This window comes from Achromobacter sp. 1011791174 (genome assembly GCF_059760925.1).
Genome location: NZ_JCBANH010000015.1, coordinates 1 through 88339, shown reverse-complemented (window position 1 = coordinate 88339; position 88339 = coordinate 1). Strand labels below are relative to the sequence as shown.

General features: G+C 67.8%; 74 protein-coding genes. 32 read left to right on the top strand and 42 right to left on the bottom strand.

All coding sequences use genetic code 11. The annotated features are described in order from the left end of the window. A partial coding sequence (locus AC6LJ5_RS08175; protein WP_498140224.1) for an MFS transporter occupies window positions 1-731 on the top strand: 731 nt, incomplete at its 5' end. Between the two features lie 54 nt (window positions 732-785). Here AC6LJ5_RS08175 and AC6LJ5_RS08170 read toward each other — a convergent pair. Beyond that, window positions 786-1883 carry an SDR family oxidoreductase gene (locus tag AC6LJ5_RS08170; protein WP_498140223.1) on the bottom strand — a complete coding sequence of 366 codons (1098 nt, stop codon included), beginning with the start codon at window positions 1881-1883 and terminating at the stop codon, window positions 786-788. Window positions 1884-2021: 138 nt separating this feature from the next. Here AC6LJ5_RS08170 and AC6LJ5_RS08165 point away from each other — a divergent pair, with 138 nt between their 5' ends. Beyond that, window positions 2022-2630, top strand: coding sequence for a TetR/AcrR family transcriptional regulator (locus AC6LJ5_RS08165; protein WP_498140222.1), 609 nt, complete (start codon window positions 2022-2024; stop codon window positions 2628-2630). Window positions 2631-2721: 91 nt separating this feature from the next. Here AC6LJ5_RS08165 and AC6LJ5_RS08160 read toward each other — a convergent pair whose 3' ends face one another. The 13 genes from AC6LJ5_RS08160 to clpS all read right to left on the bottom strand — a co-directional run bounded on the left by AC6LJ5_RS08160 (window position 2722) and on the right by clpS (window position 25773). Continuing rightward, complete coding sequence (locus AC6LJ5_RS08160) at window positions 2722-3462, bottom strand: ABC transporter ATP-binding protein (protein WP_103275141.1); 741 nt, start codon at window positions 3460-3462, stop codon at window positions 2722-2724. Next, window positions 3459-4259: an ABC transporter ATP-binding protein gene (locus AC6LJ5_RS08155; protein WP_498140221.1), complete on the bottom strand. Its 801-nt coding sequence runs from the start codon at window positions 4257-4259 to the stop codon at window positions 3459-3461. The genes AC6LJ5_RS08160 and AC6LJ5_RS08155 overlap by 4 nt, the downstream gene beginning before the upstream one ends. Further along, window positions 4256-5344, bottom strand: a complete 1089-nt coding sequence (locus AC6LJ5_RS08150) for an ABC transporter permease subunit (RefSeq protein WP_212318439.1) — start codon at window positions 5342-5344, stop codon at window positions 4256-4258. Before AC6LJ5_RS08150 ends, AC6LJ5_RS08155 begins: the two co-directional genes overlap by 4 nt. Then, window positions 5341-6192 (bottom strand): branched-chain amino acid ABC transporter permease, encoded by an 852-nt coding sequence (locus tag AC6LJ5_RS08145; protein ID WP_498140227.1) that lies wholly within the window; start codon window positions 6190-6192, stop codon window positions 5341-5343. The genes AC6LJ5_RS08150 and AC6LJ5_RS08145 overlap by 4 nt, the downstream gene beginning before the upstream one ends. Window positions 6193-6426: 234 nt before the next feature. Next, entirely contained in the window at window positions 6427-7572 is a 1146-nt protein-coding gene (locus AC6LJ5_RS08140) for a branched-chain amino acid ABC transporter substrate-binding protein (protein WP_103275145.1), read from the bottom strand. Window positions 7573-7812: 240 nt separating this feature from the next. Further along, entirely contained in the window at window positions 7813-11634 is a 3822-nt protein-coding gene (gene putA / locus AC6LJ5_RS08135; protein WP_498140220.1) for a trifunctional transcriptional regulator/proline dehydrogenase/L-glutamate gamma-semialdehyde dehydrogenase, read from the bottom strand. A gap of 167 nt (window positions 11635-11801) precedes the next feature. Next, window positions 11802-12455, bottom strand: coding sequence for a PqiC family protein (locus tag AC6LJ5_RS08130; RefSeq protein ID WP_392408908.1), 654 nt, complete (start codon window positions 12453-12455; stop codon window positions 11802-11804). Between the two features lie 5 nt (window positions 12456-12460). Continuing rightward, window positions 12461-14125, bottom strand: coding sequence for a PqiB family protein (locus AC6LJ5_RS08125; protein WP_498140219.1), 1665 nt, complete (start codon window positions 14123-14125; stop codon window positions 12461-12463). Window positions 14126-14160: 35 nt separating this feature from the next. Beyond that, window positions 14161-15483, bottom strand: a complete 1323-nt coding sequence (locus tag AC6LJ5_RS08120; protein WP_498140218.1) for a paraquat-inducible protein A — start codon at window positions 15481-15483, stop codon at window positions 14161-14163. After that, window positions 15483-17795 (bottom strand): ATP-dependent Clp protease ATP-binding subunit ClpA, encoded by a 2313-nt coding sequence (gene clpA, locus AC6LJ5_RS08115; protein ID WP_103275149.1) that lies wholly within the window; start codon window positions 17793-17795, stop codon window positions 15483-15485. Before clpA ends, AC6LJ5_RS08120 begins: the two co-directional genes overlap by 1 nt. A gap of 56 nt (window positions 17796-17851) precedes the next feature. After that, window positions 17852-20107: a penicillin-binding protein 1C gene (pbpC, locus tag AC6LJ5_RS08110; protein WP_498140217.1), complete on the bottom strand. Its 2256-nt coding sequence runs from the start codon at window positions 20105-20107 to the stop codon at window positions 17852-17854. Next, entirely contained in the window at window positions 20062-25305 is a 5244-nt protein-coding gene (locus AC6LJ5_RS08105) for an alpha-2-macroglobulin family protein (protein WP_392408912.1), read from the bottom strand. Before AC6LJ5_RS08105 ends, pbpC begins: the two co-directional genes overlap by 46 nt. A gap of 153 nt (window positions 25306-25458) precedes the next feature. Then, window positions 25459-25773, bottom strand: a complete 315-nt coding sequence (clpS, locus tag AC6LJ5_RS08100; RefSeq protein ID WP_103275152.1) for an ATP-dependent Clp protease adapter ClpS — start codon at window positions 25771-25773, stop codon at window positions 25459-25461. Window positions 25774-25999: 226 nt separating this feature from the next. Here clpS and AC6LJ5_RS08095 point away from each other — a divergent pair, with 226 nt between their 5' ends. Further along, on the top strand, window positions 26000-26245 hold the full coding sequence (locus AC6LJ5_RS08095) for a cold-shock protein (protein ID WP_006220277.1): 246 nt from the start codon (window positions 26000-26002) through the stop codon (window positions 26243-26245). A 94-nt stretch (window positions 26246-26339) separates the two neighbouring features. Beyond that, a complete protein-coding gene (locus tag AC6LJ5_RS08090) occupies window positions 26340-26822 on the top strand; it encodes a DUF192 domain-containing protein (RefSeq protein ID WP_103275153.1) in 483 nt (160 codons plus the stop codon). A 283-nt stretch (window positions 26823-27105) separates the two neighbouring features. Here the strand turns inward: AC6LJ5_RS08090 and pcaF are convergent, their stop codons facing one another. The 6 genes from pcaF to xseA form a co-directional block, all read right to left on the bottom strand. Further along, the gene (gene pcaF / locus AC6LJ5_RS08085; protein WP_392408913.1) at window positions 27106-28311 is read right to left on the bottom strand and encodes a 3-oxoadipyl-CoA thiolase; all 1206 of its coding nucleotides are present in this window, start codon (window positions 28309-28311) and stop codon (window positions 27106-27108) included. 146 nt (window positions 28312-28457) lie between these two features. Then, the gene (locus AC6LJ5_RS08080; RefSeq protein WP_498140216.1) at window positions 28458-29867 is read right to left on the bottom strand and encodes a chloride channel protein; all 1410 of its coding nucleotides are present in this window, start codon (window positions 29865-29867) and stop codon (window positions 28458-28460) included. A 70-nt stretch (window positions 29868-29937) separates the two neighbouring features. Beyond that, window positions 29938-31653 carry a methyl-accepting chemotaxis protein gene (locus tag AC6LJ5_RS08075; RefSeq protein ID WP_103275155.1) on the bottom strand — a complete coding sequence of 572 codons (1716 nt, stop codon included), beginning with the start codon at window positions 31651-31653 and terminating at the stop codon, window positions 29938-29940. 344 nt (window positions 31654-31997) lie between these two features. Further along, the gene (sodB, locus tag AC6LJ5_RS08070; RefSeq protein ID WP_103275156.1) at window positions 31998-32576 is read right to left on the bottom strand and encodes a superoxide dismutase [Fe]; all 579 of its coding nucleotides are present in this window, start codon (window positions 32574-32576) and stop codon (window positions 31998-32000) included. 149 nt (window positions 32577-32725) lie between these two features. Next, window positions 32726-35968 carry an ankyrin repeat domain-containing protein gene (locus AC6LJ5_RS08065; protein ID WP_498140215.1) on the bottom strand — a complete coding sequence of 1081 codons (3243 nt, stop codon included), beginning with the start codon at window positions 35966-35968 and terminating at the stop codon, window positions 32726-32728. Window positions 35969-36027: 59 nt separating this feature from the next. Beyond that, entirely contained in the window at window positions 36028-37395 is a 1368-nt protein-coding gene (xseA, locus tag AC6LJ5_RS08060) for an exodeoxyribonuclease VII large subunit (protein ID WP_392408918.1), read from the bottom strand. Between the two features lie 352 nt (window positions 37396-37747). On the opposite strand from xseA, the gene AC6LJ5_RS08055 reads away from it, so the two are divergent. Genes AC6LJ5_RS08055 through lpxK form a run of 3 tightly spaced genes read left to right on the top strand, consistent with a single transcriptional unit; the run spans window position 37748 to window position 39836 of the window. Further along, complete coding sequence (locus AC6LJ5_RS08055) at window positions 37748-38383, top strand: MotA/TolQ/ExbB proton channel family protein (RefSeq protein ID WP_498140214.1); 636 nt, start codon at window positions 37748-37750, stop codon at window positions 38381-38383. Further along, window positions 38380-38793, top strand: coding sequence for an ExbD/TolR family protein (locus AC6LJ5_RS08050; RefSeq protein WP_103275159.1), 414 nt, complete (start codon window positions 38380-38382; stop codon window positions 38791-38793). The genes AC6LJ5_RS08055 and AC6LJ5_RS08050 overlap by 4 nt, the downstream gene beginning before the upstream one ends. Beyond that, the gene (gene lpxK, locus AC6LJ5_RS08045; protein ID WP_498140213.1) at window positions 38790-39836 is read left to right on the top strand and encodes a tetraacyldisaccharide 4'-kinase; all 1047 of its coding nucleotides are present in this window, start codon (window positions 38790-38792) and stop codon (window positions 39834-39836) included. Before AC6LJ5_RS08050 ends, lpxK begins: the two co-directional genes overlap by 4 nt. A 51-nt stretch (window positions 39837-39887) precedes the next feature. On the opposite strand, the gene AC6LJ5_RS08040 is transcribed toward lpxK, so the two are convergent. Further along, window positions 39888-42128: an IgaA/UmoB family intracellular growth attenuator gene (locus AC6LJ5_RS08040; RefSeq protein WP_498140212.1), complete on the bottom strand. Its 2241-nt coding sequence runs from the start codon at window positions 42126-42128 to the stop codon at window positions 39888-39890. A 218-nt stretch (window positions 42129-42346) separates the two neighbouring features. On the opposite strand from AC6LJ5_RS08040, the gene AC6LJ5_RS08035 reads away from it, so the two are divergent. The 7 genes from AC6LJ5_RS08035 to rpsT all read left to right on the top strand — a co-directional run bounded on the left by AC6LJ5_RS08035 (window position 42347) and on the right by rpsT (window position 48591). Then, a complete protein-coding gene (locus tag AC6LJ5_RS08035; RefSeq protein ID WP_085479903.1) occupies window positions 42347-42526 on the top strand; it encodes a Trm112 family protein in 180 nt (59 codons plus the stop codon). Window positions 42527-42536: 10 nt separating this feature from the next. Further along, window positions 42537-43298 (top strand): 3-deoxy-manno-octulosonate cytidylyltransferase, encoded by a 762-nt coding sequence (kdsB, locus tag AC6LJ5_RS08030; RefSeq protein ID WP_103275162.1) that lies wholly within the window; start codon window positions 42537-42539, stop codon window positions 43296-43298. A gap of 125 nt (window positions 43299-43423) precedes the next feature. Further along, window positions 43424-44080 (top strand): adenylate kinase, encoded by a 657-nt coding sequence (gene adk, locus AC6LJ5_RS08025; protein ID WP_498140211.1) that lies wholly within the window; start codon window positions 43424-43426, stop codon window positions 44078-44080. A gap of 131 nt (window positions 44081-44211) precedes the next feature. Next, on the top strand, window positions 44212-44970 hold the full coding sequence (locus AC6LJ5_RS08020; RefSeq protein ID WP_392408922.1) for a 3-hydroxyacyl-CoA dehydrogenase: 759 nt from the start codon (window positions 44212-44214) through the stop codon (window positions 44968-44970). Between the two features lie 276 nt (window positions 44971-45246). Then, window positions 45247-46854 (top strand): murein biosynthesis integral membrane protein MurJ, encoded by a 1608-nt coding sequence (murJ, locus tag AC6LJ5_RS08015; protein ID WP_498140226.1) that lies wholly within the window; start codon window positions 45247-45249, stop codon window positions 46852-46854. A 194-nt stretch (window positions 46855-47048) separates the two neighbouring features. Continuing rightward, window positions 47049-48014 carry a FecR domain-containing protein gene (locus tag AC6LJ5_RS08010; protein ID WP_392408931.1) on the top strand — a complete coding sequence of 322 codons (966 nt, stop codon included), beginning with the start codon at window positions 47049-47051 and terminating at the stop codon, window positions 48012-48014. 313 nt (window positions 48015-48327) lie between these two features. After that, complete coding sequence (gene rpsT / locus AC6LJ5_RS08005; protein ID WP_043542310.1) at window positions 48328-48591, top strand: 30S ribosomal protein S20; 264 nt, start codon at window positions 48328-48330, stop codon at window positions 48589-48591. 86 nt (window positions 48592-48677) lie between these two features. Here rpsT and AC6LJ5_RS08000 read toward each other — a convergent pair whose 3' ends face one another. Then, window positions 48678-49610, bottom strand: coding sequence for a LysR family transcriptional regulator (locus AC6LJ5_RS08000; protein WP_392408923.1), 933 nt, complete (start codon window positions 49608-49610; stop codon window positions 48678-48680). Window positions 49611-49724: 114 nt separating this feature from the next. Between AC6LJ5_RS08000 and lysA the strand changes: the two genes are divergently transcribed. Beyond that, window positions 49725-50954: a diaminopimelate decarboxylase gene (lysA, locus tag AC6LJ5_RS07995; protein WP_103275168.1), complete on the top strand. Its 1230-nt coding sequence runs from the start codon at window positions 49725-49727 to the stop codon at window positions 50952-50954. A 54-nt stretch (window positions 50955-51008) separates the two neighbouring features. Here lysA and garL read toward each other — a convergent pair whose 3' ends face one another. From garL to AC6LJ5_RS07965, 6 genes are all read right to left on the bottom strand, one after another. After that, on the bottom strand, window positions 51009-51776 hold the full coding sequence (gene garL, locus AC6LJ5_RS07990; protein ID WP_103275169.1) for a 2-dehydro-3-deoxyglucarate aldolase: 768 nt from the start codon (window positions 51774-51776) through the stop codon (window positions 51009-51011). A 101-nt stretch (window positions 51777-51877) separates the two neighbouring features. After that, on the bottom strand, window positions 51878-52876 hold the full coding sequence (locus AC6LJ5_RS07985) for a Bug family tripartite tricarboxylate transporter substrate binding protein (RefSeq protein ID WP_392408924.1): 999 nt from the start codon (window positions 52874-52876) through the stop codon (window positions 51878-51880). Window positions 52877-53000: 124 nt separating this feature from the next. Beyond that, on the bottom strand, window positions 53001-54755 hold the full coding sequence (gene araD / locus AC6LJ5_RS07980; RefSeq protein ID WP_103275171.1) for an L-arabinonate dehydratase: 1755 nt from the start codon (window positions 54753-54755) through the stop codon (window positions 53001-53003). A gap of 66 nt (window positions 54756-54821) precedes the next feature. Further along, window positions 54822-55628 (bottom strand): FadR/GntR family transcriptional regulator, encoded by an 807-nt coding sequence (locus AC6LJ5_RS07975; protein WP_103275172.1) that lies wholly within the window; start codon window positions 55626-55628, stop codon window positions 54822-54824. A gap of 39 nt (window positions 55629-55667) precedes the next feature. Further along, window positions 55668-56597, bottom strand: coding sequence for a dihydrodipicolinate synthase family protein (locus AC6LJ5_RS07970; protein WP_498140210.1), 930 nt, complete (start codon window positions 56595-56597; stop codon window positions 55668-55670). 164 nt (window positions 56598-56761) lie between these two features. Further along, on the bottom strand, window positions 56762-57718 hold the full coding sequence (locus AC6LJ5_RS07965) for a GlxA family transcriptional regulator (protein ID WP_498140209.1): 957 nt from the start codon (window positions 57716-57718) through the stop codon (window positions 56762-56764). Between the two features lie 124 nt (window positions 57719-57842). On the opposite strand from AC6LJ5_RS07965, the gene AC6LJ5_RS07960 reads away from it, so the two are divergent. Further along, window positions 57843-59069: an MFS transporter gene (locus tag AC6LJ5_RS07960; protein ID WP_498140208.1), complete on the top strand. Its 1227-nt coding sequence runs from the start codon at window positions 57843-57845 to the stop codon at window positions 59067-59069. Between the two features lie 138 nt (window positions 59070-59207). Here the strand turns inward: AC6LJ5_RS07960 and AC6LJ5_RS07955 are convergent, their stop codons facing one another. The 6 genes from AC6LJ5_RS07955 to AC6LJ5_RS07930 form a co-directional block, all read right to left on the bottom strand. Next, window positions 59208-60881, bottom strand: coding sequence for a cation/acetate symporter (locus AC6LJ5_RS07955; RefSeq protein ID WP_498140207.1), 1674 nt, complete (start codon window positions 60879-60881; stop codon window positions 59208-59210). After that, window positions 60878-61249 (bottom strand): DUF485 domain-containing protein, encoded by a 372-nt coding sequence (locus AC6LJ5_RS07950; RefSeq protein ID WP_392409891.1) that lies wholly within the window; start codon window positions 61247-61249, stop codon window positions 60878-60880. Before AC6LJ5_RS07950 ends, AC6LJ5_RS07955 begins: the two co-directional genes overlap by 4 nt. Window positions 61250-61467: 218 nt before the next feature. After that, a complete protein-coding gene (gene accC / locus AC6LJ5_RS07945) occupies window positions 61468-62847 on the bottom strand; it encodes an acetyl-CoA carboxylase biotin carboxylase subunit (protein ID WP_103275178.1) in 1380 nt (459 codons plus the stop codon). Window positions 62848-62860: 13 nt separating this feature from the next. After that, window positions 62861-63394 carry an acetyl-CoA carboxylase biotin carboxyl carrier protein gene (gene accB / locus AC6LJ5_RS07940; RefSeq protein ID WP_392409892.1) on the bottom strand — a complete coding sequence of 178 codons (534 nt, stop codon included), beginning with the start codon at window positions 63392-63394 and terminating at the stop codon, window positions 62861-62863. 31 nt (window positions 63395-63425) lie between these two features. Then, a complete protein-coding gene (locus AC6LJ5_RS07935; protein WP_103275180.1) occupies window positions 63426-64895 on the bottom strand; it encodes a pyruvate carboxylase subunit B in 1470 nt (489 codons plus the stop codon). 572 nt (window positions 64896-65467) lie between these two features. Next, window positions 65468-66241: a GntR family transcriptional regulator gene (locus AC6LJ5_RS07930; protein ID WP_392409894.1), complete on the bottom strand. Its 774-nt coding sequence runs from the start codon at window positions 66239-66241 to the stop codon at window positions 65468-65470. 376 nt (window positions 66242-66617) lie between these two features. On the opposite strand from AC6LJ5_RS07930, the gene AC6LJ5_RS07925 reads away from it, so the two are divergent. Then, window positions 66618-67574, top strand: a complete 957-nt coding sequence (locus tag AC6LJ5_RS07925; protein ID WP_103276558.1) for a 2-hydroxyacid dehydrogenase — start codon at window positions 66618-66620, stop codon at window positions 67572-67574. 309 nt (window positions 67575-67883) lie between these two features. Here AC6LJ5_RS07925 and AC6LJ5_RS07920 read toward each other — a convergent pair whose 3' ends face one another. From AC6LJ5_RS07920 to radA, 3 genes are all read right to left on the bottom strand, one after another. After that, window positions 67884-68150 carry a hypothetical protein gene (locus AC6LJ5_RS07920; RefSeq protein WP_103275182.1) on the bottom strand — a complete coding sequence of 89 codons (267 nt, stop codon included), beginning with the start codon at window positions 68148-68150 and terminating at the stop codon, window positions 67884-67886. A gap of 165 nt (window positions 68151-68315) precedes the next feature. Then, window positions 68316-69143 carry a sulfite exporter TauE/SafE family protein gene (locus tag AC6LJ5_RS07915; RefSeq protein WP_498140206.1) on the bottom strand — a complete coding sequence of 276 codons (828 nt, stop codon included), beginning with the start codon at window positions 69141-69143 and terminating at the stop codon, window positions 68316-68318. A gap of 9 nt (window positions 69144-69152) precedes the next feature. Further along, on the bottom strand, window positions 69153-70514 hold the full coding sequence (gene radA / locus AC6LJ5_RS07910) for a DNA repair protein RadA (protein ID WP_392409898.1): 1362 nt from the start codon (window positions 70512-70514) through the stop codon (window positions 69153-69155). Between the two features lie 102 nt (window positions 70515-70616). On the opposite strand from radA, the gene AC6LJ5_RS07905 reads away from it, so the two are divergent. The 3 genes from AC6LJ5_RS07905 to hpaR all read left to right on the top strand — a co-directional run bounded on the left by AC6LJ5_RS07905 (window position 70617) and on the right by hpaR (window position 72160). Beyond that, a complete protein-coding gene (locus AC6LJ5_RS07905; RefSeq protein WP_158658451.1) occupies window positions 70617-70862 on the top strand; it encodes a hypothetical protein in 246 nt (81 codons plus the stop codon). Between the two features lie 87 nt (window positions 70863-70949). Beyond that, complete coding sequence (locus tag AC6LJ5_RS07900; RefSeq protein ID WP_103275185.1) at window positions 70950-71579, top strand: hypothetical protein; 630 nt, start codon at window positions 70950-70952, stop codon at window positions 71577-71579. Between the two features lie 140 nt (window positions 71580-71719). After that, window positions 71720-72160: a homoprotocatechuate degradation operon regulator HpaR gene (hpaR, locus tag AC6LJ5_RS07895; protein WP_103275186.1), complete on the top strand. Its 441-nt coding sequence runs from the start codon at window positions 71720-71722 to the stop codon at window positions 72158-72160. Window positions 72161-72190: 30 nt separating this feature from the next. Here hpaR and hpaD read toward each other — a convergent pair whose 3' ends face one another. Together hpaD and hpaE are read right to left on the bottom strand one after the other, a co-directional pair. After that, window positions 72191-73042: a 3,4-dihydroxyphenylacetate 2,3-dioxygenase gene (gene hpaD, locus AC6LJ5_RS07890; RefSeq protein ID WP_498140205.1), complete on the bottom strand. Its 852-nt coding sequence runs from the start codon at window positions 73040-73042 to the stop codon at window positions 72191-72193. A gap of 51 nt (window positions 73043-73093) precedes the next feature. Beyond that, the gene (gene hpaE, locus AC6LJ5_RS07885; RefSeq protein ID WP_498140204.1) at window positions 73094-74560 is read right to left on the bottom strand and encodes a 5-carboxymethyl-2-hydroxymuconate semialdehyde dehydrogenase; all 1467 of its coding nucleotides are present in this window, start codon (window positions 74558-74560) and stop codon (window positions 73094-73096) included. Between the two features lie 240 nt (window positions 74561-74800). On the opposite strand from hpaE, the gene AC6LJ5_RS07880 reads away from it, so the two are divergent. From AC6LJ5_RS07880 to hpaI, 4 genes are read left to right on the top strand one after another with little or no spacing between them, the layout of a single operon-like run. Continuing rightward, window positions 74801-75835, top strand: a complete 1035-nt coding sequence (locus AC6LJ5_RS07880) for a fumarylacetoacetate hydrolase family protein (protein WP_103275189.1) — start codon at window positions 74801-74803, stop codon at window positions 75833-75835. Window positions 75836-75858: 23 nt separating this feature from the next. Further along, entirely contained in the window at window positions 75859-76608 is a 750-nt protein-coding gene (locus AC6LJ5_RS07875; protein ID WP_103275190.1) for a fumarylacetoacetate hydrolase family protein, read from the top strand. A gap of 25 nt (window positions 76609-76633) precedes the next feature. Further along, window positions 76634-77437, top strand: a complete 804-nt coding sequence (hpaH, locus tag AC6LJ5_RS07870; RefSeq protein WP_392409903.1) for a 2-oxo-hept-4-ene-1,7-dioate hydratase — start codon at window positions 76634-76636, stop codon at window positions 77435-77437. An 11-nt stretch (window positions 77438-77448) separates the two neighbouring features. Beyond that, window positions 77449-78249, top strand: coding sequence for a 4-hydroxy-2-oxoheptanedioate aldolase (gene hpaI, locus AC6LJ5_RS07865; RefSeq protein ID WP_392409904.1), 801 nt, complete (start codon window positions 77449-77451; stop codon window positions 78247-78249). Between the two features lie 75 nt (window positions 78250-78324). Here hpaI and AC6LJ5_RS07860 read toward each other — a convergent pair whose 3' ends face one another. Both AC6LJ5_RS07860 and alr read right to left on the bottom strand, forming a co-directional pair. Then, window positions 78325-79044, bottom strand: a complete 720-nt coding sequence (locus AC6LJ5_RS07860; RefSeq protein WP_103275193.1) for an SDR family oxidoreductase — start codon at window positions 79042-79044, stop codon at window positions 78325-78327. Between the two features lie 230 nt (window positions 79045-79274). Then, entirely contained in the window at window positions 79275-80402 is a 1128-nt protein-coding gene (gene alr, locus AC6LJ5_RS07855) for an alanine racemase (protein ID WP_103275194.1), read from the bottom strand. A gap of 338 nt (window positions 80403-80740) precedes the next feature. Here alr and hpnC point away from each other — a divergent pair, with 338 nt between their 5' ends. The 3 genes from hpnC to hpnE are packed head-to-tail and all read left to right on the top strand — an operon-like array spanning window position 80741 to window position 83785. Continuing rightward, window positions 80741-81571, top strand: a complete 831-nt coding sequence (hpnC, locus tag AC6LJ5_RS07850; protein ID WP_498140203.1) for a squalene synthase HpnC — start codon at window positions 80741-80743, stop codon at window positions 81569-81571. 31 nt (window positions 81572-81602) lie between these two features. Further along, window positions 81603-82466 carry a presqualene diphosphate synthase HpnD gene (gene hpnD, locus AC6LJ5_RS07845; protein ID WP_103275196.1) on the top strand — a complete coding sequence of 288 codons (864 nt, stop codon included), beginning with the start codon at window positions 81603-81605 and terminating at the stop codon, window positions 82464-82466. Further along, entirely contained in the window at window positions 82463-83785 is a 1323-nt protein-coding gene (gene hpnE / locus AC6LJ5_RS07840; RefSeq protein WP_498140202.1) for a hydroxysqualene dehydroxylase HpnE, read from the top strand. The genes hpnD and hpnE overlap by 4 nt, the downstream gene beginning before the upstream one ends. A 96-nt stretch (window positions 83786-83881) precedes the next feature. Here the strand turns inward: hpnE and crcB are convergent, their stop codons facing one another. Further along, window positions 83882-84274: a fluoride efflux transporter CrcB gene (crcB, locus tag AC6LJ5_RS07835; RefSeq protein WP_103275198.1), complete on the bottom strand. Its 393-nt coding sequence runs from the start codon at window positions 84272-84274 to the stop codon at window positions 83882-83884. A 229-nt stretch (window positions 84275-84503) separates the two neighbouring features. Between crcB and AC6LJ5_RS07830 the strand changes: the two genes are divergently transcribed. The 5 genes from AC6LJ5_RS07830 to AC6LJ5_RS07810 form a co-directional block, all read left to right on the top strand. Beyond that, complete coding sequence (locus AC6LJ5_RS07830) at window positions 84504-85124, top strand: PepSY-associated TM helix domain-containing protein (RefSeq protein WP_498140201.1); 621 nt, start codon at window positions 84504-84506, stop codon at window positions 85122-85124. 26 nt (window positions 85125-85150) lie between these two features. Beyond that, entirely contained in the window at window positions 85151-85666 is a 516-nt protein-coding gene (locus tag AC6LJ5_RS07825) for a DUF2271 domain-containing protein (protein WP_212313350.1), read from the top strand. Window positions 85667-85716: 50 nt separating this feature from the next. Then, a complete protein-coding gene (locus AC6LJ5_RS07820) occupies window positions 85717-86520 on the top strand; it encodes a DUF4198 domain-containing protein (RefSeq protein WP_498140200.1) in 804 nt (267 codons plus the stop codon). Window positions 86521-86543: 23 nt separating this feature from the next. Next, on the top strand, window positions 86544-87572 hold the full coding sequence (locus AC6LJ5_RS07815; RefSeq protein WP_498140199.1) for an FAD:protein FMN transferase: 1029 nt from the start codon (window positions 86544-86546) through the stop codon (window positions 87570-87572). 5 nt (window positions 87573-87577) lie between these two features. Beyond that, a partial coding sequence (locus AC6LJ5_RS07810) for a flavodoxin domain-containing protein (RefSeq protein WP_498140225.1) occupies window positions 87578-88339 on the top strand: 762 nt, incomplete at its 3' end.

The window sequence follows — 88339 nt, the reverse complement described above, 5'->3', positions numbered from 1 at the left end:
CGGCGGCCCTGGTGCCGCTGGCCTGGTGGCTGGTGCCGGATCGGCCCGCGCAGGTCGGACTGGTGCCTTACGGCAGCGATCCCGCCTCGCCGCCGGCGCCGACCGCGCCGCGCACCGGCATGATCGCCGCCACCTTCGGTGCGCTGGGCCGGGCCGCACGCACGCGCACGTTCTGGTTCCTGTTCGCCACGTTCTTCATCTGCGGCTTCACCACCAACGGCCTGGTCGGCACGCACCTGATCGCGCTCTGCGGCGATCATGGCATGCCCGAAGTGCAGGCCGCCGGCCTGCTGGCGCTGATGGGCGTCTTCGATCTGGTCGGCACCACCGCTTCGGGCTGGCTTACCGACCGCTACGATCCGCGCAAGCTGCTGTTCGTGTATTACGGGCTGCGCGGGCTGTCGCTGATCTACCTGCCCTATTCCGACTTCTCGTTCTACAGCCTGTCGATCTTCGCCATCTTCTTCGGCCTGGACTGGATCGCCACCGTGCCGCCCACGCTGCGCCTGACAACCGAAGCCTTCGGCGAGCGCGACGCTTCGATCGTGTTCGGCTGGATCGTCGCCGGCCACCAGCTGGGCGCGGCCAGCGCGGCCTGGATGGCCGGCTTCGTGCGGCAGTCGCAAGGCAGCTACCTGACGGCCTTCGTGCTGGCCGGCATGACCGGCATCGTCGCGGCGTTCATCGCGCTGATGATAGGCAGGAGGCGCATCGCGACGGCGCCCGCCTGAGCATCGCGCTGGCACGCCAGGGCCGCGCCCGGGGGCACGGCCCTGGCTACCCGTTCAGAACCAGCCATGCTGGCGATACCAGCCCACGGTATCGGCCAGCGTCTGCGCCAGCGGACGAAAATGCAGGCCCAGTTCGTGCTCGCTCTTGGCCGGATTGAAACGGGTGCGCCCCGCCTCGCGCACCATCAGGCGCACCGTCGCCAGCCCCAGCAGCACCGGCTTGCCCGTGATGCGCGCATAGACTTCCTGAATGGCCGCCAGCGCGTACAGCAAGGACAGCGGCAGCTTGCGCGTCGGCACGGGAATTCCGGCCACCTGCCCCAGCAGCGGGATCAGTTCTCCCATTTCCATGTGGCGCCCGGCCGCCAGATAGCGTTCGCCCCGGCGACCACGTTCGGCCGCGGCAATCTGGGCCAGCGCCACGTCGCGGGCATCGACCACCGAGAAACTGCCGGGCACCAGCCCCGGCAGCTTGCCGCGCGCCACGTCATTGACCAGTTGCCCCGCCGAGGTCGGCCCGATATCGCCTGGCCCCCACATCCAGCCGGGCAGAACGAAACACGCGTGCATATCGGGATGCAGGCGCAGGAACGCGCGCACCGCGTCGTCGGCCAGTATCTTGCTGCGGTAGTAGTCGTCAGCATCGGCGGGCAGGCGGTCGCAGGTTTCATCGATCAGCGTGCCGGGCGGTCCGTCGAGCACGGCAATCGAGGATGTATGCACGAATCGACGCACGCCCGCGGCGTGCGCCGCGGCGATCAGCGCCGCCGTGCCGTCCACATTGATGCGCCGCAGTTCGTCCCAGTGGCGGCCGCCCTTGTAGCTGTCACGGAAATGGGCGGCGGCATGAAACACCACATCGCAGCCGGCCAGCGCGGCAGCGAAGGCGCCGACCTCGCCCATGTCGCCCTTCACCACCTGCACCTGCGGCAGATCCGCGAACTGCTGGCGCGCCTTGTCCACGGATCTGGCCAGCGCCCGCACCGCGATGCCGCGCGCCGCCAGTTCGCGCACCAGGTTGTTGCCCAGCAGGCCCGTGGCGCCGGTGACGAAGGCCTGCCGGATGGGCCGGGCCCGGGGCTCCTGTGCCTGGACACCCTGGTTGCGCACGGCGCCAGCCTGTGACGGCGCCTGATGGTCTTGGTGGTGCATGTAGCGATCTCTCCGGGGTGATTGGGCGCGCGCCCAGGTCCAGGATGCGCCCTTTTCAGATATCAAATGATATTTAAATAGCAGATGGTATCCTCATCCGGCAAAATCAGTCAATCCAGATATCTATCGATATTTAAAATGCCACACCCCCGCCTGACACGAGAAGAAAGCCAGGAACAGACGCGCCAGCGCCTGATCGCCGCGGCCTGCAAGCAAGTCGCCGAGCGCGGCTTCGCATCCACCACCGTGCGCGATATCGCCAGGGAGGCCGGCTATACCCAAGGCGCCTTCTACTCCAATTTCCAGAGCAAGGAAGACCTGTTGCTGGACCTGCTGCGCCAGCACAAGGCGCAGGAAGCCGAACGCATCACGGGCTCGGTGGCCACGGCGGGCCAGGACTTCGGCAAGGCCTTCGAGGCGCTGGAGCACTGGGCGCGCGATTTCGGCATGGATGCCTCCCAGGCCCTGCTCGCGACCGAGCTGCAACTGCTGGCCGCGCGCAATCCGGAATTCGGCGGGGCCTACGCCGCGCTGATGGCGGACCAGCGACGGATCTACGCGCAATTGCTGGAACGATTGTTCGCGCTCGCAGGACGGACGCCGCCCGTTCCCGCCGAGGAATTGGCCGGCAGCCTCATGGCCCTGGCGCGCAGCCAGGCCATCGATCATGCGCTGTATGGCGCGGCGTCCGCCGGCGACATCCTGATCGCCGTGCTGCGCGGTCTGTTCCAGCCCCCGCCGGCATGAGTCCGGGCATCTGCCCTCTCCCCGCCTGGCGATGAAAAAAAAGCCGGCGCGATCCTCTCGCGCCGGCTTTTTCACGCACCGAACCTCGGGCTCAGGCGTGTTCTTCGACTTCACCCAGGTAGGCCGCCCGCACCTTGGGATCGTGCAGCATGTCGCCCGACTTGCCGGACAGGATGATCTCGCCCGATTCCATCACGTAGCCGCGATGACTGTTCTCCAGCGCCAGGCGCGCGTTCTGCTCGATCAGCAGGATGGTGACGCCTTCGCTGGCGATGGTGCGCACCACCTCGAAGACCTTTTCCACCATCAGCGGCGCCAGTCCCATCGAGGGTTCGTCCAGCAACAGCAGCTTGGGACGCGCGATCATCGCGCGGCCCATGGCCACCATCTGCTGCTCGCCGCCGGACAAGGTGCCGGCCGCCTGCTTGCGGCGCTCGGCCAGGCGCGGGAACAGCGTGAAGACGCGGTCCGTGTCCTGGCGGATCTGGGCCGCGTCGCGGCGCACGTAGCCGCCCATGGCGAGGTTTTCCTCGATGGTCAGCTGGCCGAAGATGCCCCGGCCTTCCGGCACCATCACCAGTCCCTGGCGCACCAGCTCGTGCGACTTCTGGCCGCCGATGGACTTGCCGCCATAGACGACTTCGCCGCCGGCCAGCGGCACCAGTCCGCAGATGGCGCGCAACGTGGTGCTCTTGCCGGCGCCGTTGGCGCCGATCAGGCAGACCAGCTCGCCTTCGTCGACCCGCAGGTCGATGCCGCGCACCGCGCGGATGCCGCCATAGGCGACCTGCAGGCCGCGCAATTCGAGTAGGGGTTGGGATACCGTCGTCATGCCTGGCGCTCCTGATGAATCAGCGGATCCTGGGCCGCGCCCGCGCCCAGATACGCTTCGATGACCTTGGGATCGCGCTGCACCTGGGCGGGCTTGCCCATGGCCAGCACCTTGCCGTATTCCAGCACCAGCACGCGGTCGCACAGGCCCATGACCAGCTTCATGTCGTGCTCGATCAGCAGCACCGTGATGCCGTCGTCGCGGATCTTCTCGATCAGCTTGCGCAGCACCACCGTTTCCGAGGCGTTCATGCCGGCGGCCGGTTCGTCCAGCGCCAGCAGCTTCGGCTCGGTGGCCAGCGCGCGCGCGATCTCCAGACGGCGCTGGTCGCCGTAGGGCAGCGAACGCGCCACGTCGTTGGCGCGATGGCCGATGCCCACGTATTCCAGCAGTTCCTGGGCGCGCGCCTCGATGGCGGCTTCCTCGGCGCGCGCGCCGCGGGTGCGCAGCACGGCGCCGAACACGCCGGCGCGGGTGCGCATGTGGCGGCCGATCATCACGTTCTCGATCGCGCTCAGGTTGGCGAACAGGCGGATGTTCTGGAACGTGCGCGCCAGGCCGGCATAGGCCACTTCATGCGGCTTCTTGCCCGACATGGACTGGCCGTTGAAGGTGCATGAGCCGTCTTCCGGGATGTACAGGCCGGTCAGCACGTTGAACAGCGTGGTCTTGCCCGCGCCGTTGGGGCCGATCAGGCCGTAGATCTCGCCCTGCTCGATGTCGAAGCTCACGTCCGACAAGGCTTGCAGGCCGCCGAAGCGTTTGCCCAGTCCCTGGGCTTGCAGCAGTTTGCTCATGCGGCGCCTCCTTGGGCCTTGCTGGACAATTCGCGCTTGCGCACGGCGGAAGGCCACAGGCCGGCCGGGCGGAACAGCATCACGCAGACCATGGCCAGGCCGAACAGCAGCATGCGGATGCCTTCCGGATCCAGCACCACGGCGCCGAACAGCATGTGCTGCGCCGGTTCGACCACGGCGCGCAGGAACTCGGGCAGGCCCGCCAGGATGATGGCGCCCAGGATCACGCCCGGGATATGGCCCATGCCGCCCAGCACCACCATGCACAGGATGGAGATGGATTCCATCAGCGAGAAGCTCTCGGGGCTGACAAAGCCCTGCATCGAGGCGAACAGCGCGCCGGCCACGCCGCCGAAGGACGCGCCCATGGCGAAGGCCAGCAGCTTGATGTTGCGGGTGTTGATGCCCATGGCCTTGGCCGCGATCTCGTCCTCGCGGATGGCTTCCCAGGCGCGGCCGATGCGCGAGTTCTGCAGGCGCAGGCACACCACCACGATGATCAGCGTCAGCGCCAGCAGCAGGTAGTAGTACTTCTCCGGGCCGGTGAAGCGTATGCCCATCAGCGTTTCGGTACGGCCAAACGCGAACTCGCCCACCTTGAAGGTGTCGATGCGGTTGATGCCCTGCGGACCGTTGGTGATGTTGATCGGCGAGTTCAGGTTGTTCAGGAAGATGCGGATGATCTCGCCGAAGCCCAAGGTCACGATGGCCAGGTAGTCGCCGCGCAGCTTGAGCGTGGGCGCCCCCAGCAGCACGCCGAACAGGCAGGCCACCGCCAGCGCGATCGGCAGGATCGCCCAGAACGGCAGGTGCAGGCCGAAGTGTGGCGAGGCCAGCATGGCCCAGGCATAGGCGCCCACCGCGTAGAACGCGATGTAGCCCAGGTCCAGCAGGCCGGCGAAACCCACCACGATATTCAGGCCCAGCGACAGCATCACGTACAGCAGCGCGAAGTTCAGGATGCGCACCCAGCTCTGGCCGGCCATGCCGATCACGAAGGGCAGCACCGCCAGCACGATGCCGATCAGCGCGATGCCGATCAGGTTGCGGGTGGAAAGCCCGCTCTTTTTCATGGTCGCGTTCATGCGCGGTCCCCCACGCGCTCGCCCAGGAGGCCGGAGGGGCGGAAGATCAGCACCAGCACCAGCACGAAGAAAGCGAACACGTCTTGATAATGGCTGCCCAGGAAGCCGCCGGTCAGGTCGCCGATATAGCCGGCGCCCAGCGATTCGATGATGCCCAGCAACAGGCCGCCGGCCATCGCGCCGACCAGGTTGCCGATGCCGCCCAGCACGGCCGCGGTGAAGGCCTTCAGGCCCAGCATGAAGCCCATGGTGTACTGCGACACGCCGTAATACGTGGCGACCATCATGCCAGCCACGGCGGCCAGCGCCGAACCGATCAGGAAGGCGGCCGAGATGACGGTGTTGATGTTCACGCCCATCAGGCCGGCCACTTCGCGGTTCTGCGCGGTGGCGCGCATGGCCGTGCCCAGGCGGGTCTTGTGCACCACGGCCAGCAGCCCGCCCATGATGAGCGCGGCGATGACCACGATGGCGATCTGCAGCGTGCTGATGCGCGCGCCGAAGATCTCGAACACCCGCGGCGCGAGCACTTGCGGGAAGTTCAGGTAATTGCGGCCCCAGCCCATCATCGCCACGTTCTGCAGGATGATGGACACGCCGATGGCGGTGATCAGCGCCGCCAGGCGCGGCGCGCGGCGCAGCGGCCGGTAGGCCACGCGTTCGGCGGTCCAGCCGATCGCCATGCACAGCGGCACCGACACCAGCAGGCCCAGGCCCAGCACCACGAAGGCCGAGGCCGAGGGATCGCCGCCGACCAGCGAGATCGCGATCGTCGTCGCCGCCATGGCGCCGATCATGACCACGTCGCCGTGCGCGAAGTTGATCAGCCCGATGATGCCGTACACCATGGTGTAGCCCAGGGCGACCAAAGCGTACACGCTGCCCAGCGTGACGCCGTTAATCAGTTGTTGAATGAAGATATCCATAGGGGCCGCAGAATAAGCCTGGAAAAAATCGCGCGAGCCGCGCGGGAGGAGCATTGGAAGCCCCGTGCCGGGCTGCGCGCGGCAGCGCCTGGCGGCGCTGCCGGTGCAAAGCGGGCGGAGGGCGCGGGGAGCGCCTTCCGCCTCGATCATCCGGCCTTAGTTGGCCTGGCTGACCATCGTTTCAACCATCTCCCACTTGCCGTTCTTGACTTCGTAGATGGTGACAGAGATTTCCTTCAGATCGCCGTTCTTGTCGTAGGCGATGTTCTCGCTGGTGGCGCCCTTGCGGCTCAGCTTGGCCAGCGCCGGCAGGTACTTCTCGGGCTTGGCCGAACCGGCCTGTTCGATGGCGGTGATCATGTTCCACGCGCCGTCATAGGCGTAGGGCGCGTAGACGCCGGGCGCCTTCTTGAAGCGGGCCTGATAGCGCTGCTCGAAGTCCTTGCCCGCGGCCATCTTGTCCAGCGGCACGCCGGCCAGCGAGGCGTAGGTGCCGTCGGCGGCGTCGCCGGCCAGCTTGATGAAGGTGTCGCTGCGGGTCATTTCACCCGAGACCAGCGGCGCCTTCAGGCCGAGCGTGGCCAGCTGGCGCTTCATCGGGCCGGACTGCGCGTCCAGGCCGCCGTAGAAGATGGCGTCGGGCGCCGAGCCCTTGATGTTGGTCAGGATGGCCGTGAAGTCGTTGGCCTTGTCGGTGGTGTACTCGCGGCGCACGATCTGGCCGCCGGCGGCCTTGACGGCCTTCTCGACCTCGTCGGCCAGGCCCTGGCCGTAGGCGGTGCGGTCGTCGATGATGGCGACCTTCTTGGCCTTCAGGCTCTGCACCATGAACTTGCCGACCGCGGCGCCCTGCTGGGTGTCGCTGGTCATCATGCGGAAGGTGGTTTCGTAGCCCTGCTTGGTGTACTCGGGCGAGGTCGCCATGGCGATCTGCGGCAGGCCGGCTTCGTGGTAGACGCGCGAAGCGGGAATGGTGGTGCCCGAGTTGAAGTGGCCCAGGATGCCGACGACGCTTTCGTCGACCAGTTGCTGCGCGACCTGCACGCCCACGCGCGGGTCGGCCTGGTCATCGCGCGACACCAACACGAACTTGGCGGGCTTGCCGTCGATCTGGATGCCCTTCTGGTTGGCTTCTTCCAGCGCCAGGTTCAGGCCGTTCTGCATGTCCTCGCCGTAATGCGACTGCGGACCGGTCAGCGGCGCGGCAAAGCCGAGCTTGATGTCGGCGGCCTGCGCGGCGGCGGCCATGCCGACGGCGGCGATGCTGGCCGAGAGAAGCTTCAAAGTGGTGCGGAACTTCATATGGGTCCTCCGGTATGTCGGATTTATGGCCTGTTATAACCTGGGCCGATAGCCCGGCTTTCGTTTTTTCACTTCCACGCCGGCCGGGTTCTCCGGAATCGGCGCCTGCAGCTTTCTACAGAAAGGGGATGCCGGTTTGCGGCATCCCCACTTGAGGTGCGACCGGATTTTGCTTCGAGTGCAACCTCATTCGATATTGGAGATAACCCTTGGTCCCCCAAAGGTTACCCACCAGTCACCTCAACCGATCGTCATCAGGCTGGCGTTGCCGCCGGCAGCGGCCGTGTTGACGCTGACGGAACGCTCGGCGAGCAGGCGCTCCGGCGCATAGGCCGCGCCCGCGGCCAGCGCGTCCGAAGTCAGTCCGTGCACGGCCAGGATCGGACCGGCGCGCTGGGCGATGCGCTGGTTCAGCGCGCGCAGCGCGTCGCCATCCCCCTCGAACAGCACCGCCTGGAAATCAGCGTGGTCGACGTCGGCATCGGCCAGGATGCCCGCCTGCCCCTGCTGCTCGGCATCCAGCCCGGACAGCAGCGCCTGCGCGGCCGGCGTATCGGCGAACCAGGCATGGTTGCCGGTCTGCCGGGCCACCGCCCATTGCGCGCGCGCTCCGGCCTCGCTGGCTGCCACGCAATACACGGCGCCGCGCGGCTCGACCAGATAGGTGTTGGTCTCGCCCGTGGGACCGGGCAGCGCGATGCGCTGCGGCAGCGGCGCGGCCGGATCCAGCGCCGGCGGCAGGCCCGCCGGGCGCGTGCCCAGCAGACGGTACATGTACAGCGGGCCGCCGGCCTTGGGGCCGGTGCCGGACAGGCATTCGCCGCCGAAGGGCTGCACGCCCACCACCGCGCCGACGATGTTGCGGTTGACGTAGACGTTGCCGGCATGCACCTGGCCCGTCACGTGCGCGATGGTTTCATCGATGCGGGTATGCACGCCGAAGGTCAGGCCGTAGCCGGTGCCGTTCACGGCCTCCAGCAGCGCATCCAGTTCCTCGCGCTTGTAGCGCACCACATGCAGCACCGGACCGAAGATCTCGCGCTTCAGTTCGCTGATATGGCCGATCTCGATAATGGTCGGCGGCACGAAAGTGCCGTGGCGGCATTCGCCATTGAGTTCGAGCTGGTCCACGCGACGGCCGGCGGTGCGCATGGCGTCGATGTGGCGCACGATGCCATTGCGGGCCTCGGCGTCGATCACCGGCCCCACGTCGACCGACAGGCGATCGGGATTGCCCACGCTGAGTTCGCGCATGGCGCCGCGCAGCATCGTCAGCACATGGTCGGCGCTGTCTTCCTGGATGCACAGCACGCGCAGCGCCGAGCAGCGCTGGCCGGCCGAATCGAAGGCCGAGCTGAGCACGTCGAACACGACCTGCTCGGCCAGCGCCGACGAATCCACCACCATCGCGTTCTGGCCGCCGGTCTCGGCGATCAGCGGAATGGTGTGGCCGTCGTCGTCCAGGCGATCGGCCAGCGCGCGGGCGATGATGCGCGCCACGTCGGTCGAGCCGGTGAACATGACGCCGCGCACGCCAGGGCTGGCCACCAGCTGCGCGCCGACGGTCTCGCCACGGCCGGGCAGCAGTTGCACGGCGCCAGCCGGCACGCCGGCGGCCCGCAGGATCTCGATGGCCTGGGCCGCGATCAGCGGCGTCTGCTCGGCGGGCTTGGCCAGCACGGTATTGCCGGCCGCCAGCGCGGCGGCGACCTGGCCGGTGAAGATGGCCAGCGGGAAGTTCCAGGGGCTGATGCACAGCACGGTGCCCAGCGGGCGGTGCGTGTCGTTGCCGAACTCGCGCGACGCCTGATCGGCGTAGTAGCGCAGGAAGTCGACGGCCTCGCGCACCTCGGCGATGGCGTTGGGCAACGACTTGCCGGCTTCGCGCACGATCAGGCCCAGCAACGTCTGCATCTGCTCTTCCAGCAGTTGCGCGGCGCGGCGCAGGCATTGCGCGCGCTCGGCCACCGGCGTCGATTGCCAGATGGGCGCGGCATTGGCCGCGATGCGCAGCGCGGCCTCGGCTTCCTCGGCATTGGCCTCGACGACGTGGCCGACCAGGTCGCGCAGATTGGCCGGGTTGCGCACTTCGACGGCGCGCGCCGCATCCCAGGCCTGGGCGCCCTCGCCCAGCATGGGGCCGGCGCGCCAGGTCATGCCGGCGCTGGCCAGCAGCGCGGCCGACAGCGATCCCAGGCGATGCTCGTTGCTCAGGTCCAGGCCGGCGGAGTTGGCGCGCGCGCCTTCCTGCGGGTTGCCGAAGAGTTCGCGCGGCAGCGGGATCTTCTCGTGCGGCGCGCCCAGCGGCACGACGCGCGAGGCGGCGTCCACCGGATCGGACACCAGCTGCTCGACCGGAATGCTCTCGTCGCCGATCAGGTTCACGAACGAGGTGTTGGCGCCATTCTCCAGCAGGCGGCGCACCAGATAGGCCAGCAGCGTCTCGTGCGTGCCCACCGGCGCATAGATGCGACACGGGCGGTTCAGCTTGCCCTGCGCCAACGGGCCGACCACTTCGTCGTACAGCGGCTCGCCCATGCCGTGCAGGCACTGGAACTCGTACTGACCGGGGTAGTAGTTCTGGCCGGCCAGCTGATAGATGGCCGACAGCGTGTAGGCGTTGTGCGTGGCGAACTGCGGATACACGGCCTCGGGCGCGCCCAGCAGCTTGCGGGCGCAAGCCAGGTAGGCCACGTCGGTGTAGATCTTGCGGGTATAGACCGGGTAGCCTTCCAGGCCATCGACCTGGGCGCGCTTGATCTCGCTGTCCCAGTAGGCGCCCTTGACCAGCCGCACCATCACGCGGTGGCGGCTGCGGCGCGCCAGGTCGATCACGTAATCGATCACGAAGGGCGCGCGCTTCTGGTAGGCCTGGATCACGAAGCCGATGCCGTTCCAGCCGTCCAGCTCGGGCGCGAAGCACAGCGCCTCCAGCAGGTCCAGCGAGATCTCCAGGCGGTCGGCTTCCTCGGCGTCGATGTTCAGGCCGATGTCGTAGCTGCGCGCCAGCGCGGTCAGCGCCTTCACGCGCGGCAGCAGCTCGGCCATGACGCGTTCGCGCTGGGCGCGCGAATAGCGCGGATGCAGCGCCGACAGCTTGATGGAAATGCCCGGGCCTTCATAGATACCCCGGCCGGCGGCGGCCTTGCCGATGGCATGGATGGCCTGCTCGTAGGAAGCGTAATAGCGGTCGGCGTCCTCGGCCGTGGTGGCCGCCTCGCCCAGCATGTCGTAGGAATAGCGGAAGCCGCGCGCTTCCATCTTGCGATTGTTGGCCAGCGCCTCGGAAATCGTCTGGCCCGACACGAACTGCTCGCCCATCATGCGCATGGCCATGTTCACGCCCTTGCGCACCAGCGGCTCGCCGCCCTTGCCGATCAGGCGCGTCAGCGCTTTTGACAGCGACTGCTCGCTGTTCACGGCCACGAGCTTGCCGGTGATCATCAGGCCCCAGGTGGCGGCGTTGACGAACAGGGACTGCGAGCCGCCCATGTGCGACTTCCAGTCGCCGCGCGACACCTTGTCGCGGATCAGCGCGTCGCGCGTGGCGCGGTCGGGAATACGCAGCAGCGCTTCGGCCAGGCACATCAGCGCCACGCCTTCCTGGCTGGACAGCGAGAATTCCTGGATCAGGCCCTCGACGCCCCCGCCCGTGCGCTTGCCGCGCAGCTTCTTCACCAGGTCGGTGGCCATGGCGCGGATCTTGTCCAGGTTCGGCATGCGGGCCTGGCCCAGCAGCAGCGGCACGCATTCCGGCTCGGGCCGGCGATAGGCGGCGGTGATGGCGGCGCGCAGCACCGATTGCGGCTGCACATCCTGGCCGAACTCGTAGAACGGCGGCGTGACGATGGCCTGGCCTTCGCCAGCCTCGTCCTCGGCGCCCTCTTCGCCGCCCAGGTGCGACATCTCGGCGGGCAGGTGGCCGCGCTCGATCCTGTCCAGATAGGCGAGGATCGCCTGCTTGTGCAGCCAATGCGGCGTGCAGTTGAGCTTTTGCGCGGCCGCCTTGAGGCGGTCGCGCAGTGCGTCATCGACTTTGACGCCGAGGGTCGTGCTGGCCATAAGAGATTGCTTCCTGTCGCATGGCAAGGGTCACCAGGCCCCTGCTGGAGCCCGGAAAATGGTTGGACCGTATGCTAATCAGGTTGCAACCCGCCAGATATTAAGGTTAACCCTAGGTTAACTATCTGAGATTGCGACAGTTTCCGGGCCGCGATCCGGCCCCGGATTCACTCTTTCAGCGGCGCGCAGCCCACGCTGCGCACGCCTTCGCCGTCCGGCGCCTGGCGACCGCGGATGGCCGACGCCATCACTCCCGCCAGCTTGGACAAGGCGCGCTGCTGCGCGGCGACCAGCGCCGAGGCGCCCTGCCCCGATGCCGGCTCGTCGACCACCGTGCGGCAGATCAGCCCGCTGCCCTTCAGGTTGACGGGACGGACGCGCCAGGTGGCGTCCAATTGGGCCGCGCCGGGCGACAGATCGAACCGCTGCACATCGGTCTGCACCCGCCACACCGCCGCGCTGGAGGCGGGTTTCACCACGCGCACGTCCAGCGCGCCCAGCTCGCGCTGCAGCGCGTCCGACAGCGCGCCCCGGACCTCGTCGGCCAGCGGCGCGGTCCAGCGCTCGGAATACAGCGCCGAGACGCTGCCGTCGCCATTGCGCACCATGAGCTGGGGCTGGTCGGCCGGCGTGGGCACGCTGACCGGCAACACGTCGATCATGTACGCCGCCTGCGCGCCAGCCGGCGCAGATGCAGTGCCAGCCGGCGCGGACAGCGTGTAGTAATGCACGGGCGCCGAGGCGCAACCCGCCAAAGCGGCGGCCAGCGCCAGGGCGGACGTGGCGATGCGCGGGAAGAACGGCATGGGCGTCATGTTCATGATCTTCAGTTCTTGACCGGACCAGAGCCCGGAATGGGATCGGCGCCGCGACCTCGCAGCAGCGCTTCTGGATTGGCCTGCAGGAAGTCCGCCAGCGAGCGCAGCGAACGCGCCGCGCGGTTCAGTTCCTGCAGCGCGCGCTCGGTGCTGACCGGCAGCGAGCCGTCGGAGGCCAGCAGCTCGTTGATGCGGGCCATGGAGTCCCTGGCCTGCTTCAGCATGCCCTGCGCCTCGGGCGCGACCTGCTTGTCCAGGCGGTTCATCAGCCTGGAGGTGCTGGCCAGCGTGGTGCGCAGGTCCTCGCCGATTTTGTCGAACGGAATCTTCTCGATCTTGTTGACGATGTTGCTGAGCTGTTGCTGCAGCTGGTCCAGGTTACCCGGCACGGTCGGAATGATCGCCGGCACGGACGGGTTGAACGTCACCGGCTTGGCATTGGGGAACACATCCAGGTTCACATACAGCTGGCCCGTCAACAGGTTCGCCGGACGCAGCTGCGCGCGCAGCCCGTGCTTGATCATGCCGCCCAGCAGCCGGTTGCCGGCCACGTCGCCTTCCTTATCGGCCAGCTCCCGGACCTCGTCATAGACGCTGCCCAGGCGTTCCGGATAGAGCGTGGCGTCGACCACCGAGTAGAAGCGCTTGGTCTCAGGATCGAAATCCAGGTTGATGCTGGTGACATTGCCCAGCGTGATGCCGCTGAAATCGACCAGCGCGCCCACGGCCAGGCCGCGGATCGACTGGTCAAAGCGCATGCGTATATCGAAGGCCTCGCCATCCGGATTGGCCTTGGCCTGCGCCTCGGTCGAATAGAGTTCGAATTCGGCGTCAGCCGGCGCCGGCTTGTTGGCGCCGCGCGCCGTGTAGACCGGCTCGAACGCCACGCCGCCCACCAGCAGCGACACCACCGACTGCGTGCGCACCTTCAGCCCGTCCGCGTTGACGCTGAAATCCACGCCGCTGGAATTCCAGAAGCGCGTGCCGCTGGTCACGAACGCATCGTTCGGCGCGTCGACGAAGACCTCGATATTCACCGAATCACCGCTCTTGTCGAGCTCGTACCCGATGACCCGGCCGACGTTGATACGGCGATAGTAGACCGGCGAACCGACATCCAGCGATCCCAGGTTATCCGCCTTGAGCTTGAAACGCTTGCCGGTCCGGTCGTGCGTGACGGCGGGCGGGATCTCCAGCCCTTCGAACGTCAGCTTGGTGGCCTTGCTGGCCTTGCCCTTGCCTTCGATGGCGTCCACGCCGATATAGGCGCCGGACAACAAGGTGCCCAGCCCGGATACGCCGCTCACGTCCAGGCGCGGCTTGACCACCCAGAAATTGGTGCCGTCGCGCGCCAGGTCGGAGACTTCCTTGGCCAGCTCGGCCGTCACGACCACCTTGCTGCGATCTTCATTGAAGCCGATGGACTTCACCGTGCCGACGTTCACGTCCTTGTAGCGCAAGCGGGTCTTGCCGACTTCCAGCCCGTCGGCCGAATTGAAGGTGATGGAAATGTCGGTGCCGGCCTGCAACCAGGTCCGCACGACCAGCGACAGGCCCATCAGGGCCGCGACCACGGGCACCAGCCAGATCCATGAAATCCGGTTCTGGCGCTTGCGCGTGATCGTGGGCGCGGCGATCTGCGGGTCGCCCTTGCCGGGAGCTTGCTCGGACATCGATTTTTCCTATTGTGTTGCGCGCGGCGCCGGGACTATGCCTGGCGCTCGGCTGCCGCCGCCGGCGGCTTGTGGCCACCCACGACCTGCGGTACATCATCCAGCTCCGCATGACCTTCCAGGTCCCAGCTGCGGCGCAGATCGAAGCTCATGGCCGACAGCATGGTCAGGATGACCACGACGCCGAAGGCCGCCGCTCCGCCGCCCGCGCTGATTTCCATCAATCCCTGGAAATCGGCCAACGCGGCCAGCAATATAACGACAAAAACGTCCAGCATCGACCACTGCCCGATGAATTCAACCATCTGGTACAGGCGCGTGCGCGGCCGCAAGTTGGTGGAACTGCCCCACTGCTCGGTGAGCAACAGCAGCACCAGCGCCAGCAGCTTGGTCAGCGGCACCGCCACGCTGGCGATGAAGACGATAAGCGCGATATCCCAGGAGCCCATGGCCCAGAGTTCAACCACCCCGCCCAGGATCGTGTGCGCGCCGCCCCCCAGCACCGAGCGCACCTGCATCACCGGCAGCACGTTGGCGGGAATGTAGAACACCACGGCGGCCAGCAGCAGCGCCCAGCTGCGCGCCCGATGATCCGGCTTGCGGTAGTGGACCAACGCATGGCAGCGCACACAGTGATGGTCGGCCTCGGGATCGCCATCGCGCGGCAGCGCCTGGACCTGTCCACAGACATGACAACCGGTCAGCACGCTGTCGGGCCCGGTCCGCGGCACATGCACCGGCACCACGCCAGCCGTCTCGGCGTAACGCCAGATCACATGGGGCGACAGGCGGCCCAAAATGGTTAGCAGGACGGTCAGGAGGCCGAAACCGGCCAGGCCGATGCCAGGCGAAACGTCGGCCATGCCAGCCAGTTTCACCACCGCCACCAGCACGCCCAACAGGAACACCGGCACCATGCACCAGGGCCGCAGCAGCCCCAGCAGGCGCATGGCTTGATGGAACCCGCGCGGTTCGCGTCCTTGCGACAAGGGGCCCAGCACCCACAGCAGCACGGACAGCTGCAACAAGGGGAGCACGAAACCGGACAATCCGGTCATCACGGCGACGATCTCGTGGCCCTGCCGCCAGGTGATGGCGACAGCGTCGAGCAAGGAGGCCTGCTGCACCATGCCCTGGACGGACATGGATGCGACGGGATAGGCGTTGGCGATGCCGAAGATGATCAGCGCGGTGATGGCCAGCGCCAACCAATTGGACAGGGTCAGCCCGCTGTAGCGCCACAAGGTGGAGCCGCAGCGGGTGCAACTGGCGGTTTCGCCGTGTTCGAGCTCATGCCTGCGATAGATACTGGCACAGTGTTCGCACTCGATCAGCGGCTGGCTGCTGTCCGCGGCCATCAGTCAACCAGTTCGACTTCCTGCTTGTCGGGCGCGTCCGAGGACGGCGGCTTGCCGCTGTCCTCGAAATCCAGCGTGACCTTGCCCGACTCGTCCAGATCCACCGTGACCGAACCGCCGTCGACCAGCTTGCCGAACAGCAGCTCGTCGGCCAGCGCGCGCCGGATGGTGTCCTGGATGAGGCGCTGCATGGGCCGCGCGCCCATGAGCGGATCGAAGCCTTCCTTCGCCAGGTGCTCGCGCAGGCGCGTGGTGAACACGGCCTCGACGCGACGCTCATGCAGCTGGTCTTCCAGCTGCATGAGGAACTTGTCGACCACGCGCAGGATGATTTCGCGGTCCAGCGCGGCGAAGGGGATGATCGCGTCCAGGCGGTTGCGGAACTCGGGCGTGAACATGCGGCGGATTTCCGCCATTTCGTCGCCCACCACCCGCGAATTGGCGAAACCGATGGAAGGACGGTTCAGGGTCTCGGCGCCCGCGTTGGTCGTCATGATGAGGATGACGTTGCGGAAGTCCGCCTTGCGGCCGTTGTTGTCGGTCAACGTGCCATGGTCCATCACCTGCAGCAGGATGTTGAAGACATCCGGGTGCGCCTTCTCGATTTCATCGAGCAGCAGCACGCAATGCGGCTGCTTGGTGATGGCCTCGGTCAGCAGGCCGCCCTGGTCGAAGCCCACGTATCCCGGCGGCGCGCCGATCAGGCGCGACACGGCATGGCGCTCCATGTATTCCGACATGTCGAAGCGCAGCAGCTCCACGCCCAGCGTGAAGGCCAGCTGACGCGCGACCTCGGTCTTGCCCACGCCGGTGGGGCCGGAGAACAGGAAGGCGCCGATCGGTTTTTCCGGCTTGCCCAGGCCCGAACGCGCCATCTTGATGGCGGCCGACAGCGCCTCGATGGCGTTGTCCTGGCCGAACACCACGGTCTTGAGGTCGCGGTCCAGCGTGGCGAGCTTGCTGCGGTCGTCGTTGGAGACGGACTGCGGCGGAATGCGCGCGATCTTGGAAACGATGTTTTCGATGTCGACCTTGCCGATCACCTTCTTCTGGCGCGAGCGCGGCAGCAGGCGCTGCGCGGCGCCGGCCTCGTCGATCACGTCGATGGCCTTGTCCGGCAGGTGGCGGTCGTTGATGTAGCGCGCCGACAGTTCGGCGGCGGCCGACAGCGCGGCCGACGAATAGCGGACGTTGTGATGCTCTTCGAAGCGGCTCTTCAGGCCGCGCAGGATCTGCACGGTCTGCTCGACGCTGGGCTCGGGCACGTCGATCTTCTGGAATCGACGCGACAGCGCGTGGTCTTTCTCGAAGACGCCGCGGTATTCGGTGTAGGTGGTCGCGCCGATGCACTTGAGCTGGCCCGAGGACAGCGCCGGCTTGAGCAGATTGGACGCGTCCAGCGTGCCGCCCGAGGCCGAGCCGGCGCCGATCAGCGTGTGGATTTCGTCGATGAACAGGATGGCGTCGGGATTGCCCCGGATCTGCTTGAGCACGCCCTTCAGGCGCTGCTCGAAATCGCCGCGGTACTTGGTGCCGGCCAGCAGCGCGCCCATGTCCAGCGCGTAGACCTGCGAGGCCTGCAGGATCTCGGGCACTTCGCCGCGCGTGATGCGCCAGGCCAGGCCCTCGGCGATGGCGGTCTTGCCCACGCCGGCCTCGCCGACCAGCAGCGGGTTGTTCTTGCGGCGGCGGCACAGCACCTGGATGACACGCTCGACCTCGTGCTCGCGTCCGATCAGGGGATCGATGCGGCCGGCCAGCGCGGCGGCGTTCAGGTCATTGGCATACTGATCCAGCGGCGACTGACGCGATTCGCCCTGGTCTTCCCCGTTGCTCTGCTGCTCTTTCTGCACGGCGGCGGACTCCACCTGTGGCTGTTTGGTAATGCCATGCGACAGGAAATTGACCACGTCCAGGCGCGTCACGCCCTGCTGTTGCAGGTAATAGACGGCGTGCGAGTCCTTTTCGCCGAAAATGGCGACGAGCACATTGGCGCCCGTGACGGGTTTCTTGCCGGTGCCGCCCGCCGACACATGCATGATCGCGCGCTGGATCACGCGCTGGAAACCCAGCGTGGGCTGCGTGTCGACTTCCGCGCCGCTGGGAATCACGGGCGTGTTTTCCGAGACGAACTGGCGCAGGTTGCGGCGCAGGTCGTCCAGGTTCGCGGCGCAGGCGCGCAGAACCTCGACGGCCGAAGCATTGTCGAGCAAGGACAACAGCAGATGCTCGACGGTGATGAATTCGTGCCGGGCCGAACGGGCCTCGACGAAAGCCATATGCAGGCTGACTTCAAGCTCTTGAGAAATCACGCTTCCTCCGATGACGCATCGAAGCGGTCAAATACACGATTCATATTCTATGCCGATCATGGCGTAACACCAGAGATTTCAAAAACCACACTATCGTGGCGCCCCTTGGTATCCATGACCGTAAGCGTATACCGGCCGTCCTGCGCCAACACTAATTTAAACGGATGAGCCGCCGCGCCATGATTAACGACCCGGCCATCCAGCATCCACCATACCTCACCTTCGGCGCCCTGCGCGTCCACGTCCAGCGCCACCTGCCGGCTGCCCGGCACGGGCCGCAGCACCGCCCCGGCCGACACGCCGCCCAGGCGCAGCGGCCCCTGGGTGACGTCGGCGTAGCCGGCGAAGGACGGCGGCACCGTGTCGTTCAGGGCCCAGGCCGCGCGCTGCTCGGGGCAGGCGTCGGTCGGGCCGCTGCCCAACCGGTAGCCCAGCGGCCAGCACGTCACGACGGCTTGCACCGTGGCGGGCCGGATCCGGGGTTGCGGCGCGCCTTCCGGCAAGGCCGCGACGATGTCCTGCAGCAACGGCGCCGCCACATTGGCGCCGAAAAAGCCCGGATTGGGGGTGCCGTCCGGACGACCGACCCACACGCCTATCGTCCATCTGTCGGTCACGCCGACCGACCAGGCATCGCGGAAACCGAAACTGGTGCCGGTCTTCCAGGCCAGCCGCCGCCCCTGATTGCCCGATTCATAGAACGGGCGGTCGGGGTGGCCGCCGCTTTCCAGGATGTCCCGGACAATCCAGGCGGCTCCGGCGCTCATCATACGGGACTCCACCCGGGGCTGCTCCGGCCGCAACCGGGGACGCCCCGACAGGCCGCCGCGCGCCAGCGCCCGGTAGGCGCCCACCAGCTCTTCCAATGTGGTGCCGCCTCCGCCCAAAATCAAGCTCAGGTTGGGCTCGGCGCCAGCCGGCAGGCGCAGACGCACCCCGCCCGCCAGCATAACCGAGGCGAAACTGACCGGTCCGACACGGTCCAGCAGGTCCACGGCCGGCACATTCAGGGACCGCTGCAGCGCCTGCGCCACGCTGATCGGCCCCGAGAAGGCGGCCTGGAAATTGCCCGGCGCATAGCCGCCAAAGGACAGCGGCGCGTCGATCAGCAGGCTTTCCGAATGGATCAGCCCTTCGTCCAGCGCCTGCGCATACAGGAAGGGCTTGAGCGTGGAACCCGGCGAACGCACGCCGCGCACCATATCCACGTGCGCGTATCGGGAATCATCGGAAAAATCCGCCGACCCCGCGTAGGCCTTGATTTCCAGGCTGTCGTTGTCCATGACCAACACTGCCATGGACACCTTGGGCGGCAGATTGTCGACCCGGTCCAGCAGCATGCGTTCGACCGAAGCCTGCATGTCCGCGTCCAGCGTGGACGCGACCAGCGGCGGACGCTCGCCGGGACGCCGGCGCGGGCCGCCCGCCTCCAACAACAGGCGCTGGGCGGCCAGCGGCGCCAGCCAGCGCGCCCGCAGCGGCGGCGCGATGACGTTCTCGATTTTGGCGTCGGCGACCGCTTCAGTCGTCCAGCGTCCGCGCTCGACCATGCGGTCCAGTACCTTGTCGCGCGCCACCTGTGCCGCCTGCGGATGGCGGTCGGGACGCAGCCGCGACGGCGCCTGCGGCAAGGCTGTCAGCATGGCTGCCTCGGCCGGGCTCAGGTCGCTGGCGGGCTTGCCCAGCCATAGACGGGATCCCATTTCCACGCCTTCGACGATGCCGCCCATGGGCGCATGCGTCAGATACAGGGACAGGATCTCGTCCTTGCTGTAGTGCATTTCCAGCTGCACGGCGCGCCAGGCCTGGCGCAGCTTGGCCGAGATCGTGCGCGACGGCTTGCCGGCCAGCTGCGGGTCGATCAAGCGGGCCGTCTGCATGGTCAGCGTCGAGCCGCCGGACACGATGCGCCGGTTGGTGGCCCACTGCCAGCCGGCGCGCGCCAGCGCCACCGGGTTGACGCCGGGGTGCCAATAGAACCAGCGATCCTCGTAGGTCAGCAGGGTTTCGAGGTAGCGCGGCGACACCTGGGCCGGCGTGACCGGATAGCGCCAGATGCCGTCGCGGCTGGGATAGTTGCGCAGCGGCGTGCCGTCGGCCGAGACGACCACGGCGGCGCCGCCGGAATCGATCGGCGGCAGCGGGAACAGGCGGTCCAGCGCGAATAACAACGCGGCCAGCGTCAGGAGGACGCTGGCCGCGAGGATGCCGCGCCGCCGCCAGCGGGGGGCGCGCGCGGCGCCCGCCGTGGAGGTGGCCGGGGCGGTCAAGGACGCTTCGCGCCGCGATCGCGGATTTCCACGGTGCTCCATTGTTCGCCCACGCCACGGATTTCCGGCCGGTACATGTCTTCCGCCACTGTCGACGGCACCGCGTAGCGGCCCGGCGTCACGACGCGCACCAGGTAGAACACGTCCACCTTGCCTCGGCCCAGCGCCACCGCCGCCACATACCGGTCATCGCGGAATTCGCGGTGCTTGATGTTGGGATTGGACATCGCGTCGGCCACGCGCACGCCGCCGATGGTCCATTCCTGCATCTCGGGGCTTTGCGACAGGTTCATGTTCTCGACCTCGAAGCCGGCCGGCACACGATCCACCAGCAGCGCATCCGGGATGTTCTGGTTGGAGGATGCCTGCACCCAGACCACCAGCATGTCGCCGGTCTGCAGCGTGCCGCCGTCCCATGCGCGGCCATCCGGACGGTACCAGCCGCGCTTGAGCTGGATCACATCGCTGCGCGGAGACGGCGTCACGGTCGGGCTGCCCTGGATGTCATACTCCACGAACAGGGACTGGCTGCCGCTGTTGGTCAGCTGCGTCGAGGCCAGATCGGCGGGCGCCAGCGACACCGTGGCGTCGGCCTTGCCGCCGGTCAGCGGCTTGCGCACGCCGTTGACAGTCAGCGCGGCTTCCCACGGCGTGTTCTTGTCGCCGCCGATCGCGCGGGCCGCCAGCAGCAGGGCCATCTGTTCCTGGGTGGACAGATAGGAACGGTTGCCCAGGCGGTTCGTCAGCTGCGACAGCAACACTTCGCTGCGGTCATGCTTCAGGCCGTACTGGCTCATCAGCGCATAGGCCAGCGCGTAATCACGCACGCTGCTGCCGTAGTCGCCCATCCACTCGTCGTAGTAGGAGCTGTTGCTGCGACGGACGATGCCGTACTCGCGCGCCATGGCCTGATCCAGCGCGGCCTTCATGCGCCCTTCGTCGCCCATCAGCTTGAACGCCACCGCCAGCTGCACCAGGGGCAGCGGCGAGCGCGCGCGCTCTTGATAGTTGTCGTAGAGCTGGCGCACCGTGGACAGCGGCGCCTTCTTGTCGCGCGCCAGGACCAGCGCGGCCGTGGCCAGGCCGGCGAAGCGGCGATGGTCTTCGCGCAGGGTGTCGACGTAGCTGCTGTCGATGCGGCCCGAGTCGACGCTCTTGCGCAGATTGGCCGACCAGGTGCCGAACGCGTTGGCGCTCTGCTGCACCTGCTCCAGCAGCCACTGGCGCGAACGGTCCAGAGAGACCTCGGGCGTCGTGAAGCCATGGTCGCGGGCATCCTGCAGGAAGCCCACGGCGTAGGCCGTCAGCCACACGTCGCGCGAGGATGAGCTGCCGCCCCACAGGTTGTACGACCCGACGGCATTACGCATGCCGGACAGGCGGCCGATGGCGCCGGCCACCTTGGCTTCGCGCTCGGCCTGCGTGCGCGGCTTGAGCCCGAACTGCTTGGCGGCGTCCTCGTCGATCAGCACCCACGGCAGGGTCGCGCTGATGGTCTGCTCGGTGCACCCATACGGATAGTTGAGCAGGCCTTCGACCAGGCGATTGACGTTGAACGGCGGCCGGTTCGAGACGGTCAGGCTGACCGTGGTCGAATCCGGATAGTAGGACGAGATCCACGAAGCCTGCGGCGACTGGCTTTCACCCGGGTTCAGACGCAGGCGGCGGACCTGGCGCTCGGCGGCGTGCGCGGGCTGCACCTGCAGCACGGACTCGCGCACGATGCGCAGCGGCTGCGCGCCACCCTGTCCGTCCACGGTCAGGCGCATCAGGCCCAGCCCGTAGGAACCGGTGGTGGTGGCGGTGAAACGCAGCGTGACGCGCTGCTTGTCCTTCAACTGGACCGTGCGCGTGCCATCGACGATGGCCAGCGGATCCAGCGCCTCGAGCTTGACCGTGACCTTCTGCGGCGAGCCGCTAAGGTTGGTCACGTCCAGCGCGATCGCGGACTGGTCGCCCGGGGTGATGAAGCGGGGCGTGTTCAGCTCGGCCACGATGGGCGCGGCCACCACCATTTCGGCGTCGGTGCTGCCGAAGTTGTCGGCGGTGAATGCCACGGCCATCAGGCGCAGCGTGCCGTTGAAGTCGGGCAGGTCCAGCGGAATGTCGGCCTCGCCCTTGTCGTTGAGCTTGACCACGCCCGAGAACAGGTCGACCAGCTTGACCTTCTTGGGCAGGCTCTTGCTGTCGCCGCGCATGGCGGCGTCGCCGCCCCACTTCAGCTTGCCCTTGGTGCCGTCCATCTTCTCGATGAGCTTGCCGTACATGTCCAGCAGTTCGGGCGCGTAGCGGTGCTTGCCGAAGAAGAAGTCCAGCGGGTTGGGCGTGGCGTACTGGTTGATGTTCAGGATGCCGACGTCCACCGCCGACAGCGTGACCATGGCCTGCTTGCCCTGGGCACCGTCCACCTTGACGCGGATGCTGGCCTTGGTTTCAGGCACTGTCTTGGCCGGCGCGGTGATCTTCACGTCGAGCTTGCGGTCGGCGCTGGCGATCGGCAGATAGGTCAGGCCCAGCGCGCGCGCCGGCGTGACGCGGTCGCCTTCGCTGCCGGGACGGAACACCGCGGCCGAGACGTACAGGTCGTGGCGCTTCCAGGCCTTGTCGATGGGGATCTCGACCTGCGTGCCGGTCGCCTTGACCGAGACCCAGGTGGACCACAGCATGCGGTCGCCCTCGACCATCACCAGGGCCTGGCCGTCATGCGGCGGCGTCAGCGTGAGCTTGACGCTGTCGCCCGGCTTGGCGGGCACGCCCTCGAGCTTCATCTGCACGCGGTCCGGACGGTTGCCCATGGCGTCGGCGTCCTGCGCGTTCCAGCCCGCGTAGAAGCGGTAGCGCATGGTTTCGCCGGTTTCCGGATCGGAAATTTCCAGGCGGTAGCGACCCCACTTGACGTTGACGGTCAGCTGGGCGCGATCGTTCAGCGCGATGGCGCGCGAATCCTGCAGTTCCTCGGTTTCGGTGTAGCCGCTGTTCCAGCCGCGCTGGTCGTCGAAGCGCCAGTAGTACTGGCGTTCCTCGCGGTACAGGCGCATCTGGGCCTGGGCCAGCGGAGCCTTCTCGCCGGCCGACGTCACGCGCACCACTTCGAACACGGCGGGCGCGTTCTCGCGCGCCACGTCGCCGTCGAACTGCGGACGCACGGCGATCAGCGTGTCGGCAGGCCAGACGGCGCGCTCGATGGAACGCACCACCGGACGGCCGCCCGATTCCAGCAGGCTGGCCGACACGCGCACCTTCATGGGCGAATGCGTGCCGTCGGTGTTCGGGTTCACTTCGATGATGGCCTTGCCGTCGTCGTCCAGCGCGAGTTCGGGCAGCTCGCCGAACGTGCGGCGCGAGTCATCGGCCACGTCGCCGAAGATGAAGCCGGGCCATTGCTGCGGCAGGGCAACACGGTTGCGCTTGACCTGGAAGGTCGCCAGCAGGCGGTTGCCGGCGGCGGGCGCGCCGTACAGGTAATCGCCCTGCACATCGATCGACAGCTCGTCGTCGGGGCTCAGCACCTGCTGTTCCGTATCGAGCGTCATCTTCATGCGCTCGGGCAGGAATTCCTCGACCTGGAACTTCCACGAGGCATCCGGAGCGCGCGACGCGGGGTCGACGCGCAGCTCCAGCAGCCAGGTGCCGGTCTGGGCGTCCGGCGGCAGATCGATGGCGCGCTCGACGTAGCCTTGCAGGTCCTTCGCGGGCTGCCACAGCGTGGTCTGCACCACGCGGCCGTCGGGGCGCTTGATGGTGGCGGTCAGCGGCGACGGCGGCATCACGCGGCCGTCCAGGTCGCGCGGCAGCACCGACACATGGAAGGTCTCGCCGGGACGGTACAAATTGCGGCCGGCGTAGACGAACAGGTTGTTGGGACGCGACACATGGCCGCCGATGTCGAACTCGGACAGGTCCAGCGCGGGCTCGGCCAGCGCCAGCACCGTCATTTCCTTGTCGCGCGAGGCGCGGATCAGGCGCGCATTGGTGAAGCTGCCTTCGAAGCGCACATGGCCCTGGCCGTCGGCCGCCGCCTTGGCGAGCGACTTGCCGGCGCCGTCGACCAGCTCGAAGACCGCGCCGGAGATGGCCTGGCCGCTCTTGAGCGAGACGGAATAGGCTTCGATGCGGTCGCTGTAGCGGCGGGCGTGCAGGCCGATGTCGCTGACGTAGAAATAGCTGACCTGGTATTCATAGCGGAAGCGGCCCGGCTGGCTCATCACCGCGATGTAGATGCCGGGCTCCTGCAGTTCCTTGATGCCTTCGACCGGCAGGAAGGTGACGTGGCGGCGGTTCGGCTTGTCGTCGGTGACGAAGCGGCCCTGGTAAACGCTGGTCGTCAGCGTGTTCAGGCGGTCCAGGTCCCAGTTGCTGACCGAGCCCTTCAGGCTGCGGTTGTCGGAATAGCGCCAGCCGTCTTCGCCGTCGTAGTCGACGCCGTCATCGTCGGAGGACGAGGCGCTGCGGCCCAGGCCCAGCACGGAATCGAACAGTTCGGGCACGCGGTCCGGCTCGACGCGCAGGAACTGCACATCGACCTCGGGCACGTTGACCGTGGCCACCGGCAGGCCGCCGTTCTGGCCGGCGGGCAGCACCACGCCACGGCTGGCGAAGTAGAACGACGGCGGCATGGCTTCCGTGCTCACCTCGCAATGCGACGAGGAGACCAGCGTGGCCTTCTCGATGCCGGGCAGACCGGCGCGCAGGGCGATGGAGTACGAGCGCTGCGGCTGCACGTAGGGGAAATAGATCATGCGCGGGTTGTCGCCCACGACCCAGCTGCCCTTGACGATCTTGCCCTTGGGCGCGGCGTCGCCGCTCTTGACCGACATGGGTTTGTCGCCGGCGCTGGCCGCCGACTCGTTGTCCTGGTCGGCCTTGCCCGAGCTCGAGCCGGTGTCCGTGACCTGCAGGAAGCCTTCAAGCTCGGCCTTGGCGTCGACCGGCTGGGTGAAGGTCACCGCCAGCGCCAGGCTGTCGCGGAACTGGCGCGACTGGCAGTTCAACGCGGCGAAGGGATCTGCCTTGCCGACCGTCGCGGTCGCCGCCAGCGCCGGCTTGGCGTCGCCGGATGCCGGCTGCGGCGAGGGGGAGCTGCCAGCCGGCGAGGACGTCGCGGCGGGCGTGGACGCGGCGGGCGGACCCGCATCGGACGGCGTGCGCCCCTGCCCCACCCACCAGCCCACGCCGACGGCGCCGGCCACGACTATTGCGCCGGCGATCGCCAGCCAGGACTTGCTGTTCTTTCCACTCACGGCAAACCTCCCCGTTTGCTCGACTGCAACGCTCCTTTGCGGCGGAGCTGCCGACCTGCATGACGCCGCGCGCCTCTCATTGCGCGGCCCGCGTTTTCATTGACCGGAAAACGCGGCGCCGCCATCACTGGCGGCGGCTTGGTTCCTTGCTGCCTAGACGGGCTCCATCACGCATTGCAGCGGATGCTGGCGCGCCCGGGCGTACTGAGCCACCTGGGCGATCCGCGTCGCCGCGACATCGCGCGGGTAGACGCCGCAGACGCCGCGCCCTTCGTGATGGACCTGCAGCATGATCCGCGTCGCGTCTTCATGGTTCTTGTTGAAGAACTTCTGCAGCACCTTCACGACGAACTCCATCGGCGTGTAGTCGTCATTTAGCAGCAGCACCTGGTACATCGGCGGCGGCGCGGCGCGTGCCGGCGCCTTCTCGACGGCCAGATCGTGCTGGGTATCCAAGGTAGAACTCATAGCGCGGGTATTCTATTTAAACTGGGGACGGTTTGCATGCAACTTACTCAAAATTACACGTAGAAATGCGTAGTTTCCATACTTGACTCACCGAAGAAAAGCGGCGCATTATCCACGCATTCTGGGGTTTTCAGCTCGCTGAAAAGCTGCCAGGAGGCCGGAGGGGGTAAGGGGTTTCGGCCGCGATGCCCTTCTGTCAAACATACGATTCAATGAGGCAGTCCGCATGTCTGATACGACCGCAACCGCCGTCCAAGGGGACAATCCCAAATCGACGGGCACCGTCAAATGGTTCAACGATGCGAAAGGGTTTGGCTTCATTACGCCCGATGACGGCGGAGAAGATCTGTTCGCCCACTTTTCGTCCATCCAGATGAATGGTTTCAAAACCCTGAAGGAAGGTCAGAAAGTCGCCTTTGAGATTATCCAAGGGCCCAAAGGCAAGCAAGCGCTCAATATCACTGCTGCCTGAGTTACCCTATATAGCCCAACCTCCGGGTTGCGCCATTATCCCAGGCGGGGCTTTCGGGCCCCGCCTTGTTATTTTCTTATTTCCGTTCCCGCATATGCTGAAGACCGCCGTATCGAATCCTGTAAGCCGTACGCTGTTTGAGGCAGGACGTTCGGCACTGGCCGCCGCCCTGCTCGCCCTGCCGGCGCTGGCCGGCGCGCAGACCGGCCCGCAGCCGGAACTGCCGCGCACGCAGTTGTCCGCCGGCATCCACATTATCCGCGCAGAAGTCGCCAACACGGAAGAGAGCCGTCGCAGCGGCCTGATGTTCCGTCGCGAACTGCCCGGCAACGACGGCATGCTGTTCGTGTTCGAGAACCCCGACGTGCAGTGCTTCTGGATGCGCAATACGCTCCTGCCGCTGTCGATCGCCTTCATCACCGATGATGGCACGATCGTCAATATCGAAGACATGGCGCCGCAGACCGAAGACCCGCACTGCTCGAAGAAGCCGGTGCGCTACGCGCTGGAAATGGCGCAGGGCTGGTACGAGCAGCACGGCATCCAGGCCGGCCGCAAGATCGACGGATTGCCGTAGGGAGCCCCCCCGAGCGCTGCGCGCTTCCCCCAGGGGCGCCGCTGCGGACCGGAGGGCAGGCCCACCCGTGAAGCGCTACGCGCTTCTCCCTCAAGGGCGCCGCTGCGGACCGGCAAAGCCGGCTCCGCGCGGCCCGGATGGCGGTGGCTGCGTTGGCGTGCGTGATGGGAAGCTTGCTGGAACGCTGATGCACGGTGCATCGACATATGCCGTGCCGCAAAAAGGGAGCCTTTCGGCTCCCTTTTTGCTTGCGCGCTCGCTGGTTGGCGAGCGCGTTGCCTGGTCAGACGCGTTCGATGATCAGCGCGATGCCCTGGCCGACGCCGATGCACATGGTGCACAGCGCGTAGCGGCCGCCGGTGCGGTGCAGCTGGTTGATGGCGGTGGTGGCCAGGCGGGCGCCGCTGGCGCCCAACGGGTGGCCCAGGGCGATGGCGCCGCCGTTCGGGTTCACGCGCGGATCGTTGTCGGCGATGCCCAGTTGGCGCAGCACGGCCAGGCCTTGCGCGGCGAAGGCCTCGTTCAGCTCGATCACGTCCATCTGTTCCAGCGTCAGGCCGGTCTGGGCCAGCACCTTGCGCGTCGCGGGCGCCGGGCCGATGCCCATGATGCGCGGCGCGACGCCGGCGGTGGCCATGCCGACCACGCGCGCGCGCGGCGTCAGGCCGTGGCGGGCAGCAGCCTTTTCGTCGGCCAGCAGCAGCGCCGCGGCGCCGTCGTTCACGCCCGAGGCGTTGCCGGCCGTCACGCTGCCGCCTTCGCGGACCACGCCCTTGAGCTTGGCCAGCGCTTCCAGCGTGGTTTCACGCGGATGCTCGTCCTTGGAGACGATGATGGGATCGCCTTTCTTCTGCGCGATCGACACGGGCACGATTTCGGCGTCGAAGTAGCCTTCCTTCTGCGCGCGGGCGGTCTTTTGCTGGCTGGCCAGCGCGAACAGATCCTGGTCTTCGCGGCTGATCTTGAAGTCGTCGGCCACGTTCTCGGCGGTCTCCGGCATGGAGTCCACGCCGTACTGGGCCTTCATCAGCTTGTTGATGAAACGCCAGCCGATGGTGGTGTCGTAGATCGCGGCGCTGCGCGAGTAGGCGCTGTCGGCCTTGCCCATGACGAAGGGCGCGCGGCTCATGCTTTCCACGCCGCCCGCCAGCATCAGGCCGGCTTCGCCGGCGCGGATGGCGCGCGCGGCGCCGCCGATGGCGTCCAGGCCCGAACCGCACAGACGGTTGACCGTCGCGCCCGGCACCTCGATGGGCAGCCCGGCCAGCAGCGTGGCCATGCGGGCGACGTTGCGGTTGTCTTCACCGGCCTGGTTGGCGCAGCCCAGGATCGCATCGTCCAACTCTTCCCAACGCACGCCGGGATTGCGGGCTACCAGGGCCTTGATGGCCACGGCGGCAAGATCATCCGGCCGCACGGACGCCAAGGCGCCGCCGTAGCGGCCGAAGGGAGTGCGGATCGCATCGCAGATATAGGCATGCACGGTCATGAGTCGCTCTGAAAGAGTAAGGAAAACGGGATCTTCCGATCGGATCGCAGGATCTTAACGCAGCCCATTTCGCGCCAATTTGGTGCCTGCAAGGTGTGTCCGCCTCGCGGACGGTGTCCGGCTGATGTTCAGTCAGCGTACCGCGCTCAGGATCCGCTCACGGGCGACGCGACCGGCTTGGCCGCGCGTCCCGCCTCGACCAGCGCCTGGCGCCGGAAGCGGCCGGCGGCCAGGTGATAGAACGGCTGCGGGCAGAACTGACGCGACACGCCCGAGGCCAGCAACGCCCCCACCAGCAGCCAGAACAGCATGGGCTGGCTGCCCGTCATTTCCATCACCACCACGCTGGCGGTCAGCGGCGCCTGCGTGGCGGCCGCCAGGAACGCCGCCATCGACAGCAGCACCAGCACGCGCTGGTCGACGCCATCGCCGGCCAATTGCCAGATGTGATGGCCGATGCCGGCGCCGGTGGTCAGCGCCGGCGTGAAAATGCCGCCAGGTATGCCGGCCCAGTAGGACGCCACGGTGGCCGCCAGCTTGGCCAGCCCGAAGCCGGCGGGCACGCCGTCGTTCCCCGACAACAGGCCGGCCGCCGAGCCATAGCCCGTGCCATACACGCTGCCGGCCGTGCACAGGCCGATCAGGGCCAGCGCCAGGCCCATGATGAACGCGGTCCAGACGGGATGCGCCCGGATCCAGGCGCGCCACCTGCGCGGCGCGGCGCCCGCCGCGCCCTTGCCCAGCAGGCGGGCGAAGATGCCGCCCAGCGCACCGTTGAGCGCGCCGCAGACCAGCACCCACATCAGCATGCCCTGGTTCAGCGGCGCGCCGGCGAACACGCCGAAGTACGGGTTGTTGCCGGCCACCGCCACCACCAGGAAGCCGGCCGCCAGCACGCCGATCAGCACCAGCCGCTGCCAGCGCAGCACCGTGCCCCGGCCCAGCTCCTCGATGGCGAAGATCACGCCGGCCAGTGGCGCGTTGAAGGCCGCGGCCAACCCGCCGGCCGCGCCGGCCGCGATCAGTTCATTGGCGTGGAAACCGCGCAGTCGCAGGCCACGGCGCTTCCAGAAATCGCCCCAGGCCAGCATCACGGCCGCGCCCACCTGCACCGACGGGCCTTCGCGGCCAATGGAGGCGCCAGCCAGCATGCCCAAAAAGGCCAGCGGCACTTTCCACAACGCCTGAACCAGCGAGACCAGGCTGGTCTGCCCCGGACCGGGCGGTAGCGACAAGGCGCCGATGACTTGGGGGATGCCGCTGCCCGCGGCGTTGGGCGCGAAGCGCAAGGTGAGCCAGCGCAGCGCGGCCAGCGCCGGCGGCAGGATCAGCAGCGCCAGCCAGCCGCTGTGCCCGACCCAGGCGCGATTCCATTCCAGCGCCTTGTCGGCCAGCCAGGCAAAGCCCAGCGATACCAGGGCGACCAGCGCGGCGCCGCCCAGCAACAGGCCCATCTGCACGCTCTTGCGCGACAGCCGGTTGATCTGGCGCAGCTTGCGGCGCGCCAGATGGCGCGCGCCCGCATAGGCGCGGCGCAAGGGATGGGATGGGTTCATGGCGGTCACCTTACCATCGCAAGCTGACCGCCAGCCCACAGGCCCGCGGGCGGGCGGCGGGCCTGACCGCTCAGAACGTGGACCAGTCGTCCTCGCCGGCATGCGCCAGCGCGGGCTGGGCCTGCGGCTTGCGCGCGGCGGACGCCGCAGGCACCGCACGGGCCACCACGGGCCTGGCCTGGACCAGGCGCGCCTGCGCCTCGCGCGCCGAACCGCCGGCATCGCCCGCTTCCACCTTGAAGCGGCGCACTTCCTGCGCCAGGCGGCCGGCCTGTTCCTGCATGCTGGCGGCGGCCGCGGCGGCCTCTTCCACCAGCGCGGCGTTCTGCTGCGTCACGGTGTCCATCTGCGCCACGGCCTGGTTGACCTGGCCGATGCCCGAGGACTGCTCGGCCGATGCGCTGGAGATCTCGCGCACCAGCGTGGCGACCTGGCGCACGCTGTCCACCACTTCGCGCATGGTGCTGCCCGCCTCGTCGACCTGACGGGTGCCGCCTTCGACGCGCTGGACCGATTCGTCGATCAGGGCCTTGATTTCCTTGGCCGCGACCGCCGAGCGCTGCGCCAGCGTGCGCACTTCGCCCGCCACCACGGCAAAACCACGTCCCTGTTCGCCGGCGCGGGCGGCTTCCACCGCCGCGTTGAGCGCCAGGATGTTGGTCTGGAAGGCGATGCCGTCGATCACGCCCGTGATGTCGGCGATGCGGCGCGAGCTGTCGGAGATCGCGCTCATGGTCTGCACCACGCCGTCCACCACTTCGCCGCCGCGCAACGCCACGGCCGAGGCCTGCTCGACCAGGCGGTCGGCCTGGCTGGCGTTGTTGGCGTTCTGTTGCACGGTGCTGGTCAGTTCTTCCATCGACGCGGCCGTCTCTTCCAGCGAGGAAGCCTGCTCCTCGGTGCGCTGGGACAGGTCGGAGTTGCCCTGCGCGATCTGCGAGGACGCCGAGGCGATGCTCTCACAGCCGTCGCGCACGTCGCGCACGATGCGAGCCAGGCTTTCGTTCATTTCCTTGAGCGCGCCCATCAGGTCGCCCGTTTCGTCGCGCGTGGCCACCTTGATGTCGGTGGTCAGATCGCCCGCGGCGACCTGGCGCGCGGCGTTCACCGCCTGTTGCAACGGCCGCACGATACCGCGCGTGACCAGCCAGCCCAGCAACATGCCGATGGCCACGCCCAGCACCGCCAGCGTGATCATCAGCGCGCGCATGCGTTCGTACAGGTCGGTGCCGGCCTGCACCGACACGGCGGCGGCCTTTTCCTTGCTCACGGCCAGGTCCGTCATCAGATCGTCCAGCTTCTGCGACGAGACCACCACGCGCTTCTCTATTTCCTTGACGGCCGCATCGGTCTGGGTCAGCGCCTGCGACTGGGCCGCGCTGAAGAAGTCCTGGGCCTCGCGCTTCCAGGTGTTCTCGATCTCGATGAACTGCGCCAGCAGGCGCTTGCCTTCGTCGGTCTGGAAGGTCTGGCCGGCGCGGTCGCGCAGCTTGTCCATGGTCTGCACGGCATCGTCAAACTGCTTGCGCAGCGCCTTGCGCTCCTGCTCGCTGGTCGCGGCCAGATACCCGGTGCGCGCGCGTCCGGCGTAGATCAGGTTGATGTTCGCTTCCTTGATATCCGAAACGCCGCGCAGCTCGGTGTCATAGAGCCGGTCGTTCATTTCGTTGATGCTGGCGAGTCCCCAGACGCCGAAGGCGCCGATCACGCCGCCTATCACCGCCACAATTAAAAATGCGCCCGACAGGCGGGCGCCGATACGCAGACCAGAAAATAACCGCAACATGCTTCCCTTCCCGTGATCTACCCCGGTGTTATGGCGGCTACGCCGCAGTCCCCGGCTCCGAGGTTCAGTCATGGACTGGCGCCAACAATAGCGCTCGGCATTTTTAGGGGAAACCCTAAAGAAAAGGCTGTTTCTCAGGTAATTCGATGCAATGAACTCGACAATCGACAGGGCGATTGAAAAAACCTCACGTTATCAATGAGTTCCATTGATACAAAACCTTCAATAAAGTTCTTTCGCGCCTCCCGCGAAAAAACAAAACCCCTCGGCAAGGCCGAGGGGTCCGGGTCCGGCGTGGCGCGCGCGCTGCAAGGCGGCGCGGGCGTCCGGCGGATAAAGCGGGATCAGGCGAAGTTCTTCGCGGCAAAGTCCCAGTTCACCAGCGCCCAGAAGTTTTCCAGGTACTTGGGACGGGCGTTGCGGTAGTCGATGTAGTAGGCGTGTTCCCACACATCACAGGTGAGCAGCGGCTTGTCGGCCGTGGTCAGCGGGGTGGCGGCGTTGCTGGTGTTGACGATGTCCACCGAGCCGTCGGCCTTCTTGACCAGCCAGGTCCAGCCCGAGCCGAAGTTTCCGGCGGCCGACTTGTTGAAGGCTTCCTTGAAAGCGTCGAAGCTGCCCCACTTGGCGTTGATGGCGTCAGCCAGCTTGCCGCTCGGCGCGCCGCCGGCCTTGGGAGCCAGGCTGTTCCAGTAGAACGTGTGGTTCCAGATCTGAGCCGCGTTGTTGAAGATGCCGCCCGAGGACTTCTTCACGATCTCTTCCAGCGACAGGTTTTCGAATTCCGTGCCGGGGATCAGGTTGTTCAGGTTGGTGACGTAGGTCTGATGATGCTTGCCGTAGTGGAACTCCAGCGTCTCCTTGGAGATGTGCGGAGCCAGGGCGTCCAGTTCGTAAGGCAGGGGGGGAAGAGTGTGTGCCATGTGATGGTTCCTTCTGTTGAGAGCACGATCAAGCCGGTCCATTGTATCGGCAAGACAATGAGGATACCGGCTTAACCCCGAGCTGGCGCGGGTTAAGCGGGCATGAGCAAATGCGCGCCGGCGCGGGTCGCGGCGCGCAAATGCGAACGTTACTCTTTCGCGTAACGCAACACCCTGCCCCCGCGCGTTTCCACCAGCGAGCCATCTTCGCGCAACGTCATTGAAATATGCAGCGGCGAGGCCGACGCGGCTTGCGGCAAGGCCAGGTCGATGCGGATGGCCCGCGCAGCCGGATCCAGCTTCGACACGTCGACGAAATGCCAGCGCGCGCCCGAGGGCAGCGGCACGAACACGGCCAGCGCGCGCAGCTCGCCAGCGGAGGCAACAGGCGCGCTGACGCCGTCCTCGCCTTCGGACTCGCGCGGCGCGCCGGCATAGTCGTCGCTGGCCGAGGACATGGCCACATCCGCCCTGACCAGCCTGCCCTGGTAGTACACGCGCACGGTCAGATTTTCCGGCCGGGCCGGCTCGCCGCCGGCGCGCACGCCCGCCAGCGCCGAGAACGGTTGCAGCGGCGGCGTGTCCAGGTAGACCTGCTTGCCGTCGCTGCGCCAGGCGCCGCTGGCGCTGATGTCCACCGCGCCGTAGCTCATCAGGTAGTCAAAGCTGCCGTCCTCGGACAGCACCAGTTCGCTACCGACCTCGCGCACGCCTTGCAGGTAGTAATGGCCCGGCAGCCGCTGCCGGGCGGCCGACTTGCTGACCGCCTTGCTCACGCCGCGGCCGTGCGGCGCCGCAGCCTGCGCCGGACATGCCGGCTGCAGCGACACGCCCTGCGCGGCCAGCGCTTCGTTGAACGCGGGCGCGGCCTGGCACAGCAGGATCTGCGCGAAGTCCTGGCCCGGCGGCGCGGCGACTTGCGTGAAGCGCGCCTTGTGCGTGGCCAGCAGGGCCAGCATCTCGGGCTGCCCGGTCTCCAGCGCGGTCCAGGCCGGGCTGCGGCCCTGGAGATCGGGTGCATCGGGATCGGCGCCCGCCGCCAGCAGCGCGTCGGCCAGATCCTTGCGGCCGAGTCGGATGGCGGCGTTCAACGGCGTTTCGCCATCTTCCTGCGGCGCCTGCAGGTCGGTGCCGCCAGCCTTGAGCCGCCGCAGCACGTCCACGGCCGTGTCGCGCCGCGCCACGATCAGCTCACGGCCCTGCAACAGGGCCGCCAGCACGCGCCGTCCCAACGGCGCGCCGCAGTCGGCGGGGCCGCCGTTGAAGCCCAGTTGCTGCAGGCCGGCGAAATAACCGGGCCCGTCGAGCAGACGGAATTCGCCGCCATCGGGCAGGCAGGCGCGGTCCAGCCCCTGCCCCGTGGCCTGCGCGACGCGGCGCGCCAGCGCAATGTCGCCGGAGCCGGCGGCGGCGTTGATCAGGGCGTAAGGCGCCGGCGCCAGGGGCAGGCGCGGATCGTCCAGGCGCGCGCCGCCGCGCAGCAGACGGTCCAGCCCGGCCTGATTGCCTTGCGCGATCAGCCAGTACAGCGCGCTCTGCCCGTCCGAGGCCAGGCCGGCCGGGTCTGCGCCCTTGGCCAGCAGGCGGTCGACGATGGCGTCCTGGCGCAGTATCGCGGCGGCCAGCAGCGGCGGCTCGTCGGCATGGTCCTGCGACGCGCCGTCGCCACCGGCCGCCGCCGGCGGTCGCGGATTGACGGGCACGCCCGCATCGATCAGATAGATGGCCAGCGCCTCGTTCCTGCTGCTCACAGCCTGGCGGATGGCATCCGCGTCCAGCGTCTTCAGGTCGAAGCCGGCGTCCACCCACAGCCGCAGCATGGCCAGCCCGTCGGCTCCCGGCTGCTTCAGGGCCAGCAGCACCGGCGAGCGGGTCGGATGACGCATCAGGGCCTGCAAGGTGTCCGGCCGCGCCGCTTTCAGCAACTCGCGCAACAGCGCGGTATCGCCGGCCGTCACCGCCTGTTCCAGCGCCGAACGGCTGTCGTAGTTGTCCCGTTGCAGGGCCGGATCGGCCCCGGCCGCCAGCAGGATCCGGGCCGCTTCCGGCCGCCGCCGCGCCACCGCCTCGGCCAGCGGCGTATTGCCATGGCGCTCGCCGGCGTCGCCCTCGACCGGCGCGCCCAGCTCCACCAACCGGCGCAGGGTGACCGTGTCGCCGCGCTGCGCGGCCAGATTCATGATCGGACGGTCGCCGCCCTCTACGCGCAGGAACAGGGGATTGGACGACCCGGTGAGAGGACCGCGTTGCGCGTAGGGCATGCCCGCCTGCAGCAATTGCACGGCGATCTCCGGATGACCGCCAATCACCGCCGCCTGCGCGGCATCCAGCCACACATCGCGCACGCCTTTCTCGCCATAGCCGGTCGCCGGCACGGTCCTGGGAACCAGCTCCATCAGCGCCGGCACGGCGCCGGCATTGCCGGTGTAGGCCGCCAGCGCCAGCGGACTCAATTCGTTGTCGAAGGCCGGGCGCGTGCCGGTGGCGGCGAAGGCCCGCAGCACGTCGCCGCCCTCGGTCAGTTCGACCAGCGGATTCCAGCTCAGGAAATCCGCCATGCGCCTGGGCTCGCCGGCAGCGTCGGTCAGCGCGCTCGCGCCGCCCGGCTTGGCGTCGTCCAGCCCCAGGAAGGGCCGCTGCGCGCCCGCCTTCAGCAGCGCCTGCACCATGCGGGCCATGTCCGGGCGATCCACCAGACGCGGCAGATAGGTCATGCGGACCGCGAACTCGAAATCGCGATCAAGCAGGAACTCCAGCGGCTTGCGTCCTTCGTCGCCGGCCTGGTTCGGATCGGCGCCGGCCGCCAGCAGCATGTCCACGATCTGCGGCGAGCCATAGAGCAGCGCCAGTTGCAGCGCCGTGCGGCGCGACTGGTACGTGGCATCGTTGAGCGCCGGCTTGGTGGCCAGCAGCGCCGCCAGCATGCGCGTGCGCGCCGGCAGCGCGGCGCGGTGCTCGTCGCGCAGGCGCGCTGCTTCGTCCTTCGGCATGTCCCAATAGACATGCTTGGAACGCAGGCCGCGCGGCGGCATCAGCAGCACGTGCAGCAACGGCCGGCCGTCGTCGGCATAGTCGCCGGGATGCGGCACGCCGGCCAGGGCGGCCGTGAACGCGGCCTCGTCGTTGGCCCGCGCGGCCTCGAACAAGGCCCGCGCCTCGGGTGTTTCCGCCTTGGGATAGTCGCGGTATGGCGACTGGCAATCGCAGTCCCGGGCCGGCTCCTTCCGCGCCACGGGCGGAGGTGGCGCGGGCACCGGCACCGCGCTGTCCGCCAGAGGCACCTCGAAAGGAACGCCCAGCGCGGCGGCGTCCGAAGCGGCCCAGGCCGGGGTTCCTATCGTTCCAACGGCCAGCAGGCCGGCGAAGGGCCAAGCAATCGCTTTTCGCAGCATGGTTTGCCTTGCAAGAGACTGTCGAACCGGGCGCTTGCGGCCCGGACCAGGCATCCTGTTCAGGACGCGTCGGATTCCGGCCGAACCTCGGTGACTTCGGCCTGCGCGCCGCCGCGCGCGAAACGCAACTCCAGCGCCTGTCCGGGCTGCAGGCTGGCGGCATCGCGCAGGATGCGTCCCTGCGCGTCGCGGGCAATCGCATATCCCCGCGCCAGCGTATTGCCTGGATCCAGCGCGCGCAGCTGCGCGCCGGCGGCGGCCAGCCGGTTGCGCGCCTGCAGCCGCAGCCGCGCATGGGCCTGGCCCAGTTGCCGCGCGGCGTTCGCCACGCGTTCGGCCGCGCGGCGCGTATCGGGCTTGCGATGTTCCAGGCGTTGCGCGAGCAAGGCGACGCGCGCGCTGCGCGCGCCTTGCGGCGCGGACCAGGCGGACGCCAGCCGGAAGCCCAGGCTGTTCAGGCGCTCGCGCTGATGTTCCAGGCGCTGCGCCGGCGACACCAGCTGGCCGGCGGCGCGGTCGAGGCGCTGGGCGGCCCGCTCCAGCCGCCGCTGCTGGCCGCGCGCCAGCGTGCGCGCCGCGTCCATGACGCGGCCCAGCAGCTCGCCGCGCGGAGTGCAGGCCAGCTCCGCCGCCGCGGTCGGGGTGGGCGCGCGCAGGTCGGCCACGAAGTCCACGATGGTGAAGTCGGTTTCATGGCCCACGCCGCTGACCACCGGAATGGCGCTGGCCGCGACCTCGCGCGCCAGCGCCTCGTCATTGAAGCTCCAGAGATCTTCAATGCTGCCGCCGCCGCGCACCAGCAGCAGGGTATCCACTTCGGCGCGCTGATTGGCCAGCCGCACTTGCGCGGCCAGCCGGCCGGCCGCGTCGGCGCCCTGCACCGGGGCCGGATAGATGATGACGGGAACTTGCGGCGCGCGCCGGGCCAGCGCCGACAGCACGTCGCGCAGCGCGGCCGCGTGCAGCGAGGTGATCACGCCGATCGCCCGGGGCAGCGGCGCCAGCTCGCGCTTGCGCGCCGGGTCGAACAGCCCCTCGGACGCCAGTTGCTCCTTGAGCCGCAGAAAGGCTTCGTACAGGTTGCCCAGCCCGGCCCGCCGCATGGCGTCGACCTGCAACTGGTAGTCGCCGCGCGGTTCGTACAGCGACACGCGCGCCCGGATCTCGACCTGGTCGCCGGCCCGAGGGACGAACCCTACCGCGCTGGCGCGGCTGCGGAACATGACCGCCCGCACGGCGGCGCGGCTGTCCTTGATCGTGAAGTACCAATGCCCGGAAGCCGCCTGCGTGAAGTTGGAAATCTCTCCGCGCACCCATATTGCCGGGATGCTGCGCTCCAACAACTGCCCCACGGCTTGGTTCAGCTGGGCAACCGTCAGGATATCCCGCGCGAATACGTTGTTTGTGACCGAGAACTCAATTGTCATAAGGCTTTCCGGTGCATACCTGTCCACAGGGCATACGGGGCGGGCCGCAATCATACCTTGTTCAGGGCCTTGTGCGCCCATCGGCCCCAGAGCCAGCATTTTCATAGCAAGTCTTTGATTTATATAAGATTTACATGAAAACAACACTGCGCGAAATTGAAGCAAAGGACTGTAAGCCCAGCGCCCATAAGCATTCCTGGCAACTTCTGCACAGAATTATCCACAGATTCTGTGGATAGTTTTGCCCGCCGGGCGGCCTTGCCACATCCCCGCCGCGCCGTTACAGTTCCGGCTTGCATCCGATGCCGATGCGCGTGGACACGCGCCCTGGCACGCCCTGGAGTTCACCGCTTTGCTAACCATACTGCGCGAGGCCGGCTGGCCGATCTGGCCCCTGCTGGCGACATCCGTGCTGGGTCTGGCCCTGATATTCGAGCGCCTGCTGTCCCTGCGCCGCGGGCTGGTCATGCCGCGCGGCCTGACCGAACAGGTCGCCGACATGCTGCGCAACCACCAGGACACGCCCGAGTCCCTCGGCAAGCTGGAACGCAACTCCCCACTGGGCCGCGTATTGGTCGACGTCATCCGCCACCGCCACCTGCCGCGCGAGGAACTGCGCAGCGCGGTCGAGGACACCGGCCGCGCCGTCGCCCATGACCTCAGTCGCTACATCGCCGCCATCGGCACCATCGCCATGGTGGCGCCCTTGATGGGCCTGTTCGGCACCGTGGTGGGCATGATCGAGATCTTCGGTTCCTACACGCCCGGCGGCGGCGACCCGGCCCAACTGGCCCGGGGCATCTCCATCGCCCTGTACAACACGGGCTTCGGCATCCTGATCGCCATTCCCGCCATGATCGCCCACCGCTACCTGCGCGGCCGCGTCGACGGCTACCTCAGCGCCATGGAGCAGGCCGCCGCCCGCCTGGCGCGCGCGGTCGCGCCCGGCCACGCCCATCCGCCCGGCCGCCACGAGGCGCGTCCATGAATTTCCGCGGTTCCCGCGGCGAGCGCGATGAGCTGGACATCAATCTGATCCCGCTCATCGACGTGCTGCTGGTCATCCTGATCTTCCTGGCCGCCTCCACGTCCTTCGCGCGCTTCACCCAGCTCAAGGTCACTCTGCCCCAGGCTTCGGCCGAGCAGGACACGCCGCCCGCGCTGGAAGTCGCCATCAGCCAGGACGGGCGCTACGCGCTCAACGGCACCCTGATCGACGTGTCCACGCCGCCCGAGATCGCCGACGCGCTGCGCCAGGCCGCGGCCGGCAAGACCGAGCCGCTGGTTGTCATCAACGCCGACGCGCAGGCCACGCACCAGTCCGTGATCAACGTCATGGAAGCCGCCCGGCTGGCGGGCATCGGCCGCGTCAATTTCGCCGCCCAGACCGCCCGGTGAGCGCCCCTGGATCCTCCGCCACGCTGCTCGCGCGCCAGTGGCAGCACGGCGGCTGGCTCTCGACCCTGCTGCTGCCGCTGTCGGCGCTGACCGCCTGGGCGGTCGCGCGAAAGCGCGCCCGATACCGCGACGGACGCCTGCCGGCTTATCGCGCACCGGTGCCGGTGGTGGTGATCGGCAACGTCTATGTAGGTGGCACGGGCAAGACGCCCATGGTGATCGCCACCGTCGAGGGACTGCGCGCGCGCGGCTTCAATCCGGGCGTGGTCAGCCGAGGCTACGGCGCGAAGATCGGCCCCGAGCCGCGCGTCGGACAGGGCGCGGCGCTGGCTGCGTCGGCATTCGGCGACGAGCCCGCCCTGATCGCGCGCGCCAGCGGCGCGCCGGTCTCGGTGCATCCCAAGCGCGCGCTGGCTGCCCAGGCGCTGCTGCGCGCGCATCCCGACGTGGACGTGATCGTCTCGGACGACGGCCTGCAACACCTGGCGCTGGCGCGCGACGTGGAAATCGTGGTGCAGGACGAGCGCGGGATCGGCAATGGCCGCCTGCTGCCGGCCGGCCCGCTGCGCGAACCGGCCAGCCGGCTGCGCGAAGTGGACGCGGTGGTGACCAATGTCGGCGTGCCCGGCCCGCCGGAAGCCGCTGCGGCGGCGCGGCCGCGCCAGGCCCGGATGTGGCTGGAACCCGGCGACGCGCGCCAGATCGAGGGCGGCGCGACCCGTCCGCTGGCGGCGTTCGCCGGCAGGCCGGGCGTGGCCGCCGCGGCCGGCATCGGCAATCCGCAGCGCTTCTTCGCGACGCTGCGCGGCGCCGGCATCACGCCCGAGCCCGCGCTGGCGTTGCCTGACCACCATGACTACGCGCAGTCCCCATTCCGGGACTGGCATGCCGAGAGCATCCTGGTCACATCCAAGGACGCCATCAAGTGCGCGGCGCTGCATGATGCGCGCCTGTGGGAAGTGCCGGTGCGCGCCCGCTACTCGGATCCCCAGCTGTTCGAATGGCTGGCGCAGGCGCTGCGCCAGCTTCCCGCCCGCCGCTAGCGCAGCGCGGCGGGCGGACCGACGCTCGTTGCAGGTCGGCCCTTCTCCATCTCAGAAGAACGCCGGCTTGGCCGCGCTGCGGCGCGCCGAGTATTCGTCCAAGGCCCGCCGGCGCGCGCCCGCCTGCCGCAGGCGGATCACGGCCAGCGGCAGATGCACCAGCACCAGCAGCGCCGCCAGCAGCAGCCAGGCCGTGTAGGCCAGCGACGACCATGGCTCATCCAGGCTGCGTTCCGAGTCCACGCTCAGCTCCAGCAGGCCCGACGCGTCGCGGCGCACGCCAGACACCAGGCCATCCACCCGGAACGGCAGCGGCTCGCCCTGGGCCACGATGCGCGACTGGCGGCTCCATGACGACAGCAGGTCTTCCTCGTTCTTGGCGATGATGCTGGGCAACATCGCATGCGGCCCCGGCCAGACGCGCAGCGCCACGCCGCCGGTCTGGCTGGCCTGCGCCGCCGCGGCCGCGCGGTTCATGGCCTGCATGATGGCCGGAAAGGCGCTGGAGCGGGCCCGCGCGCGAACCGTCTCGGCATTGCGCGAGATGATGGCGGACTCGTCGTTCAAGCCCTTGCGCTTGAACGCGCCGTCTTGCGCCAGCTTGAGCAGCTCGGCCCAGTTCTTGGGCTCGTCGTCGGCGAACAGCAGATGCTCGACCAGCGCCGCTTTCAACGCACCGCAGGCGTCCGCCGCATCGCGGCCGGCCACGGCGCAGCCGCGTTCCACCGCCAGCACGGTATCGGTCAGGCCCGAGACGCGGTAGAACGACAGGCCGCGCATGTTGTAGGCGGCCATGGGATTGGTCCGCATGCGCTGCGCCACCTGACTCTGCAACAGCATGTCCAGCATGGGATTGGCGCGTGTCCTCAGGAATTCGCCGGTATGCAGCGCCATGATGGCCGGATCAATTTCCAGCTCCGGCACCGTCGGCGCCGCGCCGCCCCAGCGCAGCCGGTCGCAATCGGCGCGCGCCGCCTGCTCGCTCGTGCCCTGCACCAGCTCGCAACGGGCCGCGCCGCGCAGCGACACGGGCTGGCCGAATCCGGGCGGATCCTGCGCCAGCGCCTCGGCCGAGGCATAGCTGCGCGGACCGTCGCTTTGCACCCAGGCGCGCGTCAGCGCCAGGTCGCCCGGCAGGTTCGGCGCCACGGCCCACAGCGCGCCCAGCGCCGCCAGGCCGGTCAGCGCCAGCGTCATGTGGCGGCCCCAGAACACGCGCGGGAACAGGCGCTGCTCTTCATCCACGGAATAATTGCCGCCCAGCCGCAGCACCGCGTAGTCCTGCACGCGCAGGTCCATGTCGACGCGTCCGTCGTCGGGCAGTTGCAGATTGGCGCGCCAATGGTCCGGCAGGTTGACGGGCAGCTTGTCGCCCAGGAACAGCTGGGTGGACACGGTCTGGGAATTGGACGGATTGCTCAGCACGATGGCGTTCAACTCGCCGCGCGCGCGGTTCACCTTCTGCGGCGCGTCCGGCGCGGGCCGGCGCCAGGTCAGCCACAAGGCCAGCGCGGCCAGCGCGCCCGCGCCGGCGGCGAACGGCATGCCCCCGCCCCCGCCCGCCAGCCCCAGGCACAGGAAGGCCAGGGCCCACAGCACCGACACCCAGAAGCCGAAACCGCGCCCCTGACGCGCGGCCACTTCGGCCGGCGTCTCGTCGCGCTGCGCCAGGATCTCGACCCGCGTGGCGTCGTCCAGCTCGCGCTCGGCCTGGGCCAGCTGCTCGGCCGTGGGCGGCGCCTCGTCCGCCTCGGGCGGGTCGACCTCCAGGTCGACGACGTTCTGCAGGGCGCCCGTCCGGCCGCTGTTCCACTGCTGGTCCTGCTTCTGCCGGCGTAGCTCGCGCTCGCGCCCGCCAGCCAGGTCGAACTCGCCGTTCAAGGCCACCACGATGGCGAATTTCTCGGTGAGCACCACTTCGGCATGGTTGTTCTCGACCAGATAGCTGCGCGCGTCGTAGGGCAGCACCACATCGACATCGCCCAGCGTGTCGTGCATGGTGCTGCCGCCCTGGCTGGCCTCGATGCCGTGGCGCACGAAAGCGCCGTGCAGCGGATAGACGCCGTCGTTGATCAGCTGCGCCTGCTTCTTCGGCTTGGCCGGATCGAACAGGAAGGGCTGCACCAAGGCCTGCTCTTCGTCCGTCATGCGCCGCGCGGGCTGGCCGTCCCGCCGCAAGTCGCGCAGGGCGCCCTTGTTGTCGCTGCGCCGGGCCATGTAGGTGATGCCGCTGTAGATCGACCAGATCAGGATGATGAGCATCAGCCCCAGCTTGAGCATATTCAGATCCATCGTGCCTCTTTCCTCTGCATGTGATCGCGGCGGATGATAACGACGATCCGTCCCGCAATAGGGCTGAACCTACTTCAAAATATGACATTGCTTAACAATTGAAGGGGTTCGCCCCAATGCCGGCGGCGACGATCCGCCTGGCTGCGACCTGCCGGGCATCAGGCTTTTCGCCGCGCCCGCCGGCTTGCCGCCCGCCAAACTGTTTTAGAATCCCGGACATGGAATCCCGCCTTCTCGACATCCTCGTCTGCCCCCTGTGCAAGGGCCGCCTCGAACATGACCGGCAGCACGCCGAGCTGGTCTGCCGCGCCGACCGGCTGGCCTTCCCGGTGCGCGACGGCATTCCCGTCATGCTGGAGGGCGAGGCGCGCTCGCTCGACGACGCCCCCGCCAGCTGACCCGTCCGCCGTGAGCTTCATCGCCCTGATCCCGGCGCGGACCGCCTCCACCCGCCTGCCCGACAAACCCCTGGCTGACATCGCCGGCAAGCCCATGGTGGTGCGCACGGCCGAACGGGCCGCGCGCTCGGGCGCGGCGCAGGTCTGCATCGCCACCGACGACGCCCGCGTGCTGCAGGCGGCCCAGGCCCATGGCGTGCGCGCGCTGATGACGCGCGGCGACCATCCCACCGGCACCGACCGCCTGGCCGAGGCCGTGGCGCAACTGGGCCTGCCTGACGACGCCATCGTGGTCAACGTGCAGGGCGACGAGCCGCTGATCGAGCCGGAACTGATCGACGCCGTCGCCGCGAAGCTGCAAGCCAGCCCCGACGCCGACATCGCCACCTGCGCCTGCCCGCTGGCCGACGCCCAGGCCCTGTTCAATCCGAACGTGGTCAAGCTGGTCTGCACCGCGTCGGATCGCGCCCTGTATTTCTCGCGCGCGCCGATTCCCTGGGCGCGCGATGCGCTGGCCGGCGGCGAACGCGTGCTGGCCGACGGCCTGCCCGCCCTGCACCATATCGGCCTGTACGCCTACCGCGTGTCATTCCTGCGCCGCTTTCCGACGCTGCCCCAGGGCGTGCTGGAACGGTTCGAGTCGCTGGAACAGCTGCGCGCCATGGAGCACGGCCACGCCATCGTGGTCCACCGGGCGTCCACGCCCCCGGCCGCCGGCGTGGACACGCCCGCCGACCTGGAGCGCGTGCGCTTGATCTACGGCAAGCTCTAGGCAGCGAGGCGGCGCGGCAGGCCATTGATATAAGGGTTATTTCGTATGGCACCGCCCCGCAAAGGCTGTTGCGTTGCGGCATAATCCCCCGATCACAAAAAATAATCCCCATCTCAGGAGCACTCATGCGTCTCATCTTGCTCGGACCGCCCGGCGCCGGCAAAGGCACCCAGGCCGCGTTTCTCACCCAGCACTTCGGCATTCCGCAAATTTCCACCGGCGACATGCTGCGCGCCGCGGTGAAGGCGGGCACGCCGCTGGGCATTGAAGCCAAGAAGGTCATGGATGCGGGCGGCCTGGTTTCCGACGAGATCATCATCGGCCTGGTGCAGGACCGCCTGAAGCAGCCCGACTGCGCCAACGGCTACCTGTTCGACGGCTTTCCCCGCACCATCCCGCAGGCCGACGCTCTCAAGGACGCCGGCGTCAAGCTGGACTATGTGGTGGAAATCGAGGTTCCCGAGGAAGACATCATCGAACGCATGAGCGGACGCCGCGTGCACCAGCCCAGCGGCCGCAGCTACCACGTGCGCTTCAACCCGCCCAAGGTCGAAGGCAAGGACGACGTCACCGGCGAGGACCTGATCCAGCGCGACGACGACCGCGAGGAAACCGTGCGCCACCGCCTGTCCGTCTATCGCGAGCAGACCCGTCCGCTGGTCGACTACTACTCGGACTGGGCCAGCAAGAGCCCCGCCGACGCGCCCAAGTACCGCAAGATCTCGGGCGTGGGCGCGGTCGAGGAAATCAAGTCGCGCCTGTTCGACGCCGTCAAGGGCTGAACGGCGCCCGCTCGGCCATGAGGCCTTCGGCGCAGGCCTGACGCAAGTCGTCAAGGCGCGGCCCGAAGGCCTTTTCGCATCCGGCGCCCGCAGCGCCGCTTTCTTTTTCTTTTGAACCAAGTGGTAGAGACATGGAAATCGCGAACAAGGTATTCATCGTTACCGGCGGCGCATCCGGCCTGGGCGCCGGCACCGTGCGCATGCTGGTGGCCAACGGCGCCAAGGTGGTGATCGCCGACCTGCAGGACGAGCCGGGCGAAGCCCTGGCCAAGGAACTGGGCCAGCGCTACGTGCATTGCGATGTCACCCAGGAAGCCGACGGCCAGCGCGCAGTGGCCGCCGCGCGCGAGCTGGGCACGCTGTTCGGCCTGGTGAACTGCGCCGGCGTCGCCCCCGCCGCCAAGATCGTCGGCAAGAACGGCGCCCACCCGCTGGACCTGTTCCAGAAGGTGGTGAGCATCAACCTGATCGGCAGCTTCAACATGATGCGCCTGGCCGCCGAGGCCATGAGCGCCAATGCGCCCGAACCCACCGGCGAACGCGGCGTCATGATCAACACCGCGTCCGTCGCGGCCTTCGACGGCCAGATTGGCCAGGCGGCCTATGCCGCGTCCAAGGCGGGCGTGGCCGGCATGACCCTGCCCATCGCGCGCGACCTGGCCAAGACCGGCATCCGCTGCATGACCATCGCCCCCGGCATCTTCGGCACGCCCATGATCTTCGGCATGCCGCAGGAAGTGCAGGACTCGCTGGCCGCCAGCATCCCCTTCCCCGCCCGTCTCGGCCGTCCGGAGGACTACGCCAAGCTGGTACACAGCATCATCACGAACGACATGCTCAACGGCGAAACGATCCGCCTGGACGGCGCGATCCGGATGCCGCCGAAGTAGACCCACCCCGAGCGCTGCGCGCTCCCCCTCAAGGGGCGCCGCCACGGACCGGAGGATGAAACCCACCCCTGCCGCGCTGCGCGCTTCCCCCTCAAGGGGGCGCCGCCACGGACCGGCGAAGCCGGCTCCGTGCGGCCCCGATGGCGATGGGCGGATGTGCGTTGTGGGGAGGGTGTCAGCGCCTTGGATGGCATGATCCGTGCGCTGGTGTGTGTGTAGTGTGTGCGTTTGCGTTTGCGAGGCGGGTGACATCCCGCCGCGTTCCTGGTTGGGACACTGCCCGTTTTTTGCTTCGGGCAAGCCCTGGATTTATGGATAACTGAAGTGAGTTTGTTCCGCTCCGCGGCCACCGTCAGCAGCTTCACGCTGCTGTCCCGCATTTCCGGCCTGGCCCGTGACGTCCTGGTGGCGCGCGCCTTTGGCGCGGGTCCCATTACCGATGCGTTCTGGGTCGCTTTCCGCATTCCGAACCTGCTGCGGCGGCTGTTCGCGGAAGGGGCTTTCGCGCAGGCTTTCGTGCCGATCCTGGGCGCGGCGCGCAACAACCGGTCCGACGACGAGGTGCGCACGCTGCTGGACCGCGTGGCGCTGCTGCTGACGCTGGCGCTGATGCTGGTCACGCTGGTCGGCATCGTCGCCGCGCCCTGGGTGGTGTCGGCCATGGCCAGCGGGCTGCGCGGCGCGGCGCGAGATGCAGAGTTCGGCGCCGCGGTCTGGATGACGCGGGTGATGTTTCCGTACATCCTGTGCATGTCGCTGATCGCCTTCGCGTCCGGCGTGCTGAACACCTGGCGGCGCTTCGCCGTGCCGGCCTTCACGCCGGTGCTGCTGAACCTGTCCATGATCGCCGCCTGCCTGTGGCTGGCGCCGCGCATGGACGTGCCGGTATACGGGCTGGCCATCGGCGTCATGGCCGGCGGCGTGGCGCAGCTGGCCGTGCAATGGGTGGCGCTGGCGCGACTGGGCCTGACGCCGCGCTTCTCGCTGCGCGTGCGCGAGGCCTGGGCCGACGCCACCGTGCAGCGCATCCTCAAGCAGATGGCGCCGGCCACGCTGGGCGTGTCCGTGGCCCAGATCTCGCTGCTGATCAACACCAATATCGCGACCTGGCTGACGCCCGGCAGCGTAACCTGGCTGTCCTTCGCCGACCGCCTGATGGAATTCCCCACCGCCCTGCTGGGCGTGGCGTTGGGCACGGTGCTGCTGCCCAGCCTGTCGGCCGCCAATGCGCGCGACGACCATGCCGGCTACAGCGCGCTGCTCGACTGGGGCCTGCGCCTGGTGCTGCTGCTGGGCCTGCCCGCCGCGGTGGGCATGGCCCTGCTGTCGGACGGGCTGGTCGCCACGCTGTTTCACTACGGCGCGTTCGCGGCGCAGGACGTGGCGCAGACGCGCGTGGCCGTGATGTCCTACTCGGCCGGCCTTATCGGACTGCTGGCCGTGAAGATCCTGGCCCCGGGCTTCTACGCCAGGCAGGACATCCGCACCCCGGTCAAGATCGCCATCGGCGTACTGATCGTGACCCAGTTGCTGAACCTGGCGCTGGTGCCGCTGCTGGCCCACGCCGGCCTGGCCCTGGCCATCGGCCTGGGCGCCTGCCTGAACGCGCTGGCCCTGCTCATCGGGTTGCTGCGGCGCGGCGTCTACCGCCCCGCGCCCGGCTGGACCCGGTTCGCGCTGCGGCTGCTGCCGGCGCTGGCCGGGCTGGCGGGGCTGCTGGCCTATGCCGATGGCCGCATCGACTGGATCGCGCTGCAGGCTCATGCCGGCCTGCGGGCGGCCTGGCTGGGCGGCGTGCTGGCCGCCAGCGGCGTGATCTATTTCGGATTGTTGTTCCTGTTCGGGTTCCGTCCCCGAGACTTCGGACGGCGCTCCGCGCGTTAATTCCAGGCGTTTTTGCCACATCCTCGTAAAAAGCCGGCTTATCCGCCGGCTTTTTTTCGTCCGATTCGTCAAGAATTGACAAGCCCGCCGTAATCTTTGGTAAAAAACCTTTATTATTTACAAATTGCCAATGAAAGGATCCCCACCTGGGAAAACGCGTGGGAGATGAAGTGAAGTACGCCCAAGGACTACCCGTGGCGGACCAGGTCATCAACTGGTTGCTGCTGCTGCGCTCGGGCCGAGCGACGCCGCAGGACTATAACGATTTCCTGGCCTGGCGTGCGGCCGACCCACTCCATGAGAACGCCTGGCAGCAGCTGATAGGCACTCTGGAAGGGTCGACGTTCGGCCGGCTCGGCGATGCCTATCCGATAGGCTACGCCGCGGCCTCCCCTGCGTCGCAGCCCGCCGCCCCGCCCCCGCCTCTCGTTTCACCGTCGCGCCGCCGCTTCATGACCGGCTCGGTGGCGCTCGTCGGTGCGGGCGCCTGCGCCGGCTACGTCGGCAATGCCTTCTACCCCCTCAACAACGTCGCCGCTGACGCCGCCACGGCCACCGGCGAGCGTCGCCGCTATGTGCTGTCTGACGGCAGCCAGCTGTTGCTGGACGCGCGCAGCCGGGTGAACCTGGACTTCACGCCCGCCTATCGCCAGGTGCGCCTGCTGGACGGCGCAGTCACCGTGTCCGTGGCGCCCGACGCGCGCCGCCCCTTCCTGGTCCAGACCGCCGAGGGCACCGTGCGCGCGCTCGGCACCCGTTACATGGTGCGTCAACAGGCCCAGCGCACCGTGGTGGTGGTGCATGAGCACGAAGTCGAGGTCGAGACCATGTCCGGCGCCCATGGCACCGTGCGGGCCGGCACCGGCGCGCGCTTCGACGCCTTGCGCATGGACACGCCGCGCGCCGAACTGATGGCCGAAGCCGCCTGGGAGGCTGGCTGGATCGACGTGCGCGGCCGGCCGCTGGCCGAGGTGATCGCGGCGTTGCGCCCCTACCGCAGCGGCTCGCTGCGCATCTCCATGGCTGCGGGCGGCCTGCCGGTGTCGGGACACTTCCCCTTGGACGACACCGACGCCGCCCTGCGCTCGCTGCAGGAGAGCATGCCCATCCATATCCGCCGCTACACCCCCTGGTACGTGTCGATCAACGTCGCGACCTGAACCGTCACCTTCTTGCAACGTGCTGTCCAGCGGGACCGTCTCGTTGTATACTCGCCACAGCATTTTTACCCGCATTTTTTACCCGCATTTTTTACCTCAGCAGGCGCCACCCGGATTTCCCGGCAGCCGCGACAAGCGGCACGGCCGACCCGGACATCCCCGGAACTTTCCACGGGGATCGCGACCGGAACCGCCGCCCTGGCGCTCCCGCCCGACCATCGGGCGTCATCGGCTTGACGGCACATTGAGCTTGCAATCCCCCTGGGACTTGCTACAATGTCCGACTTTGCCGAATTCAACTTACTGATACACAATGGCCAACACCGCCCAAGCCCGCAAGCGCGCTCGCCAATCCGTTGAGCGCAACAAGCACAATTCCAGCCTGCGCTCGATGCTGCGCACCGCCATCAAGCGCGTTCGCCAATCCATCGCCGCCGGCGACAAAGCTGCGGCCGGTGAAGTGTTCCAGAAAGCCACCAGCGTGATCGACCGCGTGGCCGACAAGAACATCATCCACAAGAACAAGGCCGCTCGCCACAAGAGCCGCCTGGCTGCCGCCATCAAGGCGCTGGCCTAAGCCATTCTGCCGCCCCGGTCCCCGGGGCGTCATGAATACGGCAAATAAAAAAGGATGCCCACGGGCATCCTTTTTTCATGGTGGCTTCAGATCGGATGGCCGCCGCGCCCTGCCCCGGCCACCAGCCTGCCCGCCATCTCGCGAGCCTGCTCGCGCACCGCCGCGGCAAAGGCGTCGACCAGCGGGCTCTTCGGCCGGTGTTCGGGATACACCGCATTCACCCTGAACGGGAACGAGCGCGTCAGCGGCCGCACTTGCAGGCCATTGCCGATGAAGTCGAGCGCCGTCAGCGGATTGACGATGGCCACGCCCAGCCCCTGGCGCACGAAGGCGCAGACCGACACGGCTGACGGCGTCTCGACGATGGAACGCGGCGCCACGCCCTCGGCCGCGAAAGCCTCGTCGATCTGCAAGCGGTAGGGATCGCTGGCCGACAGGCTGACAAAGGCCTGTCCCTCGAAATCGCGCAGCTCGATCGCCTCGCGCGCCAGCAGCGGATGGCCATCGGGCAGCGCGCAGACCTCATCCACCTCGACCAGCAGTTCCAAGCGCGTGCCCGCCGGCTCGGCGTCGCTCTCGGTCAGCCCCAGGTCGTAGCGCTGCGCGCTCAGCCACTCCTCCAGGAAGGGCGATTCCTGCGTCTCCACCGACAGGCTGACGCCGGGATGTCCGGCATGGAAGCGGCGAAACGCGCCTGGCAGCACGGAATGGGAAAAGGCCGGCAGCGCGATCACCGCCAGCTGGCCGTCCGAATAGGCGCGCAGCCGCGCCGCGGCGGAGGCCACCCGCTCCAGCCCCGCGTAGGACTGCCGGACCTCGTCATACAGCGCCAGCGCCTGCATGGTGGGCCGCAGGCGGCCCCGGATGCGCTCGAACAGCGGGAAGCCTATGCTGTGCTCCATGCGCGCCAATTCCCGACTGACGGTGGGCTGCGACGTATGCAGCAGCTCGGCCGCGCGGGTCACGCTGCCGGCGATCATCAAGGCGCGGAAGACTTCAACGTGCCGGTGCGTCAGCATGGCAATTCCATATCAAGAATGAATGGATCAGGAAATTCAAAGCATTTTACTGGATAGCTCATCACAGGCATCATGGCGCTCCAGTTTCCCTACCGCACAACAAGGTTCTCCCCCATGGCTCTCGATCCGCGCCAACTCACCGAACTCGCCGCGCAGCATGGCACCCCGCTCTGGGTCTATGACGCCGCCGTCATCCGCGAACGCATCGCCCAGCTGCGTCGCTTCGACGTGATCCGCTATGCGCAGAAGGCCAACTCGAACATCCATATCCTCAAGCTGATGCGCGCCGAGGGAGCGGTGGTCGACGCCGTGTCGCTGGGCGAGATAGAGCGCAGCCTGGCCGCGGGTTTCCGACCCGAGGGCGAGCCGGCCGGCATCGTGTTCACCGCCGACCTGATCGACCACGCCACCATGGCCGCCGTGATCCGGCACGGCATCCCGGTCAACGCCGGCTCGCTGGACATGCTCGAACGCGTCGGCCAGCAGGCGCCCGGCCACCGCGTCTGGCTGCGCATCAACCCCGGCTTCGGCCACGGCCACAGCAACAAGACCAACACTGGCGGCCCGCAAAGCAAGCACGGCATCTGGATCGACGACGTGGCCCAGGCCATCGCCATCGTGCGCCGCCACGGCCTGAAGCTGATGGGCATCCACATGCATATCGGCTCGGGCGTGGACTACGGCCACCTTTCCAGCGTCTGCGACGCCATGGTCGACGTGGTCCGCAACCTGGGCCATGACATCGAAGCCATCTCCGCCGGCGGCGGCCTGTCCATTCCGTACAAGGATGGCGAAGCGCGTATCGACTGCGACCATTACTTCGAGCAGTGGGACGCCGCGCGCAAGCGCATCGAGCAGCACCTGGGCCATCCTGTCCGACTGGAGATCGAGCCGGGCCGCTTCCTGGTGGCCGAGTCCGGCGCGCTGATCGCCGAGGTGCATGCGATCAACCGACGCCCGGGCCGTGACTTCGTGCTGGTGGACGCCGGTTTCAGCGACCTGATGCGCCCGGCCATGTATGGCAGCTATCACCGTATTTCGGTGCACGCGCCCGACGGCTCGACGCCCCCGGGCGAACCGGCGCGCCTGGCCGTGGCCGGCCCGCTGTGCGAGTCGGGCGATGTGTTCACCCAGGACGCCGGCGGCGTGGTGACCGACCGTCTGCTGCCGCGGCCGCGCATCGGCGACTATCTGGTGCTGCACGACGCCGGCGCCTACGGCTCGTCCATGTCCTCGAACTACAACACCCGGCCGCTGGCGCCGGAAGTGCTGCTGGACCAGGGCCAGGCGCGCCTGATCCGCCGCCGCCAGACCGTCGCCGATCTGCTGGCGCTGGAAAGCTGAGCCCTCACGGCGCGGACGGCATCGCGCCGCCGCGCCCGAGCGCGGGGCCCAAGGCTACGTCGGGAAGGCCTCGCGCAGCCCGAACACGGCCTGCTTGAACACGCCCAGGTCCGTGCCCACCGCCACGAAGTGCATGCCCATGTCCAGGTAGCGCCTGGCGTCGGCATGCACCGGCGCCAGGATGCCCACCGCCTTGCCCTGCGCCGACACGCGCTGGTACAGGTGGCGGATAGCGTCCTGCACCTCGGGATGGCCGGGATTGCCGAGATGCCCCAGCGCGGCGGCCAGGTCCGACGGACCGATGAACACGCCGTCCACGCCCTCCACCGAAGCAATCTCGTCCACCGCCTCGATGCCCGGCCGGCTTTCGATCTGCAGCAGCACGCAGATGTTGTCGTTGATGGTCTGCAGATAATTGGGCACCGTGCCGTAGCGGTTGCTGCGCTGCGCGCCGGCCACGCCGCGCATGCCCTGCGGCGGATAGCGCGTGGCCGCCACGGCGCGGCGCGCATCGGCCTCGGACTCGATGAAGGGGATCAGCAGGTTGTAGAAGCCGATATCCAGCATCCGCTTGATCTCGACCGGGTCATTCCACGACGGCCGCCCCACCGCCGCGCTGGCGCTGGATTGCAGCGCCTGCAACTGCTGCAGGAACATCGGCACCTCGTTGGGCGAGTGCTCGCCGTCGAGCAGCAGCCAGTCGAAATCGGCCAGCCCGGCCAGCTCGGCCGTGATGTGGCTGGACATGCACATCCAGAATCCGATGAGCCGCTCGCGCGCCAGGATGCGCTGGCGGAAACGGTTGGGCAAGGGTGAATCCATTATGGTCCTCTGTTGCTGCGCGATCCGCGCGGCGAACGCCAAGTCCGCCGCACGGCATGCCGGCGCGGCAGACCGGCGGAAAACAATGCCGCAAGAATCAATCAATCCATGCGGGCGCCCGACGCCTTGGCGGCCTGGCCCCACTTGGCGATTTCACTGGTGACGAAGCCGGAGTAGGCTTGCGGGTCGCTGCCCACCACCACGAAGCCCACGCTCTCCAGCTTCTGCCGCATCTCGGCCGAGGCCATGGCCTTGGCCGTCGCCTGGCTCAGGCGCTGGATCACGGCGGGCGGCGTCCTGGCCGGCGCCGACAGGCCGAACCAGGATTCGGCCGCGAAGCCTGGATAGCCGGACTCCGCCACCGTCGGCGTGTCGGGATACGCCGGATTGCGCTTGACGCTGGCCACCGCCAGCGCCCGCAGCTTGCCGGCCTGCACCTGCGGCAACAGGGTGTCCTGGTTGAGGAACAGCACCGTCACGCGACCGCCCAGCAGGTCCGTGATGGCCGCCGCGCCGCCCTTGTACGGCACGTGCACCAGATCGATCCTGGCCTGCTGCTTGAGCATTTCCATGGCCAGGTGGCCGGACGAGCCGCTGCCCGAGCTGGCGTGGGTGTACTTGTCCGGGCTCTCGCGCGCCAGCCGGATGAAGTCCGCGAAGGTCTTGCCCGGGAAATCCGGCGCCGCCACCAGCACGTTGGGGCCGGTGGCCAGCAGCGAGACATGCGCGAAGTCGCTGTCGCGGTAAGGCATGCTGGCGTAAAGCGCGTAGTTGATGGCGTTCGAGCCCACGCCCGACAGCAGCAGCGTGTAGCCGTCCGGCTCGGCCTTGGCCACCGCGTCCGAGCCGATATTGCCGTTGGCGCCGCCCTTGTTCTCGACGATGACAGTCTGGCCCAGATCCTTGGCCAGTTCGACCGCCAGCAGCCTGCCGATCGCGTCGGTGCTGCCTCCGGGCGGGAACGGCACCACCAGCTTGACGGGCCGCGTCGGCCATTGCCCCGTCTGCGCGTACAGCGCGGCGGGCGTCGCCGCGGCCGCCGCCACGATCAGCGCGGCCAGCGCCAGGCGCCGGCGCGCCGGCATTGCATTGCGTTCCATGTATGTCTCCTCCTTGTGTGCTTTTCGCCGGACCGTCTCGACATGAGCGGCCCGGTCGGGGGCGGCAGGCCCGCGCCGTCGGACGCGGCTTTGGGGGCATGCACGTTGCGACCCGTCTCCCGGGTCAATGAATCTCCGGTTCGCCCGTGGGTTCAGCGCGCGCTTCGGTCTGCAGAAAATCGAAATCGCAGCCCGTATCGGCCTGACCGATGTGCTTGAGGTACAGCACGCCATAGCCGCGCTCGAAGCGCGGCGGCGGCGCTTGCCAGGCCGCCTTGCGCGCCGCCAGCTCGGCGTCCGGCACAAGCAGGTTCAGGCTGCGGCCCGGCACGTCCAGCGCCACCATGTCGCCGTCGCGCACCAGCGCCAGCGGACCGCCCACATAGGCTTCCGGCGCCACGTGCAGCACACAGGCGCCATAGCTGGTGCCGCTCATGCGCGCATCCGAAATACGCACCATGTCGCGCACGCCCTGCTTGAGCAGCTTCTGCGGGATCGGCAGCTGCCCCCATTCCGGCATGCCCGGCGCGCCCTGCGGCCCGGCGTTCTGCAGCACGATGACGCTGTCGGCGCTGACGTCCAGCGCCGGATCGTCGATGCGCGCGGCCATGTCGTTGTAGTCCTTGAAGACCACCGCCGGGCCGGTATGCACCTGCAGATGCGCCTCCATCGCCGGCGGCTTGATCACCGCGCCGTCCGGCGCCAGGTTGCCGCGCAGCACGGCCAGGCCGTCGCGCTCGACCAGCGCCTGTCCGCGCGCGCGGATCACGTCGTCGTTGAACACGCGCGCGCCGGCGATGTTCTCGCCCAGCGTGCGGCCATCGACGGTGCGCTGCGACAGGTCCAGCAGGTCGCCCAGCTGCACCAGCAGCGCGCGCAGGCCGCCCGCGTAATAGAAATCTTCCATCAGGTACTTGCCGGCGGGCCGCAGATTGGCCAGCACCGGCGTGGTCCGCGCCAGATGGTCGAAACGGTCCAGGTCCAGGCCGAAGCCGCTGCGCCGCGCCATCGCGATCAGGTGCACCACCGAGTTGGTCGAGCCGGACAGGGCCAGCACCGTGCGCACCGCGTTGTCATAGGACGCGGCGGTCAGCAGGTCCGAAGGCTTGAGGTCTTCCCAGACCATTTCGACGATGCGCTTGCCCGACAGGCTCGCCATCTGCGCGTGGCGCGAGTCGGGCGCCGGAATCGAGGAGTAGCCCGACAGGCACATGCCCAGCGCCTCGACCGCGGCGGTCATGGTGGAGGCCGTGCCCATGGTCATGCAATGGCCGGGCGAACGGGCGATGCCGTCCTCCACGCCCTGCCAGTCTTCCTCGGTGATATTGCCCGCGCGCAGCTCGGCCCAGTACTTCCAGGTGTCGGACCCGGAGCCCAGCGTGTTGCCGTTCCAGTTGCCGCGCAGCATGGGGCCGGCCGGCACGAACAGCGTGGGCAGGTCCATCGACACCGCGCCCATCAGCAAGGCCGGCGTAGTCTTGTCGCAGCCGCCCATCAGCACGCAGCCGTCGGCCGGATAGGAGCGCAGCAGCTCCTCGGTTTCCATGGCCAGCAGGTTGCGGTACAGCATGGTGGTGGGCTTCTGGAACGGCTCGGACAGGCTCATGGCCGGCATTTCCACCGGAAAGCCGCCGGCCTGCCAGATGCCGCGCTTGACCTCTTCCACGCGCTGCTTGAAGTGGCTGTGACAGGGGTTGATGTCGCTCCAGGTGTTGATGATGGCGATCACCGGCTTGCCCGCGTAGTCGGAGCGGTGATAGCCCATCTGCGCCGTGCGCGAACGGTGGCCGAACGCGCGCAGGTCCTTCACGCCATACCAGCGATGGCTGCGCAGTTCCTCGGGAGTCTTGCGGGTCTTGGGTTTGGAAGAATCGCTCATTTGTCTGCTCTTGGTCCTCTGCGCTTGTTGTGCCGCGCTTGGGTGGTGAAAATCCTGTTGCCGCGCTCAGTCGCGCTCGCGGTCCACCAGCCGGTGCCGCGCCCGGCCCAGGTGGAACTGCATGGCCACGCGCGCGTGCTCGCCGTCCTGCGCGCGGATGGCCGCGAGTATGGTGGCGTGCTCGTCCAGCACGGTCTGGGCGCGCTGGCGCGAGCCGGTGCGCGTGAGGCTGAGCGTCAGGCGCATGAAGCCGCTGATGGAATCGTGAATGCTCTCCAGCACGCCCAGATAGAAGTCATTGCCGCTGGCTTCGGCGATGCTGGCGTGGAACGCCAGATCGGCCTCGGCCGACATGCGCCCCTGCGCCAGCGATTCGGCGAAGGCCTGGTGCGCCTCCTCGATCTTGCGCAACTGCTCGTCGGTGCGGCGCAGGGCCGCCAGGCGCGCGGCATCGCCTTCCAGCGCCACCCGCACCTCCTGCGCGCGCAGATAGGCGCTAACGTGCTCCACGTCGCTGAAGGTCTTGAGCCTGGGCGCGGGCTGGTGGCTGACGAAGGTGCCCAGCCCCTGATGCGCCGTGACCAGCCCGTCGGCGCGCAGACGCAGCAGCGCCTCGCGCACCACCGGCCGCGAAACGCCGTAGCGTTCGGAGATTTCGTTCTCGGAAGGCAGCTTGTCGCCGACGCTGAGATTGCCCGAGACGAGCTGTTCGAAGATCTGGCCGTAGAGCTGGTCCGCTAGCCGCACGCGATGGCGACGCTCCAGCGGCTGCGCGGTTTCCGCGTCCGCGGGCGCTTGCAGCGCGCTTGGCGAGGGGGTCGGTTTTCGGGCCACGGAATCTCCTTCGGCATCGGGCGTAAAGACAGCGCACATCGTACCGTCAAATGCGAGCCCGACGGACGATGCACAGGCTCACGCCGCCATGGTTTCCCGGTCCCACGCGGCCAGCGCGCGCGCCACCGGCGCCACGCGTTCGCGTTCGGCGGCGGACAGCCCCGTCAGCAAGGGCAGCATCGGCCCCATGTCGGCCACGCCGGCCAGTGTCACCGCATCGTGCAGCACGCGGATGGGGCTGATGCCGTCGCGGCAGTCCTCCAGACCCAGGTAGCGCCGGCGCACGCTGTCGGCCTCGTCGTAGCGCCCCTCGGCCAGCAGCCGCAGCAGGCGCATGGAACCCCGCGGCGCCACGCAGACCGAGCCGGACGTGAAGCTCGACAGGCCGAAATGCCGGTAATGCGCGATGGCCGGCCGCTCGCCGATGCCGCTGACGATCCAGCGCGCCTCGACCTCGCCCAGCAGCGCGCGCAGGTAGTCGTCGCGCAGCGGATCCTCTCGCACCACCGCGTACTTCAAGGCCACGATGCGGCCCTCCTCGATCAGCCGCGCGGCCGTCGCCGGCGCCAGGTAGCCGGCCGACTTGATGTAGACCACGGCCGGCTTGGCCAGCGCGTCTGTGAAGCGCCGCACGCCATCCGCCAGGCCATCGTCCGTGTACGGGAAGGACATGGGCAGCAGCATCGCCGTGGGAAAAGCGCGAGTGCGCAGCACCGCGGCCTGGTCCATCATCTTGCCGTAGTCCGGCCCCGCCGACGGCAGGATCCAGGTGTCGGGGCCTGCCAGCGCGGCCAGCATATCCACGATGCGCGCGTACTCGCCCAGCCCCACGTTGTAGAAGTTGGCGTTGCCGCCGTACATGACGCTGCGCACGCCGCCGGCCTCCAGATGCGCCAGCAGCGCCCGGTTCGCGGCCTCGTTCAGCGATAGGTCCGCGCGGCGCGCCAGCGGCGGCACCGCGATGACCGAGCGTCGCAGGTCCTGGTGGGTGACCGGGGAGGTTTTCATGGGCGGCTCCGGGCAGGTTCGCTTGTCGGATGATCAAGGCAGGCACAGCATACTTGATTGACAAGTTAAAGCTCAATACCCATCTTTGTTTTACAAGCTGTCCCGGCAGGATGCCGCGCCTTGCGCGCCGGCGTCATGAGCGACAGGAACAAGGCTCGCTTTTTTTATCCTTGCCTGGCCATGCGCCGCAGCGCCTGCGGCGGCTGGCCGTAGACACGCAGGAAGGTCCGCCGCATCCGTTCGCTGTCGGTAAAGCCTGCCCGTCGCGCGACGCTGTCGATACTGTCGGCGCCCGCCTCGAGGTGCGCGCGCGCCGCCTCCGCCCGAATGCGTTCGACCGCCTTGGCGGGCGTTTCGCCGGTCTCGGCCTTGAAGCTGCGCAGGAACTGGCGCGGGCTGACACAGGCCACGTCGGCCAGATGCTCGACAGTCAGCGCCGCGCCAAGATTCCCGCGGATGTGCTCCAGCACGACGCGGATGCGTTCGCTGTCGGGCGCCAGGTCCTGCAGCGCCGAGAACTGCGACTGGCCGCCCGAGCGGCGGTGGTAGACCACCATCTCGCGCGCCGTGGCGCCCGCCACCTCCGCGCCCAGGTCGGATTCGACCATCGCCAGCGCGAGGTCTATGCCGGCGGTAATGCCGGCCGAGGTCCACGTATCGCCATCGCAGACGTGGATCCGGTCGGCGTCGACTCGCACGTCCGGATGGTTGCGCGCGAGGTCGGCGGCATGACGCCAGTGAGTGGTGGCGCGCCGCCCATCGAGCAGGCCCGCGGCCGCCAGCACGAATGCGCCCGTGCAGACGCTGGCCAGGCGCCGGCCGGCCTGGCGATGCGCGTGCAGATACCTGCGCATGGCCGGGGTGACGGCGGCCGCGCGCGCGCCCTCGCCGCCCGGCACCACCAGCGTGCCTGAAGGCGCGTCGCGCCAGGATCGAGTCAGGACTTCGACCCCGCAAGAACTCCGCACCGGGCCGCCACGCTCCGACACGACGTGAACCGCATAGGCCGGACCGGCGGCGGTGCGCGCCTGCTTGCCGGCGGTCTGGAACACCGCGGCAGGGCCAGACATATCCAGCAATTGGAAGTCCGGCACCAGCAGGAAGATGACGTCGTGTGGCATGGCGATTTTTGAGGGAATTATGTCATTTACGCCAGAGTTTGCGTCGATACAGTGAGGCCTGTCAAACCCGCCAGCCCCGCTTGCCGCGGCGCCCCCATACCGATCACTCCCCACCGATTCCGACATGCCCACGTCAGCCTCCCCCACCACCGGCCACCGCAACGCCCGCGTCCTGGCCATCTGCCAGGGCCTGTTCGTCGCCGCCATTTCCATCGACCTGACGCTGACCGCGTTGACCGGCCACATGCTCGCGCCCAACAAGGCCTTGTCGACCCTGCCATTCGCGCTGATCACGGTGGCCGGCGCAGTGGTCACCTGGTTTGCCTCCTTGCTGATGCAGCGCATCGGCCGGCGCAGAGGGTTCACATTGGGCGCACTGGCCGGCGCGGCGGGCGGCGGTTTATCGGTATGGGCCGTGTTTCATGCCGATTTCTGGGCGTTCTGCGCCGGCACCGCGCTCGTCGGCGTATTCCAGGCCTTTGCCCAGTATTACCGGCTGGCGGCGGCGGACACGGTCGAGCCCGCCGCCAAGAGCCGCGCGATCTCGGTAGTGATGGCGGGCGGCGTCATCGCCGCCATTGCCGGCCCGGCATTGGCCGCCTGGAGTCGCGACCTTTTCGCGCCGGTAGCCTTCGCCGGCGCGTATTTGATGGTGGCCCTGCTGGCGTTGCTGTCGGCCGCGCTGCTGTGGGTCGGCTATCGCGACGCCGAAGCGCCTGCCGCCGCAGGCGAGACCCAGGCCGGCCTGCCCGCGCGGCCGCTGCGCGAAGTGGCCCGCCAGCCGGTGTTCGTCGCCGCGCTTGCCAACAACGTGGTGGGGTCGGTTTCGATGATGTTCATCATGACCGCCGCGCCGCTGGCCGCCGTGGCGTGCAGCCACGGCATCGGTGACGGCGCCAACATCATGCAATGGCACCTGGTCGGCATGTACGCGCCGGCTTTCTTCGCCGGCGCGCTGATCCAGCGCTTCGGCCTGCCGCGGGTGCTGGGCGCCGGCATGCTGCTGAACGTCGCGTGCTCGCTGATCGCGATGACGTCGCCGTCGCTGCCCGCGTTCTATGCGGCGTTGTTCTGCCTGGGGGTGGGATGGAACTTCATGTTCGTCGGCGGCACCACCCTGCTGGCGCAGTCCTACCGTCCGTCGGAACGCGCCCGCGCGCAAGGCGCGGCCGAGATGCTGCGTTATGCCGCCACCGCGCTGGCCACCCTGGCGGCCGGACCGGCGCTGGACGCCTTCGGGTGGCCAGCGCTGAACGCGGCCATGCTGCCGGTGGTGCTGGCGGCCGGTCTGATGACATGGTGGTGGGCGCGTGGGCCGGCCCGGGGCGCAGCGGTGGCCGGGTCGGATTGACCCGGCGGGCCACGCCAATTCAAAGATGGGTGCGGGCAGAAACGCCACGCGATCGAAACACCGCGGCTTCTGTCGAAACGATCGCCTTCGCTGCCGCCGGCTCTGGCCAACGTCGGCGAGGGCGATCGACTGCCCGCGCTAGTGCGAAGCGGGAGCGCTCACGCCCACACCGGTCTGGCTGCGCACATACAGATCGAAGAATCGTGCGCGCTCCGATGCCGCCGCTTCGCTACGATCCAACAACGAAACGACGATGGCGACGGCGAATGCCAGGGGCATCGAGAACAGCGCCGGCTGTTCATACGGAAAGAGCGCGTCCGCGTAGCCCAGAACGTTGACCCACACGGATTTCGAGGCGCAGACCAGGGCGACGGCGGACACCAGACCGGTGTATCCGCCAGCCAGCGCTCCCCTTGTTGTGAGGCCTCGCCAGAACATCGACAGGAAGAGGACGGGAAAATTGGCCGAAGCCGCCACGCCGAATGCGATGGCCACCATGAAAGCGACATTCACTTTCTGGAAGACGATGCCCAGCAGGATGGCCACGACACCCAGTGCCAGCGTCGCAAACTTCGTGAGCCGCAGTTCCTTGGCTTCGTCCGCCACGCCTCGACAGATGACGTGAACATAGAAGTCGCGCGCGATCGCCGATGCCCCGGCAAGCGCCAGACCCGACACGACGGCCAGAATGGTGGCAAACGTGATCGCCGCGAGGAAACCGAACATCAAGTCACCGCCCACGGCATGTGCAAGGTGCATCGCCACCATGTTTCCCCCGCCCAGCAACTTGCCATTGATGTCGCCAGCCTCGAAGAACCTCAAGTCCTGGCTGACAATGACAATGGACGCCAGCCCCAGAATCAGCAGCACATTGAAGAAATATCCGATGAAGCCACTGGCGTACAGCACGGATTTCCTAGCTTCCTTTGCATCCTTCACCGTGAAGAATCGCATCAGGATATGAGGCATCCCCGCCGTGCCGAATATGAGACCAAGGCTCAACGAAATCGCGGCGACGGGATCTCCCAGAAGCTTGCCCGGCATCAGCAACGCTGCCCCACTCCGGTGAATCTCCATGGCCTTGGAAACCAGCGTCTCGAAATCGAAGTCGAATTTCGAGAACGCGAGCAAGGCCACGATCGTGCCACCGATCAACAACAGAAACGCCTTGGTGATCTGCACCCACGTGGTGGCCACCATCCCCCCGAAAATGACGTATGCCATCATCAGGAAGCCGACAATGATCAGCGCCCAGTTGTATTCAAGCCCGAACAGGAGCTTGATCAACTGACCCGCGCCAACCATCTGGGCGATCAGATAGAAGCAGACCACGACCAGGGAGCCCAGCGCCGACATGGCGCGGATCGGACGCTGCGCCAGGCGGTACGACGTGACATCCGCGAAGGTGAATTTACCCAGGTTCCTCAACCGATCGGTCATCAGAAGCAGCAGCACCGGCCAACCGGTAAAGAACGCGATCAGATAGATATAGCCGTCGATGCCATCCGTGTAGATGATCGCGGTGATCCCCAGCAGCGTCGAGGCGGACATATAGTCTCCCGCCAGGGCCAGCCCATTCTGCATGCTGCTTATGCCGCCACCCGCGCTGTAGAAATCCGAAGCGGAACGGCTCCGCTTCGCCGCCCATACGGTGATTCCCAGCGTGAACAGCACAAAGCAAAAGAACAGCGCGATGGCGTGCAGGTTGACGGGCTGGCGCGACGTTTCCCCGATCGCGACATCCGCCCAGGCCAAGGGAGACGCCAACGCCGTTCCCATGAAAAGAACCGAGAACTTTCCGGCGCGGCTCATTGCGCCCTCCCATCACCAGCCTTCTCCACGAGGTGGCGGAGCATCGGGTCGAACTTGCCGTTCGCAAACGACACATAAATCGTGGAGATGATCAGGAACAGCAGGAACAAGGCCAACTCGGCGGCAATGCCCACCGTCAGCCCGCTGCCGGCAAAAAACGGCTTGGCAGCGAATCCCGGCATGAGGCAGACCACGCCCAGAAATCCGAAATACCCAATGAAAATAATGGACAACAGCGAGCAAACAAGACGATTCCTGCCGGAAACCAGTTTCGAGAAATTCTTGTTGGCATATATCTTCTCAATTTGCAGCGAGACTTCCGCGGCGGCCTTGTTTACCTGAATAGGCACGGAATGGCTATCAGACAAAACTGTCTCCTTTGGATTTCAGACAATCGCGGGCGCTCGCGGCGTCCGTCATTGCCTGCACTGGAATTTATTTTTTGTATATGAATGCTCGACTTCCGGCGCCCCATGGAAATCGCACTTCGGCCGCACCTCCGACGGCCTCCTTTCCGCATCGCGGCTGGCGCATGAACCATTGATTCGGGAAGCGATGCCGCATTCCTGCGGCATCGCTCTGCGCGCTAACTGGCTTTTCGCGCTTCGGCCAGTTGCTTCAGATAGGTATCCTGGATATACCGGGTATGGATCTTGGCCTGCGCGAAGTCAGGACTGCCGATCAGCTGAAGATGGAATTCACGGGTCGTTTGCACGCCGTCGATTTCAAGCTCCTGAAGCGCGCGCTGCATCCGCGCGATCGCTTCGGCCCGCGACTCCCCCCAGCAAATTACTTTGCCCAGGAGCGAGTCATAGAAGGGCGGCACGACATAGCCGGAGAAAATATGGCTATCCATACGCACGCCGATGCCGCCAGGCGGGGAATACCGCTGCACCTTGCCGGGCTTGGGCTGGAAATCCTGTTCCGGGTCTTCGGCATTGATGCGGCACTCGATCGCGTGACCGTGCAGCCGGACGTCAGCCTGAAGCAGCTCGATGCGCTCCCCCGACGCAATGCGGATCTGCGCCTTGACCAAGTCAATGCCGCAGACCATTTCGGTGACAGGATGCTCGACCTGGATCCGCGTGTTCATTTCCATGAAGTAGAAGCGCTGCGATGCGGGATCGAGAATGCACTCGATCGTGCCGGCGCTTCGATAGTTCACGTGCTTGCACAGGCGGACCGCCGCCTCGCCGATCTGCGCGCGCAGCGACGCGCTCAATACCGGCGACGGACTCTCCTCGACAAGCTTCTGATTCCGACGTTGAGAGGAACAGTCCCGCTCGCCCAGATGCAGGATATTGTGCCCATCGCCCAGCACCTGGATCTCGATGTGCCGGATATCGGTCAGGAATTTTTCCAGATACATGGCGCCATTGCCGAACGCAATGGTTGCTTCGCGCGAGGCTTCGAGAAACGCCTTCTCGATCATCGACGGATCGTTGACAACCCGCATTCCTCGCCCGCCGCCGCCCGCCGACGCCTTCAACAGCACGGGATAGCCGATGCGCTCGGCAATCGCTGCCGCTTCCGCGGCCGAGGCCACCACGCCTTTGGAACCGGGAGTGGTCGGCACGCCGGCCTCTTCGGCCAGCTTCCTCGCCGTGGCCTTGTCTCCCATCGCGCGTATCGAAGCGCCGGTCGGCCCCACGAAAATGAAGCCCTCCGCTTCGACGAGATCGGCGAAATCGGCGTTCTCCGAGAGAAATCCATAACCCGGATGAATCGCGTCCACGCCCAGCGCCGACGCCGCCGCGAGTATCCGCCGTGCGTCCAGGTAACTCTCTTGCGGCTTGGGACCGCCAATGCACACCGAACGGTCCGCCATGCGAACGGCGAGCGAATCCCTGTCGGCCTCGGAGAAGACCTGAACCGTTTCAATGCCCAACTCGCGACATGCGCGCAGAATGCGAACGGCGATTTCGCCACGGTTCGCAACCAGCAGCCGCTTGATCTTCGACCCCATCTACACACCCCTCTCAGTTGGCAGGCTCGATCACGATGAGAGGCTGTCCGTATTCCACCGTGTCCCCATCAGAGACCAGGATGTCCCGGACAACGCCACCGGACTCCGCGGAAAGTGCGTTCATCAACTTCATGACTTCAATGATGCACACCGTTTCGTGCGCGGCAATCGTGTCTCCGACGCCGACAAAGGGTTTCGCGCCCGGTTCCGGCGCGCAGTAGAACGTTCCGACCATGGGCGCGCGGACCGTCACGAAATGGGCGGGCCATTCCTTGCGGGCATTGGCGGCGCTTGCCGCCGCCACGTTCGATGCTGCCGCGGGAGCACTGATCGCCGCTTGCGGCGCTGGTTCCGCGCGCGCAACGGCAAGCTCGGGAGCGGGGGCTGAACGCTGCGCCTGGGTTGCGACATCGGAAAGCGGCGCATGCTTGCTCAGCGAAATCTCGATGTCGTTGTAGCGCAATCGAAACTCGCCGAACTTGTCGGCTTCCTCGACGAGCTTGATGATTTCCCTGACGTCCTGGTAGGTGAGTGTCTTGTCGGTCATTCAATTTTCTCCTGGAGTGGATTTGGGTATTTCAGGATCCCACGATGTTCAATTGGAAATCGCCGTGCGAAATATGCACGCGACCGATCTTGGGACGCTGCGAGAGATGCTTGAGCAAGGCGACGATGGAATGCTCGTGCTGATACTCATACGTGGTCGACCCTTTCTCGCGCAGCATGTCGTCGACCTGAGAACCCGCGAACATGTATCGCAGCAGTCGCTCATCGTCCGACGCCGACGGATATTTCTTGCGAAGCGCGGCGACCGCGGGCTCGGGTGCGACCGGCTTCAATGCGATCTGCTTCGAGCCATTCTCGACGATGCGATCGAGCACGTCGGGGGCGACAGGCGCCAGGAGCTTCCCGTAGTATCCCAACGCATATTTCTTGATCTCATTCGGCACGACGCGATATCGCTCGCCGTGAACCACGTTGAGTACCGCCTGGGTCCCGACCAATTGCGCAAAGGGCGTGATCATGATCGGGTAGCCCAACTCCTCGCGCACCCTGGCCACTTCCTCGAGCAGCTGATCGAACCGGTCGGAAAGACCAGCCTCGGCCAATTGCGATTTGAAATTGCTCAGCATGCCGCCCGGCATCTGGTGCTGGTAATGAAACGCGTCATACTCCAGCACCTCGCCTACAGGCTTTCCCTCCGCCTCGGCGATACGCCTGAAATGCTCGCCCACATGATCGACCGTCAGGTCGTCGATCGGCACGTCGTAACCCATCAGCCTGAGGTTTCGGGCGACGCTTTGCGTGGCGGGTTGAGCCGCGCCGTTCGCCAGCGGCGCGATGGACGTATGCAGGATATCCGCGCCGCACTTCACCGCCTCCAGGTACACCAGCGGCGCGAGTCCGGTCAGACAGTGGCTGTGAATCTCCAGCGGCATGTCGCCGATCACCCGCTTGATCGCGGGGACAAGCGTCCGGATCCGATCGATCGTCAGCAGGCCAGCGGCATCCTTGAGCATGATCCCGTCGATGGCCTTGCTCTGTACCAGTTCGCGCGCGGTCTTGACGTACAACTCGTCCGTATGGACAGGGCTGAGCGAGTACGACAAGGCGCCGAACGTCGTGACCCCCAAGCGCTTGGCAACGCGCGTGGACGCCAGAATGTTCTCAACGTCATTCAGGCCGTCGAAGGCGCCGACGATGCGAAAGCCATTCGCCACGGCCCGCTCGACCCACAACTCCAGAATGTCGTCGGGCAAGGTGTCGAACGTCATCAGGTTCTTGCTTCGGACAAGAAAGCGCAACGGCGTGTTCTGCACCTTGCTGCGCATCAACCTCACCCGCTCCCAGGGGTCCTCCTTCAGGTAGCGGACGCTGACGTCGAATTGAATCGGCGCGACCAGGTCTATCTGCGCAAAGCCTGCCTTGTCCATGGCTTCCGCCACGGGCAGCATGTGCGCCGTCTTCATGCGTGTCGCCCAAAGGCACTGATGGGCATCGCGCAGCGTGGTGTCAACGATGCCGATCTTCTTGCGTTGCACGTCCATGGATGTCTCCTCTAATGTTCAATTACTATATAGTAATAGAGGAAAAGCAAGACTTCAGATCAGTGTTTTCCCTGATTTTTTCGGCTGATCTTTCGAAAAAACAGGGGTACATAGAGAAGCAGACCATCCGGACGGTCATAGCAAGAATTCAATACTATGGTGTATAAGAACCTCCAACTTGACGGACGTCAGAGCCGGAACCTCATGGCATGGGAGGTCGACCCACCGCGCGGCCAGCGATGGCGGACAGCCGCCCCATGGGACGATTCCGCGCAAGGCCGCGGGATGCATGGATCAGCTGGCGCCGCGCGCGGTGGCCACCATGGTGAGCGTCAGATGGGATATCGCGATGGACTGATCGGCTGCTGTTGATGCTTTTTCTAATAATGGAAGGCATCAAACAGAGCATGGTGCGCGGCGCATTCGCGCGGAGAGACCCGGCGGCCGGAGTCGAAGGCCGTGGGGCATCGCCTTTGGCGGATATCGAGCCAATACTCCCTCAGCGCATCCGACCCGGCGCCAGGGCAGCCGTCCGGGTGGCCGCCCCCCTCAGAAAACGTCGGCGCTGGAATTCAGATGCACAGACGCAGCCCGCCCGCGGGCAAGAACAGCTGCTGGTAGAAAACCGGCTGCCCGGCGGAGGTGCTCCCCATTATTTCCACATGGGTGCCATAGACCTTTCCAGACATATCGAGCTCGCCGACGATGCTCTTTGGAAGCGCCACGGTGCGAACCGACTTGATGACATTGGATGCCGAAACCTTATATATTTTCTTGGTCAATTGCACGAAATTCTCTCCTTTCATGCTGTCCAGGTCGGCCTCCATGAAATACGGAAATCTGTTTACGTCCGCAAAGTACTGACTGATGAATGCATAGTCTTCGGCGACGATCTTTCTATCAAGGCGAACGATCTCGCAATCGTTGGCATCACCACGCAACCAATGCGCCCACAGCGCATCGGACTCGACCTGAATCCGCCGCAACACCGTGCTCGTCATGGGAACGAATCGGGTCCCGTCAACCGAGAGCACTCGATAAATCCATGGCTCCCCCAAGCGCTTCTCTCTGGGAATAATGAACGTCCCAGCCCCTCTTTTTCTCTGGACGTACCCGCTGCTGACCAACGAGCCGACGGCCTTTTGAATCGTTCCGAGACTGAACGGAACCAGCGCCGCCATCTCCTGCTCGGTGGGGAACTTCTCCCCATCGCGCCAGTAACCGTCCTCGATCGCGGCGATGAAAACCTCTTTGAGATACTCGTGCTTTACGGGGTTGTCTGATACCTGAACCTGATACAACTCGAAGAAATTATTGGATTTCATATTAGACAACGCATCTTTCATATCCGGCTTGCGACGCGACTCACTCAGACCAGGCCGATTGGCCTGTCCGCCCCTGCGGAGCCGCATTCATTTTGGAAAACCAAGATCAAAAATATTCTGAATATCCGGGAATCCATATGGCTGGACTCCCCTCCCCCCGAACAATAACCCAGACCGATGGGCCCGGCGCATTCAATAGCCCGCAGGGCCGAACAACCGATGAAAAGCATCGACGCCGCGCCCGTCGTTCGCAAGGCCGGACACAGCGCGGGCGCCACGCCATGGGACGCGCGACAGTCCAAGATGGACAAGGAGCCAGCAGCCTCCTGAGGCCGCCCCCGGCCACTGCGCCCGAATCAAGTAGCATGGACCTTTCGCCACCCACTTGTACGACAACATGACCACCAAGCCTCGCATCATCCAGGTCGGTTCGCTGGCCGGTTCCCCCTCCGCCAACCAGACCTTGGCCGACCGCTACGACGTCGTCGAACTCTGGAAATTCCCCGACCGCAAGGCCGCCCTGGCCGAACACGGCAAGGGCATCACGGCCATCGTCACCTCGGCCAACTTCGGCGCCAATGCCGAGCTGATCAACGCCCTGCCGGACCTGAAGGCCATCTGCAGCTGGGGCGTGGGCTATGAAACCATCGACGTGGCGGCGGCGCAGGCGCGCGGCGTGCAGGTCAGCAATACGCCCGACGTGCTGACCGACTGCGTGGCGGACCTGGCCTGGGGCCTGTTGATCGCGGCGGCGCGCCGCATGGGCCAGGGCGAACGCTTCGTGCGCAGCGGGCAGTGGGGCCAGATTCACGGCAGCATTCCGCTGGGCATGCGCGTCAGCGGCAAGAAGCTGGGCATCGTCGGCCTGGGCCGCATCGGCGACGCCATCGCCAAGCGCGGCGCGGGCTTCGACATGCAGGTGCGCTATCACAACCGCAGGAAGCGCGACGACGTGGCATACGGCTACGAAGCCTCGCTGGTCGAACTGGCGCGCTGGGCCGATTTCCTGATCGTGGCCACGGTGGGCGGCGCGGGCACGCGCCATCTGGTGAACCAGGAAGTGCTGGAAGCGCTGGGGCCCAAGGGCATCGTCGTGAACATCGCGCGCGGCCCGGTCATCGACGAAACCGCGCTGGTCGCCGCGCTGGAAGCGGGCAAGCTCGGCTGGGCCGCCCTGGACGTGTTCGAGCACGAGCCCAAGGTGCCGCAGGCGCTGCTGGGCAGCGACCAGGCCGTGCTGCTGCCGCATATTGGCAGCGCCACGCTGGAAACGCGCCAGGACATGGAAAACCTGATGCTGGAGAATCTGCGCGCGTTCTTCGAGACGGGCCGCGTGGTGACGCCGGTGGAGTAGGTCCCCCCCGAGCGCTGCGCGCTCCCCCCAGGGGCGCAGCAGCGGACCGGAGGGTGAGCCCACCCCAAAGCGCTACGCGCTTTCCCCTCAAGGGGCGCCGCTGCGGCCCGGCGAAGCCGGCTCCGCGCGGCCCCGCTTGGGGGCACCTGGTTCTTGCAAGCGAAGTTGATGCGTAGCAGTTGTGCCGGGACACCGGAATGAAAAAAGCCTCCCGGCGCCCATACCGGGAGGCTTTTGAGTTTCCGGGCGGCGACGGCGCCGCGTCGGAATCTCTTTTGCAAAGGAACTGCGGGTGTGGCCCGCGCCGGCTTACTTGGCCGGCGTGGTCGCCGGCGTCATCGCGCCGGCCTTGTCGGTCTTGTCCATCTTGTCGGACTTGGCGGCGGCGGGCTTGGCGGCTGCCGGCTTGGCCGAGGTCTTGTCGGCCTTGTGGTGTTTGCCCGTGTGTTCCATCTGACTCTTGGTTTCGCCCGGCTTGGCGGTCGCGTCCGCGGCGAAGGCCGCCGGCGCCGCCGCGAGACCCAGGCACAGCGCCGAGGTGGAAAGGAACGCGGCAATACGGGAGTGGGTCGTCATGTCATGTACTCCTGAATGATCAAAGGCCCAGGGCCTTCTTCCAGCAAGGTGCGGCGAGGTGTTCACCGCAAGCCCCGTACTTCGTTGGAATGCAGACCGGCGCGAAGGTTCTGCGCGGAACCAGAAATTTTCCCGCGCTAACGCTTGGTCATGAGATCGTGACAATCATGCTTCGAATGCCAGCAGCGCAACCGTGGCGAACAGCATGAGCGCGAAGCAGGCTCTCAGCCGGCGTTCAGGCAGACGATAGGCCAGGCGCACGCCCACCGGCACGAAGGCGAGGCTGCCCACGGCCAGCGGCGCGCCCACCATCCAGTTGGCCTGCCCGGCCCAGGTGTACGTGATGAGCGCGATGGTGGAGCCGGGTATCACCATGCTCAGGGCCAGCGCCTGCGCGGTGGTTTGCGGCAGGCGGAACACCGAGGTGATGATGGGCACGGCCAGCACCGCGCCGCCGACGCCGAAGAATCCACCGAGCGTGCCGCACAGCATGCCCAGCGCGCTGGCGCGGCGCGGCGTGAAGACAGGCGCGGCGGTCTGCGGCGAAGCCTCCTTGCTTGCGTTCTTGTTCCGATCCTTGCGCGCGCCCTTGCCGGCATCGCGGGCCGCCGTCGACCTCGAGGCGCGCCAGGTCTGCCATACATAGAACAGCGCGATGAAGAACAGGAACACCGCGAAGCTCAGGCGCAGGCTGCTTGAGTCGATGCCCAGCGCCAACCGCGCGCCGAACCAGGTGAACACGACCGCGCCCGCCGCGCCGGCCGCGGCCACGCGCTTGTCGATCCGCACCTGCTGGTTGTACTTGCGCACGGCCATCATGATGGTGGGCAGCACCATGATCAGCGCCGTGCCCTGCGCCAGCTGCTGCGGCATGTCCATCAGCAGCACCAGCGCCGGAATCGCGATCAGCCCGCCGCCGATGCCCAGCACGCCGCCCATGAAACCGATGAGGCCGCCCGCGGCCAGGCACAGCACGATGACGAACAGATTCACAAGCGATCCTCAGCGCAACTTGTCCAGCGCGGCGTCGAGCCGGTCGACCGCCCAGATCTCCAGGCCCTCGATGGGCTGGCGCGGCGCGTTGGCCTTGGGGATCAGCGCCACGCTGAAGCCCAGTTTGGCGGCCTCGCGCAAACGCTCTTGTCCGCGCGGCGCGGGCCGGATTTCGCCGGCCAGGCCGACTTCGCCGAACGCGATCAGTCCGCGCGGCAGCGGCCGGTCGCGCAGCGACGACATGATGGCGAGCAGCACCGGAAGGTCGGCCGCCGGCTCGGTGATGCGCACGCCGCCGACGGCGTTGACGAACACGTCCTGGTCGAAGGTGGACACGCCCGCGTGCCGGTGCAGCACCGCCAGCAGCATGGCCAGGCGGTTGCCTTCCAGGCCCACGGTCAGGCGCCGCGGATTGGGCGCGTGCGAGCTATCCACCAGCGCCTGGATCTCGACCAGCAGCGGCCGCGTGCCTTCCTGCGTGGCCATCACGCAGGAGCCGGCGACCTGCTGCTCGTGCTGCGACAGGAACAGCGCGGACGGATTGGCCACGCCGCGCAGGCCACGGTCGGTCATGGCGAACACGCCCAGCTCGTTGACCGCGCCGAAGCGGTTCTTGAACGCGCGCACCAGCCGGTACGAGGAATGCGTGTCGCCCTCGAAGTACAGCACCGTGTCGACGATGTGCTCCAGCACGCGCGGCCCGGCCAGCGCGCCGTCCTTGGTGACGTGGCCGATCATGACGATGGCGATGCCGGTCTGCTTGGCCAGCCGCGTCAGCTGCGCGGCGCATTCGCGCACCTGCGACACCGAACCGGGCGCGGCGGTCAGCTCGCCGCTGTACAGCGTCTGGATCGAGTCGATCACGGCCACCGTCGGCTTCTGCTCGGACACGGCGGCCTGGATCGCCTCCAGCCGGATCTCGGCCAACAGGTTGACGTTGCCGGTGGCCAGGCCCAGCCGGCGGGCGCGCAGCGCGACCTGCTCGGCCGATTCCTCGCCGGTAACGTACAGCACCGAGGTGGTCTCGGACAGGGACGCCAGCGCCTGCAGCAGCAGCGTGGACTTGCCGATGCCGGGGTCGCCGCCGATCAGCACCACGGCGCCGGCCACCAGGCCGCCGCCCAGCACACGGTCGAATTCATCGAGGCCAGTAGGCTGGCGCGGCGTCTCGCGGGCCTCGATCTCGGACAGGCTGCGCACCGGACTGCTGCTGGCCAGCGGCGCATACCGGTGGGCCGCCGCCGACGGGGCGGACGACTCCACGGTTTCCTCCAGCGTGTTCCAGGCATTGCAGTGCGGGCATTTGCCCTGCCACTTCGGGGTGGTGCCGCCGCATTCGGCGCAAACGTAGACGGTTCGATTCTTTGCCATCCCCCAGAGTTTACCGATATCCCTTCCCCTGCTTGGCGCTCGCGGCCACGGCATGTGGACGATTTCGCGTCACCAACCAGCACGGATGCCCCGGCTTGGTGCATGGATCTTTCAACAGACTTTCGAAAACCACAAGAATTCGAGAAACTGGGGGCCAGATACAAGAAATTAACTGCCGGATTTTTGCAAATCGCGCATAATCAGGCGATCACACGCAACGACAATCCGCCGGCCTTTAAGGCGGTGCCGGCGCCCGGTCCTGGTCCGGGCGCAATGGCGAAATCGCCGCGTGATCGCTGGGCGGCTTTCCAGGACGCCGCACTAAACCGGAACACGACCCAAGCCTGACGAGACCGCCGGACCACCGGCGCGGCGAACGCGAAGGTCAAACGTGCATGCGCCTTGCCACCGGGCGCATCCGCGAGGAGTACGCGCATGAGCACTACGTATCGCCCCCCATTCGACGAAGACGACGAGCTGGACCTGCGCGCCCTGTACCGTAAGACCAGATCCGGCAGTCCGGAACTGGACGCGGCGGTACGACGCAGCTGGCATCCCGGACATAGCTGGCACCCAGGCTGGGCCGCCGCCGCCTGCGCCTTCCTGGTCGCCGGCCTGTTCACCTGGACCAACATGCGCGAGAACGCCGACGCGCCGGACAGCAATCCGATCGCGCAACTGATGGCGCCCAGCGAATCAGGGACGGATAAAGATCGCCCCGCCGCCGCCGAGTCCGCCGTCGCTCAGCCCCAGGAAGCGCCGGCCGTGCAGCGCGCCGCGCTGCCCGCGCCGGAGTCCGCATTGCCGCCACAACAGGCCGCCCCCGCGGCCGAAGCGTCAGCGCCTGGCGCCGCCCAGCCCGAGGCGGCCGCGCAGGAACCCGCCCAGGCGCAGGCGGCCCTGAGCGACGAAGAGATCGAGTCACGGCTGGCTCATATCCGCAGCCTGATGCAGGACGATCAACAGGAAGATGCCGCGCACGCGCTGCAGGAACTGCGCCAGGCCGTTCCCGACCTGACCGTACCGGACGACCTGCAGGAACTGGCCCAGCAGCATCCCGCCTGACCGTCGTCCCGGTCCAGGCACGGGCGGCGCAAGGCCGCCTGACCATACCTGTCATCCTCCTTACGCCGGACCCCTGTTTCATGCGGGTCCGGCGAGAAATTGCGGGTAAGAACCGGCGGCTTCTTGCTAACATAGCCGCCATGAGTCCGAGCTTCCACCACCGCAATCTCCCCCATCTGCTGCTGTACGCGCGCGAAACCCTGATGGCACATTTCCGGCCCTTGCTGCATGCGGCCGGCGTCACCGAACAGCAGTGGCGGGTCCTGCGCACGCTGAGCGAAGTCGGCTCGATGGAGCCCAATCAGATCGCGCGCAGCTGCCAGATCCTCAGCCCCAGCCTGACCCGCATGCTGGCCGGCATGGAAGAGCAAGGCCTGATCAAGCGCGCGCGTTCCAGCCAGGACCAGCGCCGCCAGGAAATCTCGCTGACGTCCAAGAGCAACAAGCTGATCGACCGCATGCGACCGCAGGTCGACGCCAAGTACGAAGAACTCGAAGCCCGCATCGGCAAGGAACTGCTGGACCGGCTCTACCGCGATGTGGACGCCATGGTCGAGCAGGTCCGCCGCGACGCGGAGTAAGGCCGGCGGGCGCCGGTCCGCGCCGCGCGCTCAGGCCGGCACCGGAAAGACCGCGTTCAGCTGGCCCGTGCCGGAGCTGGCGAAGTACTCGGTGACGATCTCCGCCGGCTGGTCGTAGGCATCCCAGCCCAGCAGGCCCAACAGCATGGCGGTATCGTGCATGCCGCCCTCGCCCACGCACAGGTCCGCGTATTCCGGCAGCATGGCGCAAAAGGTCTTCCAGTCGCCCTGGCGCCACAGCTCCACCACGCGCAAGTCCACCTGCCGGAAGAACTCCCGGCTGATCTCGTGCATGGTGGCTTCGCCGCTGCCGTTGTCGTTGAAGCGATGCGACAGCGAGCCGCTGGCCAGCACCGCCACACGGCTGTCGCTCTGCTCGATCGCCTGGCGCAGCGCGGCGCCGAAGCGTCGGCTGTCCTCCAGCGTGTGCCAGGCGCACCAGGCAGCCACCGACACCACCTTGAAACGGTCGTCGCCGTTCATGTAGCGCATCGGCACCAACGTGCCGTATTCCAGTTCCAGGCTGCCGATTTCGTGCGCGCGCGTACCCACGCCCGCCGCGTTGGCGCATTCGGCGATGCGGCGGCCCAGTTCGGGATCGCCACGGTAGGCGTAGCGCATGTCCTTGATGAAATGCGGCAGCTCGTTGCTGGTGTAGCAGCCCTCGAAGCGATCGTTGCAATTGATGTGATAGCCGGCGTTGACCAGCCAGTGCACGTCCAGCACCACCATCGTGTCCACATCGAGTTCGCGGCAACGCCGGCCGATCTCCCGATGCCCCTGGATCGCCGCCTCTCGGCAACCCTGATGCTTGCCGGGCATTTCCGACAGATACATCGACGGCACATGCGTCACCTTGGCCGCCAGCGCGAGCTTGCCCATGGTGTTTGTCTCCTGGTTCTGGTCTTGTGTTGTGGGGATATGAAGGACGGCCTACACGCCCCAGCGCGGGATGTGATGGCTGCCCATGGAAACGCAGACGTTCTTGACCTCGGCGAATACCTCGTAGCTGTATTCACCGCCTTCCCTGCCCGTGCCCGATTCCTTGGTGCCGCCGAAAGGCTGGCGCAGGTCGCGCACGTTCTGGCTGTTGATGAACACCATGCCGGCCTCGATGCCGCGCGCCAGCCGATGCGCGCGGCCGATATCGCGGGTCCAGATGTAGGACGCCAGTCCGTACTTCACATCGTTGGCCAGCGTCAGGCCGTCGACCTCGTCCTTGAAGGGCAGCAGGCAGGCGACCGGGCCGAAGATCTCTTCCTGGGCGCAGCGCATGCGGTTGTCCACGTCGGCCAGCACCGTGGGACGCACGAAATTGCCGCCAGCCAGCCGCGCCGGCAGGCCGGCGGGCAGTTCCGGACCGCCCGCCAGCACGCGGGCGCCCTCTTCCTCGGCCAGACGGATGTAGCCAGTGACCTTTTCCCAATGCTGGCGCGTGATCATCGAACCGACATGGGTATGCTCGTCGGTCGGGTCGCCCACCACCAGCCGGTTCGCGCGCTCGGCGAAGCGGCGCACGAAATCGTCGTAAATGGTTTCCTGCACGAAGATGCGCGAGCCCGCGGTGCAGCGCTCGCCGTTGAGCGAGAAGATGGTGAACAGCGCCGCGTCCAGCGCGCGCTCGACGTCGGCGTCGTCGAACACCAGCACCGGCGACTTGCCGCCCAGCTCCATCGAGTATTTCTTGACGCCGCCGGCGCTGGCCAGGATCTTCTTGCCGGTGACGGTGCCGCCGGTGAACGAGATGGCGCGCACGCCCGGGTGACGCACCAGCGCATCGCCCGCATCGGCGCCATAGCCCTGCACCACATTCAGCACGCCGGGCGGAATGCCTGCCTCCAACGCCAGCATGCCGAGCTGGTCGGCGGTCAGCGGCGACAGCTCCGACATCTTCAGCACCGCCGTGTTGCCCAGCGCCAGGCACGGCGCCGTCTTCCAGGTGGCGGTCATGAAGGGCACGTTCCACGGCGAGATCAACGCGCACACGCCCACCGGCTGATACAGCGTGTAGTTCAGCATCTGGTCGTCGACCGGATAGGTGTGGCCGTTCATGCGGGTGCAGACTTCGGCGAAGAAATTGAAGTTCTCCGAGGCGCGCGGAATCAGCTGCTTGCGCGTCTGCGAGATCGGCAGGCCGGTGTCGCGCGTTTCCAGCTCGGCCAGCATGGGCACGTTCTGATCGATCAGCTCGCCCAGCCGGCGCATCAGGCGGGCGCGCTCCTTGGCGGGCGTGTTGGCCCACTTGGGAAAGGCCTCGGCGGCGGCCGCCACGGCCGCGTCGATCTCGGCCTGGCCGCCGGCGGCGACCTCGGCGATGGCCTCGCCCGTGGCCGGGTTATAGGTGACAAATCGATCCTTGCTGTCGACCTGCCTGCCGTTGATCCAATGCTTGATGCTCACGCTCGACTCCTGGCTGCGGACCGGCGCGCGGGTGGCGCCACGCGGTCGGACATATCCTATTAGTTAACTCGTTAACATTATTCTCGAAGACCCAGGCCTGTCAACAGCCAGCGGCCCGCAGCGGGAAATCCCCAAGGCCGTTCGTGACGCTGGCGCATTGCCGCTGGCGGGCTTTTTCACTATCATTAATTAACATGATAACTACTTAGCACGGAGGGGAACCCCGTTCCCGCAACCGCCATGCCGCATATCTGGATCGAGTATTCAGGCAACCTGGACCTGGACACGCGCGCGCTGATGCGCACCGTGCAGGATGCCGCCATCGGCGACGGGTCGCTGTTTCCGCTGGCCGGCGCGCGCACCCGCGCCGTCAGGATCGACGACTGCCTGATCGTCGACGGCCATCCCGACAATGCCTTCGTCCACGTGCTGCTGCGCATCGGCCACGGCCGCAGCGACGCGCAGAAGTCCGCGCTGGGGGAACGCGTGTTCCGGGCGCTGACCGACGCCATGGCGGCGCAGATGGCGGCGCGGCCGCTGGGCCTGTCGCTGCAGATCGAGGAAGCGGATCCGGTGCTGAACTACAAGCTCAACAACTACCGCGACTACCTGAAGGCGCGCGCCGAGGCCGCGCTGCGGCCGCCGCGCACCGTGGTCGGCGCGGCGCTCAACTACCGGCAGCAGCTGGAGGCGCTGGGCGAAGCCGCGCACGCCCCGCCCTACCAGCGGCCGCCGCAAGCCCCCGTGCTGTATATCAAACCCGCCAACACCCACGCGCAGGACGGCGACGCCATCCTGGTGCCGGCCGACGTGGCCGAGGTGCAGGTGGGCGCCTGCCTGGGCATCGTGTTCGGCCGGACGGCCACGCGCGTCAGCGCGGCACAGGCGCTCGACTACGTGGCGGGCTACCGGGTGGTGGCCGACCTGTCCGAGCCGCACGCCAGCTACTTCCGGCCCGCGCTCAAGCAGCAGTGCCGCGACGGCTTCTGCCCCATCGGCCGGGACCTGACGCCCGCCGCATCGGTCGCCAATCCCGACGCGCTGGACATCGAGGTGCTGGTTGACGGCCAGACCGCGCAGCGCGCCACCACCGCCGACCTGGTCCGCCCGGTGGCGCGGCTGATCGCCGATGTGACCGCCTTCATGAGCTTCGAGCCGGGCGACATCCTGCTCGCGGGCGTACCCGCCGGCGCGCCGCGCCTGCGGGCCGGCCAGCGCTACGAGATCCGCATCGCCGGCGTCGGCTCGCTGGCCAACCGCCTGCAGGCGGCCTGAATCCTTCCCCTATCGGACCCGCCATGAAACACGCCCGCATCGTCCTGGACGGAATCGTCCACGCCGCCACCGAAGCCGGCCCCGGCCTGGTGCGCCTGCCGGACGGCCGCGTCCTGGCCGAGGACCAGGTCCAGTGGCTGCCGCCCATCGAGCCGCGCACCACCTTCACCCTGGCCATCAACTACGCCGACCATGCCAAGGAACTGGCCTTCAAGGCCCCTGCCGAACCGCTGGGCTTCCTGAAGGCCGCCAACACCTTCGTCGGCCACCGCGCCCGCACTTTCCGTCCAGCCGACGTGGCGTTCATGCATTACGAGTGCGAGCTGGCCGTGGTTATCGGCAAGACCGCCCGCAATGTGCGCCGAGATCAGGCCTACGACCATGTGGCCGGCTACACCGTGGCCAACGACTACGCACTGCGCGACTACCTGGAGAACTGGTACCGCCCCAACCTGCGCGTCAAGAGTCGCGACACCTGCACGCCGCTGGGCCCCTGGCTGGTGGACCGCGACGACATCCCGGACCCCATGAACCTGACGCTGTCCACCCACGTCAACGGCGTGCGCACCCAGCTCGGCAACACGCGCGACATGGTGTTCGACGTGCCCGCGCTGATCGAGTACTTCAGCAGCTTCATGACGCTCTCGCCCGGCGACCTGATCCTGACCGGCACGCCCGACGGCATCGTCAACGTGAAGCCCGGCGACGAGGTCGTGACCGAAATCGAAGGGGTGGGAAGACTGGTCAACACCCTGGTCCCCCTGCCCGCCTGACATCCTCCACTCCTGGAACCTCTCCATGCTGGACACCGCCACCGTGCGCGCCCTCGCGGCGCGCCTGCACGAAGCCGAACGCACCCGGACGCAGATCCGCCAGATCTCGCTCGACCATCCCGACATCGGCATCCCCGATGCCTACGCCATCCAGAAGGCCTGGATGGAAATCAAGCTGGCCGAGGGGCGCGTCAAGCGCGGCCACAAGATCGGCCTGACCTCGCGCGCCATGCAGCAGGCCTCGCAGATCGACGAACCCGATTTCGGCATGCTGCTGGACGACATGTTCTTCCAGGACGGCGCCGAGATTCCCGCCGGCCGCTTCATCCTGCCGCGCCTGGAGGTCGAGCTGGCCTTCGTGCTGGGCAGGCGCCTGCAAGGCCCGAACGTCACGCTGTTCCAGGTCTACGACGCGGTGGACTACGTGATCCCTGCGCTGGAGATCATCGACGCGCGCTCGCACGGCATCGATCCCGACAGCAAGCGGCCGCGCAAGGTCTTCGACACCATCGCCGACAATGCCGCCAACGCCGGCGTGGTGCTGGGCGGGCGACCAGTGAAAATCGGCGAGCTGGACCTGCGCTGGATCGGCGCCATCCTGTCGCGCAACGCCGTCATCGAGGAGACCGGCGTGGCCGCCGGCGTCTTGAATCATCCGGCCAATGGCGTAGTATGGCTGGCGAACAAGCTGGCCGCCCATGACGTGGCGCTGGAAGCGGGCGAGATCATCCTGTCGGGTTCCTTCACCCGGCCGGTCGCGGCCCGCGCCGGCGACACCTTCAACGTCGACTACGGCGTGCTCGGCTCCGTCAACTGCCAATTCATCTGAGCCCGTCGTACATGGACATCCTGACCAATCCCTTCAAGCAGGCGCTGCGCGCCGGCAAGCCCCAGATCGGCCTGTGGGCCGGCCTGGCAAGCGCCTATACGTCCGAGATCTGCGCCGGCGCCGGCTTCGACTGGCTGCTGATCGACGGCGAGCACGCCCCCAACACGCTGCAGACCACGCTGGCGCAACTACAGTCGGTGGCCGCCTATCCGGTCGCGCCGGTGGTGCGCCCGGCCTGGAACGACCCCGTGCAGATCAAGCAGATCCTGGACACCGGCGCGCAGACGCTGCTGGTGCCCATGGTGCAGTCGGCCGAGGAAGCCGCCGCCGCCGTCGCCGCGGTGCGCTATCCGCCCGCCGGCATCCGCGGCGTGGGCAGCGCGCTGGCCCGCTCCTCGCGCTGGAACCGCATCCCCGACTACCTGACGCGCGCCAACGATCAAATGTGCGTGCTGGTGCAGATCGAAACCCCGCGCGCCGTCGACGCGCTGGATGACATCCTGGCGGTGGACGGCGTGGATGGCGCCTTCATCGGCCCCGCCGACCTGTCCGCCAACATGGGCTACCTGGGCCAGCCCGACCATCCCGAGGTCACGCAGGCCATCGACGAGGCCATCCGCCGCATCGTGCAGAGCGGCAAGGCCGCCGGCATCCTGCACAGCAATGTCGAGCGGGCCAGGCACTACCTGTCGCTGGGCGCCAGCTTCGTGGCGGTGGGCGTGGACGCGGTGCTGCTGGCGCGCGCCGCCGAACGGCTGGCCGGCGAGTTCAAGAACGTCGCGGCGCCAGCGCCCGCCAAGGGACCGTACTAGCGCCATCGTCTGCGGACCGCCCATGAAAAACGCGCACCCACGGTGCGCGTTTTTCATGCCAGGGCCGACACAGGCTCAGGTGCGTCCGCCCAGGCTGCCGCCCCCATCCACGCCCAGCACCTGGCCGGTGATGAAGCCGGCGTCGTCGGACAGCAGGAAGGCGATGGCGGCCGCCACTTCGGCCGGCGCGCCCAGGCGCTTCATCGGCACGGAGGCCAATGCGCGCTTCTCGGCGTCGCTGCCGGCGGGACGAGTGGCGCGGAACATCTCGGTCTCGATCGGGCCCGGCGCCACCGCGTTGACGGTGATGCCGTACTCGGCCAGTTCCAGCGCCCAGGTGCGGGTACAGCCGACCAGCGCGCTCTTGGCCGCCGAATAGGCGGTGCGCTCCAGGCCGCCGTGGATGGCGCGGCTGCACACGTTGACGATACGGCCCGCGCGGCGCACCTTCATCGATTCGACGAAGGCCTGCGTCACCTGCACCGCCACGCGCACGTTCAGATCCAGCACGCTGTACAGCGAGGCCAGGTCGATCTCGCCCAACGGCTGCGGCGTCACCAGGCCAACGTTGTTGACCACCGCGTCCACGGGGAATTTGTCGCGGATCTCGCGCAGCACTTCCTCGGTGCGGCCGGCGTCGGACAGATCACAGGCATACAGGTAGCCGGGGAAATCCACGTCGGTGGTGTTGCGCGCGATACCGACCACGTGGCAGCCCAGATCGGACAGCCGCTGGGTCAGCGCCCAGCCTATGCCCTTGGTGGCTCCCGTGATGAGCACGCATTTGTCCTTCATGGATCGAAACCTCGCAGTCTGTTTTCTGGGGTGAAAACGGGCGCATGAGCGCCCGGTTTTCAATTTACAAATTCAAGTAGACACCATCCGGGGCCGGCTGTCTTGTAAATTGCGTAGCAATTCTTGCCCGGCGTACACCCCGCGCCAAAGCGGAGCCCGCGCCCGCCACGGGGCGCCTCGCGCCAGCGCGCGCGGAACGAAAAACGGACCGACTCCGGGCCGTGGCCGCTTCAGGGTTCGCGGATGACCGGCACGCGCGGCGCCACCGCGCACAGCAACTCGTAGCCGATGGTGCCGGCGGCCTGCGCCACCTCGTCCACCGACGGGCCGTCCTCGCCCCAGAGCGAGACCGGCGAGCCCACGCCGGCGGCGGGCACCGGGTCCAGATCGACCATCAGCATGTCCATGGACACCCGCCCAACCAGCTGGGTGCGCACGCCTGCCACCATGACGGGCGTGCCGGTGGAGGCGTGCCGGGGATAGCCGTCGGCGTAACCGCAGGCCACGACGCCGATGCGCATGGCGCGCTCGGCGCGGAAAATGGCGCCGTAGCCGACCGAATCGCCGGCCTTGAGTTCCTGCACCGCGATGATCTCGGAACGCAGCGACTGGGCAGGCCGCAGGCCGAAGGAGGCCGCGTCCGCGTCGGCGAAGGGCGAGGCGCCGTACAGGCAGACGCCCGGCCGCACCCAGTGCGCCTGGGTCTCGGAACCGACGGCGATTTCCGCGAAGCGCAGCGTGGCGGCGGAATTGCAGACGCTGACCGCGCCCGGGAATCTGTGCGTCACCGAATTGAACAGGCCCAGCTGCTCGTTGACGCCCTGCGGACCATCGGCGCAGGCGAAATGGGTCATCTTGCCGACCGAGCCCAGCACGCCCTGCTGCTGCAGAAGCTGGGCGCGCTCGAAGGCCGCCGGATAGGCCGCCGGGCTGAAACCCAGCCGGTTCATGCCGCTGTTCAGCTTGAGCATGATGTCCACCTTGCGCGAGAGGCGCGCCCGCGCCAGCATGTCGAGCTGCTCGCGGTGATGCACGCTGGTGCTCAGGTGATAGCGGTCGACGATGTCCAGGTCGGCGGGTTCGAAGAAACCCTCCAGCAGCAGGATCGGACCGCCCCAGCCGGCCTCGCGGCAGCGCACCGCCTCGTCCAGGTCCAGCATCGCCAGCCCCTGCGCCGAGGAGAACCCCGCCACCGCCTGTTCGATGCCGTGGCCGTAGGCATTGGCCTTGATGACGGCCCAGATGGACGGCGGCAGGCCCTGGGCCGCCGCGGCGGTCTGATCCAGGTGGCGGCGCACCGTGGCCAGGTTGTGGGTAAGCGCGGAAACGGAAATGGTGGCGGATATGGGACGCGGCATGATGGCGAAATCCTGAGCAGAGGGGAGTATATCCCCCCCCGAGGCGCCTGCGGCGCTTCCCCCCAGGGGGCGCTGCGCGCGGACCGGCGGAGCCGGATCCGCGGCTGCCCCGATCGGGCCGGCGGCTGGCGAAGACCCGCCCCCTTGCGCCTCCTTCCGTCAGCGCCCAGGCATATGCCGGCGCACCTTGGCGAGATGTAGCCGATCGTCCCCACCGGCGAATGCGCAAGGGATTACTACAATGAGGGCCAGGACATGAGGTCCGGCATATATTTGGCTGGACACAACCCCGGCACGGCCCCCGACGGGCCGGCGCCGCCAGACCGCAACACAGGACCATGCCCATCGATCACTACGAGAACTTCCCCGTCGCCTCGCTGCTGCTGCCGCGCAGGCTGCGCGGCGCCGTGACCGATATATACCGGTTCGCCCGCGCCGCGGACGACATCGCCGACGAAGGACCCGCCAGCGACGCCGAACGGCAACAGCAGCTGGCGGCCTTTCGCGCCGAGCTGCACCGCATCGGCGCCGAGCCGGGCGCCACGCCCGCCCCCGGCGATCCAGCGCTGGCGCGGATATTCGGGCCGCTGGCGGCCACCATCGCGTGCCACCAGCTGCCGATCACGCCGTTCTACGACCTGCTGTCGGCCTTCGAACAGGACATCGCCGTCACGCGCTACCAGGATTACGCCTCGCTGCTGGACTACTGCACGCGCTCGGCCAATCCGGTCGGCCGGCTGATGCTGCATCTGTTCCACGCCGCCAGCCCGCAGAACCTGGAACAATCCGACGCCATCTGCACCGGCCTGCAACTGGTCAATTTCTGGCAGGACGTGCGCGTCGACTGGCACAAGCACCGCGTCTACCTGCCCCAGGAAGACCTGCGCCGGCATGGCGTCTCCGAGGAAGACCTGGCCGCCGCCCGGCTGACGCCCGCCTGGCGCGAACTGATGGCCTTCCAGGTGGAGCGCACGCGCGCGCTGCTACACTTCGGCGCTCCGCTGGCGCGCCGGCTGCCGGGCCGCATCGGCCTGGAGCTGCGCATGGTGGTGCAGGGCGGGCTGCGCGTGCTCGAACGCATCGAGGCCGGCGGCTACGATGTATTCATGAACCGCCCCGAACTGGGCGCCAAGGACTGGGCCATCATGCTGTGGCGCTCCATCAAGTAAGCAACAAGACAAGCAACAGGCCCCGCCGAATATGACCCCTGACGAATACTGCCAGGACAAGGCCGCCAAGAGCGGCTCCAGCTTCTACTACTCGTTCCTGTTCCTGCCGCCCGAGCGCCGCCGCGCGATCACCGCGCTGTACGCTTTCTGCCGCGAGGTCGACGACGTGGTCGACGAGTGCACCGACCCCTCGCTGGCCCGCGTCAAGCTGGCTTGGTGGCGCACCCAGATCGACCAGATGTTCGAAGGCAAGCCCGAGCACCCGGTGACGCTCGCGCTGCGGCCGCACCTGCAGAGCTGTTCGATCACGCGCGAGCGGCTGCTGGCGGTGGTCGACGGCATGGAAATGGACCTGGACCAGACCCGCTACCTGGACTGGCCGGGCCTGCGCAAATACTGCTGGCACGCCGCCGGCGTGGTGGGCGAGCTGTCGGCCGGCGTGTTCGGCTACAGCGACCCGCGGACCCTGGTCTACGCCGAGAAGCTGGGCCTGGCGTTCCAGATGACCAACATCATCCGCGACGTGGGCGACGACGCCCGCCGCGGCCGCATCTACATCCCGGTCAACGACATGCAGCAGTTCGAGGTCAAGGCCTCGGACATCCTCAATGGCGAATACTCCGAGCGCTTCTCGGCGCTGATGAAGTTCCAGGCCGACCGCGCCCGCGAGCTGTACCGCGAGGCCATGCGCAGCCTGCCCGAGGCCGACCGGCGCGCGCAGCGGCCGGGCCTGATGATGGCGGCCATCTATCACGCGCTGCTCGACGAGATCGAGCGCGACAACTGGCAGGTGCTGCACCAGCGCATTTCGCTGACGCCCCTGCGCAAGCTCTGGCTGGCCTGGAAAACCTGGGTGGGCGGCGGCCGCGGGCTAGTCCGCCGGCTGGCGCGGTGAAGGCCGCGGTCATCGGCGCGGGCTGGGCCGGCCTGGCCGCCGCCGTGGCGCTGCGCGAGGCCGGCGCCAAGGTCACTGTCTTCGAAGCCGGCCACACGCCCGGCGGACGCGCGCGGCGCGTCTTCCACGGCGAATTCGACACGCCGCTGGACAACGGCCAGCACCTGCTGTCCGGCGCCTACCGCCACACGCTGGCGCTGATGCGGCGCGTCGGCCGCAACCCCGACGCCCTGCTGATGCGCCGCCCGCTGCGGCTGGCCAGCCTGGACGGCCGCTTCCGCCTGTCGGCCCCGCGCCTGCCGGCGCCCTTGCATCTGGCCGTGGCCGTGCTGGGCGCGCGCGGCCTGTCCTGGTCCGACCGCCTGGGCATGCTGCGCCTGATGCGCGGACTCAAGGCCATGTCCTGGGCGCCGCCGCGCGAATGGACCGTGCTGCAGCTGCTGCGCCACTACGCGCAATCCGACACCCTGATCCGCCAGCTATGGGATCCGCTCTGCCTGGCCGCGCTGAACACGCCCACCGCCCAGGCCAGCGCCGGGCTCTATGCGCGCGTGCTGCGCGACAGCCTGGGCGGCAGGCGCGAAGCCAGCGACCTGCTGCTGCCCTGCACCGACCTGTCGGCGTTGTGGCCGGACGCCGCCGCGCGGCACCTGACCATGCGCTACGGCAACACGGTGCGCCAGCTGCAGCCCTCGCAAGACGGCGTGGTCGTCAACCAGGAGCGCTTCGACGCCGCCGTGCTGGCCGTGCCGCCCGCCTTCGCCGCGCGCCTGCTGGACGCGCCGCTGCGCGAGGCCGGCGCCGGCGGCCTGCTGGACGCGCTCAAGTCCTTCGACTACCTGCCGATCGCCACGCTGAATCTCCGGCTGGCCGGCCCCTGGCGCCTGCCCGAACCCATGATGATGCTGCGCGAGGATCCCGCGCGCGGCCATCTGGGCCAATGGCTGTTCGACCGCGCGCGCCTGGTCGGTGACGACAAGACAGGCGAGCTGGCCGTCGTGGCCCGCGCCGCCGTCGGCGTGGCCGAGCGCAACCGCCAGCCGGTGATCGAGGCCCTGATCGACCAGGTGGCCGAGCAGGCGGCCCGCCACCCCGCGCGGCTGCCGCCGCTGCCCGAGATCCGGGCGGCCGAACTGTTCATCGAAAAACGCGCCACCTTCGCCGCCGTGCCGGGCCTGACCCGGCCGCTGAACACCACGCCCTGGCGCGCGCTGGCGCTGGCCGGCGACTGGACCGACACCGGCTATCCCGGCGTGCTGGAAGGCGCGGTGATGAGCGGGCTGGCCGCCGCCAGGACGCTCAACCCGCGCGCCGCATGAGGCGCGCGGGTTGATTGCGCATCGGTGGCTTGCATGCCGCCGGATCCGGCGACGGTCCGCTCCGAAGGCGAGCGCGAAACGCCTGCGCCGACGAATTCAGCGGAACAACGCCGCCGTCGCCAGCCCTGCCCCCGTCAGCAGCAGCGAACCTGCCAGGCTGATGCCGGCATAGCCCAGCGCGCTGCCATAGGCGCCGCGTTCCAGCATGGCCACGGTCTCGGCGGAAAAGGTCGAGAACGTGGTCAGGCCGCCCAGAAAGCCGGTGATGGCGCCCAAACGCACCCAGGCCGGCCATTCCGGATGCGCCGTCACCAGCGCGAGCAGCAGGCCGATCAGATACCCGCCGACGAGGTTCACGGCCAGCGTGCCCCAGGGCCAGGACTCGATGTTCAGCCATAGTCCGGCCAGCCAGCGGGCCCACGCGCCCAGCGCGGCGCCCAGGCCGACGGCCAGGAAGTTCAGGGGAATCAGGGTCTGGTATGCGGACATGGGATCGAAAAGCCGCGCGGTTCGGGCTGGATGGATTGCACCGTAGCAGTATGCCGAAAAACTCCGATCCCGCGCCAATCGCCCCGTTCCGGCGCTCGCCATGATTCCGCCGTCGCCCCCGCGGCACGCCGCGAAACCGGTTGAAATGGCAGCGTGATCTTTCTTCCTTCACTTATAAGATTCATTCTCATTAAGTGCTAGAATCCGGCGCTGCGCTTCCCACGATCACATGGACAGTCATCTCCCCTCCCGGCGCCGGGCCTACTGGCTCAAGACGCTGCACCAATGGCACTGGATCAGTTCGGCGATCTGCCTGCTGGGCATGTTGCTGTTCGCGGTCACGGGGCTGACGCTGAACAACGCTTCCCATATCGAATCGAAGGCCGTGGTCACCACGCGCCATGCCACGCTGCCGCAAGACGCGCTGCGCCAGCTCGCGCCCGGCCGGAAGAAGGCGCCGCTGCCCGACGCCGTGTCGCGCTGGCTGGACCGCGAACTGGACACGTCCACCGCCGGCAAGCCGGCCGAATGGTCCGCCGATGAAATCTACCTGTCGCTGCCGCGCGCCGGCGGCGACGCCTGGCTGTCGATCGACCTGACCAGCGGCGACATCGAATACGAACGCACCGACCGGGGCTGGATCTCGTACCTGAACGACCTGCACAAGGGCCGCAACACCGGCCTGGCCTGGAGCTGGTTCCTGGACGTGTTCGCCGTGGCCTGTCTGGTCTTTTCGCTGACCGGGCTGGTGCTGCTGAAACTGCACGCCGGCAACCGCGCCGCGACCTGGCCCATGGTCGGCCTGGGGATCGTGATCCCCGTGGTGCTGGCCCTGCTCTTCATCCATTGATTCAACGATCCGCCCTGGAGACATCCATGCGCAAGCTATTGCTGCCGGCCCTCGTGGCCGGACTGATCGCCCGGACCGCCAACGCGGCCGACCTGGGCCTGTCCATCGAGGTGCCGCGCCTGGACGTGGCCGAATACCACCGCCCCTATGTGGCGATCTGGATCGAGAACCCCGACCAGAGCGTGGCCGCCGACCTGGCCGTCTGGTACGACGTGGCCAAGAAGAACAACGAAGGCACCGAATGGCTCAAGGACATGCGCCAGTGGTGGCGCCGCAGCGGCCGCAACCAGCAGTTCCCGGTGGACGGCGTGAGCGGCGCGACCAAGCCCGCCGGCAAGCACGCGCTGGCCTTCAATGCCGCCGCCAAGCCGCTGGCCCAGCTCAAGCCCGGCCAGTATGCCGTGGTGGTGGAAGCGGCCCGCGAGGTCGGCGGCCGCGAGCTGCTGCGCATCCCCTTCCAATGGCCGCCGCAGAAGGCCGAACAGCTGAGCGCGCGCGGCGAGCATGAGCTGGGCGCCATCGCGCTGGACCTGAAGCCGTGATGAACCGCAATACGAACGCCAACGCCCAATCGACCACGAGGAGCGCAACCATGAAGCAATCCGTCAAACACCTGGCCGCCGCCCTGGCGCTGTGCCTGCCCTTCGCAGCCGGCGCGCACGACGTCTGGGTCGTGCCGTCCTCCACCGTGCTGTCGGGCGCCGACAGCTGGATCACCGTGGACGCCGCCGTCGGCAACGACAAGTTCCACTTCAACCACGCGCCGCTGCGCCTGGACGGCCTGGCCGTGACCGCGCCGGACGGCTCGGCCGCCGAGGCCGAGAACCTGAACCGCGGCAAGCTGCGCAGCACCTTCGACCTGCAGCTCAAGCAGAGCGGCACCTATCGCGTGGCCGTGGTCAACGACGGCGTGTTCGCGCGCTGGAAGGAAGACGGCAAGCCCAAGCGCTACTTCGGCAAGCCCGAGGGCCTGGCCCAGGCCGTGCCCGCCAAGGCCGACGAGCTGGAAGTCTCGCAAAGCCTGGGCCGCGTCGAGACCTTCGTCACCGCCGGCAAGCCCAGCGCCGTCAAGCCCGTAGGCCGAGGCCTGGAACTGGCGCCCGTCACGCACCCGAACGACCTGTACGCGGGCGAGAACGCCACCTTCCAGATGCTGCTGGACGGCAAGCCCGCCCCGGACCTGGAAATGACCATCGTGGCCGGCGGCATCCGCTACCGCGACCAGGTCGGCGAGATCAAGGCCAAGACCGACAAGGACGGCAAGTTCTCGGTCAAGTGGCCCCAGCCCGGCCTGTACTGGGTCGAGGCCGGCATGGAAGACGCCAAGGTCAGCGTGCCGCAGGCCAAGAAGCGCCGCCTGTCCTACGCCGGCACCTTCGAAGTGCTCAAGCCCTGATCCGGTTGAAGGCCCAGGCCGCCATGTCCGCGCCCGCGTCCTACGCGCCCCGGGGCGCGCCCGCGCCCGTGGTGCGCGTGGCCTACGCCGCCCTGCCCTCGCGGCCGGCCCCGCAGGCCGCCGCGCTGGCGGGCGCCACCATGGGCACCACCTGGTCGGCCCGGCTGGCGCTGCCCGCGGGCTGCGCCGAAACCTCCGCGCGCCAGGCCATCCAGGCCGCGCTGGACGAGGTGGTGGCCGAGATGAGCACCTGGGAAGACCACAGCGACATCACCCGCTACAACCGCGCCGGCCCCGGCTGGCGCGCGCTGCCCGCCGGCTTCTGGCACGTGCTGACGCACGCGCTGGCGCTGGCCGAAGAAAGCGGCGGCGCCTATGACCCCACCGTCGGCCCGCTGGTCAACGCCTGGGGCTTCGGCCCGCACCAGCGCGCCTTCGAACCGCCCTCGCCCGCCGCCGTCGAAGCGGCCCGCGCGCGCTGCGGCTGGCGACGCGTGAAGCTGGACCCCGAACGCCGCGCCGCCTGGCAGGAAGGCGGCACCTACCTGGACCTGTCCTCGATCGCGAAGGGCCATGGCGTGGACCGCGCCGCGCAGGCGCTGGACGCGCTGGGCGCGACCGGCTATCTGGTGGAAGTCGGCGGCGAGCTGCGCGCGCGCGGCCTGCGGCCCGACGGCCAGCCCTGGCGCGTGGCCGTGGAAGTGCCCGACGCCAGCGACGCCCACGCGTTGGCGCTGCCGCTGCGCGACCTGAGCATCGCCACCTCGGGCGACTACCGCCGCCACGCCGGCAGCGGCGACGCGCGCTACGCCCACACCATCGACCCGCGCGACGGCCAGCCCGTGCGCAACGGCGTGGCCTCGGTCACCGTGCTGCACGCCGACTGCATGCAGGCCGACGCGCTGGCCACGGCGCTGACCGTGCTGGGCGAAACCGAGGGCCTGGACCTGGCCCGCCGCCACGGACTGGCGGCGCTTTTCATCCTGCGCGAAGCCGGCGGCTTCCGGCTCGCCGCCACCCCGGCGTTCCAGGCGCTGGCCGCGCAATCTTGAACGCCATGACCCTGCGCCTGACCGCCACGGCCGGCGTGGTGCTGTGCTGGCTGCTGCTATGCGCCTGGGCCTGGCGCCGCGCACGCCGCGAGCGCGCGCGCGAAACGCGGGCCCGCCAGGCGCTGGACCAGCCGCCGCCGCGCGCCGCCGTGCTCGTCGCGCACGCCAGCCAGACCGGCTGCGCCGAGACGCTGGCCGGCCAGACCGCCGACTCGTTGCGCGCCGGCGGCCTGGACGTGCGCGTCGCGGCGCTGGGCCAGCTCGACCTGGCGCGGCTGCGCGGCTACGAACGCGTGCTGTTCGTGGCCAGCACCTACGGCGAAGGCGATCCGCCCGACGCCGCCGCCGCCTTCGCCAGCCTGATGCAGCCGGCCGCCGCCGGCGCGGCGCCGCAACTTCCGGGCCTGCGCTACGCCGTGCTGGCGCTGGGCGACAGCGAATACGCGCAGTTCTGCGGCTTCGGCCGCGCGCTGGATGAATGGCTGCGCGCACAGGGCGCGCAGCCGCTGTTCGACCGCGTCGACGTGGACAACGGCGACGCCGCCGCGCTGCGCCACTGGCAACATCATCTGGGCCTGCTGGCCGGCCGCGGCGACTTGCCCGACTGGGAAACGCCGGCCTACGAACCCTGGCGTCTGCAAAGCCGCGAACGACTCAACCCGGACAGCCAGGGCGGCCCCTGCTACCTGCTGACGCTGGCGCCGCCGCCCGGCGCCGCGCCCGCCTGGCAGGCCGGCGACATCGCCGAGATCGGCCCGCGCCGCGAA

Coding starts and splice junctions, on each gene's coding strand:
- AC6LJ5_RS08155 (WP_498140221.1), bottom strand. CDS start 4,259: ATGAGCAAACTGCTGCAAGCCCAGGGACTGGGCAAACGCTTCGGCGGC.
- hpaR (WP_103275186.1), top strand. CDS start 71,720: ATGAGTCCGAGCTTCCACCACCGCAATCTCCCCCATCTGCTGCTGTAC.
- AC6LJ5_RS07985 (WP_392408924.1), bottom strand. CDS start 52,876: ATGGAACGCAATGCAATGCCGGCGCGCCGGCGCCTGGCGCTGGCCGCG.
- AC6LJ5_RS08120 (WP_498140218.1), bottom strand. CDS start 15,483: ATGGCCGCGGACAGCAGCCAGCCGCTGATCGAGTGCGAACACTGTGCC.
- AC6LJ5_RS07900 (WP_103275185.1), top strand. CDS start 70,950: ATGAGCACTACGTATCGCCCCCCATTCGACGAAGACGACGAGCTGGAC.
- pcaF (WP_392408913.1), bottom strand. CDS start 28,311: ATGACCGTGCATGCCTATATCTGCGATGCGATCCGCACTCCCTTCGGC.
- AC6LJ5_RS07830 (WP_498140201.1), top strand. CDS start 84,504: ATGGACAGTCATCTCCCCTCCCGGCGCCGGGCCTACTGGCTCAAGACG.
- AC6LJ5_RS08075 (WP_103275155.1), bottom strand. CDS start 31,653: ATGTTGCGGTTATTTTCTGGTCTGCGTATCGGCGCCCGCCTGTCGGGC.
- garL (WP_103275169.1), bottom strand. CDS start 51,776: ATGGATTCACCCTTGCCCAACCGTTTCCGCCAGCGCATCCTGGCGCGC.
- AC6LJ5_RS07820 (WP_498140200.1), top strand. CDS start 85,717: ATGAAGCAATCCGTCAAACACCTGGCCGCCGCCCTGGCGCTGTGCCTG.
- accC (WP_103275178.1), bottom strand. CDS start 62,847: ATGGGGTCGAAGATCAAGCGGCTGCTGGTTGCGAACCGTGGCGAAATC.
- AC6LJ5_RS08020 (WP_392408922.1), top strand. CDS start 44,212: ATGGAAATCGCGAACAAGGTATTCATCGTTACCGGCGGCGCATCCGGC.
- AC6LJ5_RS08035 (WP_085479903.1), top strand. CDS start 42,347: ATGGAATCCCGCCTTCTCGACATCCTCGTCTGCCCCCTGTGCAAGGGC.
- AC6LJ5_RS08130 (WP_392408908.1), bottom strand. CDS start 12,455: ATGAACATGACGCCCATGCCGTTCTTCCCGCGCATCGCCACGTCCGCC.
- hpaH (WP_392409903.1), top strand. CDS start 76,634: ATGCTGGACACCGCCACCGTGCGCGCCCTCGCGGCGCGCCTGCACGAA.
- araD (WP_103275171.1), bottom strand. CDS start 54,755: ATGAGCGATTCTTCCAAACCCAAGACCCGCAAGACTCCCGAGGAACTG.
- AC6LJ5_RS08080 (WP_498140216.1), bottom strand. CDS start 29,867: ATGAACCCATCCCATCCCTTGCGCCGCGCCTATGCGGGCGCGCGCCAT.
- radA (WP_392409898.1), bottom strand. CDS start 70,514: ATGGCAAAGAATCGAACCGTCTACGTTTGCGCCGAATGCGGCGGCACC.
- AC6LJ5_RS08125 (WP_498140219.1), bottom strand. CDS start 14,125: ATGTCCGAGCAAGCTCCCGGCAAGGGCGACCCGCAGATCGCCGCGCCC.
- accB (WP_392409892.1), bottom strand. CDS start 63,394: ATGACCGACAAGACACTCACCTACCAGGACGTCAGGGAAATCATCAAG.
- rpsT (WP_043542310.1), top strand. CDS start 48,328: ATGGCCAACACCGCCCAAGCCCGCAAGCGCGCTCGCCAATCCGTTGAG.
- AC6LJ5_RS08140 (WP_103275145.1), bottom strand. CDS start 7,572: ATGAAGTTCCGCACCACTTTGAAGCTTCTCTCGGCCAGCATCGCCGCC.
- AC6LJ5_RS07965 (WP_498140209.1), bottom strand. CDS start 57,718: ATGCCACACGACGTCATCTTCCTGCTGGTGCCGGACTTCCAATTGCTG.
- xseA (WP_392408918.1), bottom strand. CDS start 37,395: ATGACAATTGAGTTCTCGGTCACAAACAACGTATTCGCGCGGGATATC.
- AC6LJ5_RS07875 (WP_103275190.1), top strand. CDS start 75,859: ATGAAACACGCCCGCATCGTCCTGGACGGAATCGTCCACGCCGCCACC.
- AC6LJ5_RS08160 (WP_103275141.1), bottom strand. CDS start 3,462: ATGACGACGGTATCCCAACCCCTACTCGAATTGCGCGGCCTGCAGGTC.
- AC6LJ5_RS08065 (WP_498140215.1), bottom strand. CDS start 35,968: ATGCTGCGAAAAGCGATTGCTTGGCCCTTCGCCGGCCTGCTGGCCGTT.
- AC6LJ5_RS07960 (WP_498140208.1), top strand. CDS start 57,843: ATGCCCACGTCAGCCTCCCCCACCACCGGCCACCGCAACGCCCGCGTC.
- AC6LJ5_RS08090 (WP_103275153.1), top strand. CDS start 26,340: ATGCTGAAGACCGCCGTATCGAATCCTGTAAGCCGTACGCTGTTTGAG.
- putA (WP_498140220.1), bottom strand. CDS start 11,634: ATGGCCAGCACGACCCTCGGCGTCAAAGTCGATGACGCACTGCGCGAC.
- AC6LJ5_RS07905 (WP_158658451.1), top strand. CDS start 70,617: ATGGATCTTTCAACAGACTTTCGAAAACCACAAGAATTCGAGAAACTG.
- AC6LJ5_RS08050 (WP_103275159.1), top strand. CDS start 38,380: ATGAATTTCCGCGGTTCCCGCGGCGAGCGCGATGAGCTGGACATCAAT.
- adk (WP_498140211.1), top strand. CDS start 43,424: ATGCGTCTCATCTTGCTCGGACCGCCCGGCGCCGGCAAAGGCACCCAG.
- AC6LJ5_RS07925 (WP_103276558.1), top strand. CDS start 66,618: ATGACCACCAAGCCTCGCATCATCCAGGTCGGTTCGCTGGCCGGTTCC.
- crcB (WP_103275198.1), bottom strand. CDS start 84,274: ATGTCCGCATACCAGACCCTGATTCCCCTGAACTTCCTGGCCGTCGGC.
- AC6LJ5_RS08040 (WP_498140212.1), bottom strand. CDS start 42,128: ATGGATCTGAATATGCTCAAGCTGGGGCTGATGCTCATCATCCTGATC.
- AC6LJ5_RS08165 (WP_498140222.1), top strand. CDS start 2,022: ATGCCACACCCCCGCCTGACACGAGAAGAAAGCCAGGAACAGACGCGC.
- pbpC (WP_498140217.1), bottom strand. CDS start 20,107: ATGGAGCACCGTGGAAATCCGCGATCGCGGCGCGAAGCGTCCTTGACC.
- hpaI (WP_392409904.1), top strand. CDS start 77,449: ATGGACATCCTGACCAATCCCTTCAAGCAGGCGCTGCGCGCCGGCAAG.
- AC6LJ5_RS08000 (WP_392408923.1), bottom strand. CDS start 49,610: ATGCTGACGCACCGGCACGTTGAAGTCTTCCGCGCCTTGATGATCGCC.
- AC6LJ5_RS07860 (WP_103275193.1), bottom strand. CDS start 79,044: ATGAAGGACAAATGCGTGCTCATCACGGGAGCCACCAAGGGCATAGGC.
- alr (WP_103275194.1), bottom strand. CDS start 80,402: ATGCCGCGTCCCATATCCGCCACCATTTCCGTTTCCGCGCTTACCCAC.
- lysA (WP_103275168.1), top strand. CDS start 49,725: ATGGCTCTCGATCCGCGCCAACTCACCGAACTCGCCGCGCAGCATGGC.
- AC6LJ5_RS07825 (WP_212313350.1), top strand. CDS start 85,151: ATGCGCAAGCTATTGCTGCCGGCCCTCGTGGCCGGACTGATCGCCCGG.
- AC6LJ5_RS07930 (WP_392409894.1), bottom strand. CDS start 66,241: ATGAAAGATGCGTTGTCTAATATGAAATCCAATAATTTCTTCGAGTTG.
- sodB (WP_103275156.1), bottom strand. CDS start 32,576: ATGGCACACACTCTTCCCCCCCTGCCTTACGAACTGGACGCCCTGGCT.
- hpnC (WP_498140203.1), top strand. CDS start 80,741: ATGCCCATCGATCACTACGAGAACTTCCCCGTCGCCTCGCTGCTGCTG.
- AC6LJ5_RS07975 (WP_103275172.1), bottom strand. CDS start 55,628: ATGTGCGCTGTCTTTACGCCCGATGCCGAAGGAGATTCCGTGGCCCGA.
- AC6LJ5_RS07815 (WP_498140199.1), top strand. CDS start 86,544: ATGTCCGCGCCCGCGTCCTACGCGCCCCGGGGCGCGCCCGCGCCCGTG.
- AC6LJ5_RS08145 (WP_498140227.1), bottom strand. CDS start 6,192: ATGGTGTACGGCATCATCGGGCTGATCAACTTCGCGCACGGCGACGTG.
- hpaD (WP_498140205.1), bottom strand. CDS start 73,042: ATGGGCAAGCTCGCGCTGGCGGCCAAGGTGACGCATGTGCCGTCGATG.
- AC6LJ5_RS07880 (WP_103275189.1), top strand. CDS start 74,801: ATGCCGCATATCTGGATCGAGTATTCAGGCAACCTGGACCTGGACACG.
- AC6LJ5_RS07935 (WP_103275180.1), bottom strand. CDS start 64,895: ATGGACGTGCAACGCAAGAAGATCGGCATCGTTGACACCACGCTGCGC.
- AC6LJ5_RS07955 (WP_498140207.1), bottom strand. CDS start 60,881: ATGAGCCGCGCCGGAAAGTTCTCGGTTCTTTTCATGGGAACGGCGTTG.
- clpS (WP_103275152.1), bottom strand. CDS start 25,773: ATGAGTTCTACCTTGGATACCCAGCACGATCTGGCCGTCGAGAAGGCG.
- AC6LJ5_RS07970 (WP_498140210.1), bottom strand. CDS start 56,597: ATGAAAACCTCCCCGGTCACCCACCAGGACCTGCGACGCTCGGTCATC.
- AC6LJ5_RS08170 (WP_498140223.1), bottom strand. CDS start 1,883: ATGCACCACCAAGACCATCAGGCGCCGTCACAGGCTGGCGCCGTGCGC.
- AC6LJ5_RS07920 (WP_103275182.1), bottom strand. CDS start 68,150: ATGACGACCCACTCCCGTATTGCCGCGTTCCTTTCCACCTCGGCGCTG.
- AC6LJ5_RS08150 (WP_212318439.1), bottom strand. CDS start 5,344: ATGAACGCGACCATGAAAAAGAGCGGGCTTTCCACCCGCAACCTGATC.
- AC6LJ5_RS08095 (WP_006220277.1), top strand. CDS start 26,000: ATGTCTGATACGACCGCAACCGCCGTCCAAGGGGACAATCCCAAATCG.
- hpnD (WP_103275196.1), top strand. CDS start 81,603: ATGACCCCTGACGAATACTGCCAGGACAAGGCCGCCAAGAGCGGCTCC.